The organism is Kaistia geumhonensis (genome assembly GCF_030815145.1).
GTDB lineage: Bacteria > Pseudomonadota > Alphaproteobacteria > Rhizobiales > Kaistiaceae > Kaistia > Kaistia geumhonensis.
This window is the reverse complement of record NZ_JAUSWJ010000001.1, coordinates 2,138,226-2,250,719: the sequence shown is the minus strand read 5'-3', so window position 1 is coordinate 2,250,719 and position 112,494 is coordinate 2,138,226. Positions and strand designations below refer to the sequence as shown.

Sequence of the window (112,494 nt, the reverse complement as noted above, 5' to 3'; positions counted from 1 at the left end):
ATCGCCTTTCGCGCCGCGCATGTTCGACATGTAGCCGCCGAGAAAGAGGATGCCCCGGCCTTCGCCGGCCCGCTCGAGCATGGCGATCCGGCGCGCCGCCTCGCCGCTGCCGACGGTGATCTCGCGGAAGACGGGATCGGAAGCGGACACCGGGACGGGCTCCATGGACGGCTCCTTGATCGTTCGCGGAAGCGATCCTACCTAGGCAGAGTAAGCGTCAAAGTCCACTTTCGGTTGACTTTCCGCGTTTGTTCGCCGATTTTCAAAGCCAAGTCAGGGTCGGAGGACCCGATAGGCCGGGCACGGCTCCCAGGCGCAGCGCCGGGGGCAGTCGCGTCGGTCGCTGTCGTTTTTCCCCCAGTCCCCGACCGATCGTTCATTGCTAGAGGAGTCCGCCCCCATTCGCCGCCCTTTCAAAGCGCCACTTCCCGCCAAGGATGGCCCGCGCATCAACCGCGAAATTCGCGGCGTCCGTGAGGTCCAGCTGATCGATCAGGACGGCCAGAATGTCGGCCTCACCCCGATCGACGAAGCTCTTGCACTCGCTGCCGAGGCCGGCCTCGACCTGGTCGAGATCGCCCCCAACTCGGAGCCGCCGGTCTGCAAGATCCTGGATTTCGGCCGCTTCAAATACCAGACGCAGAAGAAGGCCAACGAGGCCCGCAAGAAGCAGAAGACCGTCGAGGTCAAGGAAATCAAGATGCGCCCCGCCATCGATGACCACGATTACGAGGTCAAGATGAAGGCCATCAAGCGTTTCTTCGAGGAAGGCGACAAGGTCAAGCTGACGCTGCGCTTCCGTGGCCGCGAGATGGCGCACCAGCATCTCGGGATGAAGCTGCTCGAGCGCGTTCGCGACGAGACGGCCGAACTCTCGAAGGTCGAGGCCGAGCCCAAGCTCGAAGGTCGCCAGATGATCATGGTGCTCGCTCCGCGCTGAGCGGGCACCAACCCTTTGACGCGCCATGACGCCAGCCGTTCCGGCGGCGCGAAGGCGAGGGTTTTTGGCGCTTGTGCTGGCGAAGCATCGCCGCTATAACCGCGCCGTTTCCGAGCCGCCCGGCGAGGGGGCCGTTCCTTTCGGAACAGGTTCCCAGGGCATGCCGCGGCGGTTCACGAATGCTTCCAAGCCGAAGCGGACCGACCGACTGCGGATCACACGAACCGCGGCGCGGCGGGCCGTTCCTGTCGGCGCAATGTCAAGGATGTGAAAATGCCCAAGCTGAAGACCAAGAGCGGCGCCAAGAAGCGCTTCAAGCTCACGGCGACTGGCAAGGTGAAGACGGCGCAGGCCGGCAAGCGGCACGGCATGATCAAGCGTACGGCCAAGTTCATCCGCAACGCGCGTGGCACCACCACGCTGTCGGATGCCGACGCGAAGATCGTCAAGCAGTTCCTCAACGGCTGAGCCCCTGAACCGGAGACAATGTCATGTCGCGAGTGAAGCGCGGTGTAGCCGCACACGCCAAGCACAAGAAGGTTCTGAAGCGCGCCAAGGGTTTCTATGGCCGCCGCAAGAACACCATCCGTACCGCCAAGGCCGCCGTCGACAAGGCCGCGCAGTACTCCTACCGTGACCGCAAGGCCAAGAAGCGCAGCTTCCGCGGCCTTTGGATCCAGCGCATCAACGCTGCCGTCCGCGAGGTCTCGGCCGAGCTGACCTACAGCCGCTTCATCGACGGCCTCGCCAAGGCCGGCATCGAGGTGGACCGCAAGGTGCTCGCCGAACTGGCCAATGTCGAGCCGGCCGCCTTCAAGGCGCTGGTCGAGCAGGCCGAGGGTGCGCTGGCCGCCAAGGCCGCCTGATCCCCTTCGTCGATTGCTGTCCGGCCGGCTCCAGCAGCCGGCCGGCTTCCTTTCCAGTTTGCATGATGGCACGCCGAGGCGATCCGTGCGGCCGTGCCGCGTCCGACGACGCCGCGGGCCTCGCCTCCGGTTCCCGCGGACGCCGATCCGGGGACCAGTCATGGCCGATCTCGACGCGATCGAATCCGACATCTGCCAGGCGATCGCCGGCGCAGCGGACGAGGCCGCGCTGGAAGCGGTGCGCATTGCGGCGCTCGGCAAGAAGGGCTCCGTCTCCGAGCAGCTCAAGAGCCTCGGCACGATGTCGCCGGAGGAGCGCAGGACCGCCGGTCCCGCGCTGAACGGCCTGCGCGACCGTGTCACCGAAGCCATCGCCGCGCGCAAGACCGTGCTGAAGGCCGAGGGGCTGGCGGCCCGGCTCGCCGCCGAGGCCGTCGACGTCACGCTCCCGGTGCGCGCTTCCGCGCTCGACAGCGGCCGCATCCACCCCGTCAGCCAGGTGATCGACGAGATCACTGCGATCTTCGGCGATCTCGGCTTCTCGGTGGCCGAGGGTCCCGACATCGAGACGGACTATTACAATTTCACCGCGCTGAATTTCCCGGTTGGCCATCCGGCGCGCGAGATGCACGACACCTTCTTCCTGCCGCCGGCGGCGGATGGCGAGAAGCTGCTGCTGCGCACGCATACCTCTCCGGTCCAGATGCGCACGATGCAGCGGCAGGCGCCGCCGATCCGCATCATCGCGCCGGGCCGCACCTATCGCAACGACAGCGACCAGACCCACACCCCGATGTTCCATCAGGTCGAGGGCCTCGTGATCGACCGGTCGAGCCATATCGGGCATCTGAAGTGGTTGCTCGAGGCCTTCTGCCGCGCCTTCTTCGAGGTCGAGAAGGTCGAGATGCGGATGCGCCCGTCCTTCTTCCCCTTCACCGAGCCGTCGATGGAAGTCGATATCCGCTGCAAGCGGGTCGGAAACGAGGTGCGCTTCGGCGAGGGCGACGACTGGCTGGAGATTCTCGGCTGCGGCATGGTCCATCCGAACGTCATCCGTCATGCCGGGCTCGATCCGGACGAATATCAGGGCTTCGCCTTCGGCATGGGCATCGACCGCATTGCGATGCTGAAATACGGCATGCCGGACCTGCGCGCCTTCTTCGACGCCGACATCCGCTGGCTGGCCCATTACGGCTTCCGCCCGCTCGACCTGCCGACCCTGGTCGGCGGTCTCAGTTCCTGAGGACCGAGCCATGAAGTTCACCCAGTCCTGGCTCAAGGAGCATCTGGAGACCGAGGCTTCGCTGGAGGCGATCGGCGATGCGCTGACGCGCGTCGGGCTCGAGGTCGAGGGCATCGAGGACAAGGCGAAGGCGCTCGCGCCGTTCACCGTGGCCTATGTCGTCTCGGCCGAGCAGCACCCGAATGCCGACCGGCTCCGCGTCTGCATGGTCGATACCGGCGCGGGCGAGCCGGTTCAGGTCGTGTGCGGCGCGCCGAATGCGCGCGCCGGCATGAAGAGCGTCTTCTCGCCGCCGGGCACCTATATCCCCGGCAAGGACATCACGCTGACGGTCGGCACGATCCGCGGCGTCGAAAGCCACGGCATGCTCTGCTCCGCCGCCGAGCTGGAACTCTCCGAGGATCACGACGGCATCATCGAGCTGCCGGCCGATGCGCCGGTCGGCATGCCCTATGCCGAGTGGGCCGGGCTCGCCGATCCGGTCATCGACATCGCGATCACGCCGAACCGCCCTGATTGCCTCGGCGTTCACGGCGTTGCCCGCGATCTGGCCGCGGCCGGCCTCGGCCGGCTCGCCGACGGCGCCGTGGCGCCGGTCGCCGGAGAGGGGCCCTGTCCGGTCGCCGTCCGCTTCGATTTCGGCGACGAGCCGGCGCTGTCGCCGGCCTTCGCGCTCCGCCTCGTGCGCGGCGTCCGCAACGGCCCGTCGCCGGAGTGGATGCAGGCGAAGCTCCGCGCCGTCGGCCTTCGGCCGATCAACGCCCTCGTCGACATCACCAACTACCTCACCTATGACCGGAACCGGCCGCTGCATGTCTTCGATGCGGCGAAGGTGAAGGGCGATCTCGTGGTGCGCCGCGCGCGCTCTGGCGAGAGCCTCGTCGCGCTCGATGGCAAGACCTATGCGCTCGACGAGACGATGTGCGTCATCGCCGACGACAACGGCGTCGAATCGCTGGCCGGCATCATGGGCGGCGAGGCCTCGGGGTGCTCCGACGCGACGGTCGACGTCCTGATCGAGTCCGCGCTCTGGGAGCCGCTCAACATCGCGCAGACCGGGCGCAAGCTCGGCGTCAATTCCGATGCCCGCTACCGCTTCGAGCGCGGCGTCGATCCGGCCTTCACGATCCCGGGCCTCGATCTCGCGACCCGCCTCGTCCTCGATATCTGCGGCGGCGTGGCGAGCGAGATCGTCCTCGCCGGGACAATTCCCGAGCCGCGCCTGCAACTCGCCTTCCCGGTCGGCGAGGTGAAGCGCCTTTCCGGCATCGACCCGTCTGTCGACGAGATCCGCGCCATCCTGACGGCGCTCGGCTTCACCGTCGCCGGAGAGGCGCCGGTGCTGACGGTGGGCGTGCCGTCCTGGCGGCCGGATATCGACGGCAAGGCCGATCTCGTCGAAGAGGTCGTGCGCATCCTCGGCATCGACCGGGTGCCGTCCACGCCGCTCGAGAAGTCGGACGATGTCTCGCGCCCTGTCCTGACGGTGCTGCAGGTGCGCACGCGCCGCGCCAAGCGGGCGCTCGCGGCGCGCGGCCTGGTCGAGGCGGTCACATGGTCGTTCGTCGCGAAGGGCGTGGCCGAGGCATTCGGCGGCGGCGCGGAGGCGCTGGCGCTCGCCAACCCGATTTCGCCCGAGATGTCGGACATGCGGCCGAGCCTCCTGCCGGGCCTCGTGCTCGCCGCCCAGCGCAACGCCGATCGCGGCAGCGCCGACGTCGCGTTGTTCGAGGTCGGGCAGATCTTCCGCGGCATCCGGCCGGAAGACCAGAAGATCGCCGCGACGGGGCTTCGCCGCGGCACCGCAGGCGTGTCAGGTTCGGGCCGTCACTGGCAGGGCGCTGCGGCGCCGGTCTCGGTCTTCGACGCCAAGGCCGACGCCCTGTCGCTGCTCGAGGCGCTCGGCGCTCCGGTCGACAAGTTCCAGATCGTGGCCGGCGCGCCGTCCTGGTTCCATCCGGGCCGCTCGGGCACGATCCAGCTCGGGCCGCAGACGGTGATCGGCCATTTCGGCGAGTTGCATCCCGCCACGCTCGAGGCGCTCGACATCGAGGGGCCGCTGGCCGGCTTCGAGATCATCCTCGACCAGATCCCGCAGCCCCGCGTCCGGCCGACCAAGACGCGCCCGCCGCTCGACGTGCAGGCGCTGCAGCCGGTCACGCGCGATTTCGCCTTCGTGGTCGATCGGGCGACGGAAGCGGGCAAGATCCTCAAGGCGGCCCTCTCCGCCGACAAGGCGCTGATCGCGGCGGCGTCGGTTTTCGACGTCTTCGAGGGCGCAGCGATCGGCGAGGGCCGCAAGTCCGTCGCCATCGAGGTGACGCTGAGGCCGACCGATCACACGCTTACCGACGCCGAGATCGATGCCGTTTCGGGCAAGATCGTCGCGCAGGTGGCGAAGGCGACGGGCGCGGTTCTGCGCGGCTGAGCCTGCTTGCTGCCGCGGGCAGCCGGCCACCGAAGGTGGCCCTCCGGGAGCGCGCAACGTCGTGCGGGCCCATGATCGGAAGAGAGGATCATGGCGCGCTACGAGATCCACGGTCACGCCATCGTCTCCGATGACGACTGCATCGCCAATGCGGACGGTTCGATGCCGGATGCCTTGCGCAACGAAGCCGACTGGCGCCGCTTTCAGGGCGAACTCGACCGCGCCGTCCTCAACGTGCTCGGCCGATACGGCCACTATCGCTTCCCCAACGTAGCGGGACGGCGGCGCCTGATCGTCTCGTCACAGGCGGACGGCGTCGAGCAGCGAGCGGACGGCTGGTGGTGGAATCCGGGAATGGCGTCGCTGGGCGAGGCACTGCGCAAGGCCGCGCCGGAGGGCGGGTTGATCGCGGTGCCAGGCGGGCGCCGCGTCAACGATCTCTTCCTCAGCCTCGGCTTCGACGCCTTTCACCTGTCGCGCAAGCGCGGCGTGAGGCTGCCCGGCGGAGTTCCGGTCTTCACGCGCGCCTGGGCGATGGGATCGGCCGAGCGGCTGCTCGCCAGCCACGGGCTGCATCCGACCGATCCGGTCGTGCTCGACGAAGCCGAGCGCGTTTCCGTCACGGTCTGGATGCGCTGACGTTTCCTAGTGCAGGCTCATCGCCTCGAGGTCGTGCTCGCGGGCGTTCATCACGACGGCCTCGCGGCTGTCGGACACCATCAGCGGCGCGCCGGCCGCGTCGAGCAGCGCCCAGAAGACCTGGCCGGGGGCGAGCGGCGGGGCACCGGGGAACAGGTCACGGATCTGCTCGGCGCCGACGGCCTTGACGAAGGCGATCTGGCCGGAGCCGAGGCCGGCGAAATTCTCGGGGGTCATCACGAAACGAGCTTCAGACATTCTTCTTTCTCCTCGATCGAGCGAGATTGCAGGGTCAGTCGCGGACCCCGATTTCGATCTTGCGGATGATCCGCTCCGGCGTCGGCCTGATGAGGTCGATGGCCAGCAGTCCATCCTTCAATTCGGCGGAACTGATCTCGATGCCGTCGGCGAGCACGAAAGTCTTCTGGAACTGCCGCGCGGCGATGCCACGATGCAGATAGACCCTCTCGCGATCGTCAACCTGGCGCCCGCGGATCACGAGCTGGTTTTCCTCCACCGTCACTTCCAGCGATTCCCGCGAGAAGCCGGCGACGGCCAGCGTGATCCTCAGGCACTCGTCCCGCGCATCGGTCTTCGCGATCCGCTCGATATTGTAGGGCGGATATCCGTCTCCCGAGGCCTTGGCGACCCGGTCGAGGGCCCGCTCGATCTCGTCGAAGCCGAGCAGGAGCGGGCTGGAGAACGCTGAAACGCGCGACATCACAAAGTCCTTCCACCAAGCGACCTTGCACCCGGACCCTCATGGAGGCATCCGGACGGGGAATGAGGTCCCACGAGCAACTATATGGGGGTGCGAAAGGGGCGTTCAAGCAGCGCAACGGCCCCGCATGACGCACGCGTCACGGCGCTTCCCATTGCCCGCTCTGCTCGGAGCGGAACAGGGCGTCGAGCACCGCCATGTTGGCGATCGCATCGTCGGTGCCGTAGCGCCAGGGCCCGGTCCCCGCAACGGCGCGCGAGAAGGCTTCGGCCTGGATAGCATACTGGTCGACCGGAGCGATGGTCACGGTCTCGAGCAGTTCGCCGGGGCCCCTCACGTCGATGCCGAACATCGCCTCGCTGTCGGTCGGGGCCGAGAACGGGGTCGGCATCTCGATGCGGCCGAGCGTGCCGATGATCGAGACATGCTGGTGGCGGAAGCTCTGCGTCGACAGCATGGCCGAGAACTGCCGCCCGTCGCCGAAATCCGCGAGAATCGTATCGGTCCGGTCGGTCTTCATCACCGGATCCCGGTCGATGAGGGCGAAGACGCGCGTCGGCTCGGATCCGAAGATGAGACGGGCCGAGGCGACGGCATAGCAGCCGATGTCCAGCATCGCGCCGCCGCCGGTTTCCGGGCGGTTGCGGATATTGTCCGGGTCGACATTGAGGAACGAGAAGAAGGTCTGCACGGCGCGCACCGGTCCGATGCGGCCCGAGGCGACGATCTCGCCGACCGCGTGCCACTGCGGATGATGGCGGATCATGAAGGCCTCGCCGACGAGGAGCGGGCCGGCCGCCGCCTTGATCGCCTCGGCTTCGGCGCGGTTCATGCCGATCGGCTTCTCGACCAGCACATGCTTGCCTTTGGCGAGAGCGGCCAGCGTCGTCTCGAGATGGAGATTGTTCGGCAGCGCGTTGTAGATGACGTCGATCTCGGGATCGTCGAAGAGCTCGGCATAGCTGCCATAGGCCTTGGCGATGCCGAAGGGCTCGGCGAAGGCGCGGGCGCTGTCGAGCGAGCGGGAGGCGACGGCGGCGACCACCGAGGACCGGCTCTTGCCGAGCGCGGGTACCACGCGCTGGCGCGCGATGCGCGCCGTGCTGAGGATGCCCCAGCGGACGGGACGGGGGGCGGGGGTGCCGGGAAGATCAACCATGTCGCATCCTTTCGGTCTGTCGCGGCGAGCGTGACACGCTGCGTCGTTGCAGAAAAGCGGCGCCTTCGATAGAGCAGCGTCAGAGTTCCAGCCTGGGATGCACCACGCCGATGACCATTCGCCTGCATCGTGGCGACCTGCCCGACCTGTCGCGCTATGGCGACAGCGTGGCGATCGACACCGAGACCCTCGGCCTCAACCCGCATCGCGACCGCCTCTGCGTCGTCCAGCTCTCGCCCGGCGACGGCACGGCCGACGTGGTTCAGATCGCGGCCGGCCAGACCGAGGCGCCCAATCTCGTGCGGCTGCTGGTCGATCCCGCGGTCACCAAGATCTTCCATTTCGCCCGTTTCGACGTGGCTGTTCTGGGGAAGACCTTCGGCATCACGGTGGCGCCCGTCTTCTGCACGAAGATCGCATCGCGCCTGACGCGGACCTATACCGACCGCCACGGCCTCAAGGATCTCGTCAAGGAGATGCTCGACATCGACCTCTCCAAGCAGCAGCAGAGCTCGGACTGGGGCGCGGAGACGCTGAGCGATGCGCAACTCGCCTATGCCGCATCCGACGTGCTGCACCTTCATGCGCTGAGGGAGCGGCTGACCGAGCGGCTGGCCCGCGAGGACAGGTCGGCGCTGGCCGGGGCCTGTTTCGACTTTCTTCCGACCCGCGCGGCACTCGACCTCGCCGGCTGGGCGGAAGAGGATGTATTCTCGCATTCGTGATCGGGGCCGGGATGCAGGATCGTCCCGGTCGGTCCACATAGGCGAGGCCTCGGAATGAGGACGAGCGATGGAGCGGGCATGAACACGGCGCCGGCCGGCGAGGACGAGGACTATGGCTGGTTCGACCAGACCCGCGCCGAGATCGATGCCCGCTATCGCGCGGCGCAGCGGCACAGCGCGCGCGTCCGCATGCTCAAGATCCTCCTGCCGGCGATCAGCGTCTTCGCCGTGCTCGGTTTCGTCGGCTATTTCTATGTGATGCCGAGGCTGCCGGCGAATTTCGGCGCCGCCACCATCGACGTCTCGAACAATTCGATCGTCATGGAGGACCCGCATGTCTCGGGCTATCTGTCCGGCGGCCGTTCCTATGAGCTGAAGGCGGATCGCGCCGAGCAGTCGCTCGCCAATACCAAGATCGTGACGCTGCACAATATCGGCGCGACGATCGGCATGGGGAAGGGCGAGACGGCGCGGATCAAGGCCGCCGCCGGGACCTACTATTCGGACGCCGAGCGGATCGTGCTCGACAAGCAGATCACCTTCGACACCACGACCGGCATCGAAGGCACGCTCGAGAACGCCGATATCGACCTGAAATCCGGCACGATGACATCCGACAAGCCTCTGGCCTTTCGCTCGCAGGGCAGCGAGATCCGGGCCAACGGAGTGTCTGTCCATGATCGCGGCCAGAGCATATCCTTCTCGAATGGGGTAAAGGTAACCTATTCAATTCCCGACGAATCGACCCCGCCACGCCCCGGCGCAGCCCCCTCGGTGACCGAATGACATCCAAGACCATGCGGTTCTGCCTTGCCATCGCCCTCGTCGCCCCGCTCGCCGTCGCGGCTCCGGCGGCTTTCGCGCAGACGACGGGCGAGATGTTCAAGGGCTTCCAGTCCGACGAAAAGGGCCCGGTCAATGTCGAGGCCGATGCGCTCGACGTCGCCGAGAAGGACGGGCAGCGCGTCTCGACCTTCGCCGGCAATGTCACCGTCACGCGCGGCGACTCGGTGCTGAAGGCGAGCAAGATCACGATCTTCTCGAACAACGACTCGCCGGCCGACGGCGCGAAGCCGGCCGGCAGCGATGTCATGCCGGGCGCCGGCAGCTTCACGCGCATCGAGGCGAGCGGCAAGGTCTATGTGAATTCCGGCGATCAGACCGCCACCGGCGACAACGGCGTCGTCGACATGCTCGCCAAGAAGGTGACCCTCTCGGGCAATGTCGTGCTCAGCCAGGGGCCGAACGTCATCACCGGCGACCGTCTCGTCTGGGACATGGAGACCGGCAAGGCACGGGTCGACCAGAAGCCGGGCGGCCGTATCCGCGGCGTCTTCACCCCCGGCGCGACGCCGGGCGCGCCCGGAGCCGCTCCCGCCCAGCCGGCGCCGCAGAATTGAGCTTTCGAGCGATGACGGGCGCAAACCGCTTGCGGTTCGGTCGGGCAGGGCGGCGCTGATCGTGGCTGACAGAGAACGCGGCCGGCAGGCCGAACAGGATGCCTATGGCGAGGCTATCGCCGAGCATCGCCCGGTCACGCGTTTCGCCGAGAATGCCGGAGGGCCCGGCTGGCTGATCGCACGGGGCCTCGGCAAGAGCTATCGCCGCCGCCGCGTCGTCCATTCCGCGAGCCTCGCGGTGGCGCGGGGCGAGTCGGTCGGTCTGCTCGGACCGAACGGCGCCGGCAAGACGACGATCTTCTACATGATCACCGGCCTTGTTCAGGCCGATCAGGGCACGATCGAACTCGACGGGCACGACGTCACGCATCTGCCGATGTATCGCCGCGCGCGGCTCGGCGTCGGCTATCTGCCCCAGGAGACGTCGATCTTCCGGGGACTCACGGTGGAGCAGAACATCCGCGCCGTGCTGGAGGTGGTCGAGCCCGACCGCCGCCGCCGCGAGGAAGAGCTCGATTCGCTCCTCGACGAGTTCCGCATCGCGCATCTGCGCAAGTCGCCGGCCATCGCCCTGTCGGGCGGCGAGCGTCGACGCTGCGAGATCGCCCGCGCGCTGGCGAGCCGGCCGGCCTTCATGCTGCTCGACGAGCCCTTCGCCGGCATCGACCCGATCGCGGTCGGCGACATCCAGGCGCTCGTCCGTCACCTGACCGCGCGCGGAATCGGCGTGCTGATCACCGACCACAATGTCCGGGAAACGCTCGGGCTGATCGACCGCGCCTATATCATCCATTCGGGTGAGGTGCTGATGGAAGGGCGGCCCAGCGACATCGTGGCGAGCCCGGACGTCCGCCGTCTTTACCTTGGAGAGCAATTTACGCTTTGATGACGACGCGGCTTGCGCTACCAAAAGGGACAGGCAAGCAAGAGTTGGACCAGTTCCCGAGGTCGCCGCGTTTCCATGTCGCTTTCCCCGAAGCTGGAGTTCCGGCAGACCCAGTCGCTGGTGATGACGCCGCAGCTGATGCAGGCCATCAAGCTGCTCCAGCTCTCCAATCTCGATCTCATCAGCTATGTCGAGGCCGAACTCGAGCGCAATCCGCTGCTGGAGCGTGACGAGCGCGAGGACGGGGACGACATCGTCGCGGGACCGGGCAAGGCCTCGATCGAGAGCGACGGCTTCGCGGGCGACGACGCCGGAGGGCCTCCGGAGGCCTATGCCGGCGAGCGCGACGGGGCAGAGGGCGAGGCCGGGGATTGGGCCGAGGCGGGCGGCGGCGGCAGCCAGGCCGACTGGCTGGAGACGCGGCTCGAAGTCTCCCCCGATGCGATCGCCGACCGGCTCGACACCGACCTCTCCAACGTGTTCCCGGACGATCACGGCCATGCCGGTGGGGATCCCTCGCCGCAGCCGGCTTTCGATCCCTGGGCGAGCCAGCCCGGCCGTCAGCAGGCCAGCTCCGAGGACTACAATCTCGAGGCCTTCGTGGCCGGGGAGAAGTCGCTTGCCGACCATCTCGCCGACCAGCTCGGTCTCGCCGTCACCGACCCGACCCGCTTGCTCATCGGCCATGCGCTGATCGACGAGGTCGACGAGGCGGGCTATATCCGCGCCGATCTCGGGGCGATCGCGGAGCGGCTCGGCGCGCCGATGGCGCTGGTCGAGGAGGTTCTGGCGACGCTGCAGGGCTTCGAGCCGACCGGCATCTGCGCCCGCGACCTCGCCGAATGCCTTGCGCTGCAGCTTGCCGAGAAGAACCGCCTCGATCCCGCCATCCGGGCGCTCCTCGATCATCTCGACCTCGTCGCCCGCCGCGATTTCGCCGCCCTGAAGCGCGTCTGCGGCTGCAATGAGGACGACATCGTCGACATGCTGGCCGAACTGCGGGCGCTCGATCCGAAGCCGGGCGCCTCCTTCGGGTCGGCGCCGGTGCAGCCGATCGTGCCGGACGTGATGGTGCGGGCCGCGCCGGATGGCAGCTGGCTCATCGAACTCAATACCGAGACGCTGCCGCGGGTGCTGGTCAACAACAGCTATCTCGCGAGCGTGCCCCGTGGCAGCCGGCCCGATGCGGAGCGCGCCTATCTGGCCGAGTGCCTGCAGACCGCCAACTGGCTCGTGAAGAGCCTCGACCAGCGCGCCAAGACCATCCTGAAGGTCGCCACCGAGATCGTCCGCCAGCAGGACGGCTTCCTGACGCATGGCGTGCGCCATCTCCGCCCGCTCAATCTGAAGACGGTGGCCGAGGCGATCGGCATGCACGAGTCGACGGTCTCGCGCGTCACCTCCAACAAGTACATGGCGACCTCGCGCGGCATCTTCGAGCTGAAATACTTCTTCACCTCGGCGATCGCCTCCTCGGAAGGCGGCGAAGCGCATTCCGCCGAAGCCGTTCGCCATCGCATCCGCACCCTCATCGATGCGGAGAGTGCCGACGACGTTCTCAGCGACGACACGCTGGTCAAGCTGCTGCGCGACGCCGGTATCGACATCGCCCGCCGGACGGTGGCCAAGTATCGGGAAGCGCTGCGCATTCCCTCCTCCGTCCAGCGCCGCCGCGAGAAGCAGGCGGACCTTTCCGCGAACCGCTGAGCGTCGGTGTCGCCGCCAGTCGCGCGCCGCCCCTTGCCGGACCCTCGACGGATGCCCAGCTTCAGAGGATGATGGCCGGGACCGCCGTTCCTTGACTTCGGAACCGGCCGTCACTAGAAGGGCGCGGCGCCAGACGGCGTCCTGGGCCTTGCGACCGGAGCGGAACTCCGGCGACCGAAGGGAAGGCCCAGGATACGTGACCGGCGACGTGCCCGACGGGGCTTTGGCTCGACCAGCGAACCGGGTCCCGGATCGCAACGTCGTCGAAAGGGTACGTTCTCCATGTCTCTGCGCATTTCCGGCAAGCATATCGAGATCAGCGATTCCTATCGCTCGCATGTCGAGGACCGGGTCAACGCCGTCGTGGCCAAATATTTCGACGGCGGGCATTCGGGCCGGGTCGTGCTTGAGCGCGACGGCGCGGGATATCGCGTCGATTGCTCGCTGCATCTCGACAGCGGCCTCATCCTCAAGGCCGAGGGGCGGGGACACGAGGTCTATCCGACCTTCGAGCAGGCTGCCGACCGCATGGAGAAACAGCTCCGCCGCTACAAGCGGCGGCTGAAGGAACATCACCACGAGAGCCGCGTCGCCGAACCGGATGCGAACTATGTCGTGCTCGCCGCGACGCCGGATTCCGAGGAGGAACTCGCGGTCGACTACAGCCCGATGGTCATCGCCGAGGAGACGCAGGCGCTGCGCACGATGTCGGTGTCCGGCGCCGTGATGGCGATGGACCTCGCCGATGCGCCGGTCGTCGTCTTCCGCCATGCCGGCCATGGCGGCGTCAACATCGTCTATCGCCGTCGCGACGGCAATATCGGGTGGATCGATCCGGCTCAGGCCGGCAAGGGGGATTCCGTCCGTCAGTAATTCCGCCTAGACTGCCAACCACTGCCCGGCGCGCTCCTGGCAGCGCGCCGGCAAGGCGGGTTTCGGACTGGCTCGAACGAGGCAATTTGAACCAAGCCATGGACCTTAGCGATCTCATCAGCCCGGACTCGATCATTCCGGCGCTGAAAGCGAACGGCAAGAAGCAGGCTCTTCAGGAGCTTGCGGAGCGTGCCGCGCGCCAGACGGGACTGGACGAGCGCCAGATCTTCGACACGCTGCTGCAGCGCGAACGCCTGGGCTCGACCGGCGTCGGCAACGGCATCGCCATCCCGCATGGCAAGATCCGCTCGCTGAAGCGCATCCATGGCGTCTTTGCGCGCCTTGCCAAGCCGATCGACTTCGAGTCGCTCGACGACCAGCCGGTCGATCTCGTCTTCCTGCTGCTGGCGCCGGAAAGCGCCGGCGCCGATCATCTGAAGGCGCTGGCGCGCATTGCGCGCCTGCTGCGCGAGCCGGGCCTCGCCGCCAAGCTCCGTGCCTCCGCCGACCAGACCGCGCTCTATGCGGTGCTGACCGGCGACGCGACGGCCTCCAACGCCGCGTAACACCCAGCCTTTCCGGCACGCCGACACCGCTCGGCTGTCGGCGTTCTCGCAGAGGTGACGCCGGCTTGATGGATCGCAGGGGATTTCTTCTCGGCATCGCAGCGAGCGCGCCGGTGGCTTTAGCCGGCGCGGCGCCGGTCCCGGCTGCGAAACCGGATTTCTTCGAGACGGTCTTCGAGGGGCTTGCGATCGGACGGGGCCGCATCAGGAGCGGCATCGTCGGGCTCGACCGTGGCTTTCTCGTCTGGACGACGGGCCGCCATCGGGGCCGCGATTTCGAACTGGACCAGTTGTTCCGTTTCGACGACGGCAAGACGGACCGCCGCATCTGGCGGTTCCATCGCGTCGCGCAAGGCCGCTGGCTGGGCGAGCGGCAGGACCTCGCGGGCCCCGCCACGGTCTGGACGGAGGGCGGCGCCGTGCGCCTCTCCTACGACATCTTGATGCGCCCTGCGGGCCGTCTCGCCGCTCTCAGGCTCCATTGCGAGGATCGCGTGACGCGTCTCGCCAGTGGCGCGCTGCTCTCGCGCGGCACCATCCATCGCCTCGGCCTGCCCGTGGGCACGGTCGAGGCGCATCTCATCCCGAGGGCCGGCGGCGCCGCTACTTCAGCGCCCCGGCGGTCAGCCCGCTGACGATCTTCCGCTGCAAGAGGACGAAGACGAACAGGATCGGCGTCACATAGATCACGGCATAGGTCATGATGCCGTTCCAGTCGGTGGTGTTCGGGCCCATGAAGTTCATCAGGCCGACGGTCGCCGTCTGCAGCGCCTCTTCCGAGATCAGGGAACGCGAATAGACATATTCGCCGAACGATTGCAGGAAGATCAGAACCGACGTCACGAGGATGCCGTTGCGCGCCAGCGGAACGGCGATGCGCATGAAGGCGCCGAAGCGGGTCGCGCCGTCGACGCGGGCGGCCTCTTCCAGCTCCTTCGGAATCTGCATGAACGACGTGCGCGTCAAAACGATGTAGAGCGGCAGCACCTTGGCCGCCTGCACGAGCACGACCGCGGTGCGCGGCGTCGCGATGAGGCCGATCTGGTTGAAGATGACGAAGATCGGCGTCGCCATCAGCGAGGACGGCAGCACCTGCATCATCAGGATGAGGAAGAGGATGACGTCCATCCAGACACTGCGCACGCGGGAGAGCGCATAGGCGCACCCCGTGCCGAACAGCGCGACGATCGCCGTGGTGCCGACCGCGATCAGCAGCGAGTTGGAGAGATAGGTCGCCATCTTCTTGTCGACGAAGACCTTGGCGAAATTCCACTCCGGATCGTGCGGCCAGAAGCTCGGCGGATAGGTGAACGTCTCCGACGACGGCTTGAAAGCCGTCAGATACATCCAGTAGAGCGGGAACAGATAGATCGCCAGGAAGACGAGGGCGAGGGCGAGCAGGGCGTAGCGCTTCATGATGGGACCCTCACGCGCGGTGTTCGTGCCGCGTGGAGCGGACATAGATGACGGCGACGACGATGACGAAGCCGAGCATCAGGCAGGAAACGGCGCTGCCAGACGCGATGTCGTAGGTCTGGAACGAGAGCTGCCACGACCAGTATTGCGCGACATTCGAGGCGTTGGCGGGCCCGCCCTGCGTCAGCGAGGCGAAGAGGTCGAACTGCTGGAGCGTGAAGATGATGCCGAGCGAGATCACCGCGCCGAGCGTCGAGCGCATCATCGGCAGCGTCATGTGCCAGAAGCGCTGCAGCGCATTGGCCCCGTCGAGCGCCGCGGCCTCGTACATGTCCTTCGGGATGCCGGCGAGGCCGACCGACAGGAGGATCATGTTGAAGGGAATGCCGAGCCAGATATTCGCGATGGTCACCGAATAGAGCGAGATCGCCGGATCGGAGAGCCAGAACACCTTGCTGCCGACGAGGCCGAGCTGCTGCAGGAAATAGTTCAGCACGCCGAAGTCGCCGGCGAAGATCCACTTCCACACCGCGCCGACGACCAGCGCCGGCATGATCCAGGCCGCCAGGAACAGGCCGCGCAGATAGGTCGCGCCGGGGAAATCCTGCTGCATGAAGAGCGCCAGGCCGAAGCCGATCGCGAGCTGGAACACGATCGACAGCAGCACGAACAGCGCCGTGTTGCGCAGGATCGGCCAGAAGTCGGGGGAGGCGAACAGCGTCTTGTAGTTCGCGAGGCCGACAAAGGGGCGGACGAGATCAGCCATGCTGAACATGTCCACTTCCTGGAACGACATCACGATGTTGTAGACGAGGGGGAAGGCCGAGAAGGTCAGCAGATAGACGAGCGCGAGCAATGCCAGCAGCGCATCGAAACCATGGCCGTCGCGCAGGCCGCGGAAGAGGGCCGACATGGACGCTGTCTCCGAGAAAGGCGTGGGGCAATATCGAGGAGCGCCGCGCTCCTGCAAGGGGTCGCGGCGCGCCGGATGGACGGGCGGCTGCGCGCAAGGCGCGCCGCCCCGCATTCACTCACTTGTTGACGATGCCCTCGATCGTCGTCTGCGCGGTGTTCAGCGCGGTCTGGGCGTCCGTCTGGTGCGTCAGGGCCTGCTGGATGGCGGTCGAGATCGCCTTCGAGATCTTCGCCCAATCCGGCGAGGGGCCGCGGGCCGCAGCGTACTTCATCGACTCGACGAAGACCGCGTATTCGGCCGGCCACTTCGGATCCTTGACCTCGACCGGGTAGGACGGCACGAAGCCGAACTCGTTCCAGACGCGCGGCATCTGCGAATACATGTATTCGAGATACGCGTAGGCTTCCTTGGGATGCTTGGTCTTGGCGAAGATCACGTTGTTGCCTTCGCCGAGCGCCGAGGCGCGCTTTGCGCCGGCTTCCGGAATCGGCAGCAGCGTGATGCCGACATCGAACTTGGCGTCCTTCGACATGCGCGGCAGCTCCCACGGGCCGGAAATGGCCATGGCGGCGTTCTGCGCATTGAAGGTGGCGAAGCTGTCATACTGGCCGCGGATCAGCGTGTCCGGCGAGGCGAGCTTCTCGTCGATGATCTTCTGCCAGAGCTCGAGCGCCTTGACCGCGCCGGGGCCGTTGACCTTGTCGAAATTGCCGCCCGAGGACTGGATCCAGGGCAGGAACTGGAAGGTGCCTTCCTCGTTCGCATTCGCCGAGAAGGCGAGGCCGTAGACGTTCTTCGACGGGTCGGTCAGCTTCTTGGCCGTCTCGTACAGCTCGTCCCAGGTCTGCGGCGGCTTGTCCGGGTCGAGCCCGGCGGCCTTGAACATGTCCTTGTTGTAGTAGAGCGCGATCGTGTTGGAGCCGCGCGGCAGACCGTAGATCTTGCCGTCCCAGGTGACGGTCGAGAGCGGGCCCGGGAAGATCTTCGACGGATCGACGACCTTCGAGTCCTTGATATAGGGCGAGATGTCGAGCAGCGCGCCCTTCGAGGACAGGAACGGCGTGTTCGGGTTGTCGACATAGGCGACGTCCGGCGCGGTGCCGGTCGCGACGGCGCGCGTGATGTCGTTCGCCCAGTCGGCGAATTCGACATGCTTGATGTTGAACTTCACCTCGGGATGGAGCTTCTGGAACTCCTTCGCCATCACATACATGTAACCGGGGTCCTCCTCCCGGTCGATCGTCCAGACATTGAGGGTCACTTCCTCGGCCGAGGCCAGGACGGTCGAACCGGCGAGCGCCAGGGCGCCGGCCAGCAGCAATTTCATATTCCGCATGCTCTCCTCCACGGTTCAGTCGTTCAGTCTTTTCGATCCGGTCGGGATCGGCGCCCCTCCAGGCAGTCGCCCCGCCGCATGGCGCGGCGAGGCGGCACGGGCTCGTGACCCGTGAAGATCGTCAGCTCGGGTTCGGAACGAAGGCGGCGCCGCCCCGCGCTTCCTTCAGGAAGTTGAGCGAGCGCACTTGGCCGGTCATCTCCAGCGCGTCGCGATAGACCGGATCGTGCCAGCCCTCGATATCGATCGTTCCCTTGTAGCCGGCGAGGCGAAGCTCGCTGATGATGCGCGTCCAGTCGCTGTCGCCGAAGCCGGGCGAGCGCATCTGCACGAAGGGATACTTGCCGAAGATGCCGTTCTCGCGGATCACGTCCCAGCGGATCGTCGCGTCCTTGCCGTGAATGTGGAAGAACTTCGGCGCCCATTTGCGGATCTGCGGGATCGGGTCGATCAGATAGACCATCTGATGGCACGGCTCCCATTCGAGGCCGATATTGTCGTCCGGCGTCTCGTTGAACATCAGTTCCCAGGCGTCGGGATTGTGGGCGATGTTCCAGTCGCCGGTCGCCCAGTTGCCGTCCATGGCGCAGTTCTCGAAAGCGATGCGCACGCCCTTGTCGGCGGCGCGCTTGGCGAGCTCGCCGAAGACCTGCTTGTAGCGCGGCAGGCTTTCCTCGATCGGACGGCCGCGCACGCGGCCGGTGAAGCCCGCGATCGTCTTGGCGCCGAAGAGATGGGCGTTGTCGATCAGCGTCTTCCAGCCCTCGAGCGTCTGCCGGTCGAGATCCGTATCCTCGAGCGGATTGCCGAACATGCCGAGCGTATCGATCACGACGTCCTGGTCGCCGATCGCTTCCTTGAGCTCGCCGGCGAGCCGCGGAATGTCCTTGTCGCCGATCGTCTGCCAGAAGAAGGGCTCGATCGACTCGAAGCCGAGCGGCAGGATCTGGCGGACATAGGCGGCCGGATCGGCGGCATTGCCCTTCACCATGGTGCCGATGCGGATGTCGAGCGCGGGGTTGCTCACCATTTTCTCCTTGGACATGTGACGCGAGAGGCGGAACGCCTCAGATGCTGATCTCGACGCGGCGGCCGGTGGTGGCGCTCTCGATGGCGCCGAAAACCATGGCGAGGCTCCTGATGTTCTGGGAGCCCACCGTCTCCGGCACGGGGCCGCCGCGAGTCGCGGCGACGAAATCCTGAACGAGGCCGAGGTGGCCGCCTGTCCTGTCGGACGGGTCGAGTGGAGGAATCTCGACGGCGGCCACCTCGGAGAACAGGCCCTTGATATCGCCGGTGGCGATCTCGGCCCGTATGTCGTCATGCCCGTCCCAGACGAGCGACCCCTTGGTTCCGGTGATGCGCCAGGCGCTCTCCCAGCTCGTGCCGAGCCCGTTCGCGCACCAGGAACCGCGATAGTTGAAGATCACGCCCTCGCCGAACTCGAAAATGGCCGCGGCCGAGGAACCCTGCTTGTACCAGGAGTTCTTCGGCTCCCACTCGCGGCAATAGACGCCCTCCGGCTCGGCGCCGGCGAGGAAGCGGGCCGCATCGAAGGTATGGATCGCCATGTCGAGCAGCAGCACATGGTCCATCTCCTCCCGGAAGCCGCCGAAATGCGGGCCGAGGAAGAAGTCGCAGTGGATCGAGGTCACGTCGCCGATGGCGCCGCTGGCAATGAGCCGGCGGATGCGGCGGGGCGCGGCGAGGTAGCGGCGGTTCTGGATCACTACATGCAGCCGGTCCGCGGCGCGGGCGCGGGCGACGAGGTCGCGCGCCTGGTCCAGCGAGTCCGCCATCGGCTTTTCGGAAAGGACGTGGCAGCCGGCGGCAAGCGCCGAGGAGACGACGTGATGGCGGGCGCCCGGCACGACGACGTCGAACAGCATGTCCGGTTCGGCCCGGGCGAGGAGATCCTCGATGCTGGTCGCGATCACGGCCTGCTCGAGGCCGAACTCCGCGGCGCGGGCAGCGGCACGATCATGGTCGATATCCGCGACGCCGACGATCTCCAGACCATCGATCGTCTTCGCGGCCTCGAACCATGCACGACTCATGGCTCCGCAACCGATCAGTGCGGCACGCTGCATTCCAGATTCTCCTCCCCTCGACATTAATTGCTGCACCGCAAACGTTTTCGGTGCGCTGCATCGATGTCGTAAACGTTTACGATCACACCTCAGCACTCACCTCTTGTCAAGAGAGCCGATGTGGCGGACCAATGGCGAAGCCTTTGCCGCTACCTCGGGAGGAGGGCGGCAGACGGCCGCCAAACGCGGCAGGATCGAGGAAGGAGTCGGAGCCGCGTGAGCATTCGCGAACTTGCCAGCCATCTGAACATCTCCATCGGCACGGTCTCGCGGGCGCTGAACGGCCGTTCGGACGTCAATGCCGAGACGCGGAAGCGCGTGCTCGAGGCAGCGGCTGAACTCGGCTATGTGCCGAACCAGTCGGGCCGCAGCCTTCGCCAGGGCACGACCAACGCCATCGGCTTCATGGTCGAGACCAACAGCGAGATGAGCAATCACGGCGACACCTTCTTCACGAGCGTCTATGACGGGGTGCAGAAAGTCTTCGCCCCGCATCATCTCGATCTCGTGGTGCTGCTCTGTCCGTCGGGCGACGATCCCTATGACCATGTTCGCCGTGTCGTCGCCCGCCGCTTCGTCGATGCGCTGTTCATCTCGGCCATCCAGCGGCACGATCCTCGCATCGATTTCCTGATCGAGCGCGAGATTCCGTTCATCGCGCTCGGGCGCAGCCTCTCGGGAGGCAGCCATCCCTGGATCGATCTCGATTTCGAGGGCGTCGCGACGCAGGCCGTGAACCGGCTCGTCGCGCGGGGACATCGGCGCATCGGGCTGGTCAATCCCGGTTCCGAAATCAATCTCGGCTACATCTTTGCCGACGCCTATCGCGCGGCCCTCGCGGCGAACGGCATCGCCTACGATCCGCAGCTGCTCGTGCGCGCCGAGCAGACCGACGAGGAAGGCGGTTATCGCAGCGCCGATGCGTTGCTCGCCCTCGAGCCGCGGCCGACCGCCGTGGTGCTCGTCAACGAGAACATGGCCATTGGCGTCTATCGGCGCCTGCACGAGGCCGGTCTGATGCCCGGTCGCGACATGGCGGTGATCGGGCTCCGCCAGTCGCAGCTGACCGGGTTTCTCTCGCCAACTCTCACGTGTTTTCGGATTTCGCTTTTCGACCTGGGCCGGCGTCTCGCGGAGGGCCTGCTCGCGACGATGCCCGCCTATCGCGACAGCCATCCGGTTGGGCTCGTGCAGGAGGTCTGGCCGATCGAACTCGTGCCCGGAGAGAGTGATCCGCCGCCCCGATGAAGCCTGGCCCGTCGATGAACCTTCGCGGCGCCCATGCGTTGACGGCGGTCTTCACCATGCAGGAAGGGGTGCGTCATGTCCCGGCAGGACGATATCGAACAGGCGGCGGCCCGGATCTCCGCCACGGCAAGCGCCATGAGCTCGCAGGCCCGGCGCGCGGCCCGCGCCGCGACCTCGGAAGCGGCCCGCGCGGTGCGCGACCAGCGCGAGACCGTCCGGAATGTCTTCCACGACCTGGCTGACGAGGCCGAGGCGCGTGCCCGCAAGGCCGAGCGCAAGGGCTCGGCGATCGCCGGCGCCCTCGTCGAGCGCGGCATGGAGCGGCCAATCGTGGCCGTGGCGCTGATCGCCGCGACCGCGGCGCTCGCGTCCGCCCTCGCCGCAGCGGCGTTCACGCGGCGATGAGCCGCGCGCCGGTTTGCCAAGCCATGCCGGGTTTCTGCTAGCATGGTGCGGCTCGGCACGAGGAACTGACTGAATGGCGATGCGGGCTGATGTGGCAGAGGCGCGGACGTCGCGCAGCGAGACCGCGGCGACGAATTCGCCGCGGCCCTGGCACATCACGGGCTGGAAGCTTCTCTCCAACGTCTTCGTCCGTTTCGTCGCCCATGACGATGCGCTCATTGCGGCCGGTGTCGCGTTCTACAGCTTCCTTGCCGTTTTTCCCGCGCTCGCGATCTTCATTTCGCTCTACGGCCTGCTGTTCGACCTCTCCAACGTGACCAGGCACGCGGCGCAGATCGCGTCGATTCTGCCCGACGAGGCACGGCCGATCGTGCTCGATTTCCTCACGGGCCTTGCGAAGAAGGGGCCGGCGCAGCTGAATACCGGCCTCGTCGTCGCGACCGCGATCGCGCTCTGGTCGGCGCGCGCCGGTGTCGCCGCCCTCATGAGTGGCGTCAATTTCGCCTATGAGGTGCGCGACGACCGAAACATCTTCGTATCGGTCGGCATCTCGCTCGTCCTGACGATTGGCGCCGTCATATTCGCCGTGCTGACGCTTTCGGTGATCGCGGCCGTTCCGGTCGCGTTGTCGCTGCTCCACGCCCCGAACGCCAACACCGCGACGCTGCTGCTCATCCGCTGGCCGATCCTGGCGCTGATCGCCTTCCTGTCGATCTCCGCGGTCTATTTCGTCGTGCCGCACAGGAAGCCGGGCGGGCCGTGGCGACGGGCGCGCCGTATGATGCCGGGCGCCATCGCCGCGACGCTGATCTGGTTGCCGGGCTGCTCGCTGTTCTCGTTCTACGTTACGCGCATCGCCGTCTATGACGCGACCTATGGCTCGCTCGGCGGACCGGTGATCCTTCTGCTCTGGTTGTGGTTCACGGCGCTGGTCGTTCTGGTCGGCGCCGAGATCAACGCCAGCTGGTCCGGCCTCAAGACCCCCAAGCAGCGCCACCAACCGCCCGAGCCGAACTAGGCACTGTTGACAAAGTATGGCAGCCATATCTTTGCGGCGGCCAGGGCAAGGAATGCTGAGAAGGATGTTCGTGTCTTGTCGTATCGGGTCGCAACGCGACTGAATTGCTTGAGGCGATTGAACAACCGCTCGATGCGGTTTCTGTCCGTGTAAACCCGGATGTCGCAGACAGGCGGCTTCTTCCGGTTGGCCTTCGGCGGAATGACTGGGCTGATTCCATGGGTCAGGAGTTCCTCGCGCAGGAAATCACCATCGTAGCCCTTGTCGGCAAGGAACAGTCTCGGCTTGCCGACTGGTATCGCCAGCCGGTCGGGAACGGCGTTGTGGTCCGAATCCTCCCCGCCTGCCAGGACGAAGCCAAGAGGGCGTCCCTGACCGTTGGCTCGCCGCGAGCCAAAAACCGCTTCCCAAGAGGTAGTTTTGAATCACGCTTCCGCTGATTTGGGAAGCAGCTTGGGTAGCAGGACTTGGGCCGGATTTAATCCGTCTTCTAGAAAATACCCTGTTGCGTACGGCCTCCCTCGCGATCGCACCAGAGTGAGCACGCTCCGATCTGATCGGTAGCGGCGCCAACGAGTCTACAACGCGCCGCTCCCAATCGATCTCGAGCAGCCAGACGGAAATGCCGATTGACAACCACAGGCTCCTGGGTAACTGTACCGATCGGTAAACAAATTACCGATCGGTACACTTTCATCAATTCAACTGGGAACTAGAGATGTCACGTCCCCCACTCCCCCCTTCACCCGCGAGAGCGCCATCGAAAAGGTTCGGTTGGCGGAGGACGGCTGGAACACCAGAGACGCGGCGAAAGTTGCTCTGGCCTATACGCTCGACACCCGCTGGCGGAACCGCGTCGAGTTCGCGAGCAATCGCGAAGAAGCTCAGGCATTTCTGACACGTAAGTGGAACAAGGAGCACGAATACCGCCTCATAAAGGAGCTATGGGCGTTCACCGGTAACCGCATCGCGGTACGCTACGCGTATGAATATCGCGACGATGGCGGCCGCTGGTACCGCGCATATGGTAACGAGAACTGGGAATTCGCAGAGGACGGTCTGATGGCGCACAGACACGCGAGCATCAATGAAATGCCGATTGCTGAAAGCGATCGTCTGTTCCACTGGCCGCTTGGCCGTCGGCCGGATGATCACGCCAGCCTCAGCGATCTGGGCCTCTAGTCATGGCCCGCATGGTCGCTGAAAGGGCCGACGCCATAGCCCCGTTGGCCGAAGTTTTCCGCGAACATGGCTACGAAGGCGCAAGCCTTGCCTTGATCGGCAAGGCTACCGGTCTCGGCAAGGGCAGCCTCTACCACTTCTTCCCGAACGGAAAGGAAGAGATGGTGCGGGCTGTCCTCGACGAAATCGGCCAATGGTTCGAGGATGCCGTCTATTCCCCGTTGCGCAACGAGAGCGATGTCAACGGTGCCATCCGTGCAATGCTCGCTTCGACGGACCAGTATTTTCGGTCCGGCAGGCGCGTGTGCCTCGTCGGTGCCCTGGCAGTGGCCAATACGCGTGACCTCTTCGCGCAAGCCATCCGAGGTTATTTCGTAGCTTGGGTGGACGCATTGCAGTCAGCGCTTATTCGGCAGGGCCGTGAAGCCGATCAATCGCGCCTCCTCGCGGAAGAGGCAGTTCTCGCTATCCAAGGAGCAATAATTCTTTCTCGGGCACTGGACGATCCAGCGGTTTTCCAACGGGCTATCGACCAACTCCGGGGACGATTGGTGATCGAAAACGACACCCCTAGCTACGAGGGCTCAACCGACGTTTCACCGCAAAATGAAGGTCGGCTTGTCTAGGATTAGCGGAGATATCAACACAACGCGGAGCGGCAGGATTTCGGGCAATCTTGACACTCCACGAGCGGTCAAAGGCCAGCGGCAGGAGTTTCGGCAAAGCGTCCGCAGGGAGACGTGACAAAACTCTGTCAACAGAGCCTAGTCCGGCTTCGTCTTCGTCAGCGCCTGACGGCCCTGCCGCCGCATGAGCGCGCCACGCGCGAGATGCAGCACCACGAGCGACACCGCGCCGATGGCGAGGGCGATGAGCAGCTTGTGCTCCAGCCCGTGCAGGCGTCCGGAATACTGTTCGATGAGCTGCCCGAACAGATAACCGATCGCCGTGATCAAGGCCGCCCATGCGGCGGCGGCCACGACGTTGAGCACCGTGTAGAGCAGCGGCGGAACGCCGGCGATGCCGATCGCGATCGGGCTGATCGTGCGCACGCCATAGATGAAGCGGAACGACAGGATGAACGGCACGCGATGGCGGTGGATGAGGTCGAGCACCCGGGCGAAGGCCGGTCGTGCCGACTGACGCTTCACCAGCCTCGAATCGCGCGCATATCGGCCTATATAGTAGAGGACCTGATCGCCGGTGAGCGAGCCGGCGAAGGCGGCGAGGAAGACCCCGGTCGGGTGCAGGACGCCCTGATGGGCCAGGAAGCCGGCTGCCAGCAGGACGCTGTCTCCCTCGATGATGACCCCGAGATAGACGACGATCAGGCCGTAGGTGGCGAGGAACTGATCGATCCAGTGCATCATCGGCGGCGGCTCCGGTTTTGGCGGCGGGGGAGGGCAGCCGGTGCGAGGATCGCCGCTTTGGCGGGGCTCGCGCAAGCCGCTTCGCCGAAAGCCTGCACCGCCACCTTGGCGCCGTCTTTGGGCGCTAGGGCCAAAGGTGCAAATCCATCGCAGAAGCAATAGATTAGCCAAACGAATCGTAGCCTGCCCCGCGGCGCTCGCGCTCCGGGTCGGGTCCAACGGGAAAGACTTGATGACCGATATCGCCCGCGACAATGCCTCGGAAGCCTACGGCGCCGATTCCATCAAGGTGCTCAAGGGTTTGGATGCCGTTCGCAAGCGGCCGGGCATGTATATCGGCGACACCGACGACGGTTCGGGTCTGCACCACATGGTCTATGAGGTGGTCGACAACGCCATCGACGAGGCGCTGGCCGGCCATGCCGATCTCGTTTCCGTCACGCTCAATCCCGATGGTTCGTGCACGGTCATCGACAATGGCCGCGGCATTCCGACTGACATCCACAGCGGCGAGGGCATTTCGGCGGCTGAGGTCATCATGACCCAGCTCCATGCCGGCGGTAAGTTCGACCAGAATTCCTACAAGGTCTCCGGCGGCCTGCACGGCGTCGGCGTCTCGGTGGTGAACGCGCTGTCGACCTGGCTGAAGCTCAAGATCCGCCGTGGCGGCAAGATCCACGAGATGAGCTTCACCCATGGCGTCGCGGACGCGCCGCTCATCGTGACCGGCAGCTACGAGTCGCAGTCCGTCAGCGGCGTCTACGAGGGGCGCTCGGGCAGCGAGATCACCTTCCTGCCCTCGTCCGAAACCTTCAGCCGCACCGAGTTCGATTTCGATACGCTGGAGCACAGGCTGCGCGAGCTCGCCTTCCTGAATTCCGGCGTCCGCATCGTGCTGACCGACCGGCGGGGCGTCGAGCCGCGCCGCGAGGAACTGATCTATGACGGCGGTCTCGAGGCCTTTGTCCGTTATCTCGACCGCGCCAAGCATCCGCTGCTCGGTGCGCCGATCGCCATCAAGGCGGAGCGCGACGGCATCTCGGTCGAGGTCGCGATGTGGTGGAACGACAGCTACCACGAGAATGTCCTCTGCTTCACCAACAACATCCCGCAGCGCGATGGCGGCACGCATCTCGCTGGCTTCCGCGCCGCGCTGACGCGGCAGGTCACGGGCTATGCCGACCGCGAGGGCATTTCGAAGCGCGAGAAGGTCGCCCTGTCGGGCGACGACTGCCGCGAAGGCCTGACCGCCGTCCTTTCGGTGAAGGTGCCGGATCCGAAGTTCTCCTCCCAGACCAAGGACAAGCTGGTCTCCTCCGAGGTCCGCCCCGTGGTGGAGAGCCTCGTCAACGACCTGCTCGGCCAGTGGTTCGAGGAGCATCCGGGCGAATCGAAGCAGATCGTCTCGAAGGTGGTCGAGGCGGCGACGGCCCGAGAGGCGGCGCGCAAGGCGCGCGAGCTGACCCGCCGCAAGGGTGCGCTCGATATCGCCTCGCTGCCGGGCAAGCTCGCGGACTGCCAGGAGCGCGACCCGGCCAAGTCGGAGCTCTTCATCGTCGAGGGCGATTCCGCAGGTGGTTCCGCCAAGCAGGGTCGCAACCGCGAGAATCAGGCCGTGCTGCCGCTCCGCGGCAAGATTCTCAATGTCGAGCGCGCGCGCTTCGACAAGATGCTCTCGTCCGAGCAGATCGGCATGCTGATCATCGCGCTCGGCACCTCGATCGGGAAGGACGAGTTCGCGCCCGAGAAGCTGCGCTATCACAAGATCATCATCATGACGGACGCCGACGTCGACGGCGCCCATATCCGCACGCTGCTTCTGACCTTCTTCTTCCGCCAGATGCCGGAGCTGATCGAGCGCGGCCACGTCTTCATCGCCCAGCCGCCGCTCTACAAGGTGACCAAGGGGCGCTCCGAGCAGTATCTCAAGAACGAGCGCGCGCTTGAGGACTACCTGATCGAGCAGGGCGTCGACGAGGCGCGGCTCGAGCTTCGGGGCGGCGAGGTGCGCGCCGGCGCGGATCTGGCGGCGGTGGTGAACGACGCGCGCAATGTGAAGCATCTGATCGACGGCATGCACACGCGCTATGACCGCCGTCTCGTGGAGCAGGCCGCCATTGCCGGCGCGCTCAACGGCGCGGTGATGAACGATCCGGAGCGCGCGCTGGCGGCCGTGAAGACGGTCGCAGAGCGGCTCGACGCCATCTCGGACGAGATCGAGCGCGGCTGGACCGGCACGCTCGGGCGCGACGGTGGCTATCTCTTCGAGCGCGAGGTGCGCGGCGTGCGCGAGGCGGCGATGATCGATGCGGCGCTGATCGATTCCGCCGACGCCCGCAAGCTCGATTCCATTTCGGCGAAGCTGCGCGAGGTCTTCGACACGCCGTCCGTGTTCCGGCGGAAGGATCAGGAGACGCCGATCTTCGGGCCGCGCTCGCTGCTCGAGGCCGTCTTCGCGGCCGGTCGCAAGGGCATCCAGCTGCAGCGCTACAAGGGCCTCGGCGAGATGAACGCCTCGCAGCTCTGGGAAACGACGCTCGACCCGAACGTCCGTTCGCTGCTGCAGGTCCGCATCAAGGAAGCGGACGCCGCGGACGACATCTTCGCCAAGCTGATGGGCGACGAGGTCGAGCCCCGCCGCGACTTCATCCAGGACAACGCGCTGAACGTGGTGAACCTGGACGTCTGAAGACGGCTGGAAAGGGGCCGGACCGGCCCCTTCCTTCGCGCTATTCCTTCAGGACCGCAAAACCCTCCTCCGTCAGCGCGTAGGTGTTGACGCGGCCGCGGACGAGGCCGAGCTCGATGAGACGCTGGACAGCCTTGCCGTCGAGGCCGACATAGGGACCAGGGCGCGAGACGCGGGCGAGCATCTTGAGTTCCATCGCCGAGAGATCGGCCTTGGTGACGGCGGGCTTGTCGGTGGTCATGTCATGTCTCCAGAATTTGACGGAACCGCTCAGACGGCGGTGTCCATGAGGCCGCGCTTCTCCAGAAGCGCCGAGGGGTCGGGGTCGCGGCCGCGGAAGGCGCGATAGGCCTCGTCCGGCGTGCGGCGGTTGCCGGCGGCATAGACGAAGTCCTTGAGCTTGCGCGCCGGCTCGGGCGCGAAGATGTCGCCTGCTTCCTCGAAGGCGCGAAACCCGTCGGCGTCGAGCGTCTCGGACCAGAGATAGCTGTAATAGGCCGAGGAATAGCCGTCGCCCGCGAAGACGTGCTGGAAGTGGGGCGTGCGGTGGCGCATCACCATGGCCTGAGGCATGCCGATCTCGTCGAGCACGGCCTTCTCGAAGGCCGTCGCGTCGAGGCTCTTCGCCTCCTTCAGCAGGTGGAGCTTCATGTCCACCAGCGCCGAGGCGACGTATTCCACCGTGGCGAAGCCCTGGTTGAAGCTGCGGCTCGCCTTGAGACGGCCGATCAGCGCATCCGGCATCGGCTCTCCCGTGCGGTAATGCACCGCGAAGCGCGAGAGGATCTCGGGACGTTCGAACCAGTGCTCGTAGAGCTGGGACGGGAACTCGACGAAGTCGCGCGCGACATTGGTGCCGGCGATCGAGGGATAGGTGACGTCGGAGAGCAGGCCGTGCAGCCCATGGCCGAACTCGTGGAACAGCGTCCTGGCGTCGTCATAGGAGAGCAGGGTGGGCGCGCCGTCGGCGCCCTTCGCGAAATTCATGACATTGACGATGATCGGCCGGATATCGGCGACCAGCTTCTCCTGGCCGCGATAATCGCTCATCCAGGCGCCGCTGCGCTTCGAGGAACGGGCGAAATAGTCACCGAGGAAGAGACCGACCGGGGCGCCGCTCTCGTCGGTGACTTCGAACACGCGCACGTCGGGATGATAGGCGGGAATGTCGGTGCGTTCCGTGAAGCGCAGGCCGAACAGGCGGGAGGCGGTGTCGAAGGCAGCCTCGATCACCTTGTCCAGTTGCAGGTAGGGCTTCAGCAGCGCCTCGTCGAGATCGAACTCGGCCTTGCGGCGGCGCTCGGAATAATAGCGCCAGTCCCAGGCGGCGAGCTCGAAATTGCCGCCCTCCTCGCGCACCAGCGCCTGGAGCGCGTCGCGCTCCTCGATGGCGCGGCTGCGGGCCGGTTCCCAGACCGAGGTGAGGAGGCCCATCGCCGCTTCCGGCGTCTTCGCCATGGAATCGTCGAGCCGGAAATGAGCGAAGCTCTCATAACCGAGCAGCGTCGCCTGCTCGCTGCGCAGCGCGATCGTCTCGGCGATGATGCCGCGATTGTCGGTCTTGCCGGCCTCGCCGCGGGCGGTCCAGGCAAGGAAGGCCTTCTCCCGCAGGTCGCGGCGGGCCGAAAACTGGAGGAATGGCTCGATCGAGGAGCGCGACAGCGTAATGACATGCTTGCCCTCGGCAAGCCCGCGGTCGCGCGCCGCCTGCGCCGCCGAGGCGACGAGGAAATCGGGCAGGCCGGCGAGGTCGTCCTCGCCTTCGAGCACCAGCGACCAGCCCTTCTCATCGGCGAGCACGTTCTGTCCGAAATTGGTGCCGAGCGTCGCGAGACGCTCCGAGATGGCGGCGAGCCGCTTCTTCACCTCGGCCGGAAGTCCGGCGCCCGAGCGGCGGAAGCCGGTATGGTAGCGCTCGAGGACCCGCGCCTGCTCGGCGTCGAGGTCCTTCGGCGCGGCCTCGACGATGGCGTCGATGCGTAGGAACAGCTTCTCGTTGAGATAGATGGCGCTGCGATGCCGCGAGAGCAGCGGCGCCACCTCGAGCTCGATCGCCTCGAGATCATCGCTGGTGTGAGCGCCCGTCAGGTTGAAGAAGACGGAGGCAACCCGGTCGAGCAGGCGCCCGGCGCGCTCCATCGCCTCGATCGTGTTGGCGAAGGTCGGCGGCTCCGGGTTGTCGGCGATCGCCGCGATCTCGCGCTGGTGCTCCGCGATCGCCGTCTCGAAGGCCGGGCGATAATGCTCGGGCCTGATCGCAGCGAAGGGCGGCATGCCGAAGGGCGTCGTCCAGGCGGTGAGAAGCGGGTTCTCGGCAGTCATCGCGGATCCTCAAGGCTCGGCAGTATGGCGGCCATGGCGCCGGCACTGTCGCGGGGCGGGCATGACGGCCCATGTGTCGGCCGCGATTCGCATTATAGAAGGGCGGAAGCAAGACCCCTTCACGATTCGGCGGCCCGATGACCTCTTCCAAGACAGATGCCCTGCCCCTGCTGCCGCCGCCGCGCGTTCTCGTCGTCGGCGACGTGATGACCGATATCCTGGTCCGCCCGGAAGGACCGATCATTCCCGGCTCCGACCGGCGGGCGAAGATCGGTGTCCTGCCCGGCGGCTCGGCCTGCAACCAGGCGGCCTGGCTCGCCCATCGCGGCGTGCCCGTCGCGCTCGCCGGCAAGGTCGGCCGCCGCGACGCCGCGGAGCAGGCGCGGGCGCTCGCCGCCGCCGGCGTCACGCCGCGCCTCGGCATCGACGCGGAACGCGAGACCGGCATGCTGGTCGCGATCATCTCGGACGGCGGCGAGCGCTCGTTCCTGACCGATCGCGGCGCGAACGACTCGCTTTCCAACGACGACCTGCCCGTTTCCCTGCTCGCCGGGCTCGATCTCCTGCATGTCTCCGGCTACGCGCTCGTCGCGCCCGGCCCGCGCGCGGCGGTGATGTCGCTGATGGCGGTGGCTCGGGCGCGCGGCATCGCGGTGACGGTCGATCCGTCCTCGGTCGGCTTCCTCGAGGAGGTGGGCCGCGACAATTTCCTCGGCTGGACGCGCGATGCCTCGATCCTGTTTCCGAACGCCGACGAGGCGGCCTTCCTGTCCGGCTCCACCGAGCCGCGCGAGCAGGCCCGTTTCCTCACCGAGCGTTACCAGACGGTGGCCGTCAAGCGCGGCCCGCTCGGCGCGGAGGTCGCAACCTCGGAGCTTCTCCTGAAGGCCGTTCCGCCCGCGGTCGAGGTCATCGACACCACGGGCGCCGGCGATGCGTTCCTCGCCGGCTTCCTCGCGGCCCGGCTCGGTGGCGGCGGGCTGGAGCACTGCCTCGCCGAAGGCGTGAAGGCCGGCGCCGAGGCCACGACGCGTCTCGGCGGACGTCCGCCGGCGCGTGTCAGTTCGGAAACAGCTTCTTGACCCGCGCCACCTTCTTCTGAGCGCGGCGGGTCCTGAGGATCAGCTTCACGAAGCGGTGGACCTTGGCGAGGAGCGATTCCTTGCCGTCGTCCTCGCGCGCATCCAGCCAGTTGGCGATCGACAGCGCCTCGGCGGTGTGGCCGAAGAGCTGCGAAATGAAGCGGTTGATCGTCGGGTCGTTGTAGTCGACGGCGACGATCCGGGTCGGGCTCTGCTCGATCTTCGAGAGCCAGAGATTCATGTAGACCGCGCTGTCCTTGATCTTCTTCTCGGTCAGCGGCTCGAACGGGCCGCCAAGAAAGCCCTCGAGCCCCGCCAGGAAGGCGGCGGCCTGCGGGCGGATATCCTTGTAGCGGCGCGCATGCGCGACGATGACCTTCACCGCCCGCTCGCGCAGCATCTTGTAGTCGGCGGAGTTCCAGCGCGCCGGATGGATCTCGTGCAGGAGGAACGGCGCCGGCACGAAGGCGACCGGGTGATGCAGCGAGGCGGCGGTGGGCAGCAGGATGTCCCAATAGGGGGCGCCCATCTGGAAGGCGCCGAGATCGGGATCGGCGGCGAGCTCGGCCAGCGCCCCGCCCGAGAAGAAGATGCCGTCGATGCCGCGGTTATAGGTGCCGACCACGCCCTTCGCCTGCGTCGCCACGTCCAGCCGGCGGGCAATGAGCACCGTACCCGGCCGCTCGCGCAGCACCCGCGCGACATCGCTCTTCACCATGTAGATGTCGGCATTGACGACGGCTCCGGGGCCGTCGCCGAAGGTCGCGAGAATCTGGCCGAAGCTCGGCCCGTATTTGTTGGGGAACAGCCCGCCCGGCGGCACCTCGACGATCTCGACCGTCGGATAGCCATGGATCCCCGCCTTCTCGCCCTCGCGGTTCACGGAAACGACGCGGAAGCCGGCCGCCTCGAATGAGGCGACCGCATCGGCGATGGTGAGGCCGGCGCGCGAAAGCTGGCGCCGTTCGTCCTCGCCGCCGAAGCGGGGCGGGATGGACGTGACCAGCAGCAGCCGCTCGTCGCTCTCGGCCATCGGCACGTCTCCTCAGGCGCCCGCCGCGGCGGCGACGATGGTGTCGAAATAAAGCTCGAGGAAGCGGTCGGCGTCGCCGTCGATGCAGATCTTGTGATCCGGCCGCCCTTCCCAGGCATTGTTCGGCGGGAAGCGCCGGGTGTTGGGCGCCTGGATCGTCTGGCCGATGGCGATACCCTCGGTGACGACGCGGATCGGGCCGCCGCGGGTGGTGAACAGCGTCGGGTCGAGCAGATAGGCGACCGCCGAGGAATCGTGCACCGGAATGCCGTCGAACTTGGTCGAGGAGCGGTAGAAGCGCTCGTAGTAGCGCGACACGTCCCAGATGAAGCGGCCCATATGGCCGCCACGATCGCGCAGCGCCTCCAGATAGGGCGTGCTCATGATCGCTTCCTGGGTGACGTCGAGGCCGACGACCACGATCGGCCAGGAGGCCGCGAACATCTCGTCGGCGGCATGCGGGTCGCCGATGATGTTGGCCTCGGCCACGGGCGTCACATTGCCCGAATGGCCGCGATAGCCGAAGGCGCCACCCATGATGACGATTTCCTTGACCAGCGAGGCGATCTCCGGGTCCTCGCGCAGCGCCAGCGCGAGATTGGTCATGCGGCCGACCGCGACGATCGAGATCTCGTGCGGATGCTTGCGCACCGTCTCGATGATGAAGCGGTGCGCGGGCAGGGGATGCTCTTCGGAGCGGATCGTCTCCGGCAGCAGGATGTCGCCGAGGCCGTTCTCGCCATGCACCCAGACCGGCGGGTCCTTTTCCTCGAGCACGAGCGGCCGGCCGGCGCCGCGCGCCACCGGCGCCTCGAAGCCGAAGGTATCCCTCAGGAACAGCGCGTTGCGGGTCGTCACGTCGATGCGGTGATTGCCGAGCACCGTCGTGACGCCGACGAGTTCGACATCGGGGGCCGCGAGCAGGAAGAGAAGCGCCATGGCATCGTCGACGCCGGGATCCGTATCGTAAATGACTTTCTTCGTGGCCATGCTCATTCCTGCTCGTGCGGCGGGCCGTGCCGGCGGATGCCGCACGGTCCGCAGATGGGCTAACCCGCCCGGCTCCACTTCGCAAGGCGACTCGGCGCCGGAGGCTAGAGGAAGCTGAGCGGATCGATGTCGATCTGCACCTTGACGCTGCCGCGCGGCGGCGGCGACGCGGCCAGCCAGCCGGCGATGAAACCTTGCAGGTCGAAGCCGCGCGGCGCCCGGACGAGCAGGCGGAAGCGGTGGCGGCCGCGCAGCACGGCGAGCGGCGCTTCCGAGGGCCCGAGCACCATCGCGACATCCTCGGGCGGCGCCATGCGGCGCAGCGCCTGGGCATGGGACATCGCGCTCGCCCGGTCTGCGGCCGAGACGATGAGGCCGGCGAGACGGCCGAAGGGCGGCAGGCCGGAGACGCGACGCGCCTCGATCTCGCGCTGGTAGAAGGCCTCGGAATCGCCCGACGCGATGGCGGCGATCACCGGATGATCCGGCGCATAGGTCTGCAGGAAGGCGCGGCTGTCGCCGCCGGCGCGGCCGGCGCGCCCCGTCACCTGCGCCAGCAGCTGGAAGGTGCGCTCGGCCGCGCGCGGATCGCCCTGCGCGAGGCCGAGATCGGCGTCGACCACGCCGACCAGCGCGAGGCCGGGGAAATTGTGGCCCTTGGCGACGAGCTGCGTTCCGATGACGATATCGACCGCTCCAGACCGGATCGCCTCGAGCTCGGCGCGCATCTGCTGCACGCCGCCCTGCATGTCGCTTGAGAGCACGATGGCCCGCGCGTCCGGGAAGCGGGCCGCGACCTCCTCGGCGATCCGCTCCACGCCGGGGCCGCAGGCGACGAGGCTGTCCTCGCTGGCGCAGATCGGGCAGTGGCTCGGCCGAGGCTCGGAATGTCCGCAATGGTGGCAGACGAGCTGGCCGCGGAAGCGATGCTCGACCAGCCAGCTCGAGCAGTTGGGGCACTGGAAGCGGTGGCCGCAGGTTCGACAGAGCGTCAAGGGCGCATAGCCGCGGCGGTTGAGGAAGAGCAGCGACTGCGAACCGGCGGCGAGCGTCTCCTCCATCGCCTTGACGAGCACCGGCGACAGGAAGCGGCCGCGCTCGGGCGGGTCGGTCCGAAGGTCGATGGCACGGATCTCGGGCAGCTTCGCGGCGCGGAAGCGCGCCGGCAGATGCAGGCGGCGATAGCGGCCCTGGTCGGCGTTGACGCGGCTCTCGATCGAAGGCGTCGCCGAGGCGAGGACGACCGGGAAGGCGCCGAGATTGCCGCGCACCACGGCCATGTCACGGGCATGATAGGTCACGCCCTCGTCCTGCTTGTAGGCTGCGTCGTGCTCTTCGTCGACGATGACGAGCCCGAGCTCCCGAAAGGGCAGGAAGAGCGCGGAGCGGGCGCCGACGACCGCCCGGACGGTGCCGTCCGCGACGCCCCGCCAGACGCGTTCGCGCCCGCGCTGCGGCAGCTCCGAATGCCATTCCGCCGGCCGGGCGCCGAAGCGGCGGGCGAAGCGGTCGAGGAAGTCGCCGGTGAGGGCGATCTCGGGCAGAAGGATCAGGGCCTGACGACCGCGGCGGAGCGCTTCCGCCACCGCTTCGAAATAGACCTCGGTCTTGCCCGATCCGGTGACGCCATCGATGAGCGCCACCTCGTAGCTGCCGGCATCAACCATGGCGCGCAGCGCCTCGGCCGCCTCGATCTGGCCGGTGCCGAGCTCCGGCCGCGCGTGGTCGGGGTCCGGCAGGGCCGCGACGGGCGGCGGCGCGATCGTCGCCTCGACCAGCGTGCCTTGCGCGACCAGCCCCGCGATCACCGCCGGGGAGACGCCGAGCGCGGAGGAAAGCCCGGTTTTCGGCAGCGGCTGGCCGTCGGCCATGCGGCCGAGCACCGTCTCGCGCGCCGGCGTCAGCCGGGCGGGGACGGTCCCCGAGAAACGCAGCGCGGCGATGGCCCGCTCGGGCAGGAGCGCCTCCGGCGCCCGCAGCACCATGCGCAGGATCATGCCGCGCGGCGTCATGGTGTAGCGGGCGACCCAGTCGACAAAGCGCCGCAGGCTCTCCTCGATCGGCGGCGCGTCATAGCGATGTGCGACCGGCCTCAGGCGGTTGTGGCCGACGCTGCCGTCCGGCGGATCGTCCCAGACCGCGCCGAGCATCTCGCGCGGCCCGAGCGGCACGCGGACGATGTCGCCGGGCGCCAGGGTCAGGCCATGCGGAACGCGATAGGTATAGGGCCCCTCCACGGCGAGCGGCAGCAGGATGGAGACGGTATCGGCTTGCACGGGCGGTCCTTTCGGCGCGCCGAAGATGGGACAGCGGATCGGCGAAGGGAAGTCCGTCCGTCGGGCTCGTCACACGCGTCTCGCCACGCGCGTGTCGGGCGGCATTCTTAACAGATCGACTACATGCTTCGGCTATTCTGGGGCCGATTGCCGCCTGTCCCGCGAAATCGCCGCATTCCGCGGTCATGTCGCGGGGCGAGGACAAACACGCTGGACCTCCGACGAAAAGGACCCGCTGCCCGCATGGCGAGACCGACTCCCCGCCGCGACCGGATCGAACCGGTCCTCGACCGGCCCCGCGACGAGGCCGAGGACGGCTCCGCGATTCGCGTCGGCGAGGAAGACCGCGCCGTATTCGGGCGAGCCGGCGGCGGTGGCCGCTCCCGGCGGGCCCGCGATGCCGAGGACGTGGATTTCGTCGATATCGACGCCGAGAACGACCGCCCGCGCAGCCGCCGGGCGCGCGCTTCCGATCGCCGCCGCGAGGCGCGGGAGCGCCGTCGGCAGGGTGGCTCCGGCGTCTTCCGGTTTTTCCGCGCGACGGTCAAATGGGGTATCATCCTCGCCGTCTGGGGCTCGATCGCGCTGGTCGGCGGCGTCGTCTACTATGCGAGCCAGCTGCCGTCCTCGACCGACTGGTCGGTGCTGCCGAAGCGGCCGCCGAATATCAAGATCCTCGCCAATGACGGATCGCTGATCGCCAATCGAGGCGATACCGGCGGCGAGTTCGTGCGCATCGACGAACTGCCGCCCTATCTTCCGCAAGCGGTGGTCGCGATCGAGGACCGCCGATTCTACGATCATTTCGGCGTCGATCCCTACGGTCTCGTCCGCGCGGCCTATGTGAACGCGCGGGCCGGCAGCGTGGTGCAGGGCGGCTCGACCGTCACGCAGCAGCTCGCCAAGAACCTCTTCCTGAAGCCCGACCGCACGTTCCAGCGCAAGCTGCAGGAAGCGATGATGGCCGTCTGGCTGGAGCTCAAATACTCCAAGAGCCAGATCATGGAGGCCTATCTGAACCGCGTCTATCTCGGCGCCGGCGCCTATGGTGTCGATGCTGCCTCGCGCCGCTATTTCGGCAAGTCGGCACGCGAGATCTCGCTGAAGGAAGCCGCGATCCTCGCCGCGCTGCTGAAGGCGCCGTCGCGCTATGCCCCGACCAGCGATCCCGAAGCGGCCAACCAGCGCGCCGATCTCGTCCTTTCCGCCATGCGCGAGGAGGGCTTCATCACGGCCGACCAGGAGAAGCAGGCCGTGGCGGTCGTGGTCGAGCCGCAGAGCCAGGGCGCGGGCAGTGGCGCCTACTATGTCGCCGACTGGGTCGCCGATGTCGTGCCCGATGTGGTCGGTGCGCTCGACCAGGACGTGATCGTCGAGACGACGATCGACTCCCATCTCGAAGATGCCGCGGCGCGCGCCGTGACAGAGACTCTCGACAAGAACGGCAAGAAATACGGCGTCAGCCAGGGCGCGCTTGTCGCGATCGACGGCACCGGCGCTGTCCGCGCCATGGTCGGCGGCCGCGATTACGAGAAGAGCCAGTTCAACCGCGCGGTCGAGGCGAAGCGCCAGCCGGGCTCCGCCTTCAAGCCCTTCGTCTACCTGACGGCGCTCGAATTCGGTCTGACGCCGGAGACGGTGCGCATCGACGAGCCGACCCGGATCGGCAAATGGGAGCCGAAGAACTACGAGAAGACCTATCGCGGCCCGGTGACCCTGCAGACGGCGCTGGCTCTCTCGATCAACACCGTGGCGGTCCAGCTGGCCAACGAGGTCGGCCCGGCCGGCGTCGTCGCGACGGCACACCGGCTCGGCATCAAGTCCGACCTCCAGCCCAACCCTTCGATTGCGCTCGGCACGTCAGAGGTGAACCTGCTCGAGCTGACCGACTCCTACGTGCCCTTCGCCAATGGCGGCTACGCGGTGGCGCCCTATGTCATCGCCAGCGTGAAGGCGGTCGATGGCAAGGTCCTCTACCAGCGTCCGCATGCCGACGCGGTGCAGGTCATCGACCCGACCTATGTCGGCATGATGAACTCGATGCTGTCCGACACGCTGGCGCGCGGCACCGGCCGCAAGGCGGCGATCGCCGGCTGGCCGGCCGCCGGCAAGACCGGGACCACCAACGATTCCCGCGATGCCTGGTTCGTCGGCTACACCGCCAATCTCACGGCCGGCGTCTGGCTCGGCAATGACGATTTCAAGCCCACCAAGCGCATGACCGGCGGTTCGCTGCCTGCCGAGATCTGGAACCGCTTCATGATCGAGGCGCATCAGGGCGTCGCGGTGGCCAATCTTCCGGGCGACTACACGTTCCGCGATCCCGCGAGGTTCCAGGCCGACGCAGCGCCGCCGCAGACGGTGGGCGGCGAATCGAACGGCGCGCTGGAGGACGCCGGTCCGCCGCCGCCCGGCGGCCTCGTCGATCCGGCAGGCGATCTCACCGGCAGCACCCGGCCGTCCGACTATGCCGCGGTCACGGATCCCGAGCGCGGGGCGGCGTCGCTTCCGCCGCCCGAGGCCGATCCCGGCTATGCCGCCAACGGCTATCCGCCGAGCGCGCGCGAGACCTATGGCGGCGAGGACTATGGCCAGGGCTACGACCCGGGTCCCGTGCCGCCCGCGGCGGTCGGCCAGTCGGACTCGCCCCCGCCCGGCACCGTCATCCATCGCGAGCCCGGATTCCTCGGGCGGCTGTTCGGCGGCTGAGCGCGACTTTACGGGATGCCCTTTCCTGCGGCATGACTGCTGCCGGATGACGGGCGGCGGAAACAGCGGGAACGGCGGGTGGCCGAGAAGAAGAGCCTCTACAGCGAGTTGTCGGTCGCGTCCGACGCAGGCGCGAGCGAGATCGACAAGGCCTATCGGCGACGGGCGCGCCAGGCGCATCCCGATGTCGGCGGCAATGCCGAGGCTTTCCACCGCCTCGCCCATGCCTATGCCGTCCTGTCCGATCCCGAGCGGCGTTCCGCCTACGACGCGGCGGGCTACGAGGGCGAGATCGACGCCGCGGCGCTCTCGGGCCGCGCCATGGACCATATCCACGAACTCGTCGCCTCGGTTCTCGACAGCGACATCCCGTTCGAGAGCGTCGATCTCGTGGCCGCCATCCGCGATACGCTGGTCAAGCAGCGCACCGAGATCGCCGGTGCCGTTCGGCGCATGGAGACGCAGGCCCGCCGCGCCGAGGCGATGGCCCACCGCTTTCGAAGGACGAAGGGCGACAATTTCATCCGCGCGACGCTGGAGCGCCGCGCCGGCGAGGCGCGGCAGAACGCCGAGAAGACACGCTACGAGGAAGTCGTCTTCGCGAGGGCTATCGTGCTCCTCGCCGATTACAGCTTCGAGCATCAGCCGGAAGAGCAGCCCGATCCCGCCCGCCGGGCCGTTGCCGCTCGCGGATGATCCGACCGGTCAGGCGAAACGGCCGCGGATGAAGTCGCGCTCGATGGCGAGATGGCCGAGTTCGTCCGGGTCGGGCCCGTCATAGATCAGCGTGTAGGGGCCGTGGAATCCGGCCTCCGTCGCGGCATCGAGGCAGGCGCCGTAGTCGGCATCGTCGAGCGCGCCCGAAGAAAAGTCGCCCTTGGCATGGCAGCAGACCGCGCGCGGGAAGATCGCGCGCAGATCGGCATATTTGGTCGGCCCGTCCCAGTTGCCGAAATCGCCATTGAGGCCGACGGGACCGTCGATCTGCCGGAAGAGCGCGTCGACATCGGCCGGAGTCGCGAGGAGATCGAACCAGTTTTCCGTGACGATCTCGACGCCCCGCGAGGCACCGTGCCGGCCGAGGCGCGAGAGGCCGGCGGCGCTCAGAGCCAGTGCTTCCTGCGTCGGTTTCGACTTGCCGGCGATGACGCGCGCCTTCTCCGCGCCGAGGATCGCCGCCGTATCGATCCAGCGCTCGATCCAGGCGAGGTCGCGCTCGGCCGTCTCGGGATTGGAGATGTCGCCATATTCGATCAGCAGCGTCTGGAGCGTCACGCCGCTTGCCGCCAGCGCGGCGCTGAGTTCGCCGAGATAGGCCGGATTGCGGGTCCTGATGTGGAAGGAGCAGATCTCGACGCGGTCGATGCCGAGGGAGGCGACGGCCGCGGGGAATTCGAGCAGCGTCATCGAGCCCTTGCCCCATGTCTCCTCGGCTTTCGGCTCGACGTCATTGTCCGGCCGGTTGTACCAGGCGAGCCCCAGCGCGCGATGCAGGCTCCAGCTTGAAACGGCGAGCGGCGGTTGCTGCGGCATCGGCCTTCCTCCCTTGAAACGATTTCAGAGTCTAGAAGATGCCGTCTGTCGCGGCTACCCTCGCGCCCTCTGGAAATCTGGGAGCAAGGCAATGGCAAAGGTGGCGTTTCTCGGTCTTGGCGTCATGGGCTATCCGATGGCGCGCCATCTCGCGGCCAAGGGCCATGACGTGACCGTCTATAATCGGACCGCTGCGAAGGCGGAATCCTTCGTCACGGCCCATGGCGGACGGATGGCGGCGACGCCGGCGCTCGCGGCCGAAGGCCAGGAGATCGTCTTCTGCTGCGTCGGCAATGACGACGATCTGCGCGCCGTGACCATCGGCTCCGTAGGCGCGTTCGGCGCCATGGCGGCCGGGACCGTCTTCGTCGATCACACGACCGCTTCGGCCGATGTCGCGCGTGAGCTCGACGCGGCGGCGCGCGAGCGCGGCTTCGGCTTCGTCGACGCCCCCGTCTCGGGCGGGCAGGCCGGCGCCGAGAACGGCGTTCTGACAGTGATGTGCGGCGGCGATCAGGCGGATTTCGACAAGGCCGAGCCGGTCATCAGTGCCTATGCGAGGGCGTGCCGTCTGCTCGGCCCGTCCGGCGCCGGACAGCTCGCCAAGATGATGAACCAGATCTGCATCGCCGGCGTCGTGCAGGGCCTCGCCGAGGCGCTGCATTTCGGAAAGCGCGCCGGCCTGGATGTGGAGGCCGTGATCGAGGTGATCTCCAAGGGCGCCGCGCAGTCGTGGCAGATGGAGAACCGCTACAAGACGATGAATGCCGGCTCGTTCGACTTCGGCTTCGCGGTCGACTGGATGCGCAAGGATCTCGGCATCTGTCTCGACGAGGCGCGGCGGAACGGCGCGAAGCTGCCGGTGACGGCGCTGGTCGACCAGTTCTATGGCGATGTCCAGGCCATGGGCGGCAATCGCTGGGACACGTCGAGCCTCATCGCCCGCCTGGAGAAGTGAGGGGGGAGGTTCCAGCCTCACCAGCCGTCATGGCCGCGCTCGTCGTGGCCATCCGCGCCTTCATCGACGAGCCCAAAACAATCGTGCCCGGGCAGAGCCCGGGCACGACGGCATCATGATGTTCGAGCGCTTCCGCGCGCGAGTGCTCTTCTCACACGCGGGCGTATTTGTCTTCGAGGCGGACGATGTCGTCCTCGCCAAGATAGGAGCCGGTCTGGACCTCGATCAGCTCGAGCGGGATCTTGCCGGGATTGGCGACGCGGTGGATCGAGCCGATCGGCAGATAGGTCGATTCGTTCTCGTTCACCGTGTAGACCTTGTCGCCCAGCGTCACCTCGGCGGTACCCTTGACGATCACCCAGTGCTCGGCGCGGTGGTGATGCTTCTGCAGCGACAGGATCGCGCCGGGGTCGACGACGATCTTCTTCACATGGAAGCGCTCGCCGCGGCAGATCGTCTGGTAGGTGCCCCAGGGGCGGTGGATCTTGATGTGCTCGTTGGCCTCGTTGCGCTTCTCGGCCTTGAGGCCGGCGACGAGATGCTTCACGTCCTGGCTGCGGTCGGTCGGCATCACGAGAATGGCGTCGTCCGAGGCGATGACCGTGAAACCGTCGAGGCCGATGCCGGTGACGAGCGGGCCTTCGGAATGGACGAAGGCGTTGCGGCTGTCGAGCAGCGAGACCGGGCCGAAGGTGACATTGCCCTCTTCGCTCGGCGTGCCGAGTTCGCGCACCGCATCCCAGCTGCCGATGTCGGACCAGGCGAAGCGGCCTTCGACGACGGCGGCCTTGTCGGTGCGCTCGAGCACCGCGTAGTCGATCGACTTGGCCGGTGTCGCCAGGAAGGCGCCCTTGCCGAGCCGGATGAAGCCGAGGTCCTCGGTGGCGGTCGCAACCGCTTCGGCCGCCCCGGCGGCGATCTCGGGCTCGAACTTCTCCGCCTCGGCGATCATCAGCGCGGCGGGGAAGATGAAATTGCCGGAATTCCAGAGATAGCCCTCGGCGAGATAGCCCTCGGCCGTCTCGCGGTTCGGCTTCTCGACGAAACGCTCGACCTTGAACGAGCCGGGAACGCCGAGCGGCGCGCCGGGCCGGATATAGCCGTAGCTGGTGCGCGGCTCCGTCGGCGTGATGCCGAAGGTGACGATATAGCCTTCCTCGGCGACGGTGGCCGCCGTCAGGCAGGCGCTGCGGAAGGTCTTGGCGTCGGGCACGAGGTGATCGGCGGCGAGCGCCAGCACGAGGCAGTCGTCGCCATAGCGCTGCTGCGCGATGCGGGCGGCGACGATCATCGCAGCGGCGGAATCGCGACGGGCCGGCTCCAGAACGACGGTCGCCTCGACGCCGACTTCGGCCGCCTGGCGGCGCGCGAAGAAGCGGAAATCATCGCTGGTCACGACAATCGGGTCGGTCACGCCGCTGCTCTTCTCGGGCAGGCGCAGCAGCGTCTCCTGATAGAAGGTCTTCGGCGATCCGAGACCGAGGAACTGCTTTGGCAGGCTGTCGCGGGAGATGGGCCAAAGCCGGGTTCCCGAACCACCAGCGAGAATAACGGGAACGATCTTCGAACCGGTCATCAACGATCCTCTGGGCAAAGTGCGCTGCGGCATAACATGCTGCACTGCCGCGTGCCATGGTTCAATGGTGGCACGGCGCTCGTTTCCTTTCAACGGATGGCGCCGCCATTGCGAACAAAACGCGAATTGTGCTGCAATCGTAGCGCCCCGGCCGCGCCGATTCGACTAGAAGCTGAAGAGACATGAGCGCCGACCCCCTCGCGCGGCTGAATGACGACCAGCGCCGCGCCGCCGAGCACGGCATCACGGCCGGCAGCCAGGGGCCGCTGCTGATCGTCGCCGGCGCCGGGTCGGGCAAGACGAACACGCTCGCCCATCGCGTCGCGCATCTGATCCGCAACGGCGCCGATCCCGGCCGCATCCTGATGCTGACCTTCTCGCGCCGCGCCGCAACGGAAATGGCGCGTCGCGTGGAGCGGATCGCCGCGGCCAGCTTCGGCGAGCGCGCCGAGGCGCTGGCCGGCGCGCTGCTCTGGTCGGGAACCTTCCATGCCGTCGGCGCCCGGCTCCTGCGCGAATACGCATCCTGGATCGGCCTCGACCCGGCCTTCACCATCCACGACCGCGAGGATTCGGCCGACCTCATGAACCTCTCGCGGCACGAGCTCGGCTTCTCGAAGAAGGAGAGCCGCTTTCCGCAGAAAGGCACCTGCCTCGCCGTCTATTCGCGTGTCGTGAATGCCGAGATGCCGCTCGAGACGGCGCTGATCGAGGTCTTCCCGTGGTGCGCCATGTGGAAGGACGAACTGGCGGCGCTGTTCGCGGCCTATGTCGAGGCCAAGCAGCGGCAGAACGTGCTCGATTACGACGACCTGCTGCTCTATCTCGCCCACGCCATGGCGGAACCGGCGATCGCCGAGAGCGTCGCGTCGCGGTTCGACCATGTGCTGGTCGACGAGTTCCAGGACACCAACCGCCTGCAGGCCTCGATCCTCTATCGCCTGAAGCCGCGCGGCGACGGGCTCACCGTCGTCGGCGACGACGCGCAGTCGATCTACTCCTTCCGCGCCGCCGAGCTGCGCAACATCCTCGATTTTCCCAAGGCCTTTGATCCGCCGGCCACCATCGTGACGCTCGCGCGCAACTACCGCTCGACGGCGCCGATCCTCGCTGCGGCCAATGCCGTGATCGGGCTGGCGCAGGAGCGCTTTACCAAAGACCTCTGGACCGATCGCGCGGGTGGCGAGCCGCCGACGCTCGTTGCCGTCCGCGACGAGACGGACCAGGCGCGCTATGTCGTCGAGCGCGTCCTCGCTGCCCGCGAATACGGAACGGCGCTGAAGGCGCAGGCGGTGCTCTTCCGCGCCTCGCATCACAGCGGTCCGCTGGAGGTCGAACTGACCCGCCGCAACATCCCCTTCGTGAAGTTCGGCGGGCTCAAGTTCCTCGACGCGGCACATGTCAAGGATCTGCTGGCGCTGCTGCGCTTTGCCGAGAATCCGCGCGACCGCGTCGCCGCCTTCCGCGCCGTGCAGCTCGTCGAGGGCGTCGGCCCCGGCACGGCCGGCCGCCTTCTCGACGAACTGGCTGCCGTCGCCGATCCCGCGGCCGCGCTCGCCGCTTTTGCCCCGCCGGCCCGCGCCCGCGAGGACTGGACGGCCTTTGCGACCCTGATGGCGGCGCTCGCCACGCGCAGCATCGGCTGGCCCGGCGAGCTCGCCGCGCTCAGCGCCTGGTACGAGCCGCGGCTCGAGCGGCGATACGAGGATGCCGCCGTGCGGGCTCTCGATCTCGGCCAGCTCGCCGCCATCGCCGCCACCTTCCCGACGCGCGAGCGCTTCCTCACCGAACTGACGCTCGATCCGCCCGATGCGACCTCGGACGAGTCCGGCGTTCCGCTGCTCGACGAGGACTACCTGATCCTCTCCACCATCCATTCCGCCAAGGGCCAGGAGTGGAGCCAGGTCTTCCTGCTCAACGCGGTCGACGGTTGCATCCCTTCCGATCTCGGCACCGGCTCCTCCGCCGAGATCGAGGAGGAGCGGCGGCTGCTCTATGTTGCGATGACGCGCGCCAAGGAAGACCTGCATCTCATGGTACCGCAGCGCTTCTTCGTGCATGGCCAGCCGCGCGGCGGCGACCGGCATGTCTATGCCGCGCGCACCCGCTTCATCCCGCCGGCGCTGCTGCCCCACTTCCGCCAGCGTGCCTGGCCGCCGCCGGAGGCAATCGTGGCCGGCCGGATGGAACGGCCTGCGGCGCCGGTCGATCTCGCCGCGCGCATGCGGGGCCTCTGGCGCTGACAGCCGCGGCCGGTTGTGTTGCCGCTTGCATGCGGCCGCCCAGTCGTATTGAACCGATATCAAGAACCGACGGGAGGGACGAGACGATGCATGTGCTGATCCTGGGGGCTGCCGGCATGGTCGGCCGCAAGCTGACCGCGGCGCTGGTGGCCGATGGCGGGCTGGGCGAACGCGCCCTGGAGCGCCTGACGCTGGTCGATGTCGTCGAGCCGCCCCAGCCGGAGGGCTTCGCGGGCGCTGTCGAACGCCGCGCCGCCGACATCTCCGAGCCGGGCGTCGCCGCGTCGCTGGTCGCGGCTCGGCCGGATGTCGTCTTCCATCTCGCCGCGATCGTCTCGGGGGAGGCCGAGGCCGATTTCGACAAGGGCTACCGCATCAATCTCGACGGTACCCGCTATCTCTTCGACGCGATCCGCCTCGTTGGCGACGGCTATGCGCCGCGCGTCGTCTTCACCTCGTCGATCGCCGTGTTCGGCGCGCCCTTCCCGGACAAGATCCCCGACGACTATTTCACCACGCCGCTGACAAGCTACGGCACGCAGAAGGCGATCGGCGAACTGCTTCTTTCCGACTACACCCGGCGCGGCTTCTTCGACGGTGTCGCCATCCGCCTGCCGACGATCTGCGTGCGCCCGGGTAAGCCGAACAAGGCGGCGTCGGGCTTCTTCTCAAACATCATCCGCGAGCCGCTCGCCGGCCACGAGGCCGTGCTGCCGGTCTCCGAGAACGTGCGCCACTGGTTCGCCTCGCCGCGCGCCGCCGTCGGCTTCCTGAAGCATGCCGCGACGCTCGAGGGCGGCCGCATCGGGCCGCGCCGCGCCATCTCGCTGCCGGGCCTTTCCTGCACGGTCGGCGACGAGATCGAGGCGCTCCGCCGCATCGCCGGCGAAAAGGTCGTCGCCCGCATTCGCCGAGAGAGCGATCCGACCATCGAGCGCATCGTTGCCGGCTGGCCGACCGATTTCGACGTCCGCCGGGCCGCCGAGCTCGGTTTTGTCGCCGAGTTGCGGTTCGACGAGATCATCGAGGCTCATATCGAGGACGAACTCGGCGGCCGCTTCGTCGCCTGACAGGGGAGGGGACATGCTGCGCTTTTCCGCCAATCTCGGCTTTCTCTGGGCCGAGCTGCCGCTCGCCGGACGCATCGCCGCCGCCGGCCGCGCCGGATTTTCCGCAGTCGAGATGCACTGGCCCTATGATGTGCCGGCCGAGAGCGTCGCGGCTGCTGCTGCCGAGGCGGGCGTCGTCGTCACCGGCGTCAACACCGTCCGCGGCAATGTCGCGGCCGGCGAGTTCGGGCTCGGCGCGCTGCCGGGCCGCGAGGGCGAATTCGAGGCTTCGGTCGCAGAGGCTGTCGCTTTCTGCCGGGCGACCGGCGCGACCTCGATCCACGCGATGGCGGGCGTCATCGACGACACGCCGGCGAGCCGCACTACCTTCATCGCCAATCTGCGGCGGGCGGCCGACGAAGCGGCGCGGGACGGCGTGACGCTGCTGCTCGAGGCGATCAATCCGCGCGACAAGCCCGGCTATTTCTACAGCCGCGTCGACGAGGCCGCCGAGATCGCCGAGGCGGTCGGCCTCGACAATGTCCGCCTTCTCTTCGATGTCTACCATGTCGGTGTCGCCACCGGCGACGTGCTGACGCGGCTGCGCCGGTTCTTCCCGCTGATCGGCCATGTCCAGATCGCCGCCGTACCCAGCCGCGCCGAACCGGACGAAGGCGAGATCGCCTATCCGGCGATATTCACGGCTCTGGAAGAACTCGGCTATCGCGGTTGGGTCGGCTGCGAATACAAGCCGCGCGGCGATACCACAGAGGGCCTCGTCTGGACGGAGCGCCTCGGCGTCAGCCTCTAGAGAGCGAAAGAGGATATCTGCGTGGACTGGAGGGCGACGGCAGGAATACGTCTGCGGGCGTGACGGAGACGTCGCAATCCGTGCGGTGGTACAGTGTTTGACAGTCTCATTACTTGTCGCCAACTCCGGAGGAGGTTGTATGCAATCCTGTCGGATTGCATACAATTCGGTGGATCAGGCTGGGTGAAGGGTTCTTCGCGCGGTCAGGCGTCGAAGAGGCAGACCCTGAGGCGGTGACCGTCCGGATCGAGCGCGACGAAGGTCGGCCCGAAATCCATCGTGGTGAGCGGCTGCGCGATCGGAAGTCCGCGGCTCGTCCAGTCGGCAAGCCTTGCCTCGATCTCGGCCGGCGTCTTCAGCATGAAGGCGACCTCACCTTCGGCGCCGCCGGCAGCCGCCGGGGGCTGGACGCTGGAGCGGGTCCAGAGGCCGAGCGACATGCCGTCGGTCAGCGTGAAGGACGAGAAATTCGGCGCCGCGACGTCGGGCTCGCGCTCCAACAAATCGCGATAAAAAGCGGTGCTTTTCGAACAATTTTCAACATAGAGAATGATCAGATTGGCAGCGGCCATGACGGCGTTCCCTTCGGGTTGCGGACGGGACGAACCTAGGCGAGGGTGCTGCCAGTTTCTGTCAGCATGGTTCAGCCATGGCCTGCCGCCTCCGGCCTTGCGCGCCAGTCCTTGAGTAGCGCCGCACGGCGACGGGGATAGCGCGCCCCGACGCTCGCCAGCGTCGCGATCCGGTCGGTGCGGAAATGACGGAAGTCCTCGCGCAATTCGCACCAGGCGACGAGCACCCGCACCTTCTCGAAGAAGCCGAGGGCGAAGGGCCAGACGACGCGGTCGGTGACGGTGCCGGCGGCGTCGGCATAGCCGATCGCGACCTTCTGCTCGGAGCGGATGGCGGCGCGGATCGATGCGAGGTCGACCTGGTGCACGGGCGGCTTCAGCGGCGCCACGATCAGGGTCGACGCCTCGAGGTCGGTCCTGAGATCGTCGGGAAGAACAGCGGCGATTCGGGTCAGCGCGTGCTGTGCCGCGCGCTGGAGCGGCGGATCGCCCTGCGCGCCGACCAGCCGCATGCCGAGCACCAGCGCCTCGATCTCCTCATGCGAGAACATCAGCGGCGGCAGGAGGAAGCCCGGCTTCAGCACATAGCCAAGCCCCGGCTCGCCCTCGATGTCCGCGCCCTGGCCCTTCAGAGTCGCGATGTCGCGGTAGAGCGTCCGGAGGCTGACGCCGAGCGCCTCGGCAAGCGCGGCGCCGCTCACCGGCATCCGGTGCCGGCGCAGTTCCTGGATGAGATCGAGCAACCGTTCCGAACGCGCCATAGCAGCCTCCACGGTTCAGTCTGCCACAGACCTGGCGAGGTCGCGCAGCCTTAGAAGTCGCAATGACAGATATTGAAATATGTTACTTGATGATGCATAACGGCGTGCAGCCATCAAGGAGGCCAATCATGCAGATGCGCAAGCTCGGCGCCGCCGGACCGCTTGTCTCTCCCATCGGGCTCGGCACCATGGGCATGTCGGGCGCCTATGGCCCGGCCGATCGCGGCGAGAGCATCGCCACCATCCATGCAGCGGTCGAGGCGGGGATCACGCTCGTCGACACCGGCGATTTCTATGACATGGGCCACAACGAGATGCTGGTCGCCGAGGCGCTTGCCGGCGGCCGCCGCGACAAGGTCCTGCTCAGCGTCAAGTTCGGCGCGATGCGGGGGCCGGACGGCAGCTGGCTCGGCTTCGACGCGCGCCCGGCCGCGGTCAAGACCGCGCTCGCCTACACGCTGAAGCGGCTCGGCACCGATCATGTCGACATCTACCGTCCGGCGCGGCTCGATCCCGCCGTGCCGATCGAGGACACGGTCGGCGCCATGGCCGACATGGTGAGGGCCGGCTATGTCCGCCATGTCGGTCTCTCCGAAGTGGGCGCCGATACCATCCGCCGCGCCGCCGCCGTCCATCCCATCGCCGACCTCCAGATCGAATATTCGCTGATCTCGCGCACCATCGAGCGCGGCATCCTGGCGACGACCCGCGAGCTCGGGATCGGCATCACCGCCTATGGCGTCTTGGCACGTGGGCTGATCTCCGGCCACTGGAGGCGCGAGAGCGGCGCGGATGGGACCGACTTCCGCCGGTTCTCGCCGCGCTTCCAGGGCGACAATCTCGACCGCAACCTTGCCCTCGTCGAGGCGCTCCGCGCGATCGCCGAGGCGCGCGGCGTCACGGTGGCCCAGATCGCGATCGCATGGGTGCTCGCGCGCGGCGAGGACATCGTTCCGGTGATCGGTGCGCGTCGGCGGGACCGGCTCGCCGAGACGCTGGGCGCGCTCGACATCGCCCTCACGGCGCACGACCTCGCGGCAATCGAGGCGGCGGTCCCGGCTGGCGCCGCAGCCGGAGAGCGCTATGCTGCCGCACAGATGGCGCATCTCGACAGCGAGAAGGACCGGTACGGCGCCCATGGTTGAGTGAGAATGGCCGAACATGACGCGCTGACGCGCGAACGGATTCTCGAAGCGGCAGAGGACGTGCTCCGCCGCTTCGGCCCCCAGAAGGCGAATGTCGTCGACGTGGCGCGCGCGCTCGGCGTCAGCCATGGCAGCGTCTACCGGCATTTCGCCTCCAAGGCCGACCTGCGCGAGGCTGTCGTGCGCCGCTGGCTGGAGGGCGTCTCGGCGCCGCTGAAGGCGATCGTCGCCGAAGAGGGGCCTGCGCCGCAGCGGCTGAAGCGCTGGCTGGACGCGCTCGTGACGACGAAGCGCAGCAAGCGCGTCTCGCCCGACAAGGAACTCTTCGCCGCCTATCGCGCGCTCTTCGACGAGAGCGGGATAGCGATCGAGACCCATGTCGGGGAACTCGCCCGGCAGGCGGCCGCCATCATCGAGGACGGCATCGCGCGGGGCGAGTTCCGCCCGGTCGACCCGGACGAGACGGCGCGCGCCCTTCTCGACGCGACCACGCGCTTCCACAACCCAGCCCATGCTGAGGAATGGTCGGATCCCGGCATCGACGCCAGCTATGAAGCCGTCTGGCGTCTGGTCGTCGCCGGCCTCACCGTCTGAGGGTCCGCGAAGCGTGTCGTTAGCCAGCAAATAGTAAGCCGTCCTGTCATGTAAACTTCATTACTAACCGCGGCCTCGATCGGTTAAGCGGGGTGCCGTCGCGCCGGCCTGCGGCGCTCCACCCCGAATTTCCGTGAGGCTTCTTCCATGCACGCCAAATTCCTCGGCGCCGCCGGCATGCTCGCGATCTCCGCGCTGCTGGCCGGCCCGGCCATGGCCGAGACGACGAAGATCGACTTCTGGTTCGGCAATACCGGCGACATCGCCAAGCGCGTCCAGGAGCAGTGCGACCGCTTCAACAAGTCCCAGTCGGACTACGAGGTCGTGTGCACCTCGCAGGGCTCCTACGACGCCTCGCTGCAGAACACCATCGCCGCGTTCCGCGCCGGCAAGCAGCCGACCATCGCCCAGGTCTCGGACGCGGGCACGCTCGACATCATGCTGTCCGGCGCTTTCTATCCGGCCAACAAGCTGATGGCCGACATGGGCTACAACGTCGACTGGAACGACTATTTCTCGGGCATCAAGTCGTACTACGCGACCTCGAAGGGCGACATGTATTCGTTCCCCTTCAATTCCTCGACGCCGCTGCTCTACTGGAACAAGGACGCCTTCGCCAAGATCGGTAAGGACCATGCGCCGGCGACCTGGGAAGAGGCGGCCGAGGACTTCAAGGCGCTGAAGGCCGCCGGCTATGCCTGCCCGCTCGGCTTCAACATCTCGCGCGACGAGATCTGGCAGTATGGCGAGCAGTTCATGGCCGTGCATGGCGAGCCGATCGCCACAAAGCGCAACGGCTATGAGGGCCTCGATGCCGAGCTCGTCTTCAACAAGGGCCTCTGGGTCAAGTACATCAAGGACCTGAAGGGCTGGTACGACAACGGCGAGGCCGTTCTGAAGTCCAAGGAGACCGGCCAGACCTTCGTCGAGGCCTTCGCGGCGGGCGACTGCCAGGTCATCCTGACCTCGGTCGGCGACCACGGCAATATCGGCCGCACCGCCAAGCCGGGCATGAACTGGGGCGTCGCGATGCTCCCGGTCTATGCCGGCACCGAGCGCAAGCACTCCTTCGTCGGCGGCGCCTCGCTCTGGGTGCTCTCCGGCAAGTCGGACGCGGAATACAAGGGCGCGGCCGCCTTCTTCAACTTCATCGCCAAGCCTGAAGAGGCTCTGGAGTGGTCGACGGTGACCGGCTACATCCCGGTCCGCAACTCCGGCTACGACTATCTGGTCAAGGAAGGCTTCTACGAGAAGGCTCCCTATGCCGGCCGCGAGCTGGCGATCAAGAGCCTGACCGCCTCGCCGGCCGATGATGCCAAGTCCTATCCGGGCATCCGCCTCGGCGGCCTCCTGCAGATCCGCCAGGAAATGGCGAACGGCCTGCAGGCGATCTTCATCAACAATGCCGATGTCCAGACCTCGCTCGACGAGGCCGCGGCCCGCGGCAACCAGATCCTCCGCCGCTTCGAGCAGACCTACAAGGGCAAGCAGCTGCCCTGAGGCTGACACGCACGGAACGACCCCTGCCGGCTTCTCCGGCAGGGGTTCTTCACTTCTCCGAAGGGTTGGGCCGCAGGTCCCGGTGAGGGGCGTGGCCTTTCCGGATGGTCCGAAAGCCCTCGCCCGCCGGCACCGCCGCCGACCTCTCCCTCGCGGAGACGCGAAGGCTCGCGGGGCGGCATCGATCGAGAACCATGGAAAAGCGCGCCACCTTCTCCTCGACGACCATCGGCCTCCTTTTCGTGGCGCCGATGCTGTTGCTGATCTTCGTCTTCTTCTACTGGCCGAGCGGGCAGGCGCTCTATTGGGCCTTCACGCTGGAGCAGCCCTGGGGCGGCGGCAACCAGTGGGTGGGCTTCCAGAATTTCCAGCAGCTGCTCGCCGATCCGGTCTACTGGAACTCGGTCGTCCGCAGCCTCGTCTTCGCGCTCGCCTCTACCGTCATCGCCATGGGGCTCGCCCTCGTCCTGGCGCTCTTCACCGATCGCGAGCTGCGCTTTCACCGCGCCTATCGCTCGGTCCTCGTCTGGCCCTATGCCATCGCCGCGCCGGCGCTGGGGCTCGCATTCCGCTTCATCCTCGCGCCCGAGGCGGGGCTTCTCTCGGTGATCAACCACCTGTCGCCCGGCCTCTGGAATCCGGCGCTCGACGGCACCGATGCGATGATCGCGATCGTCATCGCCTTCTCGTGGAAATATATCGGCTACAACTTCATCTTCTTCCTCTCGGCGCTCGCTTCCATCCCCCGCTCGCTGACAGAGGCCGCGGCGATGGACGGCGCCGGCCCGGCGCGCCGCATCCTCGACATCCAGCTGCCGCTGCTGACGCCGACCCTGTTCTTCCTGCTCGTGATCAACATCACCGAGAGCTTCCAGGACTCCTTCGGCATCGTCGACATCATGACCCAGGGCGGGCCGGCGCGGGCGACCGAGCTCATGGTCTACAAGATCTATTTCGACGGCTTCAAAGGCCTCGACTATTCCGGCGCCGCAGCGCAGTCGATCATCCTGATGCTGCTCGTCATCCTGCTCACCGTCGTGCAGTTCCGCTTCATCGAGCGGCGCGTGCACTACAAGTAAGGAGGCGCGGCATGGTCGAGCGCACCCCGGTCTTCGACGCCATCTGCCAGGCGATCCTGTTCCTCGGGCTCCTGATCGCGCTGGTGCCCTTCGCCATCGTGATCATCGCCGCGACGCACGATATCCGCACGGTGAACACGGTCCCGATGCCGCTGGTGCCGGGCCGCGATCTCTTCGCCAATCTCGCCGAGGCGTGGCAGCGCGCCGATCTCGGCGTGAAGCTGTTCAATTCGGTGCTGTTCGCCACGGCCGTCGCCTGCGGCAAGGTCATCCTCTCGGCGATGGCGGCCTTCTCCATCGTCTATTTCCGCTTTCCCGGCCGATCGGCGCTGTTCTGGGCGATCTTCGTCACGCTGATGCTGCCGCTCGAGGTCCGCATTGTCCCGACCTATGCGGTCGCGGCCAACGCGCTGGCGCCCTTCCAGGCGATCCTCGACACGACGGGCATCACCTGGCTCGTGCAGAGGGTGTCGGGGATCGAGGTGAAGCTGGAATGGGGGCTGCTCAACTCCTATCCCGGCCTCATCCTGCCGCTCGTCGCGACCGCGACCGGTACCTTCCTCTACCGGCAGTTCTACCTGACCATCCCCGACGAACTCGCCGAGGCGGCCAAGATGGATGGCTCCGGCCCGGTCCGCTTCTTCGTCGACATGCTGCTGCCGCTGTCGCGCCCGAACATGATCGCGCTCTTCACCATCATGTTCGTCTGGTCGTGGAACCAGTATCTGTGGCCGCTGCTCGTCACGACCGATCCGAAGTTCGGCATCGCCGTCACCGAGCTGCGGGCGCTGATCCCGTCCGAATTCGGCCTGCCCGACTGGAATGTCGCGATGGCCGGCACGCTCATCATCATGCTGCCGCCGCTGATCGTCGTGATCCTGATGCAGCGCTGGTTCGTGCGCGGCCTGATCTCAACCGAGAAGTGAGGAGCCCGACCATGGCCTCGATCGTCATCCGCGGCGTCCGCAAGTCCTACCAGAAGAACGCCGTCGTCCACGGCGTCGACCTCGACATTGCCTCGGGGGAGTTCATCGTCATTCTCGGCCCGTCGGGCTGCGGCAAGTCCACGCTACTGCGCATGGTGGCCGGGCTCGAGGAGATCAGCCAGGGCGAGATCGTCATCGACGGCAACGTCGTGAACAGGCTGGAGCCGCGCGAGCGCGGCTGCGCCATGGTCTTCCAGAACTACGCCCTCTATCCGCACATGACGGTCGCGGAGAACATCGGCTACGCGCTGAAGGTCGCCGGCGTGCCGAAGGCGGAACGGGCGGCGCGGGTCGCCGCCACGGCCAAGATCGTCAATCTCGAGGCCTTCCTCGACCGCCGGCCGGCGGCGCTCTCCGGCGGCCAGCGGCAGCGCGTCGCCATGGCCCGCGCCATCGTGCGCGAGCCGAAGGTGTTCCTGTTCGACGAGCCGCTCAGCAATCTCGACGCGAAGCTCCGTGTCGCCATGCGGGCGGAGATCCGCCGCCTGCATCGCCGCCTCGGCGCCACCTCGATCTTCGTCACGCATGACCAGGTCGAGGCGATGACGCTCGGCGACCGTCTCGTCGTCATGAATGCCGGCCGCATCGAGCAGGTCGGCTCGCCCTCCGAGGTCTATCGCCGCCCCGCCAGCCGCTTCGTCGCGAGCTTCGTCGGCTCGCCGGCGATGAACCTCATGGAAGGCAGGATCGATCGGCAGGGCGCCTTCGTCTATGACGCGCAGCGCAGCATCCCGGTCCCCTTCGCGCTGGAACGCCGCCTGGTCGGCCACGACGTCACGCTCGGCATCCGCGCCGAGGCGGCCCGTCTCGTCGCGCCGGAGACGCCGGGCGCCCTGCCGGCGACCGTCGATTTCGTCGAGGAACTCGGTGCCGGCCGCGTCGTGCATACCGATCTCGATGGCCTCTCCTTCGCCGTGGCCGTCAGCGAGCCGGTCGCGCTCGAGCCGGGCACGGCCGTCGGCATCGCCGTCGATCCCGCCGACATCCACCTTTTCGACGCCCGCTCCGGCATTCGTCTCGAAGGCGACATGAGCCCGGCGCAGGCTTCCGCCAGCCAGAACTGAGGGAGAGTCCCGCCATGACCGCACCGCTGCCCATCTCGCATGTCGGCTTTTCGACCAGCCCCGGTCGCGGCGATCTCGCGAGCCTCGAGGCATCGATCGCCGCGATTGTCGATCTCGGCGCCGATGTCGTCGAGCTCGGCCTGTTCGGCGAGGACCTGATCTCCGGCGGCCGCATCATCGAGGGTCGGGCGAAGCGCTTCGCCGAGATCTGCGGCAAGTTCGACATCCGCTACACGGTGCACGGCCTGATCGTGTCCAACTTCATGGACGAGGCGCATCTCGCCTATCAGAAGGCCGCGGTCGGGGCGATGATCGAGCTCTGCGACCGGATCGGCGCCGACACGCTGGTCCATCATTCGGGCCAGGCCAGGAACGGATCGCGGCCGCAGCTGCGCCATCACGACCTGGTGGAGCGCGCGGCGCTGGCCGAGATGGCGGTGGTCGCCGCCCGGCATGGCATCCGCATCGCGCTCGAGAACATCTTCGCCGTGTCCGACGCCGAATATCGCCAGCTGCCGTCCGAGGTCGCCGCCACCGTCCGCTCGGTCGGCAGCCCGCATCTCGTCGGGCTCATCGATTTCAGCCATGCCTATATCGAGGCGACGCGGACCGGCGCCGATCTTCGCCACGAGATCATGGCCATGGCGCCGGTGAGCGGCCATCTCCATCTCCATGACAGCTTCGGCCGGCCCTACACGATGGACAAGTTCTACTACCAGAGCGAGGCCATCGCGCTCGGCATCGGCGATCTGCATCTGCCGCTCGGCTGGGGCGACCTGCCGTTCGAGGCGCTGTTCGACGAGATCGAGGTCATGCCCGGAACCGCGCTCATCATGGAGATCGGCGAGCGCTTCGCTGCCGAGCGCGCCGAGTCCCTGGAACGGGCCCGCGCCCTCGCGGCCCGCGTCAACGCCCGTCACGCCGCCGCGGCCGCCTGACCATGTCCTTCGCGAAGCGGCTCGGCGGTTCCCTCTTCCCGCATGTCGTCACCTCGGCGGTTCCGGCCCTGCCGAAGCCGCCGGCGACACTGTTCGAGGAGGCCGAGAGGGCCGAGCTTACGCGTGCCGAGCATGATCGCCTGGCGCTCGACCTGCCGGCCTTCAACGCGCTGGAGGTGAAGGGCGCGCCGGCGGTGACGCCGCCGGGGCCAGTGCTGCGGATCGCGGCCTGGAACGCGGAGCGGCTGAAGCATCGCGCCGCCTCGGCGGCGCTCGTCGCGGCGACCGCGGCCGATGTGCTGCTGCTCACCGAGACCGATTGCGGCATGGCCCGCTCCGGCAACCGCCACACCGCCGCCGATCTCGCCGCCGACTGCGGCATGGGCTACGCCTATGGCGTCGAGTTCGTCGAACTCGGCCTTGGCGACGATCGCGAGCGGCGCTGGCATCGCGGCGAGAGCAATCGCACCGGCTTCCACGGCAATGCGCTGCTCTCGCGCCTCCCGATCGAGGACGCGGCGCTGATCCGCCTCGACGACGGCGCGGTGTGGTGGCTGGACGCGCCCAAGGGGCAGCGCCGGCTCGGCTGGCGCATGGCGATCGCGGCGCGGCTCGCGGCGGCTTCCGGCCCGTTCCTCGCCGTCAGCGTGCATCTCGAGAGCAAATCCGATCCCGCCGATCGCGCCCGCCAGGTCGCGCGGCTGCTCGCTAGCGTGGACCGGCTCGCGGACGGGCTCCCCGTCGTGATCGGCGGCGATTTCAACACCAAGGCGCTCGACGCCGATGCCGCGCTCTGGTGGGACGATCCGGCGGCGCATGAGCCGCTGTTCGCGGCGATGGCGGCGTCGGGCTTCGACTGGCGGGGATCGAACACGCGGGACGTCACGATGCGCACGCTTCCCGACGGCAAGCCGCAGCCGCCCTTCCACAGGCTCGACTGGCTGTTCACCCGCGGCCTTTCCGTGCGCGGTCCGGCGACCGTCCCGGCCGTGGACGAGGCCGGCGCCGCGATTTCGGATCACGATCTGATCGCGATGCGTGTGTCCCTGGATGAATCCGCGGGCGATTTTGCATCGCGTTAACCCGTGCCGCGCGAAGAATGAAGTTCGTTCGCCAAACTTCCAGTTCTTTGCAGTTTTCGCCGGGTGGAGCCGCTATGTCGACCGTTCGTTCAGTGACGCACGATCTGTTGCGCCGATTGGGATTGACCACTTTCTTCGGGAATCCCGGGTCGACCGAGGAGACTTTCCTCAAGGATTTCCCTGCGGACTTCACCTATCATCTTGCGCTTCAGGAGGCGTCCGCCATCGCGATCGCCGACGGCTATGCGCAGGCGACGGGCAAGCCGGCGATCGTCAATGTCCACACGGCCGCCGGCCTCGGCAACGCGATGGGCAACCTGATCACCGCGTTTCTCAACAAGACGCCGCTCATCGTCACGGCCGGGCAGCAGACCCGCGAGATGCTGCTGATGGAGCCGTGGCTCACCAATGTCGACGCGACCATGCTGCCGCGCCCCTGGGTGAAATGGGCCTATGAGCCGGCGCGGCCGGAGGATGTCCCGGCGGCCCTGATGCGCGCCTACGCGACCGCCGTGCAGGCGCCGGCCGGGCCGGTCTTCCTCTCGCTGCCGCTCGACGACTGGGACAAGCCGCTGTCCGGCGAAGCGCTGCTGCGCACGGTCGGCCACCGCGTCGCGCCGGACATGGAGCGGCTGAAATCCTTCGCCGATATCCTTTCCGCCGCCTCCGCGCCGGCCCTGATCTTCGGTGCCGCCATCGACCGCGGCAATGGCTGGCCGGCGGCGGTCGCGCTCGCCGAGAAGCTCGGCGCCGCGGTCTATGCCGCGCCCGCCAGCGAGCGGACGCCGTTCCCGGAGGATCACCCGCTCTATGTCGGGGGCCTGCCCTTCGCCATCGGTCCGCTCGCGGATCGCCTCAAGGGGCATGACGTCGCCATCGTCATCGGCGCGCCGGTCTTCCGCTATTATCCCTATGTCGCCGGCGGCTATCTTCCGGCCGGTCTGACCCTGCTTCACATCAGCGACGATCCCGCCGAGACGTCCCGTGCCCCGGTCGGCGACAGCCTTGTCGCCGATGCGGTGCTCGCGACCGCGGCGCTCGTCGATCTCGTCGAGAAGAAGGAGCGGCCGGCGCGGACCATCGCTCCGCTGGCGCAGCGCATGGCGCCGCATCCCGCCCGCCATCCCGATGCCGCGCCGGGCGGGAAGGACGGCGTGCCCATGGCAGCCGACGTCTTCGCGGCGCTCGCGGAGATCCGGCCCGATCATGCCGTGCTGGTCGAGGAGACGCCGTCCAATCTCGCCGACCTGCATCGCTGGTGGCCGATCACGGAGCCGGCGAGCTTCTTCACCTTCGCCAGCGGCGGCCTCGGCTGGAGCCTTCCGGCCTCGGTCGGCATCGCGCTGGGCGAGCGCGACACCGGGCGCAAGCGTCCGGTGCTGATGATCGTCGGCGACGGCTCGTTCCAGTATTCGCTGCAGGCGCTGTGGACGGCGGTGCAGAACGATCTGCCCATGGTGTTCATCGTGTTGCGCAACGGCGAATACGGCATCCTGAAATCCTTCGCCGTCCTCGAGGAGACGCCGGGCGTCCCCGGCCTCGATATCCCCGGCATCGACATCGTCAGTCTCGCGCGTGGCTATGGCTGCGACGCGGAGCGGATTTCGGATCTCGAAGCCCTGAAGGCGCGGGTCACCGCAGGCTTTGCCGGCAATCGGCCGGTGGTGATCGAGGTGCCGATCTCGCCCGATATCCCGCCGCTCATCTGACCCTCCCTCAAGGGATAATCCCAGCGACGGCGAAATGCGTTTCGCCGTCGATTGACTCTTTCCCCTCCCGGAGTCGTTATAGAACAAAACAGGAACACTCTTGCATGGCGACGGGTGATGGACGGCAAGTCAACGGCGAGAGCCTGCATCGAGGCGTTGCGGCGGCAGGTCGCGGCGATCGAGGCCGGCGGCGCGGAAGGTGAGGGCGAGGCGGCGCGGCGCGTGTCGCTCGATCGCGGCGCGGTGGACGCCGCGCTCGGCGGCGGGCTGCGCGCCGGCATGCTGCACGAGGTCATCCCCGACGCGATTGCCGATGCGCCCGCCTCGTCCGGCTTCGCGCTCGCGCTCGCCCTCGTCGCCGCGGCGAAGGGGGAGCCGATCCTCTGGGTGCGCACGAGGGCCGCGGCGCGGGAAACCGGCACGCTGCATGCCGACGGGCTCGCGGCGCTGGGGCTCGATCCGGCGCGCCTCGTGCTGGTTCATCTCGACGGCGCGGTCCCGGTGCTCAGCGCGGGTGTCGACATCGCCCGCTGCACGGCGCTCGGCGCCGCGATCCTCGAGCTCTGGGGCGATCCGAAGGCGCTCGACCTCACCTCCGAGCGGCGCCTGCTGCTCGCGGCCGAGCAGTCGGGCGTCACCGTCATCCTGCTCCGGCCCGGCGCCCGCGCCGCGCCCGGCGGCGTCGAGACGCGGTGGAGCGTCGCCTCCGGCCCGTCCCGCGCCCTGCCGATGAATGCACCGGGGCCGCCGACCTTCGATCTCAAGCTGCTGCGCCATCGCCACGGGCCGCCCGCCGGCCCCTGGCGTCTCGAATGGAACCGCGATGAGCAACGCTTCCAGCCCCCGCCGCTATTGCGCGATCCTGATGCCGTTCCTCGCTTCGGATCGCTTGCGCCGGATTCCCGGGGCGCCCTTCGCCGCCGCGCCTCCTGAGGCGCCGCTCCTGATCGTCGAGAAGGCGAAGGGGGCGCTCGTCATCGCCGCCTCCGATCCGGCGGCGCGGCGGCTGGGGCTCGCCCCCGGCCTCGCCCTTGCCGAGGCGCGGGCGCGCGTGCCCGATCCGCTCGTCGCCGAGCGCGACGCCGCCGCCGATGCCGCGCTCCTCGAGCGGATCGCCGACTGGTGCGACCGCTATACGCCGCTGGTTGCGGAGGACGGCGAGGCCGCGCTCATGCTCGACATCACCGGCGTCGCGCATCTCTTCGCCGGCGAGGCGGCGCTGCTTCAGGATTGCCTTGCCCGGCTCGCCGCCTTCGGCATCACGGCACGCGGCGCCATCGCCGGGGCGGCGGACGCGGCGCGGGCGCTCGCCCGGGCCCGGCCGGGGAGCGTCGTGCCCGCCGGCCGCGAGGCGGCGGCCGTGCGCAACCTGCCGGTTGCCCTGATCGGCCTCGATGCCGCGGCGACGACGGCGCTGCTGCGGGCCGGCCTCAAGACGATCGGCGATCTCATCGACCGGCCGCGCGCGCCGCTCGCCGCCCGCTTCGGCGCCGACTGCGTCGCGCGGCTCGCCCGGCTCACCGGCCTTGCCCATCGCCCGATCTCGCCGCGCCGGCTCGTTCCGGTCGCGCTGGCCGAGCGCATCTTCTTCGAGCCGATCGCCCGCACCGAGGATATCGAGGCCACCCTCGCGGGTCTCGCCGCCGATGTCGCGCGCCTGCTCGAAAAGCGCGGCGAGGGCGGCCGCCGCTTCGAGGCCGTCTTCTACCGCGTCGACGGCCATGTGCGCCGCATCGCCGTCGCGACCACCCGGCCGAACCGCGATCCGAAGGCGATCCTGACCCTCTTCCGCGAGCGGCTGGCCGCCTTGTCCGATCCGCTGGAAGCCGGCTTCGGTTTCGATCTCGTCCGCCTCGGCTCCTTCGAGACCGAGCCCTTCGCCGAGGTGGCGACCAGCCTCGACGGCCGCGCCCGGGCCGAGGATGCGGTCGCCGATCTGGTCGACCGGCTCGGCGCCCGCTTCGGGCCGGAGCATGTGCTGCGCTTCCTGCCGCAGGATACGCATCTTCCCGAGCGGCGCGCCCGCCTCGTCCCGGTGCTTTCGGCGGTCGGCGCATCGGGTGGCTGGGAGGATGCGGTTCCCTCCGGCGAGCCGCCGCTGCGGCCGCTCAGCCTCTTCGATCCGCCCGAGCCGGTCGAGGCGCTGGCCGAGGTTCCGGACGGGCCGCCGCTCCGCTTCCGCTGGCGCCGCGTGCTGCACAAGGTGGCGCGGGCGGAGGGGCCGGAACGGATCGCGCCCGAATGGTGGCGCATGGCCGACGACACGCTCGACCGCGACTATTACCGCGTCGAGGACGAGGAGGGCCGCCGCTTCTGGCTCTATCGCGAGGGCCTCTGGGGCGACGCGGCGGCCGGGCCGCGCTGGTACATGCACGGGCTCTTCGCATGAGCGGGCCGCCCTTCGCCTATGCCGAGCTCGCGGCGATGAGCAATTTCTCCTTCCTGGAAGGCGGTTCGCATCCGGGCGAACTCGTGGCGCGCGCCTATGGCCTCGGCCTTGCCGGCATCGGCATCGCCGATCGCAACAGCTTCGCCGGCATTGTCAGGGCGCATGCCGCCTGGACGAGCGAGGAGATCGGCAATCCGCGCGCCGCGGGCTTCCGCCTCGTGGTCGGCGTGCGCCTCGGCTTTCGCGACGGAACGCCCGATATCATCGCCTATCCGACCGACCTTCCCGCCTATTCGCGGCTCTGCCAGATGCTGAGCCTCGGCAAAAGGCGGGCGCCGAAGGGCGAATGCCATCTCGATCGCGATGATCTCGCGGCCCATGTCGAGGGCTCGCTGCTGATCGTGATGCCGCCGGAAAGGCCCGGCGACGACTTCGCCGCCATGCTCGGCGCCATCGCCGGCCTCGCGCCGGGGCGCTGCTTCCTCGCCGCCGCGATGCGCCGCCGCGGCGACGACCGCCGCCGCCTCGCCGCGATGGCGGATGTCGCGCAAAGGACCGGAGTGCCGCTCCTCGCCGTCAACGACGTGCTCTATCACGGCCCGGAGCGGCGACCGCTGCAGGACGTGCTCACCTGCATCCGCGAGAAGACGACGATCGAGAAGGCGGGCCGGCGGCTCGAGGCGAATGCCGAGCGGCATCTGAAGGACGGCGAGGAGATGGCGCGGCTCTTCCGCGACCGGCCGGGCGCCGTCGCCGAGACGCTGCGGTTCCTGTCGCGCATCACCTTCACGCTCGACGAGATCCAGTACGAATACCCGCACGAACCGGTGCCGCCCGGCGTGACGCCGCAGGCCCATCTCGAAACGCTGGCCTGGGCCGGCGCGCGCGAGCGCTTCCCCGGCGGCATTCCGGACGGCATCCGCGACGGGCTCGCCAAGGAACTGGCGCTCATCGCGCAGCTCGATTACCCGGCCTATTTCCTCACGGTGCACGACATCGTCAGCTTCGCGAAGAGCGTCGGCATCCTCTGCCAGGGACGCGGCTCGGCCGCCAATTCGACGGTCTGCTACTGCCTCGGCATCACCTCGGTGAGCCCGGCCGAGCACCAGCTGCTCTTCGAGCGCTTCCTCTCGGCCGAGCGGCGCGAGCCCCCCGATATCGACGTCGATTTCGAGCATGAGCGGCGCGAGGAGGTGATCCAGTACATCTATCGCCGCTACCACATCTCGCATGCGGCGATCTGCGCCACGGTGATTTCCTATCGCACCAAGAGCGCCATCCGCGAGGTCGGCAAGGCGCTGGGCCTTTCGGAGGACGTCATCCAGGCGCTGGGCGGCACGGTCTGGGGCGGCGGCTGGGGCTCGGCGCTGCAGGAAAAGCATGTACGCGAGGCGGGGCTCGATCCGCGGAACAGGGTCGTCGCCCGTGCCGTGGAACTTGCCGAGGCGCTGCGCGGCTTCCCGCGCCATCTCTCGCAGCATGTCGGCGGCTTCGTGCTGACCCGCCACCCGCTCAACGATCTCGTGCCGAGCGGGCCTGCCGCGATGGAGGGGCGCAGCTTCATCGAATGGGACAAGGATGACATCGATGTCGTGAAGATGATGAAGGTCGACGTGCTCGGCCTCGGCATGCTGACCTGCATCCGCAAGGCCTTCGACCTGATCGCGGCGACGGAGGGCAAGCGCTACGAGCTGCACACCGTGAAGCCGGGCGATCCGGCGGTCTATGCCATGCTTCAGAAGGGGGACTCGATCGGTGTCTTCCAGGTCGAGAGCCGCGCGCAGATGAACATGCTGCCGCGCCTCAGGCCGAAGGAATTCTACGATCTCGTCATCCAGGTGGCGATCGTGCGGCCGGGGCCGATCCAGGGCGACATGGTGCATCCCTATCTGCGCCGCCGGCAGGGCCTCGAGGATGTGAGCTATCCTTCGCCTTCACCGGCGCATGGCCCGGCGGACGAACTGAAGCAGGTGCTCGGCCGCACGCTCGGCGTGCCGCTCTTCCAGGAGCAGGCGATGAAGATGGCGATGGTCGCCGCGCGCTTCACGCCCGACCAGGCCAACGGGCTGCGCCGGGCGATGGCCACCTTCCGCCACAACGGCACCATCCACAAATACGAGGCGATGATGGTGGAGGGCATGGTGCGGCGAGGCTACGACCGCGCCTTCGCCGAACGCTGCTTCAGCCAGATCAAGGGCTTCGGCGAATATGGCTTTCCCGAAAGCCATGCGGCGAGCTTCGCGCGGCTCGTCTATGTCTCCGCCTATATCAAGTGCCACTACCCGGCCGCCTTCGCCGCCGCGCTGCTGAACGCGCAGCCCATGGGCTTCTATGCCCCGGCGCAGATCGTGCGCGATGCCGCCGAGCATGGCGTGCCGATCCATCCCGTCGATGTCGCGGCGAGCTCATGGGACAACACGCTGAAGCGCGCTGCGGACGGCGTCGTCGCGCTGCGGCTCGGCTTCCGCCAGATCGACGGCTTCCGCGAGGACTGGGCGGAGCGGATCGCGGCGGCCAGGGACGCGGCATCCGGCGGCAGCTTCGCCGATTTCGACGGTTTCGTGCGCGCGACGCGGCTGGAGCGGCGGGCCTATGAGAAGCTCGCCGATGCCGACGCCTTCCGCTCGCTCGGCCTCGACCGCCGCGCGGCGCTGTGGAATGTCCGCCGCCTGCCGGGCGACGCGCCGCTGCCGCTTTTCGCCGCTGCCGATGCGGCCGAACTCGGCCGCGAGAGCGATGCGCCGCTGCCGGTGATGCCGCTGTCCGAGCATGTCGTCGCGGACTACCAGACGCTGCGCCTGTCGCTGAAGGCGCATCCGATGTCCTTCCTGCGCGACGACTATCGCCGCGAGCGCATCCTCTCGGCGGCGGAGACGGTATCGCTCGCCGACGGGGCGCGGGCGCGCATGGCCGGCATCGTCCTGGTGCGGCAGCGGCCCGGCAAGGGCAATGTCGTGTTCATGACGCTGGAGGACGAGACGGGCGTCACCAATATCGTCGTCTGGACGCGCATGTTCGACCGCTATCGCCGCGTCATCCTCGGCGCCCGGCTGCTGCTCGTCGAGGGGCGCATCCAGAAGAGCCCGGAAGGCATCGTCCATCTCGTCGCCGGCCATCTCGTCGACAGGACCGGCGATCTCGCGCGGCTCTCGGAGGACCACAAGGCGAAGCTGCAGCTCTCCCGCGCCGACGAATTCCTGCACCCGCAATATCCGCGCGGCGGCCATCCCCGGAACGTCCGCGTCATCCCGAAATCGCGCGACTTCCATTGAGGCGGGGCTGGACAGCGCCGCCGCGCCGGCTATCCCTTGTCGCGGCAATCCGGGAGGACGAAAAGAATGGAACAGTGCTGGCGTTGGTTCGGGCCGAACGATCCGGTAACCCTCGATCATGTGAAGCAGGCCGGCGCCACCGGCATCGTCACGGCGCTGCATCACATCTATGACGGCCGCGCCTGGACGAGCGAGGATGTCGCGGAGCGCAAGGCGATCATCGAGAAGGCCGGGCTCAGGTGGAGCGTCTGCGAGTCGATCCCGGTCCCGTCCGAGATCAAGCTGCGCTCGGGCGCCTTCCGTGAGAAGATCGACAACTGGAAGAAGAGCCTCGAAAGCCTCGGCAAGGCCGGCATTCCGGTCGTCTGCTACAACTTCATGCCCGTCGTCGACTGGACGCGCACCGATCTCATGTTCCGCCGGCCGACCGGCGGCTATGCGCTGCGCTTCGACATGCCGGATTTCGTCGCCTATGACGTCCATGTCCTGAAGCGGCCGAATGCGAGCGCCTCCTATTCCGACGCACTGAACGTCGAGGCCGAGCGCCGCGCGAAGGCGATGGACGACGCGGCCGTCCGCCGGCTGGAGACCAACATCATCGCCGGCCTGCCGGGCGGCGAGGACAGCTATACCCGCGAGGGCATCGCAAGGCAGATCGCCCGCTTCGACGGCCTCGGCGACGCCGAGATGCGCGAGCATCTGATCGAATTCGTGCGCGAGGTGGCGCCGCTCGCCGAGGAGCTCGGCGTCCGGCTCGGCATCCATGCCGACGACCCGCCCTTCTCGCTGTTCGGCCTGCCGCGCGTCGTCTCCACGGCCGAGGATACGCGCACGCTGCTCTCGGCGGTCGACATCACCGCCAACGGGCTGACGCTCTGCGCCGGCTCCTATGGCGCCCGCGCCGACAACGATCTCCCCGCCATGGCCGAGGAATTCGGGCCGCGCGTCCATTTCGTGCATCTGCGCAACGTCACGCGCGAGGCGGACGGCTCCTTCTTCGAGGACGACCATCTCGCCGGCGGCACCGACATGGTGAAGCTGATCGGGGCCCTCATCCGTGAGGAACGCCGCCGCGCCGCCGAGGGCCGAACGGATACCGCGATCCCGATGCGCCCCGATCATGGCCATCTGCTGGTCGACGACATCGACAAGGTCGAGGCCGGCCTCAAGGTCAATCCCGGCTATTCCTGCATCGGCCGCCTCAAGGGGCTCGCCGAGCTGCGCGGCGTCATGGCGGCGGTGGACCAGCTGATGCCGGCTTGAGCCCTCCGGTCGTTTAGGAGCCCCCCTCTCCATCTCTCCCCCGCTCTCGCGGGAGAGAGGGCCGGTTTCGCGCTTCATGGATGCTGTGCCCTCCCGGTCCAGCCTCCTCATCTCCCTCTCCCGCTCAGCGGGGCGCCGGGGAGGGGGGCTCTTCCTCTTTTGACCTCCCGAACGTTCCACCGTTGAAACAGGAGCCGCCCTCGAAGCGGGCAGTTGCAGGCGGATTCTGCTCAATCTTCGGTCGCATCCCCCCTCCGCGAAGATTCTTCTCGGCCTGTCATTGACTCCTGGCCGGAGCCTCGCCATTTGCTGCGAGCGAATGTTCATTCGCATGGCGGTAAGGGACGAGATGACGGCGGTCGTGGCGGAACAGGGCGGCAGGATGCAGGCGACGCACGAGGAGCGGCGGCGGCAGGTGCTCGACGCGGCGCGGGCCTGCTTCGCCCGATCCGGATTTCGCGGCGCCTCGATGCAGGAGATCTGCGCCGAGGCCAGGATGAGCCCCGGCGCGCTCTACCGCTACTTCCCTTCCAAGGAGGCGATCATCGAGGCGATCGCCGAGGACGAGCGCTGCGATGCCGCGGCGATCGTCGAGACCATGCGCGGCACGGCGCCCTTGATCGACCGGCTCTGCGGCTGCGCGATGGGCTATTTCGCCTTCATGCGCGATGCCGGCGCGTCCAGCCTCATGGCCGAGATCGGCGCCGAAAGCCTCCGGAACAGCACGATCGGCCAGCGCTTCGCCCGCATCGACGACCATGTCCGCGAGACGATCCGCGAGATCTTCGAGGAAGCGATCGCTCGCGGCGAGATCCCGCCGATCGAGGACATGAACGCGACCATCGGCATCACCATGGCCGCCGTCGACGGCATCGCGCTGCGCCAGATTTCCGATCCGGAACTTACGCCGGATCGTATCGAACCCGTCATGCGCCGGCTGATCGCCGGTGTGCTGCAGATCAGGACCTGACGCCAGGGAGGCGGCTCCAGAACCGCCCCGGCCGACCCTCTTGCTAGAAGGCGCCGCTCAGCGGCGGTCGATGATGAGTGATGTGATCCGCCTGGCGGTCTCCGCCGCGATTGCCGCCTTCCTGGCCGGCGCTTCCGTCCTGCTGCTCGGCGCGCCCGCCTTCGGCGCGGAGCCCGCGCCGGCCGCGGCGACGGCCCGTCCGCCCGCCATCACCGTCGCCCCCGCCGCGCGCGGCACCGTGGTGGACAGCGAGACGGCGGTCGGATCGCTGGTCCCGCGCGAGGAGGTGCTGGTCGGCATCGATCTCGACGGGTTCCGCCTCGTCGCGGTCGAGGCCGAGGAAGGCGACCGCGTCGCGGCCGGCCAGGTGCTGGCGCGGCTCGATGCCGATACGCTGAACGTCCTGCTCGCCCAGAACACCTCGCAGATCGCCCGCGCCGATGCCGCCATCGCGCAGGCGAAGAGCCAGATCGCCGAGGCCGTGGCGACGGAGGTCGAGGCCAAGGCCGCGCTCGACCGCAGCGCCTCGCTGAAGGAGAAGGGCTTCGCCGCAGACGCCACGCTCGACCAGCGCCGCTCGGCTGCCGATGCCGCGACGGCCCGCCGGGCCGCCGCCGAGCAGGGGCTCGCCGCCGCCGAGGCCGATAAGGCGCTGACCGGGGCACAGCGCCGGGAGCTTGAGCTCCGTCTGGCGAAGACCGAGATCAAGGCGCCGACCGCCGGTATCGTCCTGTCGCGCAACGCCCGCATCGGCGCGGTCGTGTCCGGTGCCGGCGAGCCGCTGTTCCGCATCGCCGAGGACGGCGCCATCGAACTCGAGGCCGAGGTTCCCGAAACGGCGCTCGCCCGCATCGCCGTCGGCCAGACCGCCGCGATCCATGTCGCCGGCTCCAGCGCGGTCATCCCGGGCATGGTCCGCCTCGTCTCGCCGCGCATCGACGCCGCCTCGCGGCTCGGCCGCGTCCGCATTGCGCTCCCCGCCGATGCCGCGGTGACCGTCGGCGCCTTCGCGCGTGCCACCATCGAGATCGCCCGCCATGACGGCATCGCGCTGCCGCAATCGGCCATCGTGACCGTCGCCGGCAAGCCGACCGCGCAGGTCGTGGTCGACGGACGCATCGAGACGCGCAGCCTCGAGACCGGCATTTCCGGCGAGGGCCTCGTCGAGGTCCGCTCCGGCGTCAAGGAAGGCGAGCAGGTCGTGCTGCGCGCCGGCACCTTCGTGCGCGACGGCGACCAGGTGACGCCGGTGCCCGCCAAGGATGGCGCGTCCGGCGGCGCATCGGGCGAGCCGGCGGCCGCGAGTTCAGCGGCGACTGAGGCCGAAGGAGTGAAGGGATGAACTGGAACTTCTCCGCCTGGTCGATCCGCAACCCGGTTCCGCCGATCCTCCTCTTCGTCGTCCTGATCGCGCTTGGGCTCTACTCCTTCTTCCATCTGCCGATCACGAAGTTCCCGAACATCGACGTGCCGGTCATCTCGGTGACGGTGACCGATGTCGGGTCGGCGCCGGCCGAGCTCGAGACGCAGGTGACCAAGAAGGTCGAGGATGCCATCGCCGGCATCTCGGGCGTCAAGCACATGACCTCGACGGTGACCGACGGGTCCTCGACGACGGCGGTCGAATTCCGCCTCGAGGTCAACACCGACCGGGCGCTCAACGACGTCAAGGACGCGATCGCCAAGATCCGCAGCGACCTGCCGGGCTCGGTCGAGGAGCCGATCATCCAGCGCATCGATGTCGAAGGGCAGTCGATCCAGACCTATGCCGTGACGGCGCCGGCGATGACGCCGGAGGAGCTGTCCTGGTTCGTCGACGATACCGTCATCCGCGACCTGCAGGGGCTCAAGGGCGTCGGCCGTGTCGAGCGCATGGGCGGCGTCACGCGCGAGATCCAGGTGCGCCTCGATCCCGACCGGCTGATGGCGCTCGGCGTCACCGCGGCCGAGGTCTCGCGCCAGCTTCGGGCGACGAATGTCGACCTGTCCGGCGGCCGGGCCGAGGTGGGCGGCCAGGAACAGACCATTCGCACGCTCGCCAATGCCGCCAGCATGGACGATCTCGCGGCGACGCGCATCGTGCTGACGGGCGGCCGCGAGGTCCGCCTCTCCGATCTCGGCACCATCACGGACGGCTACGAGGAGCCGAAATCCTTCGCGCGGCTCGACGGCAAGCCGGTCGTCGCCTTCGCCATCTACCGCGCCAAGGGCGCCAGCGACGCCTCGGTGTCGGAAGTGGTCGCGGCCGAGGTGAAGCAGCTCGGCGAGGCCTATCCGGACGTCGCCTTCAGCCGCATCGACGACAGCGTCTACTACACCTATGGCAACTACGAGAGCGCGATGGACACGCTCGTCGAGGGCGCGATCCTCGCGATCCTCGTCGTGCTCCTCTTCCTGCGCGATATCCGGGCGACGCTGATCGCGGCGATCGCCCTGCCGCTCTCGGCGATCCCGACCTTCTGGGCGCTGTCGATGCTCGGCTTCTCGCTGAACCTCATCAGCCTGCTCGGCATCACGCTGGTCACCGGCATTCTCGTCGACGACGCCATCGTCGAGATCGAGAACATCGTCCGCCATATCCGAACGGGCAAGAAGCCCTATCGCGCGGCGCTCGAGGCCGCCGACGAGATCGGCCTCGCGGTCATCGCGATCTCGGCGACGATCATCGCCATCTTCGCGCCGGTGTCGTTCATGGGCGGCGTCGCCGGCCAGTATTTCAAGCAGTTCGGCCTGACGGTCGCGATCGCGGTGTTCTTCTCGCTGCTGGTGGCACGCCTCATCACGCCGATGATGGCCGCCTTCTTCATGCGCGAACCCTATGTGGGCGACGGCACGGACGGACGGCCGCGCTGGCGGGGCTTCGGCCCGACGCTGCGGCGCCGGGTCGGCGGCTTCGCGATGCTCGGCATCCTGTTCGTCGCGCTGCTGATGCTCGTCGAGACCGCCGGTCCCGCCGCGTCCTGGTGGTCGCCGCTCGCCATGCTCGACGGCATCGCCGCCCGCCTCCTGCCGATGGGCTGGCCGCTGGTGATCGGCGCGACGCTCGCCGTGGTGCTCATCGCGGCGGTCTTCGTTACCTGGCTCGGCCAGCCGCATCCCGAGGAGCATGACGACGGCTTCATCATGCGCCTCTATACGGGGCTGCTGCGCGCGACGCTGTGGCGCCCGCGCATCCCGATGCCCTGGCACCATCAGGTCAACGGCGTCAGCGAGCGCGTCCGCCTGCGCTTCCCGCTGATGCCGCTCGTCACGATCTCGCTCGGCGTCGCCTTCTTCCTCGTCTCCATGAACGCGACGAAGTATCTGCCGACCGGCTTCATCCCGCCGGTGGACGAGGGCCGCATCGTGACGTCGGTGGAACTGCCGCCGGGATCGACGCTCGACGAGACGCAGCGCGTGACCGACGCGATCTCCAGCCTGCTCGGCAAGGTCGAGGGCGTCGCCAGCGTGTTCGTGATGGGCGGCACCTCGCCGACCGGCACGCTCGAGAAGCGCCGCGCGACCGTCGTGCTCAACCTGACGCCGAAGGAGAGCGGCCGGCCGAGCCAGAAGGAACTGCAGCTGATCGTCCAGGACCAGCTCGCCGATGTGCCGGATATCCGGGCCTTCTTCATGAACGAGCGCGGCGATCGTGAAGCGACGGTCGGCATTCTCGGGCGCGACGGCGACGCCGTCGCCACGGCGGCGAGCTCGCTCGAAGCGGCGATGCGCAAGGATCCGATCTTCTCGAATCCGGCCGCGCAGGCCTCCTTCGCCCGTCCCGAGATCCGCATCTCGCCGAAGAGCGACCAGGCCGCCGATCTCGGTATCGCCACCGACGCGATCTCCGAGACGGTGCGCGTCGCCACCATGGGCGATGCCGACAGCCAGCTCGCGAAGTTCACGGATGGCGACCGCCAGATCCCGATCCGCGTCGAGTTCCGCGAAGGGGCGCGCGGCGATCTCAGCCTGTTGCAGGCGCTGCGCGTGCCGACGCCATCCGGCGGTTCCGTCCCGCTGTCCGCGGTCGCCGATATCGGCTTCGGGCAGGGCCCGTCGACGATCGAGCGCTATGATCGCGAGCGGCTGGTCAAGGTCGGGACCGACATGGCCACCGGCTACACGTCGGGCCAGGGCCTCGAGCGCATCCAGGCGCTGCCCGCCGTCAAGGACTTCCCGGCCGGTGTCCGCATCCAGGAGACCGGCGACGCGGAAATCCAGGGCGAGGTCTTCTCCGGCTTCGCGGTCGCGATGGGCGCCGGCATCATGATGGTGTTCGTGGTGCTGATCCTGCTCTTCAACAGCGTGATCCAGCCGATCACCATCCTCGCCTCGCTGCCGCTTTCGGTCGGCGGCGTGGTGGCGGCGCTGCTCATCACCAACAACGCGCTCTCGATGCCCGTGATCATCGGCATCCTGATGCTGATGGGCATCGTGACCAAGAACGCGATCATGCTGGTCGACTTCGCCGTCGAGCGCGAGAAGCACGGCATGGAGCAGACCGCGGCGATCATCGATGCCGGCCGCAAGCGCGCCCGCCCGATCGTCATGACCACCATCGCCATGGCCGCCGGCATGCTGCCGGCCGCCTATGGCGTCGGACAGGGCGGCGAATTCCGCTCGCCCATGGCGATCGCGGTGATCGGCGGCCTGCTCGTCTCGACCGTCCTCTCGCTGGTCTTCATCCCGTCGGTCTACACGATCATGGACGACATCTCGCGTGGCATCGCCGGGCTGTTCCACTGGATCGTGCGGCCGAACCGATCCGACGAGGACGAGACGCCTTCGGCCGGCCCCGAGGCCACCGCCTCGGCCGAGCGCAAGGCCGACGACGCGGAGCAGGCGGCCGCCATGCGCATCGCCGCCGAATAGCGGAACATCCACTAGCGAGGCCGGGCCGCGTCCTTCGGGGCGCGGCCTTCTTTTTTGCCGAAGCGGATCGATTTCGGACTGGCTGAGGCGAATCTGCATTGGAACGTTCCTAATCCGGGTGATGACTTCCGCATCTGTTTGATCGCGAAATCAACCATTCAGGCCGCTTGAGACCGCTCATTCCTCTACCTTGACGTCGGCAGACCGAGGCGCTAGAAAACTGGAACGTTCCAAAAAGAGATCGCGAAAGCCGATCCATGAGCACCCGGGAAACGCCAGCAGGCGCCGCGCGCGTCACCATGATCGACATCGCGCGCCATGCCGGCGTGTCGAAGTCGACGGTGTCGCTCGTCCTGCAGGGAAGCCCGCTGGTGAAGGCCGAGACGCGTGAGAAGGTCGTCGCCGCGATCGAGGCGCTCGGCTATGTCTACAACCGCGGCGCCGCCAATCTGCGCGGCCAGCGCTCCAACATCGTCGGCATGGTCATCAACGACCTCGCCAACCCGTTCTTCGCGGAACTCGCGGTCGGGATCGAGCGCGTCTTCCACGCCGCCGGCTACATCCCGTTCATCGCCAACACGATCGAGAACCCGAAGCGGCAGGGCGAGGTGCTTCGCTCGATGTCGGAGCACGATATCGCCGGGCTCATCATCTGCCCGGCGCGCGGCACGCGTCCGTCCGACATCGAGACCATGGCCCAGCTCGGCGTGCCGGTCGTGCTCGCCATGCGGCGTCTCGCCGGCCCGCGCTATTCCTCGGTCACGCCGGATAACCTGCGCGGCGCGCGCCGCGCGACCGAGCATCTGCTGGCGCTCGGCCACCGGCGCATCGCCTTCTTCGGCGGCTACAGCGACATGATCGCCCAGAACGACCGCTGCGGCGGTTACCAGGCGGCGCTCGCGGCGGCGGGCCTGCCCGTCGATCCGATGCTCGTGATCGAGGGGCCGCCCAATCGCGAATGCGGCCAGAACGCCATCGGCCATGTGCTCGACATGGCCGCGCCGCCGACCGCCGCGCTCTGCTTCAACGACGTCGTCGCCTTTGGCGTCCTCAGCGGGCTCGAGCGGCGCGGCCTCGCTGCCGGCCGCGACTTCGCGCTGGTCGGTTTCGACGACGTGGCCGAGGCACGCCACACCAATCCGCCGCTCACGACCGTCCATGTCGATACCGGCGCGCTCGGCGAGCGTGCCGCCCATCAGGTGCTGCGCATGATCCACGGCGATGCGCGGCCCGAGGAATTCGTCAGCGATGTCGATCTCGTCGTCAGGGCGAGCTGCGGCGCCGCAACCGGGAGACTGCAATGACCACCATCCGCTGGGGCCTCGTCGGCGCCTCCAACATCGCCCGCGAGCATGTGATCAACGCCATCCGCGCCAATGGCGGCGAGGTGGTCTCGGTCATGAGCGCGGATGCCGGCCGCGCCAACGCCTATGCGGCGGCGAACGGCATTCCCTCGGCGACCGACAGCCTCGACGCGCTGCTCTCGCGCGACGATGTCGATGCCGTCTACATCTCGACGACCAACGAGCTTCATCGCGACCAGGCGCTCGCCGCCGCCAGGGCGGGCAAGCATATCCTCTGCGAGAAGCCGCTCGCCCTCGATCTTTCCGACGCCCATCGCATGGTCGACGCGGCCCGCGCGGCCGGTGTCGTCTTCGCGACCAACCATCATCTGAGGAATGCCGGCGCCCATCGCGCGATGCGCACCGCGATCGCCGAAGGGCGCATCGGCCGGCCGCTCGCCGCGCGCGTCTTCCATGCCGTGTTCCTGCCGCCCTTCCTGCAGGGCTGGCGCATCAACGCGCCGGCGGCCGGCGGTGGCGTCATTCTCGACATCGCCGTGCATGACGCGGACACGCTGCGCTTCGTGCTGCAGGACGAGCCGGAGAGCGTCGTCGCGATGACGCAGAGCGGCGGCATGGGCGAAGGCGGCCTCGCCGACGCGGTGATGACGACGGTGACGTTCCGCTCCGGCCTCATCGCGCAGACGCATGACGCCTTCACCGCGAAATATGCCGGGACCGGATTCGAGGTGCACGGCACCGAGGGCTCGCTGATCGCGCGCGACGTGATGACCCAAAAGCCGGTGGGCTCGGTCGTGCTGCGCAACGAGAGCGGCGAGCATGTGATCGATTTCGACCGCGGCGACCTTTATGTCCGCGCGCTCGGCGCCTTCCACGGCGCAGTCCGCGGCGAGGGCGAGCCGGCTGCGACGGGCGAGGACGGCATCCGCTCGCTCGCCTTCGGCCTCGCCGTCGCCGAGGCGGCGAAGACCGGCGGCACGGTCAAGGTGGAGACCGGGCTGTGATCGCAAGCAAGGTCATCTCGGCCGATGCGGCGGCGGCGCTCATTCCCGACGACGCGGTCGTGACCGTCTCCTCGGCGAGCGCGCTCGGCTGCCCGGATGCGACGCTCGCCGCGATCGGCCGCGTCTTCGAGGCGACGGGCCATCCGAAGAACCTGACGATGCTGCACCCGATCGCCGCCGGCGACATGTCGGGCATCAAGGGCATCGACCATATCGCGAAGCGAGGCCTCCTCGGCCGGATCATTGCCGGCTCGTATCCCTCCGGCCCGTCCTCGGCCGAGCCGCCCGCGATCTGGCGCATGATCGGCGAGAACGCCATTCCCGCCTGGAATATCCCGTCGGGCATCATGTTCGACATGCATCGCGAGGCAGCGGCCAAGCGGCCGGGCGTCATCACCAAGGTCGGGCTCGACACCTTCGCCGATCCCCGCCGCCATGGCTGCGCCATGAACGCGGCGGCGGCCTCGGAGCCTGTCGTCGAGGTGATCGATTTCCGCGGCGAGGAATGGCTGTTCTTCCCGGCCATCGTGCCGAGCGTCGCGATCATCCGCGCCACGACGGCCGACGAGCGCGGCAATCTCTCCTTCGAGCACGAGGGCGCCTATCTCGGCCCGCTCGATCAGGCGCTCGCCGTGCGCAACAATGGCGGCATCGTCATCGCGCAGGTGAAGCGGATCACCCGCGCCGGCACGCTGAAGCCCTTCGCCGTGCACGTGCCCGGCGTGCTGGTCGACCATATCGTCGTCGCGCCGGACCAGTGGCAGACCTGCCAGACGCCGTATGAACCGGCGATTTCCGGCGAGATCTCCCGGCCCCTCGACAGTTTCGAGATCCCGCCCTTCGATATCGCCAAGGTCATCGCGCGCCGCGTCGCGCTGGAGCTCAAGGCAGGCTGGGCGGTCAATATCGGCTTCGGCATCTCGGCCAATGTGCCGCGCATCCTCATCGACGAGGCGCGGCATGGCGATGTCACCTGGGTTATCGAGCAGGGCGCCGTCGGCGGCGTGCCGCTCCTGGATTTCCAGTTCGGCTGCGCCTCGAATGCCGAGGCGATCGTGCCGAGCCCGCAGCAGTTCGTCTATTTCCAGGGCGGCGGCTTCGACTGCTCGCTGCTCTCCTTCCTGCAGATCGACGCCTCGGGATCGGTCAATGTCTCCCGCCTCTCTGCCCGTCCGCATGTGACGGCCGGCGCCGGCGGCTTCGTCGACATCACGGCGCGCGCAAGGCGCATCATCTTCTCGGGCTATTTCAACGCCGGCGCAAAGTTCTCGATCGAGGACGGCGCGGTGCGCATCGAGAAGGAAGGCAAGGTCAAGAAGCTGGTCCAGGAGGTTGAGCATGTCTCCTTCTCCGGCCGCCGCGCGGTCGCGCAGGGGCAGGAGATCCTCTACGTCACCGAACGCTGCGTGATGCGGCTCACGGCGGAGGGCGTCGAGGTCATCGAGATCGCCCCCGGCTTCGACCTGGAGCGCGACATCCTCCGCCAGTCCGAGTTCCCGCTCCGCGTCGCGAAGGACCTGAAGGTCACGCCGGAACGGCTCTATTGGCCGGAGAAGATCGGCCTCTCGCTGGATGGAGCCTCCCATGGCTGAGGCAAGGAGCGCCGGGGCGCGCATCAGGAGCGAGGTCGACGGCGCCGTCGCCGTGCTGACGCTCGACCGGCCGGAAAAGCTCAACGCGCTCGATCAGACCATGATGGCCGGCATCGAGGCCTGGGTGGAGGCGACGGAGGCGGATCGCGCGGTGCGCGCCGCCGTCATCACCGGCGCCGGCGAGAAGGCCTTTTCCGCCGGCGGCGACATCGCCGCCTGGGCCGGGCTCGATCCCGTCGACTTCATGCGTGGCTGGATCCGCACCGGTCACCGCGTGTTCGACCGCCTCGCACGGCTGCGGCAGCCGCTCGTCGCCTGCCTCAACGGCCACGCTTTTGGCGGCGGCCTCGAACTCGCCGCGACGGCCGACCTGATCGTCATGGAGGCACATGGCCGTATCGGGCTGCCGGAGACGGGGCTGGCCATGGTGCCGGGCTGGTCGGGCACGCAGCGCCTCGTCCGGCGCTACGGCTCGCGGGTGGTGAAGCGCATGGCGCTCGCCGGCGAGATGTTCGGCGCCGAGGAGGCACTTGCGCTCGGGCTCGTCGACAAGGTCGTGCCGAAGGGCGAGGGGCTCGCCGCCGCGAAGGCGCTGGCCGCATCGATCGCATCGCGCGGTCCGGTCGCCGTCCAGGTGACCAAGCAACTCATCAATGCCGCCGAAGGCGAAGAGGAGGCCGCGGCGATCGAATCCGTCGCCGGTGCCCTCGTCGCCTTCACTCATGACCTGAAGGAAGGCGCCGCCAGCTTCCGCGAGAAGCGGCCGGCCCATTTCGAGGATCGCTGACATGACACTCCATATCGATCCGAAGCACCTTCCCGAGGCGCAAAGCGGACCCCGCCGCTACCAGATGCTGATCGACGGCAAGTGGACGGATGGCGAGGTCGGCCTCGAGGGCGAGCGCGTCAGCCCCGGCCACGGCGTGCTGGTCAGCCGCTATGCCTTCGGCTCGGAGGGCGACGTCAACCGCGCCGCCGCCGCCGCGCGCCGCGCGTTTCATCGCGGCCCCTGGCCACGGATGAAGGCCGCCGACCGCGCCGCCGTCCTCCTGAAGACAGCCGATCTCATCGATGCCCGCCGCGAGGAGATCGCCCGGCTCGACGCGCTCGAGAGCGGCAAGCCGATCGCGCAGGCGCGCGGCGAGGTCGCGGGCGCTGCCGATATCTGGCGCTATGCCGCCTCGCTGGCGCGCACGCTGCACGGCGAGAGCTACGCCAATCTCGGCGACAGCATGCTCGGCGTCGTGCTGCGCGAGCCGATCGGCGTCGTCTCGATCATCACGCCCTGGAACTTTCCGTTCCTGATCGTCGCACAGAAGCTGCCCTTCGCGCTCGCCGCCGGCTGCACGGCCATCGTCAAGCCGAGCGAGATGACGTCGGCCTCGACGGTGGTGCTCGGCGAACTGCTCATGGAGGCAGGCCTGCCGGAAGGCGTCTGCAACATCGTGCTCGGCACCGGCCCCGAGGTCGGCGCCCATATGGTGACGCATCCCTCGGTCGACATGGTGACCTTCACCGGCTCGACCCGCGTCGGCAAGGCGACCATGCAGGCGGCCTCGGCGACGCTGAAGAAGGTCGCGATGGAACTCGGCGGCAAGAACGCGCAGGTCGTGTTCCCCGATGCCGATCTCGAGGCGGCGGTCGATGCCGCCGTGTTCGGCGCCTTCTTCAATGCCGGCGAATGCTGCAATGCCGGCAGCCGCCTCATCGTCCACAAGGCGGTGGCGGCCGATTTCCTCGCCGCCTTCGAGAAGCGGGCGGCGAAGGTCAGGGTCGGCGATCCGCTCGACGACGCGACAAAGGTCGGCGCTATCATCACGCCCGAGCATCTGAAGAAGATCGAGAATGCCGTGGTCGACGCCTCGGCCGACGGCGCTTCGGTCGCGATCGGCGGCGCGGGCCTTGCGAGCGGCGCCGGCCAATACATGGCGCCGACCGTCGTCACCGGCGTGAAGCCCGAGATGGCGATCGCCCGCGACGAGGTGTTCGGACCCGTCCTCTCGGTCATGGAGTTCGAGCGCGTCGAGGAGGCGATCCGGCTTGTCGACACGACCGACTACGGCCTCTCGGCCGGCGTGTGGTCGAAGGACATCGACACGGCGGTGACGGTGGCGCGCGCCGCGCGCACCGGCACGGTCTGGGTCAACACCTTCATGGACGGCTATCCGGAGCTGCCCTTCGGCGGCATGAAGCAGAGCGGCGTCGGCCGCGAGCTTGGCAAGGGCGCCGTCGAGGACTTCACGGAATCGAAGACGATCCAGTTCCATCGCGGTCCCCGCACCTCGTGGTGGGTGGACGGCTGAGGAGGAGCAGGCCGCGTCCGGGAGGGAAGCGGCCTTCATTCGGGAGGAGGAACGAATGCGTAGACTGATGATGGCTGCGGCCATGCTGGCGACGACGGCGCTGACCGCGCATGCGGACGACGTCAAGGAAGTGGAGATGCTGCACTGGTGGACCTCGGGCGGCGAAGCGGCCGCGCTGAACGTCCTCAAGCAGGACCTCGCCCAGCAGGGTTATGCCTGGAAGGACGTGCCGGTCGCCGGCGGCGGCGGCGACGCCGCCATGACGGCGCTGAAGGCGATGGTGGCCGCCGGCAACCCGCCGACCGCCTCGCAGATGCTCGGCTACACCGTTCTCGACTATGCCGAGGCCGGCAAGATGGGCGACCTGACCGAGACGGCGGTCGCCGAAGGCTGGGACAAGGCCGTTCCGGCAGCGCTGCAGAAGTTCGCCGTCTATGATGGCAAGTGGGTCGCGGCGCCCGTCAACGTCCATTCCGTGAACTGGCTCTGGATCAACAAGGCCGTCATGGACAAGATCGGCGGCACCGAGCCGAAGAACTTCGACGAGTTCGTCGCGCTGCTCGACAAGGCCAAGGCGGCCGGCGTCACGCCGCTCGCGCTCGGCGGCCAGAACTGGCAGGAAGCGACGATGTTCGACAGCATCGTGCTCTCGACCGGTGGTCCCGAGTTCTACAAGAAGGCGATGAACGACCTCGACGAGGACGCGCTGAAGTCGGACACGATGAAGAAGTCGTTCGACAACCTTGCCAAGCTCAAGGACTATGTCGACCCGAACTTCTCCGGCCGCGACTGGAACCTCGCCACCGCCATGGTCATCAATGGCGATGCGCTGGTCCAGGTGATGGGCGACTGGGCGAAGGGCGAGTTCGTTGCGGCGAAGAAGGTGCCGGGCACCGACTTCCTCTGCTACCGCTTCCCCGGCACTGACGGCTCGGTGATCTACAACTCGGACATGTTCGGCATGTTCGACGTGCCGGACGATCGCAAGGCCGCGCAGGTCGCGCTCGCCAAGGCGACGCTGTCGAAGAGCTTCCAGTCGGCCTTCAACGTCGTCAAGGGCTCGGTTCCGGCCCGCACCGACGTGCCGGATACCGATTTCGACGCCTGCGGCAAGAAGGGCATCGCCGATCTGAAGGCGGCGAATGACGGCGGCACGCTGTTCGGCTCGCTTGCCCAGGGCTATGGCGCGCCGCCCGCGGTCGCCAATGCCTACAAGGACGTCGTCTCGAAGTTCGTCCATGGCCAGATCACGTCCTCCGACCAGGCGGTCGAGGAACTCGTGAAGGCGATCGACGACGCGAAGTAAGCGGCGGACGCGGCTCGCTCTCCGCCAAGGGGAGGGAGCCGCCCTGCCGGGCCTCTCGCCGAGCGAGGGGCGAAACGGGTCCCTCGCCTCTCCCGATCGGGGAGGTGAGGGAATCCGCGAACCCGATCATCCATTCCCATTCGGGAACGAAGCGAGCATCGTACCGGCCACGGTCGGGGAGGACCGCATGACGTCGATAGCCACATCGAATGGCGGTGCCGCGGCGCGGACGGCGCGCCGGCCGACCATGCGGGCGCGCCTGCAGCAGGCGCTGCCGAAACTCGTGCTCGCGCCGAGCTTCGCGATCACGCTCGTCTTCGTCTACGGCTTCATCCTGTGGACGATCTATCTCTCCTTCACCAACTCGAAGGCCTTCCCGAAATATGTCCTGACCGACGCGCGCGCCTATCAGCGGCTCTGGCGCTGGACCTTCGAGAGCGATCCGCCCTCGTCCTGGTACACCTCGATCACCAACATGGCGATCTTCGGCGTGCTCTACGTCGTCTTCGCGCTGGCGATCGGCCTGCTGCTCGCGATCCTGCTCGACCAGAAGATCCGCGGCGAGGGAATCCTGCGCCCGATCTATCTCTATCCGATGGCGCTTTCCTTCATCGTGACCGGCGTCGCGTGGAAGTGGTTCCTCGATCCCGGCCTCGGCCTCGAGCAGACCATGCACCAGTGGGGCTGGACCTCGTTCCATTTCGACTGGATCAAGAACAAGGACTACGTGATCTACACGGTGGTGATCGCCGGCGTCTGGCAGGCCTCGGGCTTCGTGATGGCGATGTTCCTCGCCGGGCTCCGCGGCATCGACGGCGAGATCATCAAGGCCTCGCAGATCGACGGCGCCTCGCCGCTCCAGCTCTATCGCCGCATCATCATTCCGCTGCTGCGGCCGGTCTTCCTGTCGGCGCTGATCGTGCTCGCCCATATGGCGATCAAGTCCTACGACCTCGTCGTGGCGCTGACCTCCGGCGGGCCGGGCGGTTCGGCCTGGCTGCCGTCCAACTTCATGTACGAATACACCTTCAAGCGGAACGAGATGGCGGTCGGCTCGGCGAGCGCCGTGATCATGCTGGCGACGATCTCGGCGATCATCGTGCCCTATCTCTATTCCGAGCTCAGGGAGAAGGCGCGATGAGCACCGCCACCGTCGCCCCGCGGGCGCCCGGCTCGCCGATCGTCTCGCGCATCGTCATCTACGGGCTGCTCGGCCTCTTCGCGCTGGTCTATCTCATCCCGTTCTTCGTGATGCTGCTGACCTCGCTGAAGCCGATGCCGGAAATCCAGCACGGCAACATCCTGGCTCTGCCGAAGGAGCCGACGCTCGATCCCTGGATCAGGGCCTGGGGCGAGGCCTGTGTCGGCCTCACCTGCGAGGGCATCCACGGCTATTTCTGGAACTCGATCAAGATGGTCGTGCCGGCCGTCGCGATCTCGACGCTGCTCGGCGCTCTCAACGGCTATGTGCTGACCAAGTGGCGCTTCCCCGGCCACCGCCTCGTCTTCGGGCTGATGCTCTTCGCCTGCTTCATCCCGTTCCAGGCCGTGCTGCTGCCGATGGCGACCGTGCTCGGCACATTCGGCCAGTTCGGCAAGACGCTCATCAACATGACGGGCATGAATTTCGGCTTCGGCAATCCGACGGTGAACCTCGTCTTCGTCCACGTCGTCTATGGCCTCGGCTTCACGACGCTGTTCTTCCGCAACTATTACGAGGCGTTCCCGACCGAGCTCGTCAAGGCGGCGATGGTCGACGGCGCCGGCTTCTTCCAGATCTTCCGGCGCATCCTGCTGCCGAACTCGCTGCCGATCATCGTCGTGACGGTGATCTACCAGTTCACCAATATCTGGAACGACTTCCTCTTCGCCTCGGCCTATGCCGGCTCGGGCGACGTGATGCCGATGACGGTGGCGCTCAACAACGTCGTCAACACCTCGACCGGCGTCGTCGAATACAATGTGAACATGGCCGCCGCGATGATCGCCGCGCTGCCGACCCTCCTCGTCTACATCCTGGCCGGCCGCTACTTCGTCCGCGGGCTGATGGCCGGCGCCGTCAAGGGATAGCACCATGGCGTTTCTCGAAATCGACCGGCTGGTCAAGCGCTTCGGCAATGTCGACGTGCTGAAGGGCATCACGCTCTCCGTGGAGGAGGGCGGGTTCCTCGTGCTGGTCGGCCCCTCCGGCTGCGGCAAGTCCACGCTCCTGTCGATGATCGCCGGGCTCGATTCCATCTCGGATGGCGAGGTCCGCATCAATGGCCGGCGCGTCAACGAGCTACACCCCTCGCAGCGCGACATCGCGATGGTGTTCCAGTCCTACGCGCTCTATCCGAACATGACGGTCGGCGAGAACATCGCCTTCGGTCTCGAGATGCGCGGCGTCGCCAAGGCCGAACGCGAGGCGGCGGTCGCCCGCGTCGCCGAGATGCTGCAGATAGCCCATCTCCTGAAGCGCAAGCCCTCGCAGCTCTCGGGCGGCCAGCGGCAGCGCGTCGCCATGGGCCGCGCGCTGGTGCGCAACCCGCAGGTCTTCCTGTTCGACGAGCCTCTTTCCAATCTCGACGCGAAGCTCCGCGTCGACATGCGCACCGAGATCAAGCGGCTGCACCAGCGCATGGGCACGACCATCGTCTATGTGACGCATGACCAGATCGAGGCCATGACGCTGGCGACCCAGATCGCCGTGCTGCGCGACGGTGTGTTGCAGCAGTTCGGCACCCCGGCCGAGATCTACAACAACCCGGTCAACCTCTTCGTCGCCGACTTCATGGGTTCGCCGTCGATGAATCTCGTCCCGGCCTCGGTGCGCAGCGAGGAGGGCCGCACGGTGGTGGCGCTCGCCCGCTCGAACGAGAAGGACCTCATCCTCGATCCCGGCCCCGCTTCGGAGCGTCTCGGCCGCGTCATCGGGCAGGAGGTGCTGCTCGGCATCCGGCCCGAGGCGATCACCGATCACGACGGCGCCGACCGCAACGCCCGTACCCTGGTCGATGCCGACTGCCATGTGGAAGTGGTCGAGCCGGCCGGTTCGGACACCTTCGTCGTGACGCAGCTCGGCGGCAAGCATGTCATCGCGCGCATGCGCTCCGACGCGGCGGTGCGCGGCGGCCAGCGCGCGCCCTTCACCTTCAACATGGACAAGGCGGTCTTCTTCGATCCCCGCACCGAGCAGCGCGTGGCGTGACGTTCATGACCCCAGACATCGTGATCATCGGCTCTGGCATGGGCGGGGCGACCCTCGCGGCCGGGCTTGCCGGCTCGGGCGCGCGCGTGCTCATCCTGGAGAAGGGGCGCCAGCTCGCCGATCGGCCCGAAAACCGCGATCCGCGCGCGATTTTCCAGCGTGGCCATTTTCGGCCCAAGGAGCAGTGGTACGACGCCGAGGCGGGCGATGCGCCCTTCAATCCCGGCAACTACTACTATGTCGGCGGCAATTCGAAGTTCTACGGCGCGGTGCTGATCCGCTATCGCGCCGAGGATTTCGAGGCCATGGAGCATGACGGCGGCGTCTCGCCGGCCTGGCCGATCCGCTATGCGGAGATGGAGCCCTATTACAGCCGCGCCGAGCAGCTCTACCGGGTCCGCGGCGAGCTTGGCGACGACGACACCGAGCCTTATCACTCAACGCCCTATCCCTTCGCTGCCATCAAGGACGAGCGGGCGCTCGCCGAGGTGCGGGCGCGGCTCGCCGCCGTCGGCCTGCATCCCGCCTCGCTGCCGCTCGGCGTCGACATCGATCAATGGCTGAAGAAGGCCAAGACGCCGTGGGATGCGTTTCCGGACGCCCGCACCGGCAAGATGGACGCCGAGACCTGCGGTCTCGCGACCGCTCTCGCCGATCCCAATATCACGATCGAAACCGGCGCCGAGGTCACGCGGCTCGTTGCCGGGCCGGACGGGCGCATCACGTCGGTCGTCTATGTGCAAGACGGTGAGACGAAGACGCTGTCACCGAAGATTGTCGTCCTCTCGACGGGCGCCGTGAAGTCGGCGGCCATGCTGCTCGCCTCCAAGAGCGACGCCTTTCCGAACGGGCTCGCCAACGGTTCCGACGTGGTCGGGCGCTATTTCATGAGCCACAACATGACGGCGATGATTGCCGTCGATCCGCGCTTCACCAATGACGCCATCCACCAGAAGACGTTCGGTTTCAACGACTTCTATCTCTCGGACGGCAAGGGCGGAAAGCCGCTCGGCAACATGCAGCTGCTCGGACGCGTCTCCGGGGCGATCCTCAAGGCGAATGTCCGTTTCGCTCCGGAATGGGCGCTCAATCTCCTGTCGCGTCACAGCGTCGATTTCCTCGCCATGAACGAGGATCTGCCCGATCGCGACAGCCGAATCCGCGTCGATGGCGATCGCGTCATCATGCAGTGGAAGCGATCCAACATGGAGGCGCACTGGAAGCTCGTGCGCGTCATGAAGGAGCGCTTCCATGCCGCCGGCTTCCCGCTGGTGCTGACGCATCACTTCGACGGACGCACCCCCTCGCACCAGTGCGGCACCATCCGTTTCGGCACCGATCCGGCGACCTCGGCGCTCGACACCTTCTGCCGCGCGCATGACCACCCGAACCTCTTCGTCGTCGACGCCTCGTTCCTGCCGACCTCGGCCGCCGTCAATCCGGCGCTCACCATCGCCGCGCAGGCGCTGCGCACCGCCGACCACATGATCGCCACGGGATTCGCGGCATGACCTCCAATGTCTCCACACGGCCCGTCGCCCGGCCCGTCGCCCTCGTCACCGGCGCCCGGCGCGGCATCGGCCTCGCCATCGCCGAAGCCTTCGCGGCGGCTGGCCATGACGTCGCCATGACCGGCACGCGGCGCGACGACGAGGCGGAGGCGGCGCTCGCCCGCGTCGCGGCGGCCGGTGGCCGCGTCGCCTTCTCCGCCTTCGACATCGCCGACCTCGCCGGCCACGGGGCCGCTCTGGACGCCATCGAGGCCGAGCTCGGTCCGATCGACGTGCTGGTCAACAATGCCGGCATCGGCGCCGTGGTGCGCGGCGACCTGCTCGATCTGGTGCCGGCGAATTTCGACACCGTGATCGACGTCAACCTGCGCGGCACGATGTTCCTGACGCAGGCCGTGGTGAAGCACATGCTCGCCCGGACGCCGGCCCATCCGCGCGCCGTGCTCACCGTCTCCTCGGTCTCGGCCGCGCTCGCCTCGCCGGAGCGCGCCGATTACTGCATCTCCAAGGCCGGGCTCGCGATGTTCGTGCAGAACCTCGCGCTTCGCCTCGCCGGCACGGATATCGGCGTCTACGAGCTGCGCCCCGGCATCATCCGCACCGACATGACGGCGAAGGTCAGCGAGAAATACGACCGGCTGATCGCCGGCGGTCTCGTGCCGGCCGGCCGCTGGGGCGAGGGCGCCGATATCGGCCGCGCCGCGGTGGCGCTGGCATCGGGCGCGTTCGGCTTCGCAACCGGCGCCGTCATCGATCTCGACGGCGGCCTCGCGATCCCGCGGCTCTAGCCAATACGCAATGCCGCCGCAGGCACGGCTCTTGGAACGTTCCAGGCCTCGCCGCGGCGTGACGACGGAGGAAAGAGATGGCCGATTACATCATCGTCGGCGGCGGTCCGGCCGGCTGCGCCATCGCGGCGCGCCTCTCCGAGGACGCGTCGGTGCGCGTCACGCTGCTCGAGGCGGGCGGCAACGACCGCCACCCGCTCTATCACTGGCCGGCCGGCTTCGCGAAGATGACCAAGGGCATCGGCTCCTGGGGCTGGTCGACCGTGCCGCAGCGTCACATGCAGGACCGCGTGCTGCGCTATACGCAGGCCAAGGTGATCGGCGGCGGCTCGACGATCAATGCCCAGCTCTACACGCGCGGCAACCGCCTCGACTACGATGAATGGGCGCAGGCGGGCTGCCGGGGCTGGGCCTATGAGGATGTGCTGCCCTATTTCCGCCGGGCCGAGGACAACCAGCGCTTCTCGGACGACTTCCACGCCTATGGCGGTCCGATCGGCGTCTCGATGCCGGTGGCGCCGCTGCCGATCTGCGACGCCTTCATGCGGGCGGCTCAGGAGCTCGGCATTCCCTACAACCATGATTTCAACGGCGCTCGGCAGGCCGGCATCGGCTTCTACCAGTTGACGCAGAAGAACGCGCGCCGCTCCTCGGCAGCGACCGGCTATCTCGGCCAGGCGGCCGGCCGCGCCAATCTCACCGTCCGCACCGGCGTCGAGGTGCTGCGCATCGTCGTCGAGAAGGGCAGGGCGGTCGGTGTCGAGATCGCCGAGAACGGCGGCAAGACGCTGCTGCGCGCCGAGCGCGAGGTGATCGTCTCCAGCGGCGCCATCGGCTCGCCGCGGCTTCTCATGCTGTCGGGCATCGGACCGGCCGATCATCTCGAAAGCGTCGGCGTCGACGTGGTGCACGACCTGCCCGGCGTCGGCGGCAATCTGCAGGACCATCTCGACCTGTTCGTGATCGCCGAATGCACCGGCGACCACACCTATGATTCCTACGCGAAGTGGCATCGCTCGGCATTGGCCGGCATCGAATATCTGCTGCTGCGGAAGGGGCCGGTCGCCTCGTCGCTCTTCGAGACCGGCGGCTTCTGGTACGCCGATCCCGAGGCGCGTTCGCCCGACATCCAGTTCCATCTCGGCCTCGGCTCGGGTATCGAGGCCGGCGTCGCCAAGCTCTCCAATGCCGGCGTCACGCTGAACTCGGCCTTCCTGCGCCCACGCTCGCGCGGCACCGTGCGCCTCGCCTCGTCCGACCCGAAGGCGGCGCCGCTGATCGATCCCAACTACTGGGAAGACCCCTATGACCGGGCGATGTCGCTCGAAGGGCTGAAGCTTGCCCGCGAGATCGTCCGCCAGAAGGCGCTGAAGCCCTATGTCATGGCCGAGCGGCTGCCGGGCGACGGCGTCGTGACCGACGAGGATCTCTTCCTCTATGGCTGCCGCCACGCCAAGACCGACCACCATCCGGCGGGAACCTGCAAGATGGGCGTCGACGACATGGCGGTGGTCGATCCCGAATTGCGGCTGCGCGGCATCGATGGCCTGCGCGTCGCGGATTCGTCGATCATGCCGCGCGTGAACTCGTCCAACACCAACGCGCCGACGATCATGATCGGCGAGAAGGCGGCCGACCTTATCCGTGGCGCGGCGCCGCTGTCGCGCGCTAACATCGCGCCCGTCGAGGAAATGCGGCCGCGAGTCGCCTGAAGAGATCCCCGGGAAACGGAAACACCCATGATCACCCATTGCGTCTTCATCCGCTATCGCGCCGAGACCGACGCCGCCGCCCGCCAGCGCATCTATGCCGCCGTCGAGGCGCTCAAGCCGCGCATTCCCGGCATGCTCGACGTCATCGTTTCGCCGAATGTGAGCCCGGAAGGCCTCGACAAGGGCCATTCCGAGGGCTTCATCGTCACCTTCGCCGACGCCGCGGCCCGCGACGCCTATCTCGTCGACGAGGAGCACGCCAAGGTCGGCAAGATGGTCGTCGCGGCCGCGGAAGGCGGGCTCGACGGGCTGATCGTCTACGACCTCGAGCACTGACGGCTCCGCCGGCTGAACAGGGCGTCAACCGGCGCGAGCGCTGGCGCGGCGGGGGAGTTCGCTGCTAAGACACCCCGTCCGAAGCATGCGGGAAACGGGGTCATGGCGCTGAACAAGGTTGAGGAGGCGATCGCCGCGATCGCCGCCGGCGAACTGGTGGTCGTCGTCGACGACACCGACCGCGAGAACGAGGGCGACCTGATCATGGCCGCCTCGAAGGCGACCCCGGAGAACGTCGCCTTCATGATCCGCCACACGAGCGGCATCATCTGCGTGCCGCTGACGCCAGACCGCGCGGAAGAGCTGCACCTGCCGCCCATGGTCGCCAACAACCGCGACCCGATGCGCACCGCCTTCACGGTGACGGTCGACTACCGCGTCGGCCTCACCACCGGCATCTCGGCCGAGGAGCGCGCCAACACCATCCAGGCGCTCGCGAACGACAACTGCACCGCGGCCGACTTCCTGCGCCCCGGCCACATCTTCCCGCTCATCGCCCGCGACGGCGGCGTGCTGATCCGCTCGGGCCACACCGAGGCGGCGATCGACCTCGCGCGCCTGGCCGGTCTCGAGGCCGCCGGCGTCCTCGCCGAGGTCGTCAACGACGACGGCACCGTCAAGCGGTTGCCGCAACTGTTGGAATTCGCCGCCGAGCACGGGCTCAAGATCGTCACCATCGAGGATCTCATTGCCTATCGCGCGCGGACCGAGAGCTTCGTCAAGGAAGTCGACAGCTTCCAGGTGCCGGTCGGCGGTCGCACGGCGACGGCCTATGTCTACGAGACGCCGTTCGATCCGATCCAGCATCTCGCGATCGTCTTCGGTGATGTCGCGGAGCAGCCGGACGTGCTGGTGCGCATCCATCGCGCCAACCCGATCAGCGATCTCGTCGCGCGCGGCCCGGATTCGAAGAGCTGGCTCGAGACGACACTGCGCAAGGTCGGCACCGCCGATCGCGGCGTCTTCCTGATGATCCGCGATCCCGCCGTCCAGCGGCCCGACGGCTCGCTGGCGAGCGATGGCGAGGAGAAGCATCTCTCTGCCCGCCAGCGCAAGGAGCGCTGGCGCGAGATCGGCGTCGGCGCCCAGATCCTGCGCGACCTGAAAGTGCGCTCGATCCGCCTCATCACCTCGCAGGAACGGCAATATGTCGGACTGCAGGGCTTCGGCATCGAGATCACCGGCCGCGAGGGAAGTGAATAAGGCGAAGCGAAGGCACGGAACTCCTCCCGCAGCTCGGCATTGTTTCGCCGAGCGGTGCTGGGCCGCGGTTAAATCGGGAGTTCCGTGATGCTGAACTGGGCTATTCTTTTCCTGATCGTTGCGCTTGTGGCGGCCGTCCTCGGTTTCGGTGGCATCGCCGGCACGGCCATCGGCATCGCCAAGATCATCTTCGTCGTCGCGATCATCCTCTTCCTGATCTCGGCGGTGATGCATCTCATGCGCCGCGCCTGACGCGCAGCGGCCGCGAGACGACGAAAGGGCTCCGCCTTCCGGGCGGAGCCTTTTTCATGTCAGCGGCGGAGACCTTCTCACATCAGGAAGAGCGGATCGTCTCCGCGAGCGCCTTGCCGATCGATGCGATGGCCCCGTTGCGGGCCTCGGGCGAGGCCGAGCTGCCGGTGGCGAAGACCGAGACGATCACCGCGTCGCGGACCGGCGGCCAGATCACGGCGACGTCGTTGCTGGTGCCATTTGAGCCGCCGCCCGTCTTCTCGCCGATCCGCCAGCGCTTCGGAAGACCGGCGCGCAGCTTCCCGTCGCCCGTTCTGCAATCGAGCATCCAGTCCGCCAGCTGGCGACGGGAGCGGGGCGACAGCGTCCGGCCGAACAGCAGCGTCTCCACGCTCGCCGTCATCGCCCTGGGCGACGTGGTATCCCGTTCGTCGCCGGGAATGGCTGTATTGAGTTCCGGCTCGCGCCGATCGAGCCGCGTGACGCCGTCGCCGAGGCTGCGCATGAAGGCGGTGAAGCCCTGCGGCCCGCCGATCGACTTCAGCATCATGTTGCCGGCGGTGTTGTCGCTGAGCGTCACGGCCGCGCGGCAGATGGTGGCGAGCGTCGCACCGCTGCCGCCGACGCGGTCCTTGAGCACCGGGGAATAGTCGACGAGATCCTGCTCGCGAATGATGACGCGGCGCTCGAGCGAATCCGTTCCGTCGTCGACGCGTTCGAGGATGGCGGCGGCTGCCAGCAGCTTGAAGGTCGAGCACATGGGAAAGCGCTCGTCGCCGCGATGGTCCCAGCGCCGCCCGCTGTCGGTGTCGTGGATCGAGACGCCGATGCGGCCGCCGAGCTTCTCCTCGATGGCCGCGATCGTCGCGACGAGGCCGTCCCCGGTTTTCGGTCGGGCGTTCGCCGCGGCGGACGGCAGCACGAGAGCCGCCGCCGCACCATGCCCCATGAGCTCCAGCCAGCGCCGTCGCGTCGCTTCGAACGTCATCGAACCAGTCCCCGTCGGGCTCCCCGGTGGCCCGGGCGGTCAGTTGCCGCTCTTTCCGACGATTTCGTGGCGTTCAGGGACCGTGATCGTCAGGCGCGCAGGCGCATCGCCTGCGCGATCTCGCTCGCGGAGCGTTCCGCGCTGTCGCCGCCGGGCAGGTCGACGCCGCCATTCATGATCTCGTCGAGACGCGAGCGGGCGCGCGAGACGCGGCTCTTCACGGTGCCGACTCGCACGCCGCAGATCTCGGCGGCTTCTTCATAGGAGAACCCGCTGGCGCCGATCAGGACCAGGGCTTCGCGCTGCTCGTCCGGCAGGAGCCGCATGGCGCGCAGGAAGTCGTCCAGTTCCAGATGGCCGGGCTGCGCCGCGATGTCCGACAGGCGGCTCGCATGCGTCCCTTCCGAATCCTCCACCTCGCGGCGGCGCTTGCGGATCTCGGAGTAATACTGATTGCGCAGGATCGTCACCAGCCAGGCATGCAGGTTGGTGCCTTCCTGAAACTTGTCGCGGTTCGCCAGGGCCCGCATCACGGTCTCCTGGACGAGGTCGTCGGCCCGATCGCGATTGCCGCACAGCGAGCGTGCGAAGGCGCGCAGCATCGGCAGAGCCTCGACGAGTTCATTCTTCATGCAACGCTCCTCGGCACCAGGCCGAAAGGCCGGTGGGTCGGCGGCTCTGGTCAGCCGTTCTTGGATTCGGGCTTGGCCTGCTCGGACGGATGCTCATCGATCCGTTCCAGCAGCGACATGATGTCGTCGGGCAGCGGCTCGTTCAGGGCATCGTCGAAGACGCGGCGCAACTGGCGGCCGATCCAGTCTTCCTTGCCGTCGCGCTGAGGCGCGCCGCCCCTTGCCGCGGCAGAGCCGACGGACGGGGACAAATGCGCGTCCCCCTTCATATCCTTCTCGTCATTCGTCACTTCGTTTGTCCCAGCATTTGCCATGCGGCTCACCCGTTCTCACGTCGACTGTCGACCGGACCCTCTCCTGCCTCCGCTCGGCTCACAGCGACCTCCAATGCGCGGACTTAATTTTGGTTCCCGTCTTTCGGAACCTTTCCGCGCGTGGCACGTTTGCGCCGGGAATGCGACATCCTTGCAAGGGGGAAACCATGCCCGACAGCCTGTCGCAGATGCTGGCTCCGCATCTGCCTTTCCTGCGCCGCTATGCCCGTGCGCTGACCGGCGGCCAGAAGAGCGGCGACGCCTATGTGCGCGCCTGCCTGCAGGCCATCGTCAACGAGCCCTCGGCCATTCAACGCGATATCCATCCCAAAGTTGCGCTCTATCGCCTGTTCCACGCCATCTGGTCGGGCACGCAGGTCGGCGGCGACGCCGAGCTGGACGGGATCAGCCGCCAGGAGGCGACCGCGCAGCAGCGTCTCGCCGCGATGACCCCCGAGAGCCGTCAGGCACTGCTGCTCTCGGTCGTCGAGGGCTTCTCGGATGCCGATACCGCCGCCGTGATGGATGTTCCGGTGTCCGAGGTCCAGCCGCTCATCGCGAAGGCGATGGCCGAGATCGACCGCCAGACCCGCACGCGCGTCCTCATCATCGAGGACGAGCCGATGATCTCGATGGATCTCTCGGGGATCGTCCAGGAACTCGGCCACGAGGTCGCCGCCATCGCCCGCACCCGCACCGAGGCGGTCGCCGCCGCCGGTGCCGAGCAGCCGGGCCTCGTCCTCGCCGATATCCAGCTCGCGGACGGTTCGTCGGGCATCGATGCGGTGAAGGATATCCTGTCGGGCTTCAGCGTGCCGGTGATCTTCATCACCGCCTTCCCGCAGCGCCTGCTCACGGGCGAGCGCCCGGAGCCGACCTTCCTGCTGACGAAGCCCTTCGATCCGCGGACCGTGAAGGCCGCGATCAGCCAGGCGCTGTTCTTCAATTCGACCGCCTCGATGGCGGCCTGACCGTATAACGGGAAAAGGACCGCCGGCGTCAGCGCCGGCGGCCGAGGCCTGAAAGAAGGCCCATCGCGAAGGCGACGGCGGCCGTGGTCGTGTCGCCGCTTTCCGGCCGCCGGCGTCTGCTCCGGCCGCCATAATTCACCGACACCATGATGATCAGCCCGATCAGCACGAACGTCCCGGCGAAGATCAGCTTCGCGGTGCGCGGGCCGAGCGCCACGACGAGCGCGTCGTAGCCAGCCGCTCCGGCGAAGGCGACGCCAAGCAGGATGAAGACGGCTGCGAGCGCCATCCACGCGAGCTTCTTCAGCGTCCTCGCCGTCGCCTCGGTGGCGACGGCGGTGGCGACGCTCGCAAGCGCTGCGAAGATCCCGCTCATCGGCGACCGAGAATCGCGCCGATCACGAGGCCGATGCCGGCGGCGACGAGTACGGCCGGCAGCGGGTTGGCGGTGATGTGCCCCTGCAGATCCTCGGCCAGATGCTCGCCGCGGCGGCGCGCCTCCTCGGCGGCGTCGTGAGCGGCACTGCCGGCACGGCTCGCTGCGTCGCGCACCGCTTCGGCCCCGGCCGCCGCGTGATCGCGCGTATAGGAGCGAACGGTCTCGGACAAAGCGAGCAACTCGGACTGGATCGCCTTCATCTGCTCGGCAAGATCGGGTGCGGTCTTGTCTGCCATCGTGCACTCCTTCTGAAGCGGTCACGCCCTCGGCGGACCCGGAATTCTGGCCGGACATGCTCGATGCCCGGCCGCCGCCACTATAGCGCGTTGGCGAGCGGTCGGGCGAAGGAACCCGTGGCGCGGTTATCGAATGCGCATCGGTACTGCCGGCATGCGCCCAACGGCGCAGTCATCGCCGGGTTCCCCCGCTCTCGGCCTCAATCCACCGCGCCGGCGAGCCGGGGCGGCAGCGACTTGCGTCGCGGCGGCGCCCAGCCGCCGATCTTCGAGGTCGGAAGCCCGAGCGCGACGAGCCCCTCGGCGAGGCGAACCGCCGCCGACACCCCCTCGACGACGGGCAGTCCGTGCTCGATAGCGAGCGAGCGGGCGAGTTCGACCATCCCCGCCATGCCGAGTACGATCGCCTCGGCCCTGTCCTCGCGGATGGCGCGGTCGATCTCGGCGGAGACACGGTCGCGGGCCGCCGAATGCGGGTCGTCGAGCGCCAGCAGCGACACTTCAGCTGCGCGGATGCCGGCGCAGCGCCTTGAGAGGCCGTAGCGGTCGAGATTGCCGGCGAGCACCGGGACGGTCCGAACATGCGTCGTCACGACGGTGAAGCGGCCGGCGACCAGCGAGGCGCAGTGGAATGCGGCTTCGCCGATGCCGATCACCGGCCCCCTCGCCAGCGCGCGCGCCGCGTCGAGGCCGGGATCGTCGAAGCTTGCAATCACATGCGCCACCGCGCCGCCGGCGGCGCCGAGCACCAGCGCATCGAGGATGCCGGGCAAGGCGAGGGCCGCCTCGACCGGGCCTTCGATCGAGGCCGGCGCGTCGTCGACCGTGACGGCGGCGATCTCTGTCCCGGGGCCGGCGAAGGTGCGGGCCGCCGCCGCCACGCGCGTGGCAGCCGCGCTGCCGGGATTGATGATCTGGATGCGCATGCTGCCGCTCCCCTCCGCGATGGACGCGGACAGTAGCATGTCCGATTCCGCCTTCTAGACGCCTTTGCCGGCGTCGGAGCCGTTGCGGCGGCGGCGCGCCTGGACGAGGAGGACAGTGGCGAAGGCAAGTGCGATGACGGCGAAGGAGACGGCGGTCGTCACGGTGCCGAGCGCATAGATCACCGGCGTCGTCACCGTGGTCGTCAGGCCGCGCAGCGTGAGCGGCAGCGTATTGGCCGAGCCGACGGCCTGGCTGGAGCGGGCGATCTCGTCCCAGGACAGCGTGAAGCCGAACAGCGCCACGCCGACGAGCGAGGGCAGGATGATCGGCAGCACCACGAAGCGGAAGGTCTGCCACGGCGAGGCGCCGAGGTCGCGCGCCGCTTCCTCGTAGGCCGGATTGAAGCGGTTGAAGACCGCGAACATGATGAGCAGGCCGAAGGGCAGCGTCCAGGTGAGGTGCGCGCCGAGGCCGGAGGTGAAGAGGCCCATCACGGTCTGGAAATTGTCCTGGATCAAGATGCCGACCTGGCCGAGGAAATTGGTCCAGGCGGTCGGATTGTCGATGTCGACATAGTTGTCGACCAGTGTGTCGCCCCAGCCGATGATGGTCTGGTTGACGAGCTGGAACTCGAGGGCAATGCCGAGCGAGACAATGATCGAGGGCAGGATCAGGCTCGCGATCGCCGTGAAGAACAGCGCGTCCTGGCCGCGGAAGCGGCGGCGGAAGGCATAGCCGGCCATGATCGAGATGACGACCGTGAGCGCGGTGACGACGAGGCCGAGCTTCAGGGAGTTCAGCAGCGCGTCGACGACGTTCGGCACGCCGATGCCGGCCCACAGATTGTGAAACCAGTGCAACGACACCCCGTTCATCGGGAAGGTCATGCCGCCGCTCGGTCCCTGGAAGGAGAGGACGAGGATGGTGATCGTCGGCCCGTAGAGGAAGAGGACGTAGAGCGCGAAGATAGCCGACAGGATGTAGAACGCGCGGGAGCGGCCCTCGGTCATCTCAGAGTTCCTTGCGGATGTCGACGAGGCGCAGCAGCGTCCAGATGATCATCAGCACCACGGCGAGCAGCACGATGGCGTTGGCCGCGGCGATGGGAAACTGCAGGGCGGTGATCTGCGTCTCGATCACCTTGCCGGCCGAGGCGATCTGCTGCCCGCCCATGAGGCCGATCGAGATGAAGTCGCCCATCACCACGGTGACGACGAAGATCGAGCCGATGGCGATGCCGGTCTTGGAGAGCGGGACGATGACGTTCCAGATCGTCTGCCAGGCGCTTGCGCCGTTGTCGTAGGCAGCCTCGATCAGCGACTTGTCGATGCGCGACATGGAATTGAGGATCGGCACGATCATGAAGACCGTGTTGATATGGACGAGCGACAGCGTCACCGAGAAGCTCGAATAGAGCAGCCAGTCGATCGGCTCATGCGTGATGCCGGCGCCCATCAGCGCCTGGTTGACGAGGCCGTTGCGGCCGAGCAGCGGAATCCACGAGATCATGCGGATCACGTTCGAGGTCCAGAACGGGATCGTCGTGAGCAGCGCCAGGACGATGCGGGTCGTCGGCGACTTGATCTCGAAGACGAGATAGTAGGCGATCGTGAATCCGAGCACGAGCGTGATCAGCCAGACCAGCAGGCAGAATTTCAGCGTCGAGAGATAGGTCCGGAAGGTGGTGCAGAGGTCCGGCAGGCTCGACAGGCACTTGTCGAAGGCCGAGGCATAGTTGTCGCCGACAAAGGCCGGCTCGATCGAATAGCCGGTATAGGTCCAGAAGCTCACCATGAACGTGATGGCGAGCGGGAGGACGAAGAAGACAAGGAAGACGAGGGCCAGCGGCGCCGCCTGCCAGTAGGGCGTCCAGCGCGATCTTGCGTCCAGCATCGGCAGCGGCTCTCCGTCCGTCGTCTGAGCGTTGCCGGCGCGTCGCCGGCAGGGAAAAGCCGCCGGGGATGGGCCCCGGCGGCGTGGTCACATCAGGCGGCGATGAACTCGTTCCACTTCTGAACCATGTAGGCGTTCTCATCCATGATCGAGTTCCAGCAGGCGACCGCGCCCATGCGCTCGACATAGGAGCCGCCGTCGCGGACCGAGCCGGCCTTCTCGAGCAGGCCGCCATCGGGGCCGAGAATGTCCTTCTCGGCGGGCTTGCCTTCCATCCAGAACGCCCACTCGTAGGGCTCCATGTTCTCCTTGGCCGTCTCGAGGACGGCCGAGTAGTAGCCTTGGCGGTTGAGATAGGCGCCGGCCCAGCCGGAGAGGAACCAGTTGATGAACTCGTAGGCGGCGTCGAGCTGCTTGCCCTTCAGCGTGCGCGGCAGACCGAAGCCCGACGCCCAGGCGCGATAGCCTTCCTTGAGCGGCTGGAACGTGCAGGGGATGCCCTTGAGGCGGACCGCGGTCACGGCCGGCGACCACATCGACTGGATGACGGTCTCGCCCGAGGCCATCAGGTTGACGCTCTCGTTGAAGTCGGTCCAGAACGCGCGGAACTGGCCAGCCTTCTTGGCTTCGATCAGGGTGGCGATCGTCTTGTCGATCTCCTCCTTGGTCATGTTGCCCTTGTCGCCATACTGCACCTTGCCCATCGCCTCGTTGACCATGGCGGCGTCCATGATGCCGATCGAGGGGATGTTGAGGATCGAGGCTTTGCCCTTGAACTCGGGATTGAGCAGCTCCGACCAGCTGGTGATGGGCCGGCCGATGAGGTCAGGACGGATGCCGAGCGTGTCGGCGTTGTAGGTGGTCGGGATCAGCGTGATCCAGTCGGTCGGCTCCTTGGCGAACTCCTTGCCGCGCTGCTTCTCGAGATAGAACACTTTGTTCGGGGCGGTGCCCTGGTTGCCGATCTTCTTGCCGTCTACCTCGCCCTTGGTCATGGCGGTGGCGAGCTTGTCGACCAGCTTCACCTTCTTGGCGTCGATGCCCATCAGGTTGCCGGACGGGATCAGGTTGCGCAGGCTGAAATACTCGGTGTCGACGAGGTCGAACGAATCCGGCTGCGTGACGATGCGCTTCGTCACGTCGTCGGTGGTGACCGTCACATATTCGATGTTGATGCCGGTGACTTCCTTCGCCTTGGCGGCGATGGCCGGCGACTGGTTGGTCGCGGTCGAGAGGTAGCGCAGCGTGATCGGCTCGTCGGCATGGACGGCCGGGAAGCCGGTCACTGCCTGCGTGCCGACGAAACCGGCGAAAGCGGCCGATCCCTTGAGCAGCGTGCGGCGCGACAGGCCGGACTTGTCGGACTTCTTCATGGGCACTCTCTCCTCTGATGCAAGCGCCGGCGCTCAGGCCGCGAGCTCGTGGATGTCGGCTTCGTCCCAGTGGACGTGGACGGCGTCGCCGGCCTCGAAGGGGCGGGCGTAGAAGGTGCGCTCCGGCACGATGGCCATCATCTCGAGCCCCGCCTCGGTCACGAGGCTCACGAAGACGGCAGTGCCCTGGTACTCGACCTCGCGCACGGTCGCGGGCGTCCCCTGGCCACCGGCCGAGACATGCAGCCGGTCCGAGCGCACCGAGATCTTGCGGTCGCCCGCCGGGATCACGTTGTGGCCGCCGATGAAGCGGGCGACGAACTCGGTCGCCGGCGCATTGAAGATCGAGCGCGGATCGCCGGCCTGCTCGATGCGGCCGGCATTCATGATGATGATGAGGTCGGCGAGCGCCATCGCCTCCTCCTGGCTGTGCGTCACATGGATGAAGGAGATGCCGAGCTCGCGCTGGAAGCGCTTCAGCTCGGCGCGGACGCGGATCTTGAGGAAGGGGTCGAGCGCGGAGAGCGGTTCGTCGAGAAGCAGGATCTGCGGATCGGTGACGAGCGCGCGGGCAAGCGCCACGCGCTGCTGCTGGCCGCCCGAAAGCTGGCTCGGCAGGCGGGCCTGGTAGCGCTCCATGTCGACCATCTTCAGCGCATCGGTGGCGCGGATCGACCGGTCGACCTTGTTGACGCCCTTCATGCGCAGCGGGAAGGCGACATTGTCGCGCGCCGACAAATGCGGGAACAGCGCATAGGACTGGAACATCATCGCCGTGCCCCGCTTGGCCGGCGGCAGGCCGTTGACCACCTCCGGTCCCAGTACGATGTCGCCGTCGCTGACGCTCTCGTGGCCCGCGATCATGCGCAGCGTCGAGGATTTGCCGCAGCCGGACGGGCCGAGCAGGCAGCAATAGGTGCCGGCCTTGATCTTCAGGTCGATGCTGTCGACGGCCGTCGTCTCGCCATAGCGCTTGGTGACAGAAGCGAGTTCCAGATCGGCGGGCCTTGCCATCGTCGTCTCCGTGAGGTCCGGCAAGGAGGATCGCAAGTCGTGTGCCAAGAGCCCCGCAGCGGCCGTTTGCTCCGCCAGAGCGCTGGAAGAGAACGGCTTTTCCCGATGAGGCGCCCGGACGGACCTGAGCCGCCCTCAAAGTCGGCATGCACAAAAACAAGGCGATGACGACAAAACTATGCGCAGATCGTATACGATCCCGTGCTTTCCGGCGGGCGGCGCCTCGACTAGATTCAGGAACAACACTGAGGCGAAGCGCGAAGCGGGTCGGGGGCTCAATGCTGAAGACGGAACGGTTGTCGGGCGAGCGGTCTGCATTGCGCAGCCCCCGCGCCGCCACCGTCTATCGGGCGCTGCTCGACGCCATCCTCGATCATCGCCTCGCGCCCGGAACCCGTCTTCCCGAAGACGAGATCGGCGCCGTCTACGGCGCCAGCCGCACGCTGGTCCGCTCCGCGCTCGAGGCGCTGTCGCATGAGGGCGTCGTCCATATCGAGCCGAACCGAGGCGCGATGGTCGCCCATCCGACCGTGCACGAGGCGCGCAGCGTCTTCGAGGCGCGGCAGCTCATCGAGCCGCGGGTCGCCGCAGCCGCCGCCGAGCGCGCGGGCGAAGGCGATATCGCGACGCTCGCCGCTTCCGTCGAGGCCGAGCATGCGGCGCTGCATGCCGACGAGCATCGGCGGGCCATCGTCCTCTCCGGCGCCTTCCACATCGCCATCGCCGACATCGCCGGCCAGCCGGTCTATGCCGGCTTCGTGCGCGAACTGGTCGCCCGCTCCTCGCTCATCATTTCGCTCTACTGGCGGCGCCGGGAGGCGACCTGCGGCAGTCCGGCCCATGGGGCGCTGATCGCCGCGCTGGCCGCGCATGACGCGCCACGCGCCGCCGCGGTCATGGAGGAGCATATCGCCGATCTCGTCGGCGGGCTCGATCTCGTCGAGCGCGAGGCCCGGCCGGCCTCGCTCGCCGATCTGCTCGGCGGCTGAGCCGCGACGACCGCAGGAGGTTCTTGCGCGCGACGAGCGGTCATGCGATGGGAAATCCGTCCTGCCGAGGCAGGGCCGTAAGCGTTTCCGTCAGTCAACGCGCCTTTGACCCGCCGTGCCGCGGGTCGCGCTGGTCAGCCAGCAGGCGCGCGGCCGCAACTGATGGAACTTCCCATGACAACCACGTCTGTCCGCGGCACCGCCAGGCTTCCGGCGCGCTTCCACGGCATCGTCTTTCCGTTCGTCCTGTCGATCGTGATGTGCGCGACGGTTTCCGCCGTTTCGACCGCCAAGGCGATCGGCCTTTCCCCCGACTTCGTCACGCGGTGGCTCGGGGCCTGGCTCGTCTCCTGGATGGTCGCCTTCCCCGTGCTGCTGCTGATCCTGCCGCTCGTCCGCCGGCTGGTGGGCCTAATCGTGGCCCCGCCGCAGCGCTGAGCTGCCCAGGAACGGCAAGGCCACTGCCGGTCTCGGCGCCATGATGCAATCTTGTGCGCCGCAGACTGGAATTGCTCGAAACCATGCCTTGACGCCCGATCTGGAATTTGTCCAAATGATCAAGACTTTTCCGGGCCGCGGCGACGACAACAACAAGAGGGCGCGCGGCGGCCAGGCATGGCTCCGCGGGCCTTTCCCGCGCTTCGCAGAACCGGCCCCGCTCGGGCCGCGAGGGAGAAGCATATGGCGACAACTTCGCCGGACATCGCGACGGGCCGTCTCGCGCCCGATCAGTATGCGGCCAATTTCAGCGACATCCACCCCCCGCTCGGCGATCACGAGGCGCTGGTCGAGGCCGATCGCTGCTATTTCTGCTATGACGCGCCCTGCGTCAAAGCCTGCCCGACCTCGATCGACATTCCCCTCTTCATCCGTCAGATCATGACCGGCAATCCGATCGGCTCGGCGGAGACGATCCTCTCGCAGAACATCCTCGGCGGCATGTGCGCCCGCGTCTGCCCGACCGAGACACTCTGCGAGGAGGCCTGCGTGCGCGAGGAGGCGGAGGGCAAGCCGGTCAAGATCGGCCTGTTGCAGCGCTACGCCACCGACGTCCTGATGGACGAGGCGAGCGAGCAGCCTTTCCCGCGCGCGCCGTCGACCGGCAAGCGCGTCGCCGTCGTCGGCGGCGGCCCGGCCGGTCTTTCCGCCGCCCACCGTCTCGCCATGCACGGCCACGACGTCGTCATCTACGACGCGCGCCCGAAGGCCGGCGGGCTCAACGAATATGGCATCGCCGCCTACAAGGCGCCCGACGGCTTCGCGCAGGCGGAGGTCGAGTTCGTCCTGTCGATCGGCGGCATCACCGTCGAGCACGGCAAGGCGCTCGGCCGCGACATCACGCTGTCCGAGCTCAGTGGCGCCTATGACGCGGTCTTCCTCGGCATGGGGCTCGCGGGCGTCAACGCGCTGGCGCTCGAAGGCGAGGACCTCCCCGGCGCGATCGACGCCGTCGGCTATATCGCCGATCTCCGCCAGGCGACCGATCTGTCCTCGCTTCCCGTCGGCGGGCGCGTCGTGGTCATCGGCGGCGGCATGACCGCGGTCGATGTCGCCGTCCAGTCGAAGCGGCTCGGCGCGAAGGAGGTGACCATGGTCTACCGGCGCGGGCCGGAGAAGATGGGTGCATCGCGCTACGAGCAGGAGCTCGCCGCGACGAACGGCGTCGTCATCCGTCATCACGCGAAGCCGGTGCGCCTCCTCGTCGAGAACGGCCATGTCGCCGGCGTCGCCTTCGAGGAGACGGCGGAGCGCGAGGGTCGGCTGATCGGCACCGGCGCCACCTTCACGCTTCCCGCCGACATGGTGTTCAAGGCGATCGGCCAGACGCTGGTGCCGGCGGCGCTGAACGGCTCGGCCGCTGCCATCGCGCTCGAGGGCGGCAAGATCCGCGTCGACGACGAGCGGCGCACCTCGCTTCCCGGCGTCTGGGCCGGTGGCGACTGCGCGGCGACCGGCGAGGATCTCACCGTCGCCGCCGTCGCCGACGGACGCATCGCCGCCGAATCCATCCACCGCGCGCTTTCCGCCTGAGGGGGGACGTCAGCATGGCCAATCTCGCGAGTAACTTCGTCGGCATCAAGTCGCCGAACCCGTTCTGGCTCGCCTCGGCGCCGCCGACCGACAAGGCCTACAATGTCGTCCGGGCCTTTAAGGAGGGCTGGGGCGGCGTGGTCTGGAAGACGCTCGGCACCGATCCGCCGGTCGTCAACGTCTCCGGCCCGCGCTATGGCGCCATCCATGCCGGCGACCGCCGGCTGATCGGCCTCAACAATATCGAGCTCATCACCGACCGGCCGCTCGACATCAACCTGCGCGAGATCAAGGAAGTGAAGCGCGACTGGCCCGACCGGGCCCTGGTCGTCTCGCTGATGGTCCCCTGCGAGGAGCATTACTGGAAGGACATCCTCGCAAAGGTCGAGGAGACAGGCTGCGACGGCGTCGAGCTCAATTTCGGCTGCCCGCACGGCATGTCGGAACGCGGCATGGGCGCGGCGGTGGGGCAGGTTCCCGAATATGTCGAGATGGTCACGCGCTGGTGCAAGCAGCACACGCGCATGCCCGTCATCGTCAAGCTGACGCCCAACATCTCCGATGTCCGCCAGCCGGCGCGCGCAGCCCATCGCGGCGGCGCCGACGCGGTGTCGCTGATCAACACCGTCAACTCGATCATCGGCGTCGACATCGACACCTTCTCGCCGCTGCCCTCGGTCGACGGCAAGGGCAGCCATGGCGGCTATTGCGGCCCGGCGGTGAAGCCGATCGCGCTCAACATGACGGCGGAGATCGCGCGCGACCGCGAGACGCACGGCTTGCCGATCTCCGGCATAGGCGGCATCACCACCTGGCGCGACGCGGTCGAGTTCATGGCACTCGGCGCCGGCAATGTGCAGGTCTGCACGGCGGCGATGACCTATGGCTTCCGCATCGTCAAGGACATGATCACCGGCCTCTCCGAATATATGGACAGCCACGGCTTCACGTCCGTCGACGAGATCATCGGCCGCGCCGTCGGCAATGTGACGGACTGGCAGTATCTCAACCTGAACTACGTCGCCAAGGCGAAGATCGACCAGGATCTCTGCATCAAGTGCGGCCGCTGCCATATCGCCTGCGAGGACACGTCCCACCAGGCGATCACCTCGATGGTCGACGGAAAGCGCCATTTCGAGGTCATCGACGCCGAATGCGTCGGCTGCAATCTCTGCGTCAATGTCTGCCCGGTCGAGAACTGCATCACCATGGAGGAGATGGTGGGCGGCGTCGATCCGCGCACCGGCCGCGCGGTGACCGGCGACTACGCCAACTGGACGACGCATCCCAACAATCCGATGGCCAAGCCGGCCGTCGTGGTGGAGCCCGCGGAGTAGCGGCTGATCGGTCCGAGGGCGGCATCTGCGCCGCCTTCGGCAGCCGGAGGTTTACCCGGCTCAACCTGCGCTTTTTCGTGGCGCGAAACCAAAATGTCGCCGGAACGCATGCCCGAACGCGCTTTCCGAGGTGTATCCGATATCCGCTGCGACACGCTTGATGCTCTCATGCCGCGAAGCCAGAGCGGCACGGGCGCGTGTTAGCCGCCAGTTCCGGACATAGGAAAGCGGCGGCAATCCGATCTGGCGTGTGAAGGCGGCTGAGAACGCCGCGCGCGACATGCCGGCCTCCGCCGCGAGGTCGGCGACGGTCCAGGGCCGTCCGATGTCGCCGTGAAAGCACCGGAGCGCCCGGCCGAGCCGCGGTTCCGCCAGCGCGCCGAACCAGCCGCCGATCATGTCCTGCGTCGATGCCAGGGCCCGGATCGCCTGGATCATCAGGACTTCGGCAAGCCTCGCGGCGACGAGCTTCTGCCCCAGCCCATCCTTGGATGTTTCGCGATCGAGAAGCGCCAGCACGGCCGCGATCGTGGTCGATTCCGGTGACGTGCCGGAGATGTGCATCACCGGCGGCAGCAGGTCGAGCAGGAAGCCGCCGGCATCAGGCGCAAACGCGATCCCGCCACCAATCGCGACCGTCTCGTCGCCACCGAGATGGACGAGATCGTTCCCGTCCGCATAGAGCGGAGCACCCTCGACCGGCGCGACCGCGGGATCGCTCGCGATGGTGTAGGCGCTTCGGCCGATCAGGCAGCAATCGCCCGCGACGATCCTAAGAGGCGGTCGGTCCGGCAGCAGAAGCCAGCCTGCTCCGTGAAGCTGGGCGACGAATTTCAGCCGTTCGAGCGCCGGAAAGGTCAGCGCCCATTCGCCGGCTGCCTCCAAGCGCGTCGTTCGGGTCGGGCGGGCATCGAGTACGGACAGGACGTCCGCCAGCGGATCAAGACTTCGAGACGTTTGCGAGAGATTCATGGTCAATCGAGCATAGTTCGTCTCGGTCCCGATGGCTACCTTGCTCGGAAAGGAGAACCATCATGGGTATCAGCGGCAAGGTCGTCATCATCACCGGCGCAAGCAGCGGCATCGGCCGTGCGACCGCCTTTCATCTGGCGGAATTGGGGGCGACCGTCGTGCTTGGCGCCCGGCGCGAGGACGCGTTGGCGGAAATCGCCAGCGAGATCATCGCTGCAGGTGGACGGGCAACCTACAGGGCAACGGATGTCAGCGTCCGCGCCGATCTCGAGGCGCTCGCGCAACACGCCGTCGACGAGGCCGGCGGCCTCGACGTCATCGTCAACAACGCCGGCATCAGTCCCATCTCGCGCTTCGACGCCCTGCGCGTCGAGGACTGGGACGCGATGATCGACGTCAATCTCCGTGGCACGCTCTATGGCATCGCCGCCGCGCTGCCCGTCTTCGAACGCCAGCGCCGCGGACATGTCATCAACGTCGTCTCGACCGCCGGACTGAAGATCGTACCGACCATGGGCGTCTATGCCGCCACCAAGAACGCCGTGCGCACGATCAGCGAGGCCCTGCGGCAGGAGTCTGGGCCACATCTGCGGGTGACGGAGGTGTCACCCGGCATGATCGCGACCAATCTCGGCGACTCCGTCTCGGACACGGCGGTGAGGGGCGCCCTCGCAGCCCGGCTGGAGGCGATCGCGATTTCACCGTCAGCGATCGCCAGGGGGATCGCGTTTGCGATTGATCAGCCTGATGATGTCGAGGTTGGCAGCATCGTCATCAGGCCCACGGCGCAGGACTGAGCGACGAAAAAGGCCGTGTCCAACTCCACGATCTGGAGCGCGCCGGCGAGCGCTACCGCCCGAAGATTCCGCCGAGGATCACGTCCTCAAGGGCGTGTGTCGCGGCCTTGAAATGACGATTATCGGCGGCCTTGTCGCCAAGGACGGCGCGGACCTGGATTTCGAAGTCGGCATAGTGCTGCGTCGTCGCCCAGACCATGAAGATGAGATGGTAGGGATCGATCGGCGCCATGCGGCCTTCCGCGATCCAGCGCCGCATCAGCGCCGCCTTCTCGTCGACGAGGTCCTTGAGCCGCGTGCCGAGCACGCCGCGCAGCACCGGGGCGCCTTGCAGCATCTCCATGGCATAGAGCCGCGAGGCCTTGGGATTGTCGCGCGACATCTCGAGCTTGCGTTCGAGATAAGCGCGCATCTCGTCGCGGGGGTCGTCGCCGCGGCCGAGGTCCTCGAGCGGCTGAAGCCAGTTCTCGAGGGTTCGCCGCAGCACGGAGAGATAGATGTCGTCCTTGCGGCGGAAGTAATAGAGGAGGTTCGGCTTGGTCATGCCAGCCAGCGCGGCGATCTGGTCGATCGTCGCGCCACGGAGGCCATAGCTGGAAAAGACCTCGAGAGCGGCATCAAGGATCCGCTCTTCGTTCTCTTCCTGGATGCGCGTGCGCTTCTTGGTCTGCCGCGCGCGCGCCGTCTCGGCGATGGTCATCGGGTGACGGCGCCTTGAAAGAAGGCCCGGAGGCCGAGGGCCGCCGGCTGCGCGCCGGCGGATGCGGGCCGACAGTGTCACCGATCCGGCGACGCGATCAACCCTCCGCGCGCACCGGCCGTCATGCGGCCGGCGCCTGGGTCACCGCAATCAGCCCGCGGCGACCTTGCGGTCGCGGCGGCGGTCATGGACCGGCTGGTAGGCGATGCGCGAGTGATATTCGCAATAGGGGATGCCCGAACCCGAGCGCTGGCCGCAGAAATGGAAGCCCTCGGTGCTCGGATCGCCGATCGGCCATTTGCAGGTCTGCTCGGTGAGCGTGAGGATCGTGGCATGCAGGCTGATCGGCACGACGACCGGCGCGCTTTCGGGACGCGACAGGCGCCGCGGCTCGGGCGCGGTCTCGGCAACCGGCTTCAGCGCGTTGTTGCCCGCGACGAGCGGTCTTTGCGCCGGGGCGCCCCGCGCCGGCGATGCGGTGCGGCTGGTGGCGACGGCGGGCTTGCGGGCCCGCGCGGTCGGCGCAGCCGCCGGCTTGGCACGGCCGGACAGGCTCAGCCTGTGCACCTTGCCGATCACGGCATTGCGCGTCACGCCGCCGAGTTCCGAGGCGATCTGACTGGCGCTGAGCCCGTCGATCCAGAGCTTCTTCAGCAACTCAACCCGTTCGTCCGTCCAAGTCATCGCATATCCTTGTCCGTCGGAGCGACAGTCTGAATCCCTGATGAACGCCGTCCGAACCGTAGACGGCGGGCAAACTCGGCACATTGTTCAGGAAGGTCTGTCGCTCGATATTTCGTATCTTAACGACTGTTAAGCTACTATATGGCGTGACTCTCTGACAAGAGTCGGGGGGAATCCCTGGAGCCTCAAAGTCTGTTTTCCCCAGTTTCGGTCCGGGACGGCGAAGAACGAGTCGCGTCAACCGCTTAGCCGCCTCCCCGATGCGCGCGCCGGCCGCTTCCTTGACAGAAATCGTCACGACCGTGATATAAGGGCAACGCTAATAGGTGCTGCCCGGCGCGACGGCCTCGGGTGGCACCTTTGATTTTTAAGCCTCCCTTCCACCCGCGGAAAGACCCAAGGAGGGCACATGACCGCCCCCGCATCCACTGCTCCGAACGCTTCCGGCAGCCTCTTCGATACGTTTGCACGTGCGCCGCTGTCGTTCGAGCGAGGGGAGGGCGCCTGGCTCTATACCGCGGAAGGCGAGGCTTATCTCGATTTCTCGTCGGGCATCGCGGTCAATTCGCTCGGCCACGCCAATCCCACGCTGGTGGCGGCGCTGACCGAGCAGGCCGGCAAGCTCTGGCACACGTCCAACCTCTTCCGCATTCCGGGACAGGAGCGGCTCGCCGATCGCCTCGTCGCGGCGAGCTTCGCCGACCGGGTCTTCTTCGCCAATTCCGGCGCCGAGGCCAATGAGTGCGCCATCAAGACGGCGCGGCGCTATCACTATGTGAACGGCCATCCGGAGCGCTATCGCATCCTGACGATCGAGGGCGCCTTCCACGGCCGCACGCTGGCGACGCTCGCCGCCGGCGGCCAGCAGAAATATCTGGAGGGCTTCGGTCCCAAGGCCGACGGCTTCGACCAGGTCGCATTCGGAGACATCTCGCTCGTCAAGGCGGCGGTCACGCCGGAGACGGCTGCGGTGATGATCGAACCGCTGCAGGGCGAGGGCGGCGTGCGCGCCTTCTCGAACGGCTTCCTGCGCGAACTTCGGGCGCTCTGCGACGCCGAGGGCCTGCTGCTCATCATGGACGAGGTGCAGACCGGCATCGGGCGCACCGGCAAGCTCTTCGCCTATGAATGGACCGGCATCGCGCCGGACATCCTCACTTCGGCCAAGGGGATCGGCGGCGGCTTCCCGCTCGGCGCCTGCCTTGCCACCAACGAGGCGGCCAAGGGGATGACGCCCGGAACGCACGGCACGACCTTCGGCGGCAACCCGCTCGCCATGGCGGTCGGCAACGCCGTGCTCGACGTCGTGCTCGCGGACGGCTTCCTCGATCATGTGCGCGAGACGGGCCTCTATCTGAAGCAGCGGCTGGCCGCTCTGGTCGACCGCTTCCCCGACGTCTTCGACGGCGTGCGCGGCGAGGGGCTGCTCGTCGGCCTCCACGGCGTGAAGCCGGTTCCGGAGATCGTCGGCGCGCTGCGTAGCCAGCACATGCTCGTCGCCGGCGCCGGCGACAATGTCGTGCGCCTGCTGCCGCCGCTCACCATCGGCCGCGAGGAGGTCGATGCCGCGCTCGACAAGCTCGAGGCCGCGGCCGCGACCCTCGCCCCCGCCCGCGCCGACGCCTGAGGTCACCCCGACATGATCCGGCACTTCCTCGATCTGTCCGATTTCGATTCCGCCACGCTGACGAGCATCCTCGATCGCGCCAGGGCGCTCAGAAGCGCCCGCAACGGCGCGCGCGACGGCGTAGGGCCCCTGGCCGGCAAGGTTCTGGCGCTTGTCTTCGAGCAGCCTTCCACGCGAACCCGCGTCTCCTTCGACGTCGGCATGCGCGAGCTCGGCGGGCAGACGCTGATGCTGACCGGCGCCGAGATGCAGCTCGGGCGCGGCGAGACGATCGCCGACACGGCGCGGGTGATGTCGCGCTATGTCGACGGCATCATGATCCGTATTCTCGATCAGGATTCCCTGCAGGAGCTGGCGGCCCATGCCACGGTCCCGGTGATCAACGGGCTGACGCGCCGCTCGCATCCCTGCCAGGTGATGGCCGATATCCTCACCTTCGAGGACCATCGCGGGCCGATCGCCGGCAAGACGGTCGCCTGGGTCGGCGACAGCAACAATGTCCTCGCCTCCTGGATCCATGCCGCGGCGCGGTTCGACTTCAGCCTCAAGATCGCGACCCCGCCCGAGCTCGCGCCGTCGCGCCGCCTGCTCGACTGGGCGCGGGCCGAAGGCGCGGCCGTGGTCGCCGGCGAGGAAGCCGATTGGGCTGCGGCCGGTGCCGACTGCATCGTCACCGACACCTGGGTGTCGATGGGCGACAGCGAGGCTGAGCGGCGACACAACCTGCTGAAGCCGTTCCAGGTCAACGCGCGGCTGATGGCGCGCGCCGCCGAGGGCGCGATCTTCATGCACTGCCTGCCCGCCCATCGCGGCGAGGAGGTCACGGGCGAGGTCATGGACGGACCGCAGTCGGTCGTCTTCGACGAAGCCGAAAACCGTCTCCATGCGCAGAAGGGTATCCTTGCCTGGGCGCTCGGCGGAGACACGGAGAACAACTGATGTCCGAAGTCGGAAATCTGGGGCCCCGCTCGGTGCCGCCGGCGGGCGACGACGCCGTCTTGCCCTTCGAGATCGAGGGGCTCGACGTGCGCGGCCGCGTCATCCAGATGGGCCCCGCCCTCACCAGCATGCTGGCGCGGCACGACTATCCGCTGCCGGTGTCGAAGCTGCTCGGCGAGGCGATCGTGCTCGCCGTGTTGCTCGGTTCGTCGCTGAAAATCGAGGGCCAGTTCCTGCTGCAGACGCAGACCGACGGCCCCGTCGACATGCTCGTCGTCGATTTCCGCACGCCCGGCCGGCTGCGCGCTTATGCCCGCTTCGACGCGGCGCGCGTCGCCGAGATGGCGAGCGCGGGAACGCTGGAGCCCGCGGCGCTGCTCGGCAAGGGCATCCTCGGCATGACCATCGACCAGGGGCCGCATACGAGCCGTTACCAGGGCATCGTGCCGCTCGACGGATCGAGCCTCGAGGAAGTGGCGCATACCTATTTCGCGCAGTCGGAGCAGATCCCGACCCGCGTGCGCCTCGCCGTCGCCGAGATGATGACCCGCGACGACGGCGGCGCGATGGCGCATAGCTGGCGGGCCGGCGGGCTCATGGTGCAGTTCCTGCCGCAGTCCGAGGAACGAATGCGCCGCCGCGACCTGCCGGGCGGCGATGCGCCGGCCCATGTCGACACCGACGAGGGCGACGAGGACGATGCCTGGGTCGAGGCGTCGTCGCTGGTCGGCACCATCGAGGATCACGAGCTGATCGATCCGGAAGTCCCGGCCGAGCGGCTGCTCTACCGGCTCTTCCACGAGCGCGGCGTCCGCGTCTTCGAGGCGTCGGGCGTGCGCGACCAGTGCTCCTGCTCGCGCGAGCGCATCGAGGGCGTGCTGCGCTCCTTTTCGGCGGAGGAGATCACCGAGTCGATCGAGGACGGTGCGATCACCGTCACCTGCGAGTTCTGCGGCCTGCGCTATGTGTTCGATCCGGCGGAATTCGCCGCCTGATCAGTGGAAGACGCGGGCCTGGTTGGGCATGTCGAGCGAGAAGGCCGGGATGTCGACCACGAACATCTCGCCGCTCTCGGTCTGCATCTGGTAGCTGCCGACCATGATGCCCGAGGGCGTCGTCAACGGGCAGCCGCTGGTATATTCGAAGCTCTCGCCCGGCTTCAGCAGCGGCTCCTTGCCGACCACGCCGCGCCCGCGCACTTCCTCGGTCCGGCCGATCCCGTCGGTAATGCGCCAGAAGCGCGAGCGCAGCTGCACGCTCTCGATCCCGAGATTGACGATTTCGATCCGGTAGGCCCAGACATAGCGGCCATCGCCGGGCGAGGATTCGTCCTCGACGAAGCTCGGCTCGACCGTGACCTGGATCGAACGCGTGACGGCGCGGTACATCGGATGGTGGTCCTCCTGAAGCGGGCTCATTAGTCGATCCGCCGAGACGGCGCAACCGCAGCCCGTCCCGCGCGCCGCCCTTCCTTGTCATCGCGCTTCGTTCCGCTACTGTTCGGATGATGGGAGATCCGAGGACGCGGATTCGCGTGGGACGGGAGAGACGAGGATGCTGAAGGAATTCCGTGAGTTCGCCCTGCGCGGCAACATGGTCGATCTGGCGATCGGTATCATCATCGGCGCTGCCTTCAGCGGCCTCGTCAACTCGATCGTCAACGATCTGATCATGCCGATCGTCGGCCGGATCACCGGCGGCATCGACTTCTCCAACATGTTCATCCAGCTTGCCGGCGCCCCGCAGCCGACGCTCGCCGCCGCGCGCGAGGCCGGTGCCACCATCGCCTATGGCAACTTCCTCACGCTGCTCATCAACTTCATCATCGTCGCCTGGATCCTGTTCATGATCGTCAAGGGCATGAACACGATGAAGCGCAAGCAGGAGGCCGCGCCGGAGCCTGCGGCCGACCCCGAGGACGTGAAGCTCCTCAAGGAAATCCGTGATCTTCTGGCGACGAAGAATTAGCCGCCCGCAAATCGCCGCGATTGGCTGATGAGTGCCGATGTGACGGGGATCACTGCGCCCTTGCCTTCGGGTGTGATGACGTCGACCGCTTGTCCGTGGTCGGGCGGTCGCGAGGGCGTGATCCATTTATACCTTCGATCGGAATGCTCCAGTGTCTGTCTACTCCGCCCTGCATCGGCTCCGCCATGAGGCCTCGGCCGCGCCCGAATCCGGCATCGTCCAGGTCTTCAACTACGGCCGCGACCGCAAGGGCCTGATCCCGCTCTGGGTCGGCGAGGGCGATCTGCCGACGCCGGCCTTCATTTCCGAGGCGGCGGGCAGCGGCCTCGAGGCGGGCGAGACCTTCTACACCCATCAGCGCGGCATTCCGGAGCTGCGCCTCGCCATCGCGCTCTATCACGAGCGGCTGTATGGCCGCCCGTTCGATTCCGAGCGCTTCTTCGTGACTTCCGGCGGCATGCCGGCGATCCAGATCGCGCTGCGCATGGTGGCGGGCAAGGGCGACGAGGTGGTCGTGCCGACACCGGCCTGGCCCAACTTCGCCGCGGCCACCGAGATCGGCGGCGCCCGGGCCGTCGAGGTGCCGATGCGGTTCGGCAATGCCGGCTGGACGCTCGACCTCGACCGCTATTTCGATGCGGTCACCGCGCGGACGACGGCGTTGTTCCTGAACTCGCCCTGCAACCCGACAGGCTGGACCGCGACGCGCGAGGAACTCGTCGCCATCCGCGATTTCGCGCGCGAGCGCGGGCTGTGGATCATCGCGGACGAGGTCTATACCCGCTTCTTCTACCAGGACGATCGTGCGCCCTCCTTCTATGACGTCATGGAGCCGGACGAGCCGATCCTCTACGTCAACACCATGTCCAAGAACTGGGCCATGACCGGCTGGCGCGTCGGCTGGATGGCGGCGCCGTCCCGCTACGGACAGATCATCGAGAATCTCATCCAGTATTCGAGTTCCGGCACGCCGAAATTCCTGCAGCGCGGCGCCGTCGCGGCGCTCGACCAGGGCGACCATTTCATCGAGTTCCAGCGTGATCGCGCCACCGCGGCCCGCGAGATCATCTGCCAGGCGATGGAGGCGACCGGACGCGTGCGCTTCACCTGGCCGAAGGGCGCCTTCTACCTGTTCTTCTCGGTCGACGGCGAGCCGGACACGCGGCAGCTCGGCCTGCGCCTCGTCGACGAGGCCAATGTCGGCCTCGCGCCGGGCGACGCCTTCGGCACGGCCGGCAGCGGCTTCATGCGGCTCTGCTTCCTGCGCAATCCCGACCATATCGCCGAGGCGGCTGACCGCCTGACCGACTGGCTCATGACGCGCAAATAGCAAAACGGGCCGCCCGAGGGCAGCCCGTATCGACCGTTCCGAAATTTACGAGAGGGCGTCAGCCGCCCGAGGCCGACACCGCGAGGCGCTCCACGCCCGGCATGGCCGTGCTCGCATTCAGCGTCGGCGTCTTGCCGAGCGGCAGCCACAGCCGGCGCCAGACATCGACCAGCGCATCGCGGAGGCCGAGGATCAGCGCCTCGTCATGCAGCGGCGTCGGCGTGATGCGCAGCCGCTCCGTGCCACGCGGCACGGTCGGGTAGTTGATCGGCTGGATATAGATGCCGTGCTCCTCCAGCAGCATGTCCGAGGCCTTCTTGCAAAGGTCCGGATTGCCGACGAAGAGCGGCACGATATGCGTTTCCGACGGCATGACCGGCAGGCCGGCATGGATCAGCACCGACTTGGTGCGCTGCGCATAATGATGCTGCAGCGAGCGCTCGGTCTGCGAGGCCTTGAGATGGCGGATCGAGGCGGTCGCGGCGGCGGCAACCGCCGGCGGCAGCGCCGTCGTGAAGATGAAGCCCGGCGCATAGGAGCGAACGGCGTCGACGACGGCGCGGCTGGCCGCGATATAGCCGCCGAGCGCGCCGAAAGCCTTGGCGAGCGTGCCCTCGATGACGTCGATCCGGTCCATGACGCCGTCGCGCTCGGCAATGCCGGCGCCACGCGGACCATACATGCCGACGGCATGGACCTCGTCGATATAGGTCATCGCGCCATACTTCTCGGCGAGATCGCAGATCGCGCCGATCGGAGCCACGTCGCCGTCCATCGAATAGACGCTCTCGAAGACGATGAGCTTGGCACGGCCGGGCGCGGTCTCCTTCAGGAGCTCCTCGAGATGGCCGATATCGTTGTGGCGGAAGATCTTCTTCTGGGCGCCCGAGCGCCGCACGCCCTCGATCATCGAGGCATGGTTGAGCTCGTCGGAGAAGATGACGCAGTCGGGCAGCAGGCGCGCCAGCGTCGAGATCGCCGCTTCGTTGGAGACGAAGCCGGAGGTGAAGACGAGCGCCGCTTCCTTGCCATGCAGGTCGGCGAGCTCATGCTCCAGCTCGACCAGCGGATGCGTGGTGCCCGAGATGTTGCGGGTGCCACCGGCACCGGCGCCGACGCCCTGCGCCGCCGCGACCATGGCGCCGATCACATCGGGATGCTGGCCCATGCCGAGATAGTCGTTGGAGCACCAGACGGTGATCTCGCGGGCGCCGCGCTCGGAGCGCCACAGCGCATGCGGGAAGCGGCCGACGATGCGCTCGAGATCGGCGAAGACGCGATAGCGCTTCTCGCGGTGGAGGGCTTCGATCGCGTCCTGGAAGTATGACTGGTAATCCATCAACTCGGCCTGCTGACCTGGAACGATTGCAAACTAACGGAGGGCGTCGAGCCTGTCCAACGGGGGCGGCCGGCGTCAGCATTCACTTTCGCGTAACTAGCGTTACCCGCCGCGCGTGGCCATGGCGCAATTCAGCGCATGGGTTCCGGCCGCAGGGCTGATCAGAAGCTACCGTCGCCGGCCGGTCCCACATTGATCCCGATCAAGCATCGCGCGCGGCGAATGTCAGAGGGACTGCCTGATGCCGAAAGCGAGGCTCATCGTATCGGGATGCATGCCCTCGCCGGTGTCCTTCCAGCTGTAGCCGGCAGAGCCGTAGAGGCTTGTTCCGCTGGCCAGCTTGTAGCTGAAGCCACTCCCGATCTCGGGCGTGATCCACGTGTAGTCGAAGGCGTTGCGGTATCGCAGCGACAGCGCGTTGAAGGTCCAGTGCTCGTCGAGCCTGATCGCGGCGTCGGCGTAGAGGGCGTAGTAGAAGGCCGAGCTGTTGCCATTGGCGCCGAACCCTGTTCCGCCCCAGGTGTCACCGAGCAGCACCGACGGGGTGAAGCTGAAGCGGCCGAAATCGAAGCTGTAGCCGAGGTTCGCCTCGACATAATACTGGTCGTCCTTGTCGGGACGCAGGTCCGCCTCCAGATTGCCCCCGACGAAGACGCCGTGGCCGAAGCTCCGCGTCACATAGATCGAGAGCGAGCTGTCGTCGTAGGTGCCGGCGGTGTGGCTGCTCGTCGTCGCGGCATAGAAGGACGGGCTGGCCTCGATGCCGAAGACTGTCGCGCCGTCAGCAATCCTTCCGCTGGGTCTCACGACGGTGCCGAGTTCGTCGGCATGCGCCCCGCAGGCCGGTAGCAGAACGATCGCGATAAGGAGAGACGCTTTCCTGATGGTGGCCCCCGCCGGTGTTTGCGAGAGCCCCATCATATTGCGGGGAGACGAAAAGGTCATGTCCAGCCGCCGGCCTCTCGCCTCAGGCCTTGTCAAGCGCCTGCGTCAGGTCCTCGATCAGGTCGTCCGGATCCTCGAGGCCGATCGAAAGCCGCAGCATCCCCTGCGTGATGCCGAAGCCGAGCCTCTGCTCCTCGGAGAGGCGCTGGTGCGTCGTCGTCGAGGGATGGGTGATGAGGCTCTTCGCATCGCCGAGATTGTTGGAGATCTTGACGATATCGAGCGCCCCCGCGACGCGGAACGCCGCCTCCTTGCCGCCCTCGACCTCGAAGGCGATCAGCGTCGAGCCACCCTTCATCTGCCGCGCGATGACCGCCGCCTGCGGATGGTCGGGCCGGCCGGGATAGATGAGCTTCGAGACCTTGGGATGCGTCGCGATGGCGTCGGCGACGCGCGCCGCCGTCGCCGTCTGGCGCTGTACGCGGATTTCCAGCGTCTCCAGCCCCTTCAGCAGCACCCAGGCGTTGAAGGGCGAAAGGCTCGGCCCGGTCTGGCGCAGGAAATTGTGCAGGTGATCGGTGACATAGGCTTCATCGGCCGAAAGGATGATACCGCCGAGCACGCGGCCCTGGCCGTCGATATGCTTGGTCGCCGAATAGACGACGACGTCGGCGCCGAGTTCGATCGGCGATTGCAGGATGGCGGTGGCGAAGACGTTGTCGACGATGAGCCTCGCACCCGCCGCATGCGCGATCTCGGCGACGGCCGCGATGTCGATCACCTCCAGCGTCGGATTGGTCGGGCTTTCCAGGAAGAAGGCCCTGGTGTTCGGCCGGACCGCGTTGCGCCACTGGTCGAGATCGGTGCCGTCGACCAGCGTCGACGCGACGCCGAAGCGCGGCAGGAGATCCTCGACGACATAGAGGCAGGACGAGAACAGCGCCTTGGCGGCGACGACATGATCGCCCGCCTTCAGCATCGAGACCAGCGAGGCGGTGACGGCGGCCATGCCGCTCGCGGTGGCCCGC

Annotated in this window: 104 protein-coding genes and 2 pseudogenes (2 of these 106 running past the window's edge); 69 read left to right on the top strand and 37 right to left on the bottom strand. The window is 67.6% G+C overall.

Annotated elements, in window-relative coordinates; translation table 11 throughout:
* A protein-coding gene (locus tag QO015_RS10685) for an alpha/beta hydrolase (RefSeq protein ID WP_266279519.1) crosses the window boundary here: on the bottom strand, window positions 1-165 show its 5' end (the start). The gene continues 627 nt to the left of window position 1, outside the view; the window shows 165 of its 792 coding nt (coding positions 1-165); its start codon is at window positions 163-165; its stop codon lies off the left edge, out of view.
* 235 nt (window positions 166-400) lie between these two features.
* Here QO015_RS10685 and infC point away from each other — a divergent pair, with 235 nt between their 5' ends.
* The 6 genes from infC (at window position 401) to QO015_RS10655 (ending at window position 6,116) form a co-directional block, all read left to right on the top strand.
* The gene (gene infC, locus QO015_RS10680) at window positions 401-940 is read left to right on the top strand and encodes a translation initiation factor IF-3 (RefSeq protein ID WP_266282375.1); all 540 of its coding nucleotides are present in this window, start codon (window positions 401-403) and stop codon (window positions 938-940) included.
* Window positions 941-1,213: 273 nt separating this feature from the next.
* Window positions 1,214-1,408 (top strand): 50S ribosomal protein L35, encoded by a 195-nt coding sequence (gene rpmI / locus QO015_RS10675; RefSeq protein WP_073053992.1) that lies wholly within the window; start codon window positions 1,214-1,216, stop codon window positions 1,406-1,408.
* Between the two features lie 23 nt (window positions 1,409-1,431).
* On the top strand, window positions 1,432-1,806 hold the full coding sequence (gene rplT, locus QO015_RS10670; RefSeq protein ID WP_266279520.1) for a 50S ribosomal protein L20: 375 nt from the start codon (window positions 1,432-1,434) through the stop codon (window positions 1,804-1,806).
* Between the two features lie 160 nt (window positions 1,807-1,966).
* Window positions 1,967-3,049, top strand: coding sequence for a phenylalanine--tRNA ligase subunit alpha (gene pheS / locus QO015_RS10665; RefSeq protein WP_266279522.1), 1,083 nt, complete (start codon window positions 1,967-1,969; stop codon window positions 3,047-3,049).
* Between the two features lie 10 nt (window positions 3,050-3,059).
* Window positions 3,060-5,477, top strand: coding sequence for a phenylalanine--tRNA ligase subunit beta (gene pheT / locus QO015_RS10660; RefSeq protein WP_266279523.1), 2,418 nt, complete (start codon window positions 3,060-3,062; stop codon window positions 5,475-5,477).
* A 90-nt stretch (window positions 5,478-5,567) separates the two neighbouring features.
* Window positions 5,568-6,116: a hypothetical protein gene (locus tag QO015_RS10655; RefSeq protein ID WP_266279524.1), complete on the top strand. Its 549-nt coding sequence runs from the start codon at window positions 5,568-5,570 to the stop codon at window positions 6,114-6,116.
* Between the two features lie 6 nt (window positions 6,117-6,122).
* Here QO015_RS10655 and QO015_RS10650 read toward each other — a convergent pair whose 3' ends face one another.
* The 3 genes from QO015_RS10650 to QO015_RS10640 form a co-directional block, all read right to left on the bottom strand.
* The gene (locus tag QO015_RS10650; protein WP_266279525.1) at window positions 6,123-6,374 is read right to left on the bottom strand and encodes a BQ00720 family protein; all 252 of its coding nucleotides are present in this window, start codon (window positions 6,372-6,374) and stop codon (window positions 6,123-6,125) included.
* A gap of 34 nt (window positions 6,375-6,408) precedes the next feature.
* On the bottom strand, window positions 6,409-6,837 hold the full coding sequence (locus QO015_RS10645; RefSeq protein ID WP_266279527.1) for an Hsp20 family protein: 429 nt from the start codon (window positions 6,835-6,837) through the stop codon (window positions 6,409-6,411).
* A gap of 139 nt (window positions 6,838-6,976) precedes the next feature.
* Window positions 6,977-7,996 carry a Gfo/Idh/MocA family protein gene (locus QO015_RS10640; RefSeq protein ID WP_266279529.1) on the bottom strand — a complete coding sequence of 340 codons (1,020 nt, stop codon included), beginning with the start codon at window positions 7,994-7,996 and terminating at the stop codon, window positions 6,977-6,979.
* A gap of 110 nt (window positions 7,997-8,106) precedes the next feature.
* Here QO015_RS10640 and QO015_RS10635 point away from each other — a divergent pair, with 110 nt between their 5' ends.
* The 8 genes from QO015_RS10635 (at window position 8,107) to QO015_RS10600 (ending at window position 14,788) form a co-directional block, all read left to right on the top strand.
* Window positions 8,107-8,721, top strand: a complete 615-nt coding sequence (locus QO015_RS10635) for a ribonuclease D (RefSeq protein ID WP_266279530.1) — start codon at window positions 8,107-8,109, stop codon at window positions 8,719-8,721.
* Between the two features lie 78 nt (window positions 8,722-8,799).
* Window positions 8,800-9,507 (top strand): LPS export ABC transporter periplasmic protein LptC, encoded by a 708-nt coding sequence (lptC, locus tag QO015_RS10630; RefSeq protein WP_266279532.1) that lies wholly within the window; start codon window positions 8,800-8,802, stop codon window positions 9,505-9,507.
* A complete protein-coding gene (locus tag QO015_RS10625; RefSeq protein WP_266279533.1) occupies window positions 9,504-10,121 on the top strand; it encodes an LptA/OstA family protein in 618 nt (205 codons plus the stop codon). Before lptC ends, QO015_RS10625 begins: the two co-directional genes overlap by 4 nt.
* A 61-nt stretch (window positions 10,122-10,182) precedes the next feature.
* Entirely contained in the window at window positions 10,183-11,007 is an 825-nt protein-coding gene (gene lptB, locus QO015_RS10620) for an LPS export ABC transporter ATP-binding protein (RefSeq protein ID WP_370877412.1), read from the top strand.
* Between the two features lie 75 nt (window positions 11,008-11,082).
* The gene (gene rpoN / locus QO015_RS10615) at window positions 11,083-12,714 is read left to right on the top strand and encodes an RNA polymerase factor sigma-54 (RefSeq protein ID WP_266279535.1); all 1,632 of its coding nucleotides are present in this window, start codon (window positions 11,083-11,085) and stop codon (window positions 12,712-12,714) included.
* A 282-nt stretch (window positions 12,715-12,996) separates the two neighbouring features.
* Window positions 12,997-13,587 (top strand): ribosome hibernation-promoting factor, HPF/YfiA family, encoded by a 591-nt coding sequence (gene hpf / locus QO015_RS10610; RefSeq protein WP_266279536.1) that lies wholly within the window; start codon window positions 12,997-12,999, stop codon window positions 13,585-13,587.
* Between the two features lie 98 nt (window positions 13,588-13,685).
* Window positions 13,686-14,153 carry a PTS IIA-like nitrogen regulatory protein PtsN gene (gene ptsN / locus QO015_RS10605; RefSeq protein WP_266279537.1) on the top strand — a complete coding sequence of 156 codons (468 nt, stop codon included), beginning with the start codon at window positions 13,686-13,688 and terminating at the stop codon, window positions 14,151-14,153.
* A 68-nt stretch (window positions 14,154-14,221) separates the two neighbouring features.
* On the top strand, window positions 14,222-14,788 hold the full coding sequence (locus tag QO015_RS10600; protein ID WP_266279538.1) for a DUF3833 family protein: 567 nt from the start codon (window positions 14,222-14,224) through the stop codon (window positions 14,786-14,788).
* Here the strand turns inward: QO015_RS10600 and QO015_RS10595 are convergent.
* From QO015_RS10595 to QO015_RS10575, 5 genes are all read right to left on the bottom strand, one after another.
* On the bottom strand, window positions 14,757-15,569 hold the full coding sequence (locus tag QO015_RS10595; RefSeq protein WP_266279540.1) for a carbohydrate ABC transporter permease: 813 nt from the start codon (window positions 15,567-15,569) through the stop codon (window positions 14,757-14,759). The two genes, QO015_RS10600 and QO015_RS10595, sit on opposite strands and share 32 nt — an antisense overlap.
* 10 nt (window positions 15,570-15,579) lie before the next feature.
* Complete coding sequence (locus QO015_RS10590) at window positions 15,580-16,482, bottom strand: carbohydrate ABC transporter permease (RefSeq protein ID WP_266279542.1); 903 nt, start codon at window positions 16,480-16,482, stop codon at window positions 15,580-15,582.
* A 118-nt stretch (window positions 16,483-16,600) separates the two neighbouring features.
* The gene (locus QO015_RS10585; protein ID WP_266279544.1) at window positions 16,601-17,821 is read right to left on the bottom strand and encodes an ABC transporter substrate-binding protein; all 1,221 of its coding nucleotides are present in this window, start codon (window positions 17,819-17,821) and stop codon (window positions 16,601-16,603) included.
* A gap of 121 nt (window positions 17,822-17,942) precedes the next feature.
* Window positions 17,943-18,851, bottom strand: coding sequence for a sugar phosphate isomerase/epimerase family protein (locus tag QO015_RS10580; protein WP_266279546.1), 909 nt, complete (start codon window positions 18,849-18,851; stop codon window positions 17,943-17,945).
* Window positions 18,852-18,888: 37 nt separating this feature from the next.
* The gene (locus tag QO015_RS10575; RefSeq protein ID WP_266279547.1) at window positions 18,889-19,911 is read right to left on the bottom strand and encodes a Gfo/Idh/MocA family protein; all 1,023 of its coding nucleotides are present in this window, start codon (window positions 19,909-19,911) and stop codon (window positions 18,889-18,891) included.
* Between the two features lie 216 nt (window positions 19,912-20,127).
* Here QO015_RS10575 and QO015_RS10570 point away from each other — a divergent pair, with 216 nt between their 5' ends.
* From QO015_RS10570 to QO015_RS10560, 3 genes are all read left to right on the top strand, one after another.
* A complete protein-coding gene (locus QO015_RS10570; RefSeq protein WP_266279549.1) occupies window positions 20,128-21,159 on the top strand; it encodes a substrate-binding domain-containing protein in 1,032 nt (343 codons plus the stop codon).
* Window positions 21,160-21,234: 75 nt separating this feature from the next.
* Window positions 21,235-21,564, top strand: a complete 330-nt coding sequence (locus QO015_RS10565; protein ID WP_266279550.1) for a hypothetical protein — start codon at window positions 21,235-21,237, stop codon at window positions 21,562-21,564.
* A 73-nt stretch (window positions 21,565-21,637) separates the two neighbouring features.
* Entirely contained in the window at window positions 21,638-22,582 is a 945-nt protein-coding gene (locus tag QO015_RS10560; protein ID WP_266279551.1) for a YihY/virulence factor BrkB family protein, read from the top strand.
* Here the strand turns inward: QO015_RS10560 and QO015_RS10555 are convergent.
* Window positions 22,579-22,968, bottom strand: a pseudogene (locus QO015_RS10555) (IS5 family transposase); the annotation flags it as partial. The gene QO015_RS10560 and the pseudogene QO015_RS10555 sit on opposite strands and share 4 nt — an antisense overlap.
* Before the next feature lie 332 nt (window positions 22,969-23,300).
* Between QO015_RS10555 and QO015_RS10550 the strand changes: the two are divergent.
* A pseudogene (locus QO015_RS10550) lies at window positions 23,301-23,764 on the top strand (nuclear transport factor 2 family protein).
* Between the two features lie 2 nt (window positions 23,765-23,766).
* Window positions 23,767-24,390, top strand: coding sequence for a TetR/AcrR family transcriptional regulator (locus QO015_RS10545; RefSeq protein ID WP_266279553.1), 624 nt, complete (start codon window positions 23,767-23,769; stop codon window positions 24,388-24,390).
* 138 nt (window positions 24,391-24,528) lie between these two features.
* Here the strand turns inward: QO015_RS10545 and QO015_RS10540 are convergent, their stop codons facing one another.
* On the bottom strand, window positions 24,529-25,134 hold the full coding sequence (locus QO015_RS10540) for a DedA family protein (protein ID WP_266279554.1): 606 nt from the start codon (window positions 25,132-25,134) through the stop codon (window positions 24,529-24,531).
* Window positions 25,135-25,366: 232 nt separating this feature from the next.
* Between QO015_RS10540 and gyrB the strand changes: the two genes are divergently transcribed.
* Complete coding sequence (gene gyrB, locus QO015_RS10535; RefSeq protein ID WP_266279555.1) at window positions 25,367-27,823, top strand: DNA topoisomerase (ATP-hydrolyzing) subunit B; 2,457 nt, start codon at window positions 25,367-25,369, stop codon at window positions 27,821-27,823.
* Between the two features lie 40 nt (window positions 27,824-27,863).
* Here the strand turns inward: gyrB and QO015_RS10530 are convergent, their stop codons facing one another.
* Complete coding sequence (locus tag QO015_RS10530) at window positions 27,864-28,064, bottom strand: hypothetical protein (protein WP_266279557.1); 201 nt, start codon at window positions 28,062-28,064, stop codon at window positions 27,864-27,866.
* 29 nt (window positions 28,065-28,093) lie between these two features.
* On the bottom strand, window positions 28,094-30,145 hold the full coding sequence (locus QO015_RS10525; protein WP_266279559.1) for a M3 family metallopeptidase: 2,052 nt from the start codon (window positions 30,143-30,145) through the stop codon (window positions 28,094-28,096).
* A gap of 137 nt (window positions 30,146-30,282) precedes the next feature.
* Here QO015_RS10525 and QO015_RS10520 point away from each other — a divergent pair, with 137 nt between their 5' ends.
* A complete protein-coding gene (locus QO015_RS10520; protein ID WP_266279560.1) occupies window positions 30,283-31,227 on the top strand; it encodes a carbohydrate kinase family protein in 945 nt (314 codons plus the stop codon).
* Here the strand turns inward: QO015_RS10520 and QO015_RS10515 are convergent.
* The 3 genes from QO015_RS10515 to QO015_RS10505 all read right to left on the bottom strand — a co-directional run bounded on the left by QO015_RS10515 (window position 31,205) and on the right by QO015_RS10505 (window position 35,526).
* Window positions 31,205-32,260, bottom strand: coding sequence for a hypothetical protein (locus QO015_RS10515; RefSeq protein WP_266279562.1), 1,056 nt, complete (start codon window positions 32,258-32,260; stop codon window positions 31,205-31,207). The genes QO015_RS10520 and QO015_RS10515 overlap by 23 nt on opposite strands.
* A 12-nt stretch (window positions 32,261-32,272) precedes the next feature.
* Window positions 32,273-33,250: a nucleoside hydrolase gene (locus QO015_RS10510; protein ID WP_266279563.1), complete on the bottom strand. Its 978-nt coding sequence runs from the start codon at window positions 33,248-33,250 to the stop codon at window positions 32,273-32,275.
* A 104-nt stretch (window positions 33,251-33,354) separates the two neighbouring features.
* Window positions 33,355-35,526 carry a primosomal protein N' gene (locus QO015_RS10505; protein WP_266279564.1) on the bottom strand — a complete coding sequence of 724 codons (2,172 nt, stop codon included), beginning with the start codon at window positions 35,524-35,526 and terminating at the stop codon, window positions 33,355-33,357.
* Between the two features lie 243 nt (window positions 35,527-35,769).
* Between QO015_RS10505 and QO015_RS10500 the strand changes: the two genes are divergently transcribed.
* Both QO015_RS10500 and QO015_RS10495 read left to right on the top strand, forming a co-directional pair.
* Window positions 35,770-38,235, top strand: a complete 2,466-nt coding sequence (locus tag QO015_RS10500) for a transglycosylase domain-containing protein (protein ID WP_266279565.1) — start codon at window positions 35,770-35,772, stop codon at window positions 38,233-38,235.
* Window positions 38,236-38,313: 78 nt separating this feature from the next.
* Window positions 38,314-38,931: a DnaJ domain-containing protein gene (locus QO015_RS10495; RefSeq protein ID WP_266279566.1), complete on the top strand. Its 618-nt coding sequence runs from the start codon at window positions 38,314-38,316 to the stop codon at window positions 38,929-38,931.
* A 9-nt stretch (window positions 38,932-38,940) separates the two neighbouring features.
* Here the strand turns inward: QO015_RS10495 and QO015_RS10490 are convergent, their stop codons facing one another.
* Window positions 38,941-39,768 (bottom strand): sugar phosphate isomerase/epimerase family protein, encoded by an 828-nt coding sequence (locus tag QO015_RS10490; RefSeq protein WP_266279568.1) that lies wholly within the window; start codon window positions 39,766-39,768, stop codon window positions 38,941-38,943.
* A gap of 91 nt (window positions 39,769-39,859) precedes the next feature.
* Here QO015_RS10490 and QO015_RS10485 point away from each other — a divergent pair, with 91 nt between their 5' ends.
* Window positions 39,860-40,726 carry an NAD(P)-dependent oxidoreductase gene (locus QO015_RS10485; protein WP_266279569.1) on the top strand — a complete coding sequence of 289 codons (867 nt, stop codon included), beginning with the start codon at window positions 39,860-39,862 and terminating at the stop codon, window positions 40,724-40,726.
* A 151-nt stretch (window positions 40,727-40,877) separates the two neighbouring features.
* Here QO015_RS10485 and QO015_RS10480 read toward each other — a convergent pair whose 3' ends face one another.
* Window positions 40,878-42,302: a mannose-1-phosphate guanylyltransferase/mannose-6-phosphate isomerase gene (locus tag QO015_RS10480; RefSeq protein WP_266279570.1), complete on the bottom strand. Its 1,425-nt coding sequence runs from the start codon at window positions 42,300-42,302 to the stop codon at window positions 40,878-40,880.
* Window positions 42,303-42,484: 182 nt separating this feature from the next.
* On the opposite strand from QO015_RS10480, the gene QO015_RS10475 reads away from it, so the two are divergent.
* The 3 genes from QO015_RS10475 (at window position 42,485) to QO015_RS10465 (ending at window position 46,405) form a co-directional block, all read left to right on the top strand.
* A complete protein-coding gene (locus QO015_RS10475; protein ID WP_266279572.1) occupies window positions 42,485-44,545 on the top strand; it encodes an ATP-dependent helicase in 2,061 nt (686 codons plus the stop codon).
* Window positions 44,546-44,631: 86 nt separating this feature from the next.
* The gene (gene denD, locus QO015_RS10470) at window positions 44,632-45,615 is read left to right on the top strand and encodes a D-erythronate dehydrogenase (RefSeq protein ID WP_266279573.1); all 984 of its coding nucleotides are present in this window, start codon (window positions 44,632-44,634) and stop codon (window positions 45,613-45,615) included.
* A gap of 13 nt (window positions 45,616-45,628) precedes the next feature.
* Complete coding sequence (locus QO015_RS10465; RefSeq protein ID WP_266279575.1) at window positions 45,629-46,405, top strand: hydroxypyruvate isomerase family protein; 777 nt, start codon at window positions 45,629-45,631, stop codon at window positions 46,403-46,405.
* 203 nt (window positions 46,406-46,608) lie between these two features.
* On the opposite strand, the gene QO015_RS10460 is transcribed toward QO015_RS10465, so the two are convergent.
* On the bottom strand, window positions 46,609-46,977 hold the full coding sequence (locus tag QO015_RS10460) for a VOC family protein (RefSeq protein ID WP_266279576.1): 369 nt from the start codon (window positions 46,975-46,977) through the stop codon (window positions 46,609-46,611).
* 71 nt (window positions 46,978-47,048) lie between these two features.
* Window positions 47,049-47,738, bottom strand: coding sequence for a helix-turn-helix transcriptional regulator (locus tag QO015_RS10455; RefSeq protein WP_266279578.1), 690 nt, complete (start codon window positions 47,736-47,738; stop codon window positions 47,049-47,051).
* Window positions 47,739-47,866: 128 nt separating this feature from the next.
* On the opposite strand from QO015_RS10455, the gene QO015_RS10450 reads away from it, so the two are divergent.
* The 31 genes from QO015_RS10450 to QO015_RS10300 all read left to right on the top strand — a co-directional run bounded on the left by QO015_RS10450 (window position 47,867) and on the right by QO015_RS10300 (window position 87,081).
* A complete protein-coding gene (locus QO015_RS10450) occupies window positions 47,867-48,883 on the top strand; it encodes an aldo/keto reductase (protein WP_266279580.1) in 1,017 nt (338 codons plus the stop codon).
* Between the two features lie 6 nt (window positions 48,884-48,889).
* Entirely contained in the window at window positions 48,890-49,477 is a 588-nt protein-coding gene (locus QO015_RS10445) for a TetR/AcrR family transcriptional regulator (RefSeq protein WP_266279581.1), read from the top strand.
* Window positions 49,478-49,624: 147 nt separating this feature from the next.
* Window positions 49,625-50,977, top strand: a complete 1,353-nt coding sequence (locus QO015_RS10440; RefSeq protein ID WP_266279583.1) for an extracellular solute-binding protein — start codon at window positions 49,625-49,627, stop codon at window positions 50,975-50,977.
* A 194-nt stretch (window positions 50,978-51,171) separates the two neighbouring features.
* Entirely contained in the window at window positions 51,172-52,056 is an 885-nt protein-coding gene (locus tag QO015_RS10435) for a carbohydrate ABC transporter permease (protein ID WP_266279585.1), read from the top strand.
* Between the two features lie 11 nt (window positions 52,057-52,067).
* The gene (locus QO015_RS10430; RefSeq protein ID WP_266279586.1) at window positions 52,068-52,982 is read left to right on the top strand and encodes an ABC transporter permease subunit; all 915 of its coding nucleotides are present in this window, start codon (window positions 52,068-52,070) and stop codon (window positions 52,980-52,982) included.
* Between the two features lie 11 nt (window positions 52,983-52,993).
* Entirely contained in the window at window positions 52,994-54,106 is a 1,113-nt protein-coding gene (gene ugpC / locus QO015_RS10425) for a sn-glycerol-3-phosphate ABC transporter ATP-binding protein UgpC (protein WP_266279588.1), read from the top strand.
* 14 nt (window positions 54,107-54,120) lie between these two features.
* Window positions 54,121-55,044: a sugar phosphate isomerase/epimerase family protein gene (locus QO015_RS10420; RefSeq protein ID WP_266279589.1), complete on the top strand. Its 924-nt coding sequence runs from the start codon at window positions 54,121-54,123 to the stop codon at window positions 55,042-55,044.
* A gap of 2 nt (window positions 55,045-55,046) precedes the next feature.
* Window positions 55,047-56,126, top strand: a complete 1,080-nt coding sequence (locus QO015_RS10415; protein ID WP_266279590.1) for an endonuclease/exonuclease/phosphatase family protein — start codon at window positions 55,047-55,049, stop codon at window positions 56,124-56,126.
* Window positions 56,127-56,143: 17 nt separating this feature from the next.
* Window positions 56,144-57,835: a benzoylformate decarboxylase gene (gene mdlC / locus QO015_RS10410; RefSeq protein ID WP_307289691.1), complete on the top strand. Its 1,692-nt coding sequence runs from the start codon at window positions 56,144-56,146 to the stop codon at window positions 57,833-57,835.
* 117 nt (window positions 57,836-57,952) lie between these two features.
* Window positions 57,953-58,768, top strand: a complete 816-nt coding sequence (locus tag QO015_RS10405) for an ImuA family protein (protein WP_266279593.1) — start codon at window positions 57,953-57,955, stop codon at window positions 58,766-58,768.
* Complete coding sequence (locus QO015_RS10400; protein ID WP_266279594.1) at window positions 58,659-60,224, top strand: Y-family DNA polymerase; 1,566 nt, start codon at window positions 58,659-58,661, stop codon at window positions 60,222-60,224. The genes QO015_RS10405 and QO015_RS10400 overlap by 110 nt, the downstream gene beginning before the upstream one ends.
* On the top strand, window positions 60,221-63,496 hold the full coding sequence (locus QO015_RS10395) for an error-prone DNA polymerase (protein WP_266279596.1): 3,276 nt from the start codon (window positions 60,221-60,223) through the stop codon (window positions 63,494-63,496). The genes QO015_RS10400 and QO015_RS10395 overlap by 4 nt, the downstream gene beginning before the upstream one ends.
* Before the next feature lie 66 nt (window positions 63,497-63,562).
* Window positions 63,563-64,759: a mannonate dehydratase gene (gene uxuA / locus QO015_RS10390; protein ID WP_266279598.1), complete on the top strand. Its 1,197-nt coding sequence runs from the start codon at window positions 63,563-63,565 to the stop codon at window positions 64,757-64,759.
* Window positions 64,760-65,090: 331 nt separating this feature from the next.
* Window positions 65,091-65,729, top strand: coding sequence for a TetR/AcrR family transcriptional regulator (locus QO015_RS10385; protein WP_266279599.1), 639 nt, complete (start codon window positions 65,091-65,093; stop codon window positions 65,727-65,729).
* Window positions 65,730-65,799: 70 nt separating this feature from the next.
* Window positions 65,800-67,071, top strand: a complete 1,272-nt coding sequence (locus tag QO015_RS10380) for an efflux RND transporter periplasmic adaptor subunit (protein WP_266279601.1) — start codon at window positions 65,800-65,802, stop codon at window positions 67,069-67,071.
* Window positions 67,068-70,580 carry an efflux RND transporter permease subunit gene (locus QO015_RS10375; protein ID WP_266279602.1) on the top strand — a complete coding sequence of 1,171 codons (3,513 nt, stop codon included), beginning with the start codon at window positions 67,068-67,070 and terminating at the stop codon, window positions 70,578-70,580. Before QO015_RS10380 ends, QO015_RS10375 begins: the two co-directional genes overlap by 4 nt.
* Window positions 70,581-70,837: 257 nt before the next feature.
* Window positions 70,838-71,884 (top strand): LacI family DNA-binding transcriptional regulator, encoded by a 1,047-nt coding sequence (locus tag QO015_RS10370; RefSeq protein WP_266279603.1) that lies wholly within the window; start codon window positions 70,838-70,840, stop codon window positions 71,882-71,884.
* Window positions 71,881-72,888: a Gfo/Idh/MocA family protein gene (locus QO015_RS10365; RefSeq protein WP_266279605.1), complete on the top strand. Its 1,008-nt coding sequence runs from the start codon at window positions 71,881-71,883 to the stop codon at window positions 72,886-72,888. Before QO015_RS10370 ends, QO015_RS10365 begins: the two co-directional genes overlap by 4 nt.
* Window positions 72,885-74,480, top strand: a complete 1,596-nt coding sequence (locus QO015_RS10360; RefSeq protein ID WP_266279606.1) for an acyl CoA:acetate/3-ketoacid CoA transferase — start codon at window positions 72,885-72,887, stop codon at window positions 74,478-74,480. The genes QO015_RS10365 and QO015_RS10360 overlap by 4 nt, the downstream gene beginning before the upstream one ends.
* Window positions 74,473-75,267 carry an enoyl-CoA hydratase/isomerase family protein gene (locus QO015_RS10355; protein ID WP_266279608.1) on the top strand — a complete coding sequence of 265 codons (795 nt, stop codon included), beginning with the start codon at window positions 74,473-74,475 and terminating at the stop codon, window positions 75,265-75,267. Before QO015_RS10360 ends, QO015_RS10355 begins: the two co-directional genes overlap by 8 nt.
* A 1-nt stretch (window position 75,268) precedes the next feature.
* Window positions 75,269-76,783, top strand: coding sequence for an aldehyde dehydrogenase family protein (locus QO015_RS10350; protein WP_266279609.1), 1,515 nt, complete (start codon window positions 75,269-75,271; stop codon window positions 76,781-76,783).
* Between the two features lie 55 nt (window positions 76,784-76,838).
* Window positions 76,839-78,089 (top strand): ABC transporter substrate-binding protein, encoded by a 1,251-nt coding sequence (locus QO015_RS10345; protein WP_266279610.1) that lies wholly within the window; start codon window positions 76,839-76,841, stop codon window positions 78,087-78,089.
* A 187-nt stretch (window positions 78,090-78,276) separates the two neighbouring features.
* On the top strand, window positions 78,277-79,230 hold the full coding sequence (locus QO015_RS10340) for a carbohydrate ABC transporter permease (protein WP_266279611.1): 954 nt from the start codon (window positions 78,277-78,279) through the stop codon (window positions 79,228-79,230).
* On the top strand, window positions 79,227-80,159 hold the full coding sequence (locus QO015_RS10335) for a carbohydrate ABC transporter permease (protein ID WP_266279612.1): 933 nt from the start codon (window positions 79,227-79,229) through the stop codon (window positions 80,157-80,159). Before QO015_RS10340 ends, QO015_RS10335 begins: the two co-directional genes overlap by 4 nt.
* Before the next feature lie 4 nt (window positions 80,160-80,163).
* Window positions 80,164-81,279 (top strand): ABC transporter ATP-binding protein, encoded by a 1,116-nt coding sequence (locus QO015_RS10330; protein ID WP_266279613.1) that lies wholly within the window; start codon window positions 80,164-80,166, stop codon window positions 81,277-81,279.
* A 5-nt stretch (window positions 81,280-81,284) separates the two neighbouring features.
* Window positions 81,285-82,790, top strand: coding sequence for an FAD-dependent oxidoreductase (locus QO015_RS10325; protein WP_266279614.1), 1,506 nt, complete (start codon window positions 81,285-81,287; stop codon window positions 82,788-82,790).
* Entirely contained in the window at window positions 82,787-83,578 is a 792-nt protein-coding gene (locus QO015_RS10320; RefSeq protein WP_266279615.1) for a 3-ketoacyl-ACP reductase, read from the top strand. The genes QO015_RS10325 and QO015_RS10320 overlap by 4 nt, the downstream gene beginning before the upstream one ends.
* A 77-nt stretch (window positions 83,579-83,655) precedes the next feature.
* Window positions 83,656-85,290 (top strand): GMC family oxidoreductase, encoded by a 1,635-nt coding sequence (locus QO015_RS10315; RefSeq protein WP_307289668.1) that lies wholly within the window; start codon window positions 83,656-83,658, stop codon window positions 85,288-85,290.
* Between the two features lie 27 nt (window positions 85,291-85,317).
* The gene (locus QO015_RS10310) at window positions 85,318-85,626 is read left to right on the top strand and encodes a Dabb family protein (protein ID WP_266279616.1); all 309 of its coding nucleotides are present in this window, start codon (window positions 85,318-85,320) and stop codon (window positions 85,624-85,626) included.
* Window positions 85,627-85,728: 102 nt separating this feature from the next.
* On the top strand, window positions 85,729-86,829 hold the full coding sequence (gene ribB / locus QO015_RS10305; protein ID WP_266279617.1) for a 3,4-dihydroxy-2-butanone-4-phosphate synthase: 1,101 nt from the start codon (window positions 85,729-85,731) through the stop codon (window positions 86,827-86,829).
* An 87-nt stretch (window positions 86,830-86,916) separates the two neighbouring features.
* The gene (locus tag QO015_RS10300; RefSeq protein WP_266279619.1) at window positions 86,917-87,081 is read left to right on the top strand and encodes a DUF1328 domain-containing protein; all 165 of its coding nucleotides are present in this window, start codon (window positions 86,917-86,919) and stop codon (window positions 87,079-87,081) included.
* Window positions 87,082-87,163: 82 nt separating this feature from the next.
* Here QO015_RS10300 and bla read toward each other — a convergent pair whose 3' ends face one another.
* From bla to QO015_RS10285, 3 genes are all read right to left on the bottom strand, one after another.
* Window positions 87,164-88,069, bottom strand: coding sequence for a class A beta-lactamase (gene bla, locus QO015_RS10295; protein WP_266279621.1), 906 nt, complete (start codon window positions 88,067-88,069; stop codon window positions 87,164-87,166).
* Between the two features lie 89 nt (window positions 88,070-88,158).
* A complete protein-coding gene (locus QO015_RS10290; protein WP_266279622.1) occupies window positions 88,159-88,701 on the bottom strand; it encodes a sigma-70 family RNA polymerase sigma factor in 543 nt (180 codons plus the stop codon).
* Window positions 88,702-88,751: 50 nt separating this feature from the next.
* The gene (locus QO015_RS10285; protein ID WP_307289663.1) at window positions 88,752-88,952 is read right to left on the bottom strand and encodes a NepR family anti-sigma factor; all 201 of its coding nucleotides are present in this window, start codon (window positions 88,950-88,952) and stop codon (window positions 88,752-88,754) included.
* A gap of 230 nt (window positions 88,953-89,182) precedes the next feature.
* On the opposite strand from QO015_RS10285, the gene QO015_RS10280 reads away from it, so the two are divergent.
* Entirely contained in the window at window positions 89,183-89,986 is an 804-nt protein-coding gene (locus tag QO015_RS10280) for a response regulator (protein ID WP_266279624.1), read from the top strand.
* 28 nt (window positions 89,987-90,014) lie between these two features.
* Here QO015_RS10280 and QO015_RS10275 read toward each other — a convergent pair whose 3' ends face one another.
* The 7 genes from QO015_RS10275 to QO015_RS10245 all read right to left on the bottom strand — a co-directional run bounded on the left by QO015_RS10275 (window position 90,015) and on the right by QO015_RS10245 (window position 95,868).
* Window positions 90,015-90,362 (bottom strand): hypothetical protein, encoded by a 348-nt coding sequence (locus tag QO015_RS10275; RefSeq protein ID WP_266279625.1) that lies wholly within the window; start codon window positions 90,360-90,362, stop codon window positions 90,015-90,017.
* Window positions 90,359-90,661: an ElaB/YgaM/YqjD family protein gene (locus tag QO015_RS10270; protein ID WP_266279627.1), complete on the bottom strand. Its 303-nt coding sequence runs from the start codon at window positions 90,659-90,661 to the stop codon at window positions 90,359-90,361. The genes QO015_RS10275 and QO015_RS10270 overlap by 4 nt, the downstream gene beginning before the upstream one ends.
* Before the next feature lie 200 nt (window positions 90,662-90,861).
* A complete protein-coding gene (locus tag QO015_RS10265; RefSeq protein WP_266282383.1) occupies window positions 90,862-91,587 on the bottom strand; it encodes an aspartate/glutamate racemase family protein in 726 nt (241 codons plus the stop codon).
* 54 nt (window positions 91,588-91,641) lie between these two features.
* Complete coding sequence (locus QO015_RS10260; RefSeq protein ID WP_266279628.1) at window positions 91,642-92,598, bottom strand: ABC transporter permease; 957 nt, start codon at window positions 92,596-92,598, stop codon at window positions 91,642-91,644.
* A gap of 1 nt (window position 92,599) precedes the next feature.
* Entirely contained in the window at window positions 92,600-93,481 is an 882-nt protein-coding gene (locus tag QO015_RS10255; protein ID WP_266279629.1) for an ABC transporter permease, read from the bottom strand.
* Window positions 93,482-93,573: 92 nt separating this feature from the next.
* The gene (locus QO015_RS10250; protein ID WP_266279630.1) at window positions 93,574-94,854 is read right to left on the bottom strand and encodes an ABC transporter substrate-binding protein; all 1,281 of its coding nucleotides are present in this window, start codon (window positions 94,852-94,854) and stop codon (window positions 93,574-93,576) included.
* 33 nt (window positions 94,855-94,887) lie between these two features.
* Window positions 94,888-95,868: an ABC transporter ATP-binding protein gene (locus QO015_RS10245; RefSeq protein WP_266279631.1), complete on the bottom strand. Its 981-nt coding sequence runs from the start codon at window positions 95,866-95,868 to the stop codon at window positions 94,888-94,890.
* 278 nt (window positions 95,869-96,146) lie between these two features.
* Here QO015_RS10245 and QO015_RS10240 point away from each other — a divergent pair, with 278 nt between their 5' ends.
* The 4 genes from QO015_RS10240 (at window position 96,147) to preA (ending at window position 100,225) form a co-directional block, all read left to right on the top strand.
* On the top strand, window positions 96,147-96,857 hold the full coding sequence (locus QO015_RS10240; protein ID WP_266279632.1) for a GntR family transcriptional regulator: 711 nt from the start codon (window positions 96,147-96,149) through the stop codon (window positions 96,855-96,857).
* Between the two features lie 174 nt (window positions 96,858-97,031).
* Window positions 97,032-97,295, top strand: coding sequence for a DUF2798 domain-containing protein (locus tag QO015_RS10235; RefSeq protein ID WP_266279633.1), 264 nt, complete (start codon window positions 97,032-97,034; stop codon window positions 97,293-97,295).
* Between the two features lie 243 nt (window positions 97,296-97,538).
* Window positions 97,539-98,888 carry an NAD(P)-dependent oxidoreductase gene (locus QO015_RS10230; protein WP_266279634.1) on the top strand — a complete coding sequence of 450 codons (1,350 nt, stop codon included), beginning with the start codon at window positions 97,539-97,541 and terminating at the stop codon, window positions 98,886-98,888.
* 14 nt (window positions 98,889-98,902) lie between these two features.
* On the top strand, window positions 98,903-100,225 hold the full coding sequence (preA, locus tag QO015_RS10225; RefSeq protein WP_266279635.1) for an NAD-dependent dihydropyrimidine dehydrogenase subunit PreA: 1,323 nt from the start codon (window positions 98,903-98,905) through the stop codon (window positions 100,223-100,225).
* A 60-nt stretch (window positions 100,226-100,285) separates the two neighbouring features.
* On the opposite strand, the gene QO015_RS10220 is transcribed toward preA, so the two are convergent.
* Complete coding sequence (locus QO015_RS10220) at window positions 100,286-101,197, bottom strand: AraC family transcriptional regulator (protein ID WP_266279636.1); 912 nt, start codon at window positions 101,195-101,197, stop codon at window positions 100,286-100,288.
* A gap of 59 nt (window positions 101,198-101,256) precedes the next feature.
* Here QO015_RS10220 and QO015_RS10215 point away from each other — a divergent pair, with 59 nt between their 5' ends.
* Window positions 101,257-101,994, top strand: a complete 738-nt coding sequence (locus QO015_RS10215; RefSeq protein WP_370877458.1) for an SDR family oxidoreductase — start codon at window positions 101,257-101,259, stop codon at window positions 101,992-101,994.
* Window positions 101,995-102,046: 52 nt separating this feature from the next.
* Here the strand turns inward: QO015_RS10215 and QO015_RS10210 are convergent, their stop codons facing one another.
* Together QO015_RS10210 and QO015_RS10205 are read right to left on the bottom strand one after the other, a co-directional pair.
* Window positions 102,047-102,694 (bottom strand): TetR family transcriptional regulator C-terminal domain-containing protein, encoded by a 648-nt coding sequence (locus tag QO015_RS10210; protein ID WP_266279638.1) that lies wholly within the window; start codon window positions 102,692-102,694, stop codon window positions 102,047-102,049.
* A 150-nt stretch (window positions 102,695-102,844) separates the two neighbouring features.
* Window positions 102,845-103,378 carry a GcrA family cell cycle regulator gene (locus QO015_RS10205; RefSeq protein ID WP_266279639.1) on the bottom strand — a complete coding sequence of 178 codons (534 nt, stop codon included), beginning with the start codon at window positions 103,376-103,378 and terminating at the stop codon, window positions 102,845-102,847.
* A 409-nt stretch (window positions 103,379-103,787) separates the two neighbouring features.
* Between QO015_RS10205 and QO015_RS10200 the strand changes: the two genes are divergently transcribed.
* From QO015_RS10200 to QO015_RS10190, 3 genes are read left to right on the top strand one after another with little or no spacing between them, the layout of a single operon-like run.
* Window positions 103,788-105,005, top strand: a complete 1,218-nt coding sequence (locus tag QO015_RS10200) for an aspartate aminotransferase family protein (RefSeq protein ID WP_266279640.1) — start codon at window positions 103,788-103,790, stop codon at window positions 105,003-105,005.
* A gap of 12 nt (window positions 105,006-105,017) precedes the next feature.
* Window positions 105,018-105,944 carry an ornithine carbamoyltransferase gene (argF, locus tag QO015_RS10195; protein ID WP_266279641.1) on the top strand — a complete coding sequence of 309 codons (927 nt, stop codon included), beginning with the start codon at window positions 105,018-105,020 and terminating at the stop codon, window positions 105,942-105,944.
* A complete protein-coding gene (locus QO015_RS10190) occupies window positions 105,944-106,939 on the top strand; it encodes an Hsp33 family molecular chaperone (RefSeq protein WP_266279643.1) in 996 nt (331 codons plus the stop codon). Before argF ends, QO015_RS10190 begins: the two co-directional genes overlap by 1 nt.
* On the opposite strand, the gene apaG is transcribed toward QO015_RS10190, so the two are convergent.
* Window positions 106,940-107,332, bottom strand: a complete 393-nt coding sequence (gene apaG / locus QO015_RS10185; protein ID WP_266282384.1) for a Co2+/Mg2+ efflux facilitator ApaG/CorD — start codon at window positions 107,330-107,332, stop codon at window positions 106,940-106,942.
* 166 nt (window positions 107,333-107,498) lie between these two features.
* Between apaG and mscL the strand changes: the two genes are divergently transcribed.
* Together mscL and QO015_RS10175 are read left to right on the top strand one after the other, a co-directional pair.
* A complete protein-coding gene (gene mscL, locus QO015_RS10180) occupies window positions 107,499-107,912 on the top strand; it encodes a large conductance mechanosensitive channel protein MscL (protein ID WP_266279644.1) in 414 nt (137 codons plus the stop codon).
* A gap of 151 nt (window positions 107,913-108,063) precedes the next feature.
* Window positions 108,064-109,242 carry a pyridoxal phosphate-dependent aminotransferase gene (locus QO015_RS10175; RefSeq protein WP_266279646.1) on the top strand — a complete coding sequence of 393 codons (1,179 nt, stop codon included), beginning with the start codon at window positions 108,064-108,066 and terminating at the stop codon, window positions 109,240-109,242.
* 58 nt (window positions 109,243-109,300) lie between these two features.
* On the opposite strand, the gene hemA is transcribed toward QO015_RS10175, so the two are convergent.
* The 3 genes from hemA to QO015_RS10160 all read right to left on the bottom strand — a co-directional run.
* On the bottom strand, window positions 109,301-110,581 hold the full coding sequence (gene hemA, locus QO015_RS10170; protein ID WP_266279647.1) for a 5-aminolevulinate synthase: 1,281 nt from the start codon (window positions 110,579-110,581) through the stop codon (window positions 109,301-109,303).
* A gap of 225 nt (window positions 110,582-110,806) precedes the next feature.
* On the bottom strand, window positions 110,807-111,388 hold the full coding sequence (locus tag QO015_RS10165) for a porin family protein (protein WP_266279649.1): 582 nt from the start codon (window positions 111,386-111,388) through the stop codon (window positions 110,807-110,809).
* A gap of 160 nt (window positions 111,389-111,548) precedes the next feature.
* A protein-coding gene (locus tag QO015_RS10160) for an O-succinylhomoserine sulfhydrylase (protein ID WP_266279650.1) crosses the window boundary here: on the bottom strand, window positions 111,549-112,494 show its 3' portion. 248 nt of this gene lie beyond the right edge of the window; the window shows 946 of its 1,194 coding nt (coding positions 249-1,194); its start codon lies beyond the right edge, outside the window; the stop codon is at window positions 111,549-111,551.

What these genes read in the sequence shown, in the direction of transcription:
- rpmI (WP_073053992.1), top strand. Translation starts at nt 1,214, where the DNA reads ATGCCCAAGCTGAAGACCAAGAGCGGCGCCAAGAAGCGCTTCAAGCTC.
- rplT (WP_266279520.1), top strand. Translation starts at nt 1,432, where the DNA reads ATGTCGCGAGTGAAGCGCGGTGTAGCCGCACACGCCAAGCACAAGAAG.
- pheS (WP_266279522.1), top strand. Translation starts at nt 1,967, where the DNA reads ATGGCCGATCTCGACGCGATCGAATCCGACATCTGCCAGGCGATCGCC.
- pheT (WP_266279523.1), top strand. Translation starts at nt 3,060, where the DNA reads ATGAAGTTCACCCAGTCCTGGCTCAAGGAGCATCTGGAGACCGAGGCT.
- QO015_RS10655 (WP_266279524.1), top strand. Translation starts at nt 5,568, where the DNA reads ATGGCGCGCTACGAGATCCACGGTCACGCCATCGTCTCCGATGACGAC.
- QO015_RS10650 (WP_266279525.1), bottom strand. Translation starts at nt 6,374, where the DNA reads ATGTCTGAAGCTCGTTTCGTGATGACCCCCGAGAATTTCGCCGGCCTC.
- QO015_RS10645 (WP_266279527.1), bottom strand. Translation starts at nt 6,837, where the DNA reads ATGTCGCGCGTTTCAGCGTTCTCCAGCCCGCTCCTGCTCGGCTTCGAC.
- QO015_RS10640 (WP_266279529.1), bottom strand. Translation starts at nt 7,996, where the DNA reads ATGGTTGATCTTCCCGGCACCCCCGCCCCCCGTCCCGTCCGCTGGGGC.
- QO015_RS10635 (WP_266279530.1), top strand. Translation starts at nt 8,107, where the DNA reads ATGACCATTCGCCTGCATCGTGGCGACCTGCCCGACCTGTCGCGCTAT.
- lptC (WP_266279532.1), top strand. Translation starts at nt 8,800, where the DNA reads ATGAACACGGCGCCGGCCGGCGAGGACGAGGACTATGGCTGGTTCGAC.
- QO015_RS10625 (WP_266279533.1), top strand. Translation starts at nt 9,504, where the DNA reads ATGACATCCAAGACCATGCGGTTCTGCCTTGCCATCGCCCTCGTCGCC.
- rpoN (WP_266279535.1), top strand. Translation starts at nt 11,083, where the DNA reads ATGTCGCTTTCCCCGAAGCTGGAGTTCCGGCAGACCCAGTCGCTGGTG.
- hpf (WP_266279536.1), top strand. Translation starts at nt 12,997, where the DNA reads ATGTCTCTGCGCATTTCCGGCAAGCATATCGAGATCAGCGATTCCTAT.
- ptsN (WP_266279537.1), top strand. Translation starts at nt 13,686, where the DNA reads ATGGACCTTAGCGATCTCATCAGCCCGGACTCGATCATTCCGGCGCTG.
- QO015_RS10600 (WP_266279538.1), top strand. Translation starts at nt 14,222, where the DNA reads ATGGATCGCAGGGGATTTCTTCTCGGCATCGCAGCGAGCGCGCCGGTG.
- QO015_RS10595 (WP_266279540.1), bottom strand. Translation starts at nt 15,569, where the DNA reads ATGAAGCGCTACGCCCTGCTCGCCCTCGCCCTCGTCTTCCTGGCGATC.
- QO015_RS10590 (WP_266279542.1), bottom strand. Translation starts at nt 16,482, where the DNA reads ATGTCGGCCCTCTTCCGCGGCCTGCGCGACGGCCATGGTTTCGATGCG.
- QO015_RS10585 (WP_266279544.1), bottom strand. Translation starts at nt 17,821, where the DNA reads ATGCGGAATATGAAATTGCTGCTGGCCGGCGCCCTGGCGCTCGCCGGT.
- QO015_RS10580 (WP_266279546.1), bottom strand. Translation starts at nt 18,851, where the DNA reads ATGGTGAGCAACCCCGCGCTCGACATCCGCATCGGCACCATGGTGAAG.
- QO015_RS10575 (WP_266279547.1), bottom strand. Translation starts at nt 19,911, where the DNA reads ATGCAGCGTGCCGCACTGATCGGTTGCGGAGCCATGAGTCGTGCATGG.
- QO015_RS10565 (WP_266279550.1), top strand. Translation starts at nt 21,235, where the DNA reads ATGTCCCGGCAGGACGATATCGAACAGGCGGCGGCCCGGATCTCCGCC.
- QO015_RS10560 (WP_266279551.1), top strand. Translation starts at nt 21,638, where the DNA reads ATGGCGATGCGGGCTGATGTGGCAGAGGCGCGGACGTCGCGCAGCGAG.
- QO015_RS10545 (WP_266279553.1), top strand. Translation starts at nt 23,767, where the DNA reads ATGGCCCGCATGGTCGCTGAAAGGGCCGACGCCATAGCCCCGTTGGCC.
- QO015_RS10540 (WP_266279554.1), bottom strand. Translation starts at nt 25,134, where the DNA reads ATGATGCACTGGATCGATCAGTTCCTCGCCACCTACGGCCTGATCGTC.
- gyrB (WP_266279555.1), top strand. Translation starts at nt 25,367, where the DNA reads ATGACCGATATCGCCCGCGACAATGCCTCGGAAGCCTACGGCGCCGAT.
- QO015_RS10530 (WP_266279557.1), bottom strand. Translation starts at nt 28,064, where the DNA reads ATGACCACCGACAAGCCCGCCGTCACCAAGGCCGATCTCTCGGCGATG.
- QO015_RS10525 (WP_266279559.1), bottom strand. Translation starts at nt 30,145, where the DNA reads ATGACTGCCGAGAACCCGCTTCTCACCGCCTGGACGACGCCCTTCGGC.
- QO015_RS10520 (WP_266279560.1), top strand. Translation starts at nt 30,283, where the DNA reads ATGACCTCTTCCAAGACAGATGCCCTGCCCCTGCTGCCGCCGCCGCGC.
- QO015_RS10515 (WP_266279562.1), bottom strand. Translation starts at nt 32,260, where the DNA reads ATGGCCGAGAGCGACGAGCGGCTGCTGCTGGTCACGTCCATCCCGCCC.
- QO015_RS10510 (WP_266279563.1), bottom strand. Translation starts at nt 33,250, where the DNA reads ATGGCCACGAAGAAAGTCATTTACGATACGGATCCCGGCGTCGACGAT.
- QO015_RS10500 (WP_266279565.1), top strand. Translation starts at nt 35,770, where the DNA reads ATGGCGAGACCGACTCCCCGCCGCGACCGGATCGAACCGGTCCTCGAC.
- QO015_RS10490 (WP_266279568.1), bottom strand. Translation starts at nt 39,768, where the DNA reads ATGCCGCAGCAACCGCCGCTCGCCGTTTCAAGCTGGAGCCTGCATCGC.
- QO015_RS10485 (WP_266279569.1), top strand. Translation starts at nt 39,860, where the DNA reads ATGGCAAAGGTGGCGTTTCTCGGTCTTGGCGTCATGGGCTATCCGATG.
- QO015_RS10480 (WP_266279570.1), bottom strand. Translation starts at nt 42,302, where the DNA reads ATGACCGGTTCGAAGATCGTTCCCGTTATTCTCGCTGGTGGTTCGGGA.
- QO015_RS10475 (WP_266279572.1), top strand. Translation starts at nt 42,485, where the DNA reads ATGAGCGCCGACCCCCTCGCGCGGCTGAATGACGACCAGCGCCGCGCC.
- denD (WP_266279573.1), top strand. Translation starts at nt 44,632, where the DNA reads ATGCATGTGCTGATCCTGGGGGCTGCCGGCATGGTCGGCCGCAAGCTG.
- QO015_RS10465 (WP_266279575.1), top strand. Translation starts at nt 45,629, where the DNA reads ATGCTGCGCTTTTCCGCCAATCTCGGCTTTCTCTGGGCCGAGCTGCCG.
- QO015_RS10460 (WP_266279576.1), bottom strand. Translation starts at nt 46,977, where the DNA reads ATGGCCGCTGCCAATCTGATCATTCTCTATGTTGAAAATTGTTCGAAA.
- QO015_RS10455 (WP_266279578.1), bottom strand. Translation starts at nt 47,738, where the DNA reads ATGGCGCGTTCGGAACGGTTGCTCGATCTCATCCAGGAACTGCGCCGG.
- QO015_RS10450 (WP_266279580.1), top strand. Translation starts at nt 47,867, where the DNA reads ATGCAGATGCGCAAGCTCGGCGCCGCCGGACCGCTTGTCTCTCCCATC.
- QO015_RS10445 (WP_266279581.1), top strand. Translation starts at nt 48,890, where the DNA reads ATGGCCGAACATGACGCGCTGACGCGCGAACGGATTCTCGAAGCGGCA.
- QO015_RS10440 (WP_266279583.1), top strand. Translation starts at nt 49,625, where the DNA reads ATGCACGCCAAATTCCTCGGCGCCGCCGGCATGCTCGCGATCTCCGCG.
- QO015_RS10435 (WP_266279585.1), top strand. Translation starts at nt 51,172, where the DNA reads ATGGAAAAGCGCGCCACCTTCTCCTCGACGACCATCGGCCTCCTTTTC.
- QO015_RS10430 (WP_266279586.1), top strand. Translation starts at nt 52,068, where the DNA reads ATGGTCGAGCGCACCCCGGTCTTCGACGCCATCTGCCAGGCGATCCTG.
- ugpC (WP_266279588.1), top strand. Translation starts at nt 52,994, where the DNA reads ATGGCCTCGATCGTCATCCGCGGCGTCCGCAAGTCCTACCAGAAGAAC.
- QO015_RS10420 (WP_266279589.1), top strand. Translation starts at nt 54,121, where the DNA reads ATGACCGCACCGCTGCCCATCTCGCATGTCGGCTTTTCGACCAGCCCC.
- QO015_RS10415 (WP_266279590.1), top strand. Translation starts at nt 55,047, where the DNA reads ATGTCCTTCGCGAAGCGGCTCGGCGGTTCCCTCTTCCCGCATGTCGTC.
- mdlC (WP_307289691.1), top strand. Translation starts at nt 56,144, where the DNA reads ATGAAGTTCGTTCGCCAAACTTCCAGTTCTTTGCAGTTTTCGCCGGGT.
- QO015_RS10405 (WP_266279593.1), top strand. Translation starts at nt 57,953, where the DNA reads ATGGACGGCAAGTCAACGGCGAGAGCCTGCATCGAGGCGTTGCGGCGG.
- QO015_RS10400 (WP_266279594.1), top strand. Translation starts at nt 58,659, where the DNA reads ATGAGCAACGCTTCCAGCCCCCGCCGCTATTGCGCGATCCTGATGCCG.
- QO015_RS10395 (WP_266279596.1), top strand. Translation starts at nt 60,221, where the DNA reads ATGAGCGGGCCGCCCTTCGCCTATGCCGAGCTCGCGGCGATGAGCAAT.
- uxuA (WP_266279598.1), top strand. Translation starts at nt 63,563, where the DNA reads ATGGAACAGTGCTGGCGTTGGTTCGGGCCGAACGATCCGGTAACCCTC.
- QO015_RS10385 (WP_266279599.1), top strand. Translation starts at nt 65,091, where the DNA reads ATGGCGGTAAGGGACGAGATGACGGCGGTCGTGGCGGAACAGGGCGGC.
- QO015_RS10380 (WP_266279601.1), top strand. Translation starts at nt 65,800, where the DNA reads ATGATGAGTGATGTGATCCGCCTGGCGGTCTCCGCCGCGATTGCCGCC.
- QO015_RS10375 (WP_266279602.1), top strand. Translation starts at nt 67,068, where the DNA reads ATGAACTGGAACTTCTCCGCCTGGTCGATCCGCAACCCGGTTCCGCCG.
- QO015_RS10370 (WP_266279603.1), top strand. Translation starts at nt 70,838, where the DNA reads ATGAGCACCCGGGAAACGCCAGCAGGCGCCGCGCGCGTCACCATGATC.
- QO015_RS10365 (WP_266279605.1), top strand. Translation starts at nt 71,881, where the DNA reads ATGACCACCATCCGCTGGGGCCTCGTCGGCGCCTCCAACATCGCCCGC.
- QO015_RS10355 (WP_266279608.1), top strand. Translation starts at nt 74,473, where the DNA reads ATGGCTGAGGCAAGGAGCGCCGGGGCGCGCATCAGGAGCGAGGTCGAC.
- QO015_RS10350 (WP_266279609.1), top strand. Translation starts at nt 75,269, where the DNA reads ATGACACTCCATATCGATCCGAAGCACCTTCCCGAGGCGCAAAGCGGA.
- QO015_RS10345 (WP_266279610.1), top strand. Translation starts at nt 76,839, where the DNA reads ATGCGTAGACTGATGATGGCTGCGGCCATGCTGGCGACGACGGCGCTG.
- QO015_RS10340 (WP_266279611.1), top strand. Translation starts at nt 78,277, where the DNA reads ATGACGTCGATAGCCACATCGAATGGCGGTGCCGCGGCGCGGACGGCG.
- QO015_RS10335 (WP_266279612.1), top strand. Translation starts at nt 79,227, where the DNA reads ATGAGCACCGCCACCGTCGCCCCGCGGGCGCCCGGCTCGCCGATCGTC.
- QO015_RS10330 (WP_266279613.1), top strand. Translation starts at nt 80,164, where the DNA reads ATGGCGTTTCTCGAAATCGACCGGCTGGTCAAGCGCTTCGGCAATGTC.
- QO015_RS10325 (WP_266279614.1), top strand. Translation starts at nt 81,285, where the DNA reads ATGACCCCAGACATCGTGATCATCGGCTCTGGCATGGGCGGGGCGACC.
- QO015_RS10320 (WP_266279615.1), top strand. Translation starts at nt 82,787, where the DNA reads ATGACCTCCAATGTCTCCACACGGCCCGTCGCCCGGCCCGTCGCCCTC.
- QO015_RS10315 (WP_307289668.1), top strand. Translation starts at nt 83,656, where the DNA reads ATGGCCGATTACATCATCGTCGGCGGCGGTCCGGCCGGCTGCGCCATC.
- QO015_RS10310 (WP_266279616.1), top strand. Translation starts at nt 85,318, where the DNA reads ATGATCACCCATTGCGTCTTCATCCGCTATCGCGCCGAGACCGACGCC.
- ribB (WP_266279617.1), top strand. Translation starts at nt 85,729, where the DNA reads ATGGCGCTGAACAAGGTTGAGGAGGCGATCGCCGCGATCGCCGCCGGC.
- QO015_RS10300 (WP_266279619.1), top strand. Translation starts at nt 86,917, where the DNA reads ATGCTGAACTGGGCTATTCTTTTCCTGATCGTTGCGCTTGTGGCGGCC.
- bla (WP_266279621.1), bottom strand. Translation starts at nt 88,069, where the DNA reads ATGACGTTCGAAGCGACGCGACGGCGCTGGCTGGAGCTCATGGGGCAT.
- QO015_RS10290 (WP_266279622.1), bottom strand. Translation starts at nt 88,701, where the DNA reads ATGAAGAATGAACTCGTCGAGGCTCTGCCGATGCTGCGCGCCTTCGCA.
- QO015_RS10280 (WP_266279624.1), top strand. Translation starts at nt 89,183, where the DNA reads ATGCCCGACAGCCTGTCGCAGATGCTGGCTCCGCATCTGCCTTTCCTG.
- QO015_RS10275 (WP_266279625.1), bottom strand. Translation starts at nt 90,362, where the DNA reads ATGAGCGGGATCTTCGCAGCGCTTGCGAGCGTCGCCACCGCCGTCGCC.
- QO015_RS10270 (WP_266279627.1), bottom strand. Translation starts at nt 90,661, where the DNA reads ATGGCAGACAAGACCGCACCCGATCTTGCCGAGCAGATGAAGGCGATC.
- QO015_RS10265 (WP_266282383.1), bottom strand. Translation starts at nt 91,587, where the DNA reads ATGCGCATCCAGATCATCAATCCCGGCAGCGCGGCTGCCACGCGCGTG.
- QO015_RS10260 (WP_266279628.1), bottom strand. Translation starts at nt 92,598, where the DNA reads ATGACCGAGGGCCGCTCCCGCGCGTTCTACATCCTGTCGGCTATCTTC.
- QO015_RS10255 (WP_266279629.1), bottom strand. Translation starts at nt 93,481, where the DNA reads ATGCTGGACGCAAGATCGCGCTGGACGCCCTACTGGCAGGCGGCGCCG.
- QO015_RS10250 (WP_266279630.1), bottom strand. Translation starts at nt 94,854, where the DNA reads ATGAAGAAGTCCGACAAGTCCGGCCTGTCGCGCCGCACGCTGCTCAAG.
- QO015_RS10245 (WP_266279631.1), bottom strand. Translation starts at nt 95,868, where the DNA reads ATGGCAAGGCCCGCCGATCTGGAACTCGCTTCTGTCACCAAGCGCTAT.
- QO015_RS10240 (WP_266279632.1), top strand. Translation starts at nt 96,147, where the DNA reads ATGCTGAAGACGGAACGGTTGTCGGGCGAGCGGTCTGCATTGCGCAGC.
- QO015_RS10235 (WP_266279633.1), top strand. Translation starts at nt 97,032, where the DNA reads ATGACAACCACGTCTGTCCGCGGCACCGCCAGGCTTCCGGCGCGCTTC.
- QO015_RS10230 (WP_266279634.1), top strand. Translation starts at nt 97,539, where the DNA reads ATGGCGACAACTTCGCCGGACATCGCGACGGGCCGTCTCGCGCCCGAT.
- preA (WP_266279635.1), top strand. Translation starts at nt 98,903, where the DNA reads ATGGCCAATCTCGCGAGTAACTTCGTCGGCATCAAGTCGCCGAACCCG.
- QO015_RS10220 (WP_266279636.1), bottom strand. Translation starts at nt 101,197, where the DNA reads ATGAATCTCTCGCAAACGTCTCGAAGTCTTGATCCGCTGGCGGACGTC.
- QO015_RS10210 (WP_266279638.1), bottom strand. Translation starts at nt 102,694, where the DNA reads ATGACCATCGCCGAGACGGCGCGCGCGCGGCAGACCAAGAAGCGCACG.
- QO015_RS10205 (WP_266279639.1), bottom strand. Translation starts at nt 103,378, where the DNA reads ATGACTTGGACGGACGAACGGGTTGAGTTGCTGAAGAAGCTCTGGATC.
- QO015_RS10200 (WP_266279640.1), top strand. Translation starts at nt 103,788, where the DNA reads ATGACCGCCCCCGCATCCACTGCTCCGAACGCTTCCGGCAGCCTCTTC.
- argF (WP_266279641.1), top strand. Translation starts at nt 105,018, where the DNA reads ATGATCCGGCACTTCCTCGATCTGTCCGATTTCGATTCCGCCACGCTG.
- QO015_RS10190 (WP_266279643.1), top strand. Translation starts at nt 105,944, where the DNA reads ATGTCCGAAGTCGGAAATCTGGGGCCCCGCTCGGTGCCGCCGGCGGGC.
- apaG (WP_266282384.1), bottom strand. Translation starts at nt 107,332, where the DNA reads ATGTACCGCGCCGTCACGCGTTCGATCCAGGTCACGGTCGAGCCGAGC.
- mscL (WP_266279644.1), top strand. Translation starts at nt 107,499, where the DNA reads ATGCTGAAGGAATTCCGTGAGTTCGCCCTGCGCGGCAACATGGTCGAT.
- hemA (WP_266279647.1), bottom strand. Translation starts at nt 110,581, where the DNA reads ATGGATTACCAGTCATACTTCCAGGACGCGATCGAAGCCCTCCACCGC.